Below are 115,343 nucleotides of genomic sequence, written 5' to 3'. Positions count from 1 at the left end.
GGGACCTTGAAGTTGGCGAGCCGCTCGCGCACCCAGGCGACGAGCTCCTCGGGAGTGGCCGACATCCCGGGGCGCAGCACCACGTGGGCGGCGCCGACGGCGCCCATCCGGTCGTCGGGGACGCCGATGACGGCGCTCTCCATCACGGCGGGGTGGGTGGCGAGGACGTTCTCGACCTCGGCGGGGTAGACGTTGAAGCCGCCGGTGATGAACATGTCCTTGATCCGGTCGGTGATCTTGACGCAGCCGTGCTCGTCGAGGCGGCCGATGTCACCGGTGTGGAACCAGCCGTCGGCGTCGATCGCGGCGGCGGTGGCCTCGGGGTCCTCGAAGTAGCCGAGCATCACGTTGGCGCCGCGCAGCCAGATCTCGCCGTCGCTCCCCATCGGTACGTCGGCGCCGTCGCCGCCGACGATCCGGGCCTCGATGCCGGGGACCGGCGGGCCGGTGGTCTCGGCGATGTGCCGCGGGTCCTCGCCGTGCCGGGAGGTGGTCGCGACGACGCACTCGGTGAGCCCGTAGGCCTGGTAGACGGTCTCGAACCCGAGGACGTCGGTCATCTGCTCGAACAGGGTCTCGGGGACCGAGGCGGCACCCGCGATGGAGAACCGCAGTGAGGACAGGTCGAACTCGGTACGGCGCTCGTGGTTGATCAGCGTGATGAAGATCGTCGGCGCGCCCGGGAGGACGGTGATCCGCTCGTCCTGCACGAGCTGCATCAGGGCGACCGGGTCGAAGGTGAGGACCGGGTAGATCGTCGTACCGGCAGTGAGGGCGGCGATCACGCCGGCCTTGTAGCCGAAGCCGTGGAAGAACGGGTTCACGATCGCGTAGCGGTCCGCGGGCGACAGGGAGGCGCCGTCGGCCCACACCGCGGCCACGCCGGTGGTCTGGGCGTGGGTGCTCATCACGCCCTTGGGGATGCCGGTGGTGCCGGAGGTGAACAGGATGTCGCAGACGGTGTCGGGGGTGACCTCGGCGGCGAGCTGCTCGACCTCCTCGACGGGGACCTGCTCGCCGAGCGCGAGGAAGTCGGCCCACGAGACGGTGCCGGGGCGGCCGGCGGAGTTCAGGTCGACGAGGGTGCGCAGGTGCGGCAGGCCCGGTACGACGGGGCCCGGCTCCGCGCCGCCCGCCTCCCTGAGCATGGTGGAGTAGTCGGTGGCGAGGAAGCCGTCGCACAGCACGAGCACGACCGCGCGCGAGCGCTCCAGCACCACGCGGGCCTCGTGGCCGCGGTAGCGGGTGTTGAGCGGCACGACGGAGGCGCCGAGGTACTCCGCGCCGAGCAGGGCCACGATGAACTCGACCCGGTTCGGCGCCCAGATCGCCACCCGGTCGCCGGGCTCGACGCCGAGGGCGCGGTAGGAGCGCGCGGCGGCGACCACGAGGTCCCGCAGGCCCTCGTAGGTCACGGTCGTGCTGCCGTCGACGACGGCGGGGTGGCTGCCGTGCGTCGCGGCCCCCTGGGTCAGGAGGGCGGGAATGGTCCGTGCTGCCATCAGACGAGACTCCTCGTGAACAAGTGCTTGTTAGGTACTGTAGTACGTGACCGCCACCGGTCCGCGTGTCCGGTGAGGTGGTCGGTGCGAGAGGATCAGGGCATGGCGAGCAGCAACAACGAGGCGACGGCGCGGGCCGGCCGGCGGCGCAGCACGGGCGCGGGTTCGTCCCGGCGCGCCCAGCTCCTGGCGATCGCCGCGGAGATGTTCGCGACGCGCGGCTACTCGCAGACGACCGTGCGCGACATCGCCGACGAGGCCGGCATCCTCTCCGGCAGCCTCTACCACCACTTCGCCTCCAAGGAGGCCATGCTCACGGAGATCCTCCGCGACTTCATGGGCAACCTGCTGACGGAGATCCGCGACATCGCCGAGGCCGGCCAGACTCCACGCGAAGCGCTCGACGGGCTCATCTACAACTCCTTCGAGACCATCCACCGGGTGCCGTTCGCGGTCGCGCTCTACCAGAACGAGTCGGCCCTGCTGACCACCACGCCCGAGTTCGCGTTCGTGCACAAGGCCAGTCTCGACGTCGAGAAGGTGTGGCTCGGCGTGCTCAAGCAGGGGCAGGCCGAGGGGGACTTCCGGGCCGACCTCGACCCCGGACTCACCTATCGCTTCATCCGTGACGCCATCTGGTCCACGGTGCGCTGGTACAGCCCGCGCGGCCGGCTGCAGCACCGCACCGTCGCCGACCAGTACCTCGAGATGCTCCACGGCGGCCTGCTCGCCTGACCTGCGGCAGCGCCACGCCGCGGCGCGTGCTCGCCGTACGCCGTCCGAGCGGGCCGTGGCTCAGAGCGTCGTGGTGGTGAGGATGTCGATGACCGCCGCCGGGTCGGTCGCCGGGTTCACGAACGCCAGGCGCAGCACGGTCTCGCCACGCCACGACGTCGGGACGCACAGGATCCGCCCGGCGCGGGAGAGCTCGTCGGACCACGCGTAGTAGTCGTCGCGGGTCCAGCCGGGGCGGTCGAACAGCAGGACGGACAGGTCCGGCTCCAGCAGCAGCCGCAGCGTCGCGCTCGCCCGGATCGCCTCGGCGACCGTGCGGGCGGTGGCCAGCGTCTGCTCGACCGCCGCGGCGTACCGGTCGGTGCCGTGCACGGCCAGGCTGAACCAGAACGGCAGGCCGCGTACCCGCCGCGACAGGTGCACGGCGAGATCGGTGGGGTTCCACGCCTCCCGGTCGATCCGGTCGAGGTACGACGCGTGCTGGCTGTGCGCAGCGCGGGCCAGGTCGGGGTCGCGGTAGAGCAGCGCACAGCAGTCGTAGGGCGCGAACAGCCACTTGTGCGGGTCGACGATGAAGCTGTCGGCGCGCTCGATGCCCGTGAACCGGGGCCGAGCCGAGGGCGCGGTGAGCCCCGCGCCGCCGTACGCGCCGTCGACGTGGAGCCAGATGCCGCGCTCCTCGCACACGTCGGCGACGTCGGCCAGGTCGTCGATGATCCCGGCGTTGGTCGTGCCGGCGGAGGCGACGACGGCGAAGACCCCTGGCTCGTCGGCGATCGCGGCGCGCAGCGCGGCGCCGGTGAGCTGGCCGCGGTCGCCCTCGGGGACCGCGACGACCTCGACGTCCATCACCCGGGCGTCGGCGAGGACCGAGGAGTGGGCACCGGTGGTGCAGGCGATCTTCCAGCCGCCCTCGGGGCGCGACCCGCGCCGGGTGAGCGCGGTGTGCCGGGCGGTCACCAGCGCCGACAGGTTGCCGGCGGTGCCGCCGGAGACGAAGCAGCCACCGGCCTCCTCGGGCCAGCCCAGCAGGGAGACCAGCCAGGCGAGCGCCTCGTTCTCGGCGAAGATCGCTCCGGCGCCGGCCTCCCAGGTGCCGCCGAAGATGTTGAAGCTCGACACCACGGCGTCGAAGGCGAGGGCGGCCCGGGTCGGGGCGGCCGCGATGTAGGCCAGGTTGAGGGGGTCGTCCTGTGCGCGGGTGGCGGGGGCGATCACGTCCTGGAAGACCGAGAAGGCCCGGTCGACGCCGATGCCGGTGGGGGTGATCGTCGTGCCGGCGTCCGCGCGCAGCGCGGAGATCGGGCGCGCGGTGGTCTTCGGGTCCGACGGGCTGGAGATCCGGGCGGACGCGATCGTCACGGCCGCGTCGGTGACGCGTCGCTCGTCGCCCCAGATGTGGGTGGCCTGCATGGGAGGAGCAGAGCAGGCGGCGCCGGACCGCACAACCTGACCATCTCGAGGTAGGCATCGTGCCCATTTCTGTTCGTCCTGCTCCCCGAGAAGTGGACAGATTGTCTAGGTTGGATCCGTGCTGACGCTGGACCAGATCGACATCGCCCTGCTCACCGCGCTCACCGAGCACCCGCGGGCCGGCGACCTCGAGCTGTCCCGGCAGACCAGCGTCGCCCGGGCGACCGTGCAGAGCCGGCTGCGGCGGCTGGCCGAGGCGGGCGTGATCGTCGACTGGGAGCCGACCCTCGACGTCGCGGCGGCCGGGTTCGAGGTGCAGGCCTACGTCACCCTCGAGATCTCCCAGGGCGCGCTCGACGAGGTCGCCCGCGACCTGGAGGCGATCCCCCAGGTCCTCGAGGCGTACGTCACCACCGGCTCCTTCGACGTGCTGTGCCGGGTCGCGACCCGCTCGCACCCCGAGCTGCAGGCCACGCTGGTGCGGATCGACCAGGCCTCCGCGGTCGTCCGCTCCACCAGCGTGATGGTGCTGTCCGTCCTGGTCCCGCCGCGGGTGCTCCCGCTGCTGGCGAGCTCGGAGCCGGTGCCGAGCCGGCGCGCACCGGCCTACCGCTCGTCACTGCCGTCCGCCCACGGCGAGTAGCCGCGGCCGACGGAGCGCTCCCGGTCGAGCGCGACCCGGACCGCGGCGGTCCCGGTCGTGGACAATGGCCGCTGCGGACGTCGGGGGGAGGGTGAGCGATGGCACGGGTGGCGGCGGAGGACCGGCGTCGGTTGCTGGTGGAGGCGGCGATCCGGGTGATGGTGCGCGACGGCGTCTCCCGGGCGACCACCCGCGCGATCGTCGGCGAGGCCGACATGGCGCTCGCCGCGTTCCACTACTGCTTCCGGTCCAAGGCCGAGCTGCTCGAGCTCGTCGCCGAGGAGATCCTGGCGCGCACGCTGAGCCCCGCCCTGGAGATCGTGACCGGTGAGGGCAGCGTCGAGGAGCGGGTCCGGTCCGGCGTCGCGTCGTACTGGTCGCACGTCGTCGAGCACCCCGACGAGCACCGGCTGACCTACGAGATCACCCAGTACGTCAGCCGCACCGACGGGCTCGAGGAGCTCGCCGCGCGCCAGTACCGCGGCTACGTCGAGGCGCACCTGCGCCTGCTCGAGGCGCTGACGGAGCAGGACGGGATCGAGCTCGCGCGCCCTGCCGAGGACGTCGCCCGCTACCTCGCGGCGGTCGTCGACGGGATCACGCTGCTCTACCTCAACGAGGGCGACGCCGATGCCGCCGCGGCCGCGCTGGGCGTCGCTGTCGACCACCTGCTCGGGCTGCTCGGCGGCTGAGTCAGGCCTCGTCGTCGTCCTGGTCCTCGGCGTCGTCCGGGACGACCTCGCCGTCGAGCAGGTGCTCGACCATCCCCTGCGCCTGGCCCGGTGTCGGCGGGGCGTCGAAGTCCTCCGTTGCCGGCACCAGCTCGTAGAGCGCTGCCAGGCTGGCCGCGTCGCCCGGATATGTGTCATCGGCCCTCTGGTCCCCCATGGCGTCGAGCCTAGGGCGTGGGGCCGCCCGTGACCGGACATTTTTCTTCCGGATCTCGTGACAACGAAGCGAGCGGTCTGGCATGATCTGCACGCCGCCGCAGGTGACCCGAGACGCCTGCGGCGGCTTCCAATTCTTCCGCGCGACCCTCCTCAGAACCGGAACCGCAGGGCGCTCTCGTAGTCGCTGTTCATGGAGCTGACCAGCGATTCCAGCTCCTGCTCCGCGACGGGGACCCGCGAGGTCCCGACGGTGACCGACACGATGTTGCCGTAGACGCTCGAGCTCCACGTCCCCTGCGCGGGCGACGCGACGAGGCTGCCGTCCGGCAGGTCGAGGTCCTGGTCCGCGAGGTCGCCCTGGGCGGCCCGGGCGTGCCGCTCGGTGTCGAAGACGAGGAACAGGTGGGTCAGCCGGACCCTCCCGCCGAGGGCCCGGAAGACCCACTGGGCGACGTAGGTGCAGCGCTGGTCGGTGAGGACCGAGCCCGCCTCGACCGGCGCGCAGCTGGGGTGGTCGACGGTGCGGAGCAAGGTGGCGTGGTGCTCGATGTCGCCGAGCCGGAAGTCCCAGTCGCCCGGGAAGTCGGCCACCTCGACGTCGTTGTGGATGTCGTCGTCGGTGTCGTCGGACGGGGTGTACGGCGTCGTCGGACCCGCGCCGGGGACGGCGGGGGAGCCGGCGGGGGAGCCGGTGGGGGAGCCGGTGGCAGTCCGGGTGGGCTGCTGGGCGGACGGGGCGTCCCCGCCGCCCGCGAGGAGGTAGGCGCCGAGCGCCACCGCGACGAGCACGACGACCGCGACCAGCACGCCACCGAGCACCAGCGCGACCCGGGCGCCGCGGCCGCCGCGGCCGGAGGGTCGGTGCGGGGGAGGTCGGTGCCACGGCGGCGGTCCGGGCGGGGGTGGTCCCGGCGGTGGTCCCGGCGGTGGGGGCGGCAGGCTCATGTCGGCGTCCCTACCCGCCACCCCCGGGGCTCAACCGGGGGTTCGACCGGGCCCGGCCGGGCTCCGCCGTACCGGCTCGCTCAGCGCAGCACCACCACGAACACGTCGTAGGCGCCGCTGGCGCCGGGCGCGAGCGCTGCCGCGGAGCCGAGCACCAGGACCGAGCCGTCGCCGGAGAGCTGGTCCTCTCCACTGGCGCCGGCCCCGGCCCGGGTGAGCAGCGTGCTGCTGCCCGTCGCCCGCTCCCAGAGCACGACGTCGGCCTGGGCGCCGTTGGTGTCGCCCGGCAGCACGTTCTTGGTCCCCATCGTCACGAACCGGGCGTCGTCGGAGATCGTGCCGCCCGGGTTGCCGGCCGCGCCGGACGGCCCGGCGAGGACGAAGTCTCCCGGGGCGGTTCGCAGGTAGGTGTCGCGCACGCCGTTGAGGTCGGCCGGGGCGAGGGGCACGTCGGTGGTGAAGGCGAGCACGTCGCCGGTGCCGCTCAAGGAGGCGCTGTCGGCGTCGACGTCGGGGGTCAGGTTGGTGCGGTTCGCGATGGCGCCGGAGGGGGCGATGTCCCAGGCGAACACCGCCGAGCCGTCGACGTCGCCCGGGTCGAGGTCGACGTCGCTGCTGTGGAAGGCGACCCGGCTGCCGTCGGCGCTGAGGTCGAGCCCGAAGACGTTCGAGTCCGACCAGCCCAGCAGCGTGCGGTCGAGCGGACGGCTGATGTCGCCGCGGGTGCGGACGTAGGCGTGCCGCACGGTGTGGTCCGCCGGTGGCTGCGCGGCGACCAGGTCGGTGGCGGTCGAGGTGAAGGCGACCACCCGGCCGTCGTCGCTCATGTCGTACAGGTGGGAGTCGTCGTCGGCCGGTGCCGAGCCGCCCGCCGTGGTCGAGATCAGCTCGACCTGGCCCGAGGCGCGGTCCAGGACGAACACGTCGGCGTCGTAGCCGCCCTCGCCCGCCAGGTTCGACGCGATGGACTCGAAGGCCAGGTAGCGCCCGTCGCCCGACAGCACCGGTGAGCCGACGTGGTGGTTGGCCTGCGGGACGGCCAGGCTCAACGTCCCCGTGCTGCGGTCGAAGAGGTAGACGTCCTGGTGGGCGTCGCCGTCGGCGGGCAGCAGCGGCGAGTCCGAGGTGAAGGCCACCCAGCGACCGTCGGCGGAGACGGACGGCTCGAAGGACTGCTGCCCCGCGGCGGTGCCCGGGCTGGCCAGCTCGGGCGACGCCGCGGTCCGCACCGCCTCGGCGGAGGAGGCCACGACGGTCGAGCCGCGGTGGCGCTCCCCGACGACGCGGTACGACGCGGTGCCGACCGGGCCGCCGCCGTACGGGATCCGGGCGACGCCGGCACCGTCGGTGGTGCCCGAGGCGACCGTCGACCAGGTCGCGCCGCTGAGCCGTTGCAGGGAGACGGTCCGGCCCGCGCGCAGCGGCGTCAGCGTCGCCGTGACCTGCCGGGTCAGGCCGGTGACGAACGGCGCCCCCACACTCATCTGCGCCGTCTGGGGCGCGAGCCGGACCTTGACCCTGCGCGAGGTCGAGCCGGCGGCCCGGACCCGGTAGGTGCCGGCCCGGCGCACCTTCGCGGTGAGCGTGTAGCGCCCCTTGCGCACGGCGCCGCGGGCCACGCTGACCCAGCGCCGGCCCACCTTGCGCTCCAAGGTGGCGCTCCCGGCCCGGGCGCCGGCGCGGCCGCTGAACCGGGTCTTCTCCCCGGCGATCGGCTGCGCCGGCGTGACGGTGAGCGCCCGGGCGCGGTCCGCCGGGTCGGCATGGGCCGGAGCGACGCTCGCCGGAGCGAGGATCAGCGCGAGGAACACGAGGAGGCCCGCGAGTGCCCGGGCGAGACGCGAAGGACTGGTCACGCCGGTGATCGTCGCGGCTGGCCGGCGCTGTGCCGAGGGCTGCTGAGGAGGGTGAGACCAGGATGAGACCTCTCCGGCGGGCCCGTCCCGTTCCGGCTTCCGGCGGGCACCGATCCACCTACGCTGGCGCCATGGGGATCGTCCGGCTCCGGGCGGAGCAGCCCGTGGGGCCGACCTTGGCGTCGTACGCCGCCGAGCTCGACGCGCGACGCTACGTGTGCCCGGCCGTCCTCGACCGTCGGCTGGACCTGCTGCTCGACCCGGCGGGGACGCTCCGGCTGCTCGCCGTGACCGGCCGTGGCGGCCTCGGGAAGAGTGCCGCGCTGCGCGAGGCCGCGCGTCGCGCCGAGCGAGCCGGGCGGCGGGTGGTCGCGCTCGATGCCCGCGTCGACGACGTGCTGGTCGCCCTCGAGGCCGTGGGCGACCCGAGGCCGGTGGTCCTCGTCGACGAGGCCGACGCGCTCGGTCCCGCGCTCGGGGCGCTGGGCCCGGCCGTGGCCGGCCTGCCCGGCGACGCGCGGGTGGTGGTCGCCGCGCGGTCCCTGCCCGCGCGGTGGCTGCCGGAGCCGCTGGCCGCCCTGGCGGCCCGGGTCCGGCTCAGCGGACTGGCTGCCGCGCAGGCCGACGCGCTGCTCGGGGGCGGCGGTGTCGACGACCCGGCGGCTCGCGCGCTGCTCGTGGAACAGGCTGCCGGGCTGCCCCTCGCCCTCGTCCTGGCCGCTCGCGCCTGGACCGCCGCCGGTGCCGCCGGAGACGGGGCCGAGGCGGGAGGGCGCGACGTCTCGGCCCTGGCGCGCAGCTGCGGCGACGAGCTCGTCGCCCACCTCGCCGACGCCGTCCTGGACGCGCTCGAGCCCGACCTGCTCGCCGTGCTGACCCAGGCCGCCGGCGTCGACGTACCGTTGCTCGCCGCGCTCTTCCCGGGCCGGGCCGACGAGCTCGTCACCGCCCTGCGCGACACCAGCCTGGTCGAGCCGGTCGGCGGCCGGCTGGTCCTGCATCCCTCGCTCGCCGACCGGCTCGCCGAGCGGATCCGGGTCGTGGAGCCCGAGCGTGCGCGGGTCGCGGTGCTGCGGGTCGCGGAGCACGAGCACGCGCGGGCGGTCGCCGGGGAGTCGGCCGCCCTGCCGCGGCTTGCTGCCCTGGTCGCGGACCCCGGCATCCGCGCCGGGCTCGGCCCGACCACGCTGAGCCGGCACTACGCCGACCGGTGGCGGCCGACCGATGCCGCCGTGGTGCGCCCCGCGCTGGAGGCGCGCCATCGCGGGCTGTGGCCGGTGGTCGAGCCGTGGCTCGGCGACGGGACGCGCGTCGTCCGGCGCGCCGACGGCCGCCCGGTCGCGCTGGTGGCGGCGCTCCCGCTCGCCGAGGCCGCCGGCCTGAGCGGCCCGCGGCGCCGGCTCGTGGCGCCGGTCGTCGACCGCGCCCGCCGTACCGGCGAGGTCGACCGGGCCGTGCTGAGCGCGGTGCAGCTCGCCTTCGACGACGCCGCGGAGCCCGAGGTGGTGTGGGTCCGCAACGCCGCCGGGCTGAGCCAGTGCGGCATCGGCAACCCGCGCAGCGACCACGTCAACCTGGTCGGCGACCTGCCGGAGGAGTGCGCCGTCCTCGAGGCCTACGGCTACGCCGAGGTGGTGGAGCTGCGGCGGGAGGTCGACGGCGTCCCGGTCACCACCTGGGTCGCCGACGTCGGGCCCGGTGGTCTGGCCGGGCTGCTGTACGCCGCCATCGCCGCCGAGCAGGGCGGTCCCCGCTCCGACGCCGACCTGCTCGCCGCGCTCGAGGACTACGCCGGCGCCGACGAGCCGGCGCGGGTCTGGCTGCGGGCGCGCGTCGCCGAGCTGCTCGTCGCGGAGCCGGCGCTGCACGACCTGGTGGTCCGCCGCTACCTGACGGCGGGGGCCACGCACGAGTCGGTGATGCGGGCGACGTACCTCAGCCGGGCGACGTACTTCCGTCGGTTGCGGCGGGCCCGGGAGGCTCTCGGCGCGGGAACGAGCGGTTGAACGATCCAACCCGCGCCGATGTGCGTCATCGCAAAACGGGTGTCATGGTGGCTGCACGCGGACGACGGTGTCCACGGATCAAGCGATTCGAACCCCGGGAGAGACCGGGTGGGCTGTGGGGTAGCGTGCCCACACCTTGTCAAGGACCGAAAGGCTGGCGAATAGCACATGGTTGATGTGGAGCGGACGCTCGACGAGGCGGGTCTCACCAACCCCCACGTCCGTGAGTACGTCGCACACTGGGCCAACATCACCGGAGCAGAGCGTGTCGAGGTCGTCTCCGCGGCCGACGACGCGCGCCTGATCCAGGAGGCACTGGACGCGGGCGAGCTGCTCCCCGCCGGCGAGGGTCGCTACTACTCGCGCTCCTACTACAAGGACACCGCTCGCGCGGAGGAGCGCACCATCGTCGCGACCTCGAACGAGGCCGACAAGGGCGTCTACAACAACTGGAAGCCCGCCGCCGAGATGAAGCCGAAGCTCGTCGAGCTGATGACCGGCGCCTCGGTGGGCAAGACGATGTACGTCATCCCCTACCTCATGTCCCCCAAGGGCTCGCCGGTCGAGAAGTTCGCCGCCGGTGTCGAGCTCACCGACAACCGCAACGTCGTGCTGCAGATGATCCGCATGTCGCGCGTCGGTGTCGAGTACATCAACGACCTCGGCAACGACTTCGTGCGCGCCGTCCACGTGACCGGCGACCTCGAGAACCTCGGCCAGGGCACGCCCGACGACAAGCGCTACTTCGTGACCGTCGCCGACGAGCGCACGATCCTGCACTTCGGCTCGTCGTACGGCGGCAACGCGCTGCTCGGCAAGATCGCCCACGGCCTGCGCCAGGGTGCCTACGACGGCTGGAAGAACGGCTTCCTCGTGGAGCAGTTCATGCTGCTGGGCATCACCGACAAGCAGACCGGCAAGAAGTACAACATCTGCGGCGGCTTCCCGTCGGCCTCGGGCAAGACCAACCTCGCGATGACGCTGGCCCCCGACGCCCTCGGCGACCGCTACTACGTCGAGTTCTACGGCGACGACATCGCGTGGATCTGGGTCGGCGACGACGGCAAGCTCTACGGCATGAACCCGGAGAACGGCGTCTTCGGTGTCGCGAAGGACACCAACGAGAAGACCAACCCGACCGCGATCGACTCGATCGTCCCGGGCACCGGCGCCATCTTCACCAACGTCGCCTACAACACCGTGACCCAGGAGGTCTGGTGGGAGGGCCGCGGCGAGAAGCCGACCGACCTCAACGGCTGGGAGGACTGGAAGGGCGAGGTCATCGCCGACCGGGCCCCCGAGAACGCCGACGACCCGTGGGCGCACCCCAACAGCCGCTTCACCACCACCCTCGCGAACGTCCCGAACGTCGCCAAGGACTTCGAGGCCCCCGAGGGCGTCGAGATCCACGGCATCATCTTCGGTGGCCGCACCCGCGACCGTGAGCCGCTGATCCGGGCGATCAAGGACGTCGCCGAGGGCGTGTACGACGGCCTCACCCTGGGCGCCGAGGCCACCGCGGCCGCCGACGGCCTCGAGGGCGTGCTGCGCTACGACCCGATGTCGATGCGTCCGTTCATGTCGTACTCGGAGGCCGACTACGCCGCGCACTGGCTCGAGGTCATCGGCCGCGCGACCACCAAGCCGATCTTCGCGCACGTCAACTGGTTCCAGCGGGGCGAGGACGGCCGCTTCCTGTGGCCCGGCTACCGCGAGAACCTCCGCCCGCTGAACTGGCTCATGCAGTTCCTCAACGGTGAGGTCGAGGGCGTCCAGACCGCCGTCGGCGTCCTGCCGAAGCGCGAGGAGCTCAACCTCGAGGGCCTCGACGAGCAGACCCTCGCCGACCTCGACACGATCCTGTCGATCGACGTCCCGCGTTGGCAGCAGGAGATGGGCTTCCGCGAGAAGCACCTCGCGCAGTTCGAGGGTCTCCCGGAGGAGATCTGGGAGGCGCACCGTCGCGTCGCCAAGGCGCTCGACGAGGCCTGAGCCTCATCGGCTGTTCGCAGCACCCCGGCTCCTCCGGAGCCGGGGTGCTGTGTTTTTCGGCCGAGGTGAGTTTCACCGGCCGGCCGGTGAAACTCGCGCCTGGACGAGGAAACTTCCTCGTCCAGGCGCCAGTTTCGTCGTCCCAGCTGGCGTTACGTCACCCAATTCGGGGGTACGTCGAGCGCCGCCGGGTCGGTGCGCGTCGGCTCGGGGCCGGTCGACGCGCTGCCGGGGCGGTCCGTGGGCTGACCGGTCAGCAACCACTCGCCCGCCAGCTTCCGTGGCGGGCGGCATGATGACCCCATGCGCGCCGTCGTCTGCCACGAGTCCGAGCTGACCGTCGAGGACCTGCCGGACCTGACGCCCGAGCAGGGGCAGGTACTCCTCGACGTCGAGCGGTGCGGGATCTGCGGGTCCGACCTGCACGCTCGCCTGCACAGCGACCAGACCGCGGCCGACGTCGCCGAGCTCGGCTACGACCACTTCATGCGTTCGACCGACCGGGTCGTGATGGGGCACGAGTTCGTCGGCACCGTCGCCGGCTACGGCCCCCGGACCCGCAAGCAGTTCCCGGTCGGCACCCGCGTCGTGGCCCTGCCGGTCCTGCGCGCGGGCGGCTCCACGCACCTCACGGGCCTGAGTCCCCTGGCCTCGGGCGGGTACGCCGAGCAGGTGCTCGCGGTGCCGTCGATGACCATGCGGGTGCCCGACGAGCTCGACGCCGACGCTGCGGCGCTCACCGAGCCGATGGCGGTCGCGCTGCACGCCGTACGCCGGGGCGAGGTGGGCGCGAAGGACACCGCCGTCGTCATTGGCTGCGGCCCGATCGGCCTGGCGGTGATCGCGATGCTCAAGGCCACAGGCGTGCGCCACGTCATCGCCAGCGACTTCTCCGCCGGCCGCCGCGCCCTCGCCGAGAGGATGGGCGCCGACGTCGTGGTGAACCCGGCCGAGGAGTCGCCGTGGGCCTCGTTCGCCGAGTCGAAGCGCTACCTCACCGAGGCGATCGCGCTCGCCGACCTCGGCATCGACGCCATGGACAAGCTGCGTGCGGTCCCGCTCCTGCCGTGGGCGCACGTCATGCGCGCGGCCGAGAAGGCCGGCGCCACCCCGCGCGGCCCGGTCGTCTTCGAGTGCGTCGGCGTCCCCGGCATGATCGAGCACGTCGTGGCGAACGCCCCGCTGCTCTCGCGGGTGGTCGTGGTCGGCGTGTGCATGGGGCAGGACACCTTCCGCCCGTCGATGGCGATCAACAAGGAGATCGACCTCCGCTTCGCCTTCGCCTACGACCCCAGCGAGTTCCACCAGACCCTGCAGTGGATCGCCTCCGGCAAGGTCGACGTCCGTCCGCTCATCACCGGCACCGTCGGCCTCGACGGGGTGGCGGGTGCCTTCGAGGACCTCGGCGACCCCGAGCGGCACGCGAAGATCCTGGTCGACCCGTCCCGTTGACCGCACCCCATGCGATCTGGTCGTCGATTCGCCGTGATCGCGACCAATCCGCATGGGGTGCGGTGAGACATCAGCCCCGAGCGACGGCCCGCCCCGCGGCCCGGCCGGAGAAGATGCAGCCGCCGAGGAAGGTGCCCTCGAGCGCGTTGTAGCCGTGCACGCCACCGCCGCCGAACCCGGCGACCTCGCCGGCGGCGTACAGGCCAGGGAAGACGCTGCCGTCGGGGCGGACCGCCTGGCTCTCGAGGTTGGTCTCGATGCCGCCGAGGGTCTTGCGGGACAAGATGTTGAGGCGGACGGCGATGAGCGGGCCGTGCGCCGGGTCGAGGATCTTGTGCGGCCTGGCGACGCGCATGATCTTGCCGGTGCGGTCCTTGCGGCCGTTGTGGATCGCCATCACCTGGGCGTCCTTGCAGAACGCGTTGTCGATCTGCCGGTCGCGGTCCTCGATCTGCTTGCGCAGTACGGCGGCGTCGAGGACCCGCCCGCCGCGGGCGATCTGGTTCATCCCGGCGACCAGCTCCTCGAGCGAGGTGGCGACGACGAAGTCCTCGCCGTGCTCCTTGAACGCCTCGACCGGGCTGGTCGCGCCCTTGCCGAGGCGCTCCTTGAGCATCATCCTGACGTCCTTCTCGGTCCAGTCGGGGTTCTGCTCGGAGCCGGACAGCGCGAACTCCTTCTCGATGATCGACTGGGTGAGCACGAACCACGAGTAGTCGGCGCCGGTGGCCAGGACCTGCTTCATGGAGCCGATCGAGTCGGCGCCGGGGACACCCGACATCCCGCGGAGCCGCTGGCCGTCGGCGTCGAACCACATCGACGAGGGCCCCGGGAGGATCCGGATGGCGTGGTCGGGCCAGACCGGGTCCCAGTTGTGGATGCCCTCGACGTAGGCCCACATCCGGTCCTTGTTGACCAGGCGGGCGCCGGCGGCCTCGGTGATCGCGAGCATCCTGCCGTCGACGTGGGCGGGTACGCCGGCGATCATGTGCTCCGGTGCGGGACCGACCCGGTCGGTGGGCCAGTTGGCCCGCATCAGCTCGAAGTTGTGGCCGATGCCGCCGGAGGTCACGATCACCGCCGGTGCCCGGAAGGAGAACGACGAGACGGCCTCGCGCGACGACTTCTCGCCGCGCGGCAGGTCGCACGGGGCGAGGACCGAGCCGGTGACGCCGACGCAGGCCCCGTCCTCGACGAGGAGGTCGTCGACCTGGTGCCGGAACGCGAAGCGCACCAGCCCGGCGGCCTCCGCGGCCTCGACCGGCTCGCGGAAGACCCGGACCACCTCGGGCCCGGTGCCCCAGGTGAGGTGGAAGCGCGGCACCGAGTTGCCGTGCCCGCTGGCCGAGCCGTCGCCCCGCTCGGCCCAGCCGACGAAGGTGAGCGACTTCAGTCCCAGCCCGCGCAGGTAGTCGCGCTTCTCGCCCGCCGCGAAGTCGACGTACGCCCGCGCCCAGCGGCTGCCCCAGTGGTCCTCGCCGCGGTCGGGGCCGGCGTCGTCGGGGTCCTCGCCGAGCCGGTCGAAGCCTGCCGAGCCCTGCCAGTCCTGCCAGGCCAGCTCGGGCGAGTCCTTGATCCCCATCCGGCGCTGCTCGGGGGAGTCGACGAAGAACAGCCCGCCGAGCGACCAGAACGCCTGGCCGCCGAGGTTGGCGCGGTTCTCCTGGTCGAGCACGAGCACCTTCTTGCCCGCCTTCGTGGCCTCGTAGGTCGCGACCAGCCCGGCGAGGCCGGCGCCGACCACGATCGCGTCGGGCTGGAAGGTGGGGTCGACGCTCTGGCTCATCGGGGTCCTCGCTGCTCGGAGAAGGGACGGTCTGTTCCAGGTCCCATTCTGGTGGCAGTCCGGCCGCGCCGAGCCCGGGTGAACGCGCCACGTTGACAGGCCGATCGTTGTGATGGCACACAAGAGGCGTGTCCGACCCGATCCGCCTGCAGGGCGCCGTGCTCCACGAGGAGCTGGCCCGGCGCCGCCCCGAGCTGGTCGCCGCTGTCGTCGCGTCGGTGGGCGAGCTGGTGCCGGCGTACGGCGGGCTGCCGCGCGAGCAGCTCGTCGACGAGTTCGCCGGCGTGGTCGAGGTGGCCGTGCGGCTGTTCGCCGAGGTGCTCCGCACCGGCGAGATGCCCGCGGACCCGGAGCTGCAGGTGCTCGGGGAGGCGGCCGGGCGGCGGGCGGAGGAGGGGATCGCGCTCAGCGACCTGCTCGCCACCTACCACTTCGGCGTCTCGCTGGTGATGGACCGGCTGACCGACGGCGCGGCGCCCGACGACGCCGCGGACCTGGTGCGGATCCAGCGGCTGCTGCTGGCGTTCCTGGCCCGGGTGATGTCGGTCGCCGCGACCGGGTACCTCGCGGCCAGCCAGGAGTCGCTGCGCGAGTCGCACGACGCCCGCAAGGCGCTGCTGGACGCGCTGTTGGAGGGCGGGGACGCGGCGGGCGTCGCGGCCCGGGCGGGGCTGGAGCTGCCGGCGTCGTACCTGGTCCTGGCGTTGGCCATCGGCCCCCACGCGGACGAGGCGGCGCCCCGCGTCGACCCGGCGGTCGCGGCGCGACGCAAGCTGCGCCGGTTCCGCCACCAGCTCGACCTGACCGCGCCGTACGCCCTCGCGTCGCTCTCGGCGGCGGGCGGGGTGGTGCTGCTGCCCGCCCGGGCCGGCGGGGGAGGGACCGCCGCGGAGACACTGGTCGGCGACCTGGCCCGGGCGGCCGGCGCGCCCGTGCTGGCGGCCGCCGAGGCGGCTGCTCCCGACGGCGTCGCGACGGCGGTCGGACTGACCCGCGAAGTGCTCGAGATCGCGCGGCGGGGCGGGCGGAGCGAGGGCGTGGTGACGCTCGACGACGTGCTGCTGCGCTACCAGCTGAGCCGGCCGAGCGCGGCGACCGCGCGGCTGGTCGAGCGGCTCGAGCCGCTGCGCGGGCACCCCGAGGTGCTGCGGACGCTGCGGCACTTCGTGCTCGACGACGAGCTCAACCGGCGGCGCACCGCCCGGCGGCTGGGTGTGCACCCCAACACCGTCGACAACCGGCTCCGGCGGGTCCAGGCGCTCACCGGCCTGGACACCTCGCGGCCGGCCGACGTCCAGCAGCTGATGGCGGGGCTCCTCCAGCTCGCGGAGTGACCCTCGCCACCGTTCCTTGCCAGTGGCAAGGAACGGGTTCTAGCGTCGCTGCGTGGGTACGACGCATGGGGACAAGGCGGACCAGGCGGACCAGGCGGGCGAGGCGAGCGAGGCGGCCGGCTACGCGCGCTTCGCCGTACGACGGGCCGGGTGGGTGGTGCTCGCCTGGCTGGCGATCACGGTCGTGATGAACGTGGCGGTGCCGCAGCTGGAGGAGATCGCCGGACGCGACTCCTCGCCGATGGTGCCGAAGGACGCGCCCTCGATGCGCGCGGTCGAGCTGATGAACCAGGAGTTCAGCGACGGCGACGCGGAGAGCTTCATCGTGGTGGCGATGGAGCGGACCTCCGGCCTGACGCCGGCCGACCGGAGGTACGCCGAGTCGCTGGTGAGCAGCCTCGGCGAGGACAAGGACGACGTCGCCTTCGTGCAGGACGTCCGCGACCCCGCGTTGCGCAAGGCGCTGACCAGCGAGGACAAGCAGGCGCGCTACCTGCTCGTCGGCATCACCGGAGCGACCGGTGCGCCGGCGTCGCTGCGCCAGGTCGCCGCCGTGCGGGACATCGCGCGGACGAACGCCCCGGACGGGCTGAGCGTCGAGGTCACCGGGCCGACGGCCACCGTCGTCGACCTCGCGACCGAGACCGAGCACAGCGTCGTACGGATCACCGTGGTCACCATCGGGTTGATCGCGCTGATCCTGTTCCTGATCTACCGCTCGTTCGCGATCCCCGTGCTGATCCTCGCCGTCGTGGGGCTCGGCCTCGGGCTCGGCCGGGCGGTGGTGGCGTGGTGCGGGCTGCAGGACCTCTTCGCGGTCTCGACCTTCAGCGGCTCCTTCCTCACCGCGATCGTGCTCGGAGCCGGCACCGACTACGCCGTCTTCCTCGTCGCGCGCTACCACGAGCAGCGGCGTCTCGGCGTGGAGCCGTCGCGGGCGGCCGCGGTCGCCGCGACCCGGGTCGGCTCGGTCATCGCCGGCTCGGCCGTCACCGTCGTCCTCGCCACCCTCGCGATGGCGCTGGCCGACCTCGGCTTCTTCAACACCACCGGCCCGGCGGTCGCGGTCAGCATCGCCGTCAACCTGCTCGTCAGCCTCACCCTGACGCCCGCGCTGCTCGCCCTCGCCGGCCGTCGCGGCTGGGCGGAGCCGCGGGAGTCGAAGGCCTCCGGCGTGTGGGAGCGGGTCGCCGGCGTCGTGGCGGCGCACCCGGCGCGGATGTTCACCGCCTCGCTCGTCCCCCTGGCCCTGCTGGCCGCGGTCTTCCCCCTCACCGACCTGTCGTACGACGTGCGCGACCCGCTCCCCGACGACGCGGAGAGCAACCGGGGCTATGCCCTGCTCGGGCGGCACTTCCCGGTCAACGAGGTGCTCCCCGACTACGTCCTGGTGCGGGCCGACCACGACCTGCGGACCAGCAAGGACCTCGCGGTCCTCGAGCGGGCCGCGGCCGCCGTCGCCCAGCACGACGGCGTCGCGCTGGTGCGCAGCGTGACCCGCCCGCTCGGCGTACCCATCACGGAGGCGTCGCTCGCCTACCAGTCCGGTGTCGTCGGCGACGAGCTCGGCAAGGCGCAGGGCGAGGTCGCCGAGGGCGCCAGCGGCGCCGAGCAGCTGGCGGACGGCGCCGGGCAGCTCGACGCCGGTGCGGACCAGCTCGCCGACGGTGCCGGCAAGGCGGTGGCCGGCGCGGACCGGATCGCCGCGTCCACGGGCCGGCTGACCTCGGGCATGACCGCGTTGCTCGACGGCGCCGACGCCGCGATCGCCGGCACGGGCGACCTGCGCAGCGGCGCGAGCGGACTCGCCGACGGGCTGGACACGGCCGCTGACCAGGTCCAGGTCGCGGTCGACGGGCTGGCGCTGGTGCATGACGCGCTCGCCACCAAGAGCCTGACCTGCGGGCTCGACCCGGCCTGCCGGCAGGCCCGGACCGGGCTGAAGAAGATCTGGGAGGCCGAGCGTGACCAGCTGCTGCCCGGCCTGCGGCAGGCCGCGAAGGGCGCGCGCGCGCTGGCGAGCGGCAGCGGCGACCTGCAGACCGGCCTCCAGCAGCTGCGGGCGGGGCTCGCCCAGGCGCGTGACGGCAGCCGGCAGCTCGCCGACGGCCAGCGGGTGTTCGCCGACCGGCTCGGTGACCTGTCGGCCGGTGCCGACGAGCTCGCCGCCGGCGCGGACCGCCTGCACGGCGGCACCCGGCAGGTCGCGGCCTCGCTGCCGGAGCTCGAGGACGGTCTCGAGGCGGCGGCACGTCACCTCCGGGAGACCCGGACGGCTGCCGACGATCCGGTCAGCGGCGGCTTCTACCTGCCGCCGACGGCGCTGCGCGACGAGGACTTCGCCGGCGCCATGCGGCTGTACCTGTCGAAGGACGGCCGGACCGCGCGGATCGCGGTCCTCGGCTCGACCGACGCGTTCGGCCCCGAGGCCTCCGCGCGGGTCGAGGACATCCGCGCCACCGTGGAGACCTCGCTCAACGGGACCCGCCTCGACGACGCGGAGGTCGTCACGACCGGCATGGCCAGCACCAACGCGGACCTGCGGCGGTACTCGATGTCCGACCTCGAGGTGATCGCCGGGCTGGCGCTGGTGGCGGTGTTCCTGGTCCTGCTCCTGCTGCTGCGCAGCCTGGTCGCGGCCTTGGCGCTGATGGCGACGGTGGTGCTGTCGTACGTCGCCGCGATCGGACTGGCCGTGCTCGTGTGGCAGTACGGACTGGGCATCCAGCTCGACTGGACCGTCGCGGCGGTCGCGTTCGTCGTGCTCGTCGCGGTCGGCGCCGACTACAACCTGCTGCTGACCAAGCGGATGCACGAGGAGGCGCCGGACGGCTCGGCCGCCGGCATCGCCCGGGCCACCGCCGCGACCGGCGGCGTGATCACCTCGGCGGGGGTGATCTTCGCGGTGTCGATGATGGCGCTGCTCGCGGGCCGCGTGACGACCATCGGGCAGGTCGGGTTCACCATCGCGGTGGGCCTGCTGCTCGACACCTTCCTCGTGCGCTCGCTCCTCGTGCCGTCCCTGGCTACGTTGCTGGGCAGGCGGCTGTGGTGGCCGCAACGGACCCGGGCGATCCCCGGGGCGACCCCCGGGGCGAGCGAGGGATGATCATGAGGAACGCCGACCTGCGCCAGCGGCTGATCCGTGCGGCGGAGCAGGAGATCGCGGCGTGCGGCCCGGCCAAGGCCAGCCTGCGCGCCATCGCTCGCCGGGTCGGCGTCTCCCACCAGGCCACCGCCCACCACTTCGCGGACCGGGCCGGCCTGTTCACCGCGCTCGCGGTCGAGGGCTTCGAGCTGCTCCTGAGCCGGACCCGTGCCGCGGTCTCCGGGGTCGCGGTGGCCGGCGGGCAGCAGGTGACCGCCGCGGGGGTCGCGTACGTCGAGTTCGCCGCGCGCCAGCCCACGATGTTCGACGTCATGTTCCGCCCCGAGCTGCTGCACACCGACGACCCGGCCCTCGGCGAGGTCCGGCTCGCCCACCGGGCGCTGCTGCTCGACCTGGTCGGTGCCGCGCAGGCCACCGGCTGGGCCGCGTCGGTGCCCACCGAGGAGCTGGTCACCATCGGCTGGGCCACCGTCCACGGGCTCGCGGTCCTGCAGCGCGACGCCCAGCTGACCGTCGTACCGACCGACGTCGACCTGGATCCGGCGAAGCTGCTCGTCGTGATCGGTCAGGCGCTGGGCGCGCTGGCCTGAGCCTTGTAACTAAGGGTTACAGCACGAAAACCGGTGCCACAGCGCCCGGGTAGTAGCAACAGCGCCGAGGTGGAGGGGTCTTCGGCGTTCACGCGCGGGTGCGCGGTGCCGTACGTGCGCGCCGGGCTCGGCGAACGGACTACCCGGGTGTTGTTGCTACTACCCGGGTGTTGTTGCGGCACATTTCGTGCGGTAACACTTAGTTACAAGCGTCGGATCGCCAGCCGGGTCGGCTCGGTCCGCCCGCGCAGCGTCGTCTCGCCGTACGCCGTCCAGTGGGCGGCCTCGTCCGCGCCGGCCGCGGCGACGGAGTCCCCGGACACCAAGATGCCGCCGGGGACGTCCTTGGCGAGGTCGGTGAGCCGGGCGGCGGAGTTCACGGCGTCGCCGATGACGGTGTACTCGAAGCGCTGCTCGTGGCCCACGTTGCCGGCGACGACCTGACCGGTCGCGACACCGATCCCGGCGGCCACCTCGGGCACCTCGACGGCCAGCCGGGCGGCCGTCGCGCGGGCCGCGGAGAGGGCCGCGGCCGCATGGTCGGGGTGGTCGACCGGCGCGCCGAAGATCGCCAGCACCGCGTCGCCGATGAACTTGTTGACCAGTCCGTGGTGCCGGTCCACCTCGTCGACGACCACCGCGAAGAACCGGTTGAGGACGGCGACCACCTCGGTCGGCCCGTGCTGGGTGGCGTACGTCGTGGAGCCGACCAGGTCGACGAAGAGCACCGAGCACACCCGGGTCTCGCCGCCGAGCTCGATCTCGCCGGCGCCCAGCGCGGCCGCGGCCGCGGCGACCTCCTGGCCGACGTGGCGGCCGAACAGGTCGCGGATCTGCTCGCGCTCGCGCAGCCCGTGGACCATCGAGTTGAAGCCGCTCTGCAGCTGGCCGAGCTCGGTGCCGTCGTACACGACGACGTCGGCATCGAGCCGGCCCTTCTCGACCTCCTGCATCGCGTCGCGCACCGACAGCAGCGGCGCGACCACGGAGCGGGCGTTGAGGTCGGTGAGCAGGAAGCCGAAGACCAGGACCGCGCAGCACACGATGATCGTCACCACTGCGAGCTGGGTCAGGCTCGCGTCGGAGCCAGCCGGGGTCAGGGCGAGGATCGCGGCGATGAGCAGCCCGACGACCGGTGCGGCGGTGCCGACGGTCCAGAAGATCGCCATCCGCGGACCGACCCCGACGCCGCGCACCTTGCTGGTCACCTTCACCCCGGCGAGCGCGCGGGCCGAGATCGGGCGCAGGGTGAACTCGGTCAGCAGGTAGGCGATCCCCGCCACCACGACCGCGCCGATGCCGACGGTGAGGGCGGTGCCGACGGCGCGGGAGGGCTGCAGCACGATCGTGAGGACCGTGAACAGGACCGTGCCCACTCCCCAGATGATGAACTGGGCGACGGTGAGCGTGAGCGGCACTCGCAGCGCCCGCGCCCGCTGCGCCGCGTCGACGTCGATCTCTGGCTGGGTGGCCCATCGCAGCGCGCGCAGCGACGAGGTCGTGCCCCAGGTCGCCCCGACGATCGCGGCCAGCACGACGTACGTCGGGATCGCGATCGCGAGCGCCAGCACCATCTCGCCGTTGGGGCCCGGCGAGGGGATCGCCCAGGTGTTGATGACGAACACGACCAGGGCGCCGACCAGGTTCGTCGTCACCAGCATCACCGTCAGCAGCACCTGGATCCGCACCCGCAGCTGGCGGGGCTCCTGGTCGCGCGGCCCGAGGACCCGCGAGCCGAACGGGCTGCGTCGTCGCGAGGCAGTCCCGTGCGGCATGGCCGAAGCCTAGCCTCGCGAAATCCCGGGGCCGGGGCGTCGATTGGCCGGACCTGATTGGATCGACCCATGAACCCCGCGCCCGCGTTCGCCGCCGAGGAGATCACCGAGGCCTACGCCGCCTTCCACCAGCAGGTGGCGGGCTTCGCCGGGACCGGGGACTGGGACGGCTACGCGGACCTGTTCACCCCCGACGCCGAGTACGTCGAGCACGCGATGGGCACCTTCCGCGGCCGCGACGAGATCCGCGCGTGGTCGGTGCGCACGATGACGTCGTACCCGGGCCGGGTGATGCCGGAGTTCCCGATCACCTGGCAGGTCGTCGACGCCGCGCAGAACCGGCTGGTCTGCGAGGTGCTCAACCCGATGCCGGACCCGGGCGACGGGACGATGCTGAGCGAGCCCAACATCACGATCATGACGTACGCCGGCGACGGGCTCTTCTCCCGCGAGGAGGACGTCTACAACCCGCTGCGCTTCCACGCCATGGCCCAGCGGTGGGCCCGGATCGCGGCGGCCCACGGCAACGCCGACGAGGACGTGCTCGCCTGGCTCGACCGGTTCGGCGGCGGACGGGAGGCGGGCCGGTGACCGGCGCGGCGAAGCGGATCGTCCTCGAGGTCCTCGGCTGGGTGCTGCTGCTCGCCGGCATCGCGGCGATGGTGCTGCCCGGGCCGGGGCTGCTGCTCATGGCGGCCGGCCTGGCGGTGCTGTCCCAGCAGTACACCTGGGCCGAGCGGCTCCTCGACCCCGTCCTGCTGCGGGCCCTGCGCGCGGCCGCGGAGGGCGTCGAGACCTGGCCGCGGATCGTCGCCTCGACCATCGGCGCGCTGGGGATCGGTGCCTTCGGCCTGGTGTGGCTGCTCGACCCGGACACGCCGGACTGGTGGCCGATCGCCGAGCGCTGGTGGCTGCCCGGCGGCGTGTGGACCGGTGTCACGCTGCTGCTGTCCTGCGCGATCGCGCTGGGCCTGCTCGTCTACTCCTACCGCCGGTTCCACGGCAAGCCCGAGGCCCGCGCCGCGCTCGAGGGCGAGATCACCGAGGCCGACGACCGCCGGCACCACACCGACGAGCACGAGCGGTGAGCGCGGTGGACGACACCCGGTCGACGAAGGAACGGATGCTCGCCGGCGAGCTCTACCTCGCCGACGACCCCGAGCTCATCGCCGACCACGTCCGGGCCCAGGAGCTCACCGAGGCCTACAACGCGACCGGCGTCCGCGAGCGCGCTCGTCGTGGCGAGATCCTGCGCGAGCTGCTCGGCGCCCTCGGCGAGGACAGCACGATCCGCCCGCCGCTGCGGGTCGACTACGGCTCCCAGATCCGGGTGGGGTCGGGGGTCTTCGTGAACTTCGGCCTGGTCGCCCTCGACGTCGTCGACATCACCATCGGCGACGACGTGCAGATCGGGCCGAACGTCCAGCTGCTCACCCCGCTCCACCCGCTCGAGGCGGGACCGCGGCGCGCCAAGTGGGAGAACGCCGCGCCGATCACGATCGGTGACAACGTGTGGCTCGGCGGCGGCGTCATCGTCTGCCCCGGCGTCACCATCGGCGCCGACACCGTCGTCGGCGCCGGCTCGGTCGTCACCCGCGACCTGCCCGCCGGCGTGCTGGCGGTCGGCAACCCGGCCCGGGTGGTGAGAGAGCTCCCCGCATGACCAGGCTGCTCGACGCCCTCGCCGCGCGGCGCGCGTCCGGCAGCCGGCCGGGGCAGCGCACCGACGACCACCGGATCGCCTTGGCCATCGAGGGCGGCGGCAGCCGGGCGGCGTACTCCGCGGGCATGGCGCTCGCCCTCGACGAGGCCGGGCTGACCGACTGCTTCGACGACGTCTACGGAACCTCCGGCGGTGCGCTCAACGGAGCCTGGCTGCTGACCGGCGAGGCGCAGCGCTGGCTGCGCAGCTGGGCCTGGCCCGAGGTCCAGGCCGCGAAGGTGACCGACCCGCGCCGGGTCCTGCGCGGCGGCCCGGTCGTCGACCTGCGGCGCCTGGTCCACCACGTCTACGAGTCGATCACCCCGATGGACTTCGACGCGATCGTGGCCAACCCGATCGGCTTCCACCCGATCGCGACCGACGCCGCCACCGGGAAGGAGACCGACCTGGCGCCCCACGTCGTCGACCGGCTGAGCGCCCAGACCGCCCTGCGCGCCAGCTCCTGCATCCCGCTGCTCGCGGGTCGGCCGGTGAAGGTGGGCGATCGGAGGTACGTCGACGGCGGCCTCTCCGAGGGCGTGCCCTACCGCACCGCGCTCGCCCAGGGCGCCACCCACGTCCTGGTGCTGCGCACCCGCCGCGCCGACCAGCGGGCGGTGCCGCCCTCGCGCTTCGAGCGGCTGCTGCTCGCGCCGTACTTCCTGCGGCACGGACGCGCCGCCGGTGCCGCGCACGTCGACCGGTTCCGGTCGTACGCCGCCGACGACCTGCGCCTCGCCGCGGGGACCCTCGCCGACGTACCCACCCTGGTCGAGGTGCGCCCGCCGCTCGGCTCGCCCGAGGTGTCGCGGCTCAGCGCCGACCTGTCCGCCATCGACGACGCGATCGAGCGGGGGCGGCTGGCGATGGTCGACTACCTCGACCAGCTGCCCGCCTGATGCCCGCCTGATGCCCGCCTGATGTCCGACGCCGTCCCCCAGCGCCGCCCGCGCAACCGCAAGCAGCTGATCGTCGCGGCCGCCGCCCGGCAGTTCGAGCGCGCCGGGTTCCACGACGTCTCGGTCGCCGACATCGCCGCCGAGGTCGGCGTCTCGGCGTCCGCGCTCTACCGTCACTTCAGCGGCAAGACCGGTCTCCTCGCGGCTGCGGTGGAGCAGGAGGTCGAGCTCCTCGAGCAGGCCTACGACGGCCCGGCCGACCTGTCCGGGCTGCTCGACACGGCGGCATCCGCGCTGCTGCGACCGGACCGGACCGGCAGCGTGTGGCAGCGCGGACAGGTCTTCCTCGAGCCGGACCGGGCCGCGGAGCTGCAGGCGCGCTACCGGGCGGCGCTCGAGCCGCTGCGGCGCGCCGTCGGCGGGGAGGTCCCGGCGTGGGCCGTGCACTCGGTGCTCACGACCGGACGGGCGTTCGAGCGGGCGAAGGTCGACCGGGACCGGGCGCGGCGGCTGATGGTGGCGGCGGCGACGGCGGTGGCCGAGCTCGGTGACCTGGCACCCGACGGCGCGGTGGCGGCGCGGCCGGCCGGCACCGCGGGCGGGCTGCAGCCCGCGTCGCGCCGTGAGGCGGCCCTGTCGGCCGCCGTCCGCCTGTTCGCGGAGCGCGGCTTCCACGCCGTCGGCATGGACGACATCGGCGCCGCCGCGGGCATCTCCGGGCCGACCCTCTACCACCACTTCCCCCGCAAGTCGGCGGTCCTGGCCCACGTCATCACGCGCTGCCTCGACGCGATGCAGTTCGACCTGGCCGGTGTCCTGTCCTCCACCCGCGACCCCGCGGAGGCACTCGACCGGGCGCTGGCGTCGCTGGTGCGGATCAACGTCGCGCAGGGGGACGCCCTGGCCGCCCTGTTCACCGAGATCGTCCACGTGCCGCAGGAGGAGCGCGTACCGATCCGCCGGATGCAGCAGGACTACGTCGACGAGTGGGTCGTGCTGCTCCTCGCCTGCCGCGCCGATCTCTCCCGCCGCGACGCCCACGCCCTCGTGCGGAGCGCCCAGACGGTGGTCAACACGATGCGGCTGCGGCTGCCGCTCGACGAGGCCGGGCAGCGCGACGCGCTGCTGCGGATCGGGCGGGCGGTGCTGGGGACGGCGTCGGGTTCTGCCGGACCCCGCCAGTAGCCTCGGCCGCGATGACCCTCCACCTGCACCGCGCCGCGCGGACCGACCTGCTCGCCGACGAGCTCGGCCGGCTGCTCGCCACGCCGCTGGCCGACCCGTTCGCCAGCGAGGTGGTCGTGGTGCCGGCGAAGGGCGTCGAGCGGTGGCTCACCCAGCGGCTCTCGCACCGGCTCGGCGCGGGAGAGTCCAGGGGAGACGGGGTCTGCGCCGGGGTCCGCTTCCTCCAGCCGGCGTCGCTGGTCGGCCTGCTGCTCGGCCGCGACCGCGACGACCCCTGGCACCCCGATCGCCTGGTCTGGCCGCTGCTCGCGACCATCGACGACGCGCTCGGCGAGCCGTGGTGCGCGACCCTCGCGACCCACCTGGGGCACGGCCTCGACGGCGAGGAGGGCGAGCTGCGCCGCAGCCGCCGCTGGTCGCTCGCGCGCCGGCTCGCGGAGCTGTTCGCGTCGTACGCCGTCCAGCGGCCCGCGCTGGTCCGCGACTGGCGCGCGGGGCGCGACACCGACGGTGCCGGCGAGCCGCTGGCCCCGGACCTCGTGTGGGAGGCCGAGCTGTGGCGGCGGCTGCTCGCCCGGATGGCCGCGGCGGGGCACGCCGAGGCGCCCGACGTGCGCCACGACCGGGTCTGCGCGGCGCTGCGGGCCGGGGAGGTCGCCGGGCTCGACCTGCCCGACCGGCTCTCGCTGTTCGGCCACACCCGGCTGCCCGAGACCGAGGTCGACCTCCTCGTCGCGCTGGCCGCGCACCGCGACGTCCACCTCTGGCTCGCCCAGCCGTCGGCGGCGTTGTGGTCGGCGGTCGCCTCGGCCGGGACCGACGTCGGGCCGCGGGACGAGTCCGCCTCGGCCGAGCTGGCGCACCACCCGCTGCTCGCCTCGCTCGGGCGCGACTCCCGCGAGCTCGCGACCGTGCTCGGGGCGCGGGTGCGCGCGGGGGAGGCCGCCGACCTCGGCGCGGTGCCCGATCCCGCGGCGCCCGACGACCTGCTCGGCTGGCTGCAGGCCGACCTGCGCGCCAACACGGTGCTGCCGGCCGAGGAGCGGGCCGGCCGGGTGCCGCGTGCCGCGGACCGCTCGGTGCAGGTGCACGCCTGTCACGGCCCCGCTCGCCAGGTCGAGGTGCTGCGCGAGCTGCTCGTCGGCCTGCTCGAGGACGACCCGACCCTCGAGCCGCGCGACATCGTCGTCATGTGCCCCGACGTCGAGACCTACGCGCCGTTGATCTCCGCGGGCTTCGGCATGGGCGAGCTGGTCGGCGAGAGCTCGGGTGCGGGTGGTCCTGGTGACGCCGGGCTGCACCCCGCCCACCAGCTGCGGGTGCGGCTCGCCGACCGCGCCACCAGCAGCACCAACCCGCTGCTCGCGGTCGCCGTCGCGCTGGTCGAGCTCGCCGGTGGCCGGGCGACCGCCTCCCAGGTGCTCGACCTGCTGGCCCGGCCGGTGTGCCGGCGCCGGTTCGGGTTCACCGACGACGACCTCGCCCGGATGACCCGCTGGGTCGCCGAGGCCGGGGTCCGGTGGGGGATCGACGCCACCCAGCGGGCGGCGTACGCCATGGACGGCTTCGCGCACAACACCTGGCGGGCGGGGCTCGACCGGCTGCTGCTCGGGGTCGCGATGAGCGACGACGACCACCGCCACGTCGGACGCGGGCTGCCCGTCGATGACATCGCCAGCGGTGAGATCGAGCTGGTCGGCCGGATGAGTGAGGCGGTCGCCCGGCTCGGCGCCTGCCTGGCCGCGCTCGCCGCGGCGCGTGCCGCCGACCAGTGGTTCGCCGCCCTCACCGACGGCGTGCGTGACCTGTGCGAGGTCGAGGACGACGACGCCTGGCAGCTGCCGCAGCTCGAGCGCGAGCTGGCCCGGGCCCGGGCGAGTGCCGACGAGAGCGACCCCGACGTGCCGCTGCGGCTGGCCGACGTCCGGGCGCTGCTGCAGGCCCGGCTGGCCGGCCGTCCCACCCGCGCCAACTTCCGCACCGGCACGCTGACCGTGTGCACGATGGTCCCGATGCGCTCCGTGCCGCACCGGGTGGTGTGCCTGGTCGGGCTCGACGACGGCGTCTTCCCCCGCTCCCGTGGCGTCAACGGCGACGACGTGCTCGCCCGCCGGCCCCGCGTCGGCGAGCGCGACCTGCGCGGCGAGGACCGCCAGCTGCTGCTCGACGCGATCCTCGCGGCCGGCGAACGGCTGGTCATCACCTACACCGGCGCCGCCGAGCACACCGGCCAAGAACGGCCCCCCGCGGTGCCGCTGGGCGAGCTGCTCGACGCGCTCGACCGCACCGCCGCAGCGCCGGTGCGGGGGCAGGTCGTGGTCCGTCACCCGCTGCAGGCGTTCGACCCGCGCAACCACGTCGCCGGCGAGCTGGTCGGGGCCGGGCCGTTCAGCTTCGACCGCGCCACGCTGGCCGGCGCCCGGGCGTCGCTGCGCGAGCGGACGCCGGCGCCGCCGTTCCTCGACGGGCCGCTCGCGGCCCGGCCCGTGCAGGACGTCTCGCTCGCCGACCTCGTCGACTTCGTGCACCGCCCGGCCCGCTCCTTCCTGCGCGGCCGTCTCGACGTCGCGACCCCGTTCGAGCCCGGCGAGGTCGCCGACGCGATCCCGGTCGACCTCGACAACCTCGAGAAGTGGGCGATTGGTGACCGGCTGCTGCAAGCGGTGCTCGCCTCCGACGACCCGGCCGCCACCGGCGAGGCGGTGATGCTCGCCGAGCAGCTGCGCGGCTCGCTGCCCCCGTTCGGGCTCGGGCACGACGCCCTCGTCGACGTCGTCCGCGACTGCCAGGCCCTGCTCCAGCAGAGCGCGGCCCTGCGTGCCACGCCCGCCCGCGCCGTCGACGTCGATGTCGACCTCGGCGGTGGCCGCCGGCTCACCGGCACCGTGCCGCGCGTCCACGGCAACCAGGTCGTCGACGTGACCTACTCCCGGCCCGGCCCCAAGCAGCGGATCGCGTCCTGGCTGCAGGTCGTCGCCCTCACCGCCACCCACCCCGACGAGAACTGGACCGGCCACGCGGTCTCCCGCGCCCGCAGCGGTCCCCAGCGGGCGCTGGCCGGGCCGCTCGACCACCGGGCCGCCGCGTGGCTGGCCGCCGTCGTCGCGCTCTACGACGAGGGCGCGGCCCGCCCGCTCCCCATGCCGCTGCGGACCGCACACGCCTGGGCCGAGGCCCGGGCCAAGGAGCTGCGCGGGATGGACGTCGACCCGGCCGACGCGGCTGCGTCGGCGTGGACCACCGACCCGTTCAACCCGTGGGGCATCAAGGGCGAGGACGACGACGCGGCGCACCGGCGGATCTGGGGGCACGCGGCGCCGGTCTCGGTGCTGCTCGACGCCGGGCTGGCGTCGTACGCGTGGACGTTGTGGGAGCCGCTGCTCTCCGGCGCCGAGAAGGTGGGCGCGCTGTGAGCGACGCGACGACGCCCTTCGACATCCGGGGACCGCTGCCCACCGGGACGACGCTGCTCGAGGCCAGCGCCGGCACCGGCAAGACCTGGACCATCGGCGCGCTCGTCACCCGCTACGTCGCCGAGGAGGGGGTGCCGCTCGAGCAGCTGCTCGTCGTGACCTTCGGCCGGGCGGCGAGCCAGGAGCTGCGCGAGCAGGTGCGCCGCCAGCTGGTCGAGGCCGAGCAGGCGCTGACCGGCGCGCTGGCGACCCCGGCGACCGAGGTGGTCGAGCACCTCCTCGACTGTCCGCCCGACGAACGCCGCATCCGGCACCGCCGGGTCACCCAGGCGCTGGCCGACTTCGACGCGGCCACCATCGCCACCATCCACCAGTTCTGCTCGCTCGTGCTCGACTCCCTCGGGGTGGCCGGCGACACCGACGCCCGGGCGCGGCTGGTCGAGGACCTCGACGACATGCTGGTCGAGGTGGTCGACGACCTCTACCTGCGGGCGTTCGCGCAGCTGCCGCCCGGCACCGCGCCCGCCTTCAGCCACGCCGACGCGCTCGCCATCGCCCGCCGGGTCGTCGGCGACCCGCAGGCCGACCTCGAGCCTGCCGGCCTCCCGCGCGACGACCCGGCCGGGCGCAAGGTCGCGTTCGCGACCGCCGTGCGGCAGGAGATGAGCCGCCGCAAGCGCCGCCTCGGCGTCCTGTCCTACGACGACCTGCTCGACCAGCTCGCCCACGCGCTCGAGGAGGACGACTCCCCGGCCCGGGCGCGGATGCGAGCGCGGTGGCGGATCGTGCTGGTCGACGAGTTCCAAGACACCGACCCGGTGCAGTGGAAGGTGTTCGACCGGGCGTTCCAGCCTTCGCCGGTTCCTGAGGTGCGAGCCTGCGCTGGTCCTGAGGTGCGAGCTTGCGAGCCTCGAAGGGAGCCTCGAAGGGCGATGGTGCTGATCGGCGACCCGAAGCAGGCGATCTACGCCTTCCGCGGGGGCGACGTGACGACCTACCTCACCGCCGCCGAGACCGCCACCACCCGCCAGACCCTGGCGGTCAACCGGCGCAGCGACGCCGGCCTGGTCGACGCCTTCGGACGGCTGCTCGGGGGCGCCGAGCTCGGCGACCCGCGGATCGTGGTCCACGACGTGCAGGCCCACCACCAGGAGTCGCGGCTGGCCGGGGCGCCGAAGGCTGCGCCGTTCCGGGTGCGGGTCGTGCGCCGCGAGACCTTCCGCAAGCGCGGCGGCACCCCGCTCCCGGTCAACCAGGTCCGGCCCCACATCGCCCGCGACCTCGCCCACGACGTCCGGGCGCTGATCACCAGCGGCGCCACCTTCGAGGGCCGCCCGCTGCGCCCCAACGACGTCGCCGTCATCTGCTACCGCCACGCCGACCTCGCCGCCGCCCGCTCCGCCCTGCAGGACGTGGGGGTCGCGGCCGTCATCGCCGGTGGCGGCAGCGTCTTCGCGACCCCGGCGGCCGTCGAGTGGCTCTCGCTGCTCGAGGCGCTCGAGCAGCCCCACCGCACCGCCCGGGTGCGGGCGGCGGCGCTCACCTGCTTCCTCGGGTACGACGCCGCGAGCCTCGACGCCGGAGGTGACGAGCTGAGCGACGACCTCGGCGACCGGCTCCGGTCGTGGTCCGAGGCGCTCGCCCGACGCGGCGTCGCGGCGGTGGTCGAGGCCGCCACGTCGGGGGGCATGCCCGAACGTCTCCTGCGCCAGGTCGGCGGCGAACGCACGCTGACCGACGTCCGTCACATCGGTGAGGTCCTGCACGAGGCCGCGCTGCGTGAGCAGATGGGCGCGGTCGCGCTGCTGGCCTGGCTGCGCCAGCAGGTGCTCGAGGCGCGCGAGGGACGCGGCGCCGAGCGGACCCGCCGCCTCGACTCCGACGCCGCCGCCGTGCAGCTCGTCACGATCCACGCCAGCAAGGGCCTGCAGTACCCCGTCGTCTACCTGCCCTCGCTCGCCGACCGCTGGGTCGGCAAGCCCGACAGGCCGCTGTTCCACGACGCCGCGGGCCGGCGTTGCCTCGACGTCGGCGGCGCCGGGCCCGAGTGGTCCGACCACGTCCGGCGCTGGGCCGAGGAGGAGAACGGCGAGTGGTTGCGGCTGCTCTACGTCGCGCTCACCCGCGCCCAGAGCCAGGTCGTCGCCTGGTGGGCGCCGACCCGCAACGCCGAGGCCTCTCCGCTGCACCGGCTGCTGCTGCGCCAGCCCGCCACCGACGGACCGGGCCTGCGCAGCGTCGTGCCGGTCGGACCGCCGGTTCCCGACGAGGAGGCCGCGACCGAGCTGTTCGCCACCTGGCGAGACCGGGGCGCGTTCGTCCCGGAGGTCGCCGTACCCGCCGACGCGCTGCCGGCGATGCCGCAGGACCCGCCGGCCGTCCTGGACGCCCGCGACTTCACCCGCACCGTCGACACCGGGTGGCGGCGCACGTCCTACTCCGCGCTGAGCCACGTCGACCTGGCGACGCCGGTCCCGGGCGTCGGCAGCGAGCCCGAGGTCCGGCCGAAGGACGACGAGGACCTGCCGCCGGTGGTCGAGGTCCCCGAGCACGACCCGGCGCTCGCCGTACCCTCGCCGATGGCGGGGCTGCCGGTCGGCGCCACCTTCGGCTCACTGGTCCACGCCGTGCTCGAGCACGCCGACCCGGCGGCGCCCGACCTGCGCACCGAGCTGCTCGGCCACATCGACGAGCAGCTGACCTGGTGGCCGGTGGCGCTCGACCCCGAGGAGCTCGCCGACGCCCTCGTCGCGGTGCTCGACACCCCGCTCGGACCGCTGATGGACGAGACGACGCTGCGCGAGATCGGGACTGCCGACCGGCTCTGCGAGCTCGACTTCGAGCTGCCCCTGGCGGGCGGCGACCACCCGGTGCACCAGGCGCGCTCCGCCGAGGAGGTGCTGCTCGGCGACCTCGCCTCGCTGCTGCGGACCCATCTGCCCGAGGGCGACCCGGTCCGGGCGTACGCCGACGCGCTCGACAACCCGCTGCTCGGCGGGCAGGTGTTGCGCGGCTACCTCACCGGGTCGATCGACGTGGTGCTCCGGCTGCCGTCGCGCGACGGGGCGGGCGACCCGCGCTACGTCGTCATCGACTACAAGACCAACTGGCTCGGGCCGATGGACGAGGCGTTGACCGCGGGCTCCTACCGGCCGCGCGCGCTCGACGACGCGATGGGGCATTCCGACTACCCGCTCCAGGCGCTGCTGTACGCCGTCGTCCTCCACCGGTTCCTGCGCTGGCGCCAGCCCGGTTACGACCCCGCGTGCCACCTCGGCGGCGTCGCCTACCTCTACCTGCGCGGCATGTGTGGCCCGGACACGCCACGGGTCGACGGCGAGCCGTGCGGCATCTTCACCTGGCAGCCGCCGGTCGAGCTCGTCGTCGCGCTCTCCGACCTCCTCGACGGGACCCGGCCGTGACCGAGATCTTCGAGCCGACCTCGGCCCACGACCCGCGCCTCGCGCTGCGGGTCGGCGGGCTGCTGGGCTCCTTCAACGCGGCCGGCATCGTCGATGCGGCCGACGTCCGGGTCGCGGAGCGGGTCGCCGCGCTGGCCGGCGAGGACGACGAACGGGTGCTGCTGGCCGCCGCGCTCGCCGTCCGCTCGGTGCGGGGCGGGTCGGTCGGGCTCGACCTGGGTTCCCTGCCCGAGCTCGACGGCACCGAGCTGCTCTGGCCGGAGCGCGCCGAGTGGCTCAGCGCGATCGAGTCCTCCGCGCTGGTGGCCGCCGAGGTGCTGCACGTCGAGCACGACCTGGTCTACCTCGACCGCTACCACCGGCTCGAGCGGCAGGTCGCCGACGACCTCACCACCCGGATCGCGCTCGGTGCGCCGGCCGTCGACGAGGCCGTGCTCGCCGCGACTCTGCGGCGGGTGAGCGGCGAGCACCTGAGCGGCGAGCAGGCAGCAGCGGTCGAGCACGCCGCCCGGCACCGCACGACCGTGCTGACCGGGGGACCGGGCACCGGCAAGACCACCACCGTGGCGCGTCTCGTGCTCGCGCTGGCCGACCAGTTCGCCGTCGCCCACGACCGGCGGATGTCGATCGCGCTGGCCGCGCCGACCGGCAAGGCCGCGACCCGCCTGGAGCAGGCCGTCGAGGAGGAGCTGCGACTGCTGGGCGCCCTCGGCGACGGTCCCGGTCACCTGCCGCCACCGCGCGGCGTGACGCTCCACCGGCTGCTGGGCTGGCGCCCCGACAACGCCACCCGGTTCCGCCACGACCGCGGCAACCGGCTCAAGCACGACCTGGTCGTCGTCGACGAGGCCTCCATGGTCGACCTGACGATGATGGCCCGCCTGCTCGAGGCGGTGCGGCCCGACAGCCGTCTCGTCCTCGTCGGCGACCCGCGCCAGCTCACCTCGGTCGGCGCGGGTGCGGTGCTCTCCGACCTGGTCGCCGGGTTCGCCGACCACCCCGATCCCCCGGTCGTCGCGCTGACCGAGAACCATCGCTCCACCGAGGAGATCAAGGGCCTCGCCGCGGCTCTGCGCGACGACTCGCCCGACGCCGCCGACCGGGTCCTCGAGGTGCTCCGGGCCGGCACCGGCGAGGTCACCTGGATCGAGACCGACGACCCGGTCGCCGCGCTCCAGGCCGAGTGCACCACCTCCGCGCTCCGGGTCCGCGACGCCGCCGTCGAGCGCGGCCCCGAAGCCGCGCTCGCCGCGATCGACGACTTCCGCCTGCTCTGCGCCCACCGCGACGGCCCCTACGGCGTCCGGGTCTGGAACCGGCACGTCGAGCAGTGGCTCGCCGCCGAGCTCGGTGCGCCGCTCGGTTCGGCCTGGTACGCCGGCCGCCCACTGCTGGTCACCAGCAACGACTACGCCCTCGACGTCTACAACGGCGAGACCGGCGTCGTGGTGACCGACGCCTCCGGCCGGCCCCGCGCCTGGATCGCCGGCGCCGGCGCGCCCCGCCCGTTCGCTCCCGGCCGTCTCGACGCGATCGAGACCATGCACGCGATGACGGTCCACAAGAGCCAGGGCAGCCAGGCCACGCGGATCGCCGTACTGCTGCCGGAGGAGGGGTCGCGCCTGCTCAGCCGGGAGCTCTTCTACACCGCCGTGACCCGGGCGCGGGCGAGCCTGCTGGTGGTGGGTTCGGAGGCCGCCGTACGTGCTGCGGTGACGACGACCGCGCAGCGCGCCACGGGCCTCCGACACCGCCTCGCTCCCTAGCCGCGCCGTCCGACTCAACCGGTGGGCCCGCAACCGGGGCGAAACCTCGGCGGGTTAATGTCGAGACCATGCCATTCCTGCTCCGCGTGCTGCTGCCCGACGTCCCCGGCTCGCTGGGGCGCGTGGCGACGGCGATCGGTATGGCGGGCGGCGACATCGAGGCGATCGAGATCGTCGAGCACCGCGTCGACGACGGCACCGCCGTCGACGACGTCCTGCTCGAGCTGGAGCAGGGGATGATGCCCGACTCCGTCGTGTCGGCGTGCAACGCGCTCGACGGCGTCGAGGTGCTCTTCGTCAGCCGCTACCCGGCCGGCGGCAACCTGATGCTGGACCTCGAGGCGGTCGAGGAGCTGACCGCCGCGCCCGACAAGGCCTTCGACAACCTCATCGACCTGCTGCCTGCGACCTTCCGGGTCGACTGGGCCGCGCGCGTGCACCGGGCGAAGGGCGTCGTCTACGGCACCAGCGCCGCGCCCGACGACTTCGAGTTCCTCGAGATCGAGGCCCCCACCCGCCTTGAGTCACCCGAGGACGAGGTCACCCTGTTCGCGGCCGCCCGCCTCGACGGCAACGAGATCGTCGTCGTCGGCCGCCGCGGCGGACCGGAGTTCGCCGAGTCGGAGATCATGCGCCTCGGGCACCTGTGCGGCCTGGCCGTCACCATCGCGAACAGCTGACCGGGTCCTGCGCGAAGTGCCCCGGTTGGGGGTGCGAAGTGCGGGTCTTGGGGCACCGAGGTGCGCCGTTCGGGGCACCGAGGTGCGCGGGTTCCAGGCCTCGCACGCCCACCTGCGCACCTCACCCCCCGGACCGGCGCACCTCACACCCCCAACCGGGGCACTTCGCGCCCCCAACCGGGGCACTTCGCGCCCCCAACCGGGGCACTTCGCGCCCCCAACCGGGGCACTTCGCGCCCCGAACCGGCGCACTTCGCGCCCCGAACCGGCGCACTTCGCGCCCCCAAACGGGGCACTTCGCGCAGGTGGCGGGTCAGGCGGGGTCGACCGGCTCGAGCAGGAAGACGGGGATCTCCCGGTCCGTCTTCTCCTGGTACGACGCATAGGTCGGCCAGGTCGCGACGGCGTGCTGCCACCACTGCGCCCGCTCCTCGCCCTCGGCGAGGCGCACCGTGTAGGCCTGGGGCTCCGGGCCGTCCTGGAGGTCGACGACCGGGTGGGCGAGGAAGTTGGCGTACCAGCTCGGGTTGTCCGGGGCGCCGCCCTTGGACGCGATCGCGGCGTACACGCCGTCCTTCTCGACTCGCATGACCGGGTTCTTGCGGAGCTTGCCGGACTTCGCGCCCACCGACGTGATCACCACGATCGGGTCCGTCGACCCGCGCAGCGTGTTCGCACGCGCGCCGCCGGAGGCCTCGTACTCCGCGACCTGGTCGCGGACCCACTGCTGGCTGCTGGGCTCGTACTCGCCCTGGAGAAGAGTCATGTCGTTCTCAAGGGCGCCCGCCGCGACGGTATTCCGGGGGCTCAGCCGGCGAGGGCCTGGTCGATCTCGCGGTCCAGGGCGGCCTTGGGGCGTGCGCCTCGCAGCTCGTGCACCGGCTCGCCGCCGCGGAAGACGATCATCGTCGGGAGACCCATCACCCGGTAGCGGGCCGAGGTCACGGGGTTCTCGTCGCTGTTCACCTTCACCACCCGCAGCGCCCCCGACCGCTCCTCGGCGATCCTCGCCAGCGCCGGCGCGACCTGGTGGCACGGGCCGCACCACTGGGCCCAGAACTCGACGAGCACGGGCTCGTCGGACGCGAGCACCTCGTGCTCGAAGTCGGCGTCGGTGATCTCCTGCAGGGTCATGGCGTCTCCTGGGGGTTCGAAGTAGGGGAGGTGTAGCTCTCGGCGTCCTCCAGCAACCCGGACAGCTCCCCGCGCAGGCGGCTGAGCTCCTCGATCCGCTGGTCGATCTCGGCGATCCGCATCCGGTAGGCGTCCAGCGACGACGGGCACACGTCGGCCCGCTCGTTGCCCGCGCGCAGGCACTCGACGAACGGCACGGTCTCGTCGGCGGTGAGGCCGAGGGACAGCAGCGCACGGATCTCGCGGACGACGAGCACGTCGGCGTCGTCGTACTCCCGGTAGCCGTTGGCCGCCCGCTCCGGCGTGATCAGGCCGCGCGACTCGTAGTAGCGGACCGCCTTCACGCTCACGCCGGCGCGTTCGGCGAGGTCCTTGATGAGCACGCACCGACGGTAGACCTTGCCCCCAGGGGCAAGGTCAAGCCCGAACCGCGCCATGCCCTAGGTTCAGGTGCCATGAGTGCGATCGAGGGCGTGAGCGAGACGTTCGACGCGAGCCAGTGGGACGTCGTCCCGGGCTTCGAGGACCTGACCGACCTGACCTACCACCGGGCGAAGGCGCACGGCACGGTCCGTATCGCCTTCGACCGCCCCGACGTCCTCAACGCGTTCCGGCCGCACACCGTCGACGAGCTGCTCCGCACCCTCGAGCACGCCCGCCAGTCCGCCGACGTGGGCTGCGTGCTGCTCACCGGCAACGGCCCGAGCGCGAAGAACGGCAAGTGGGCCTTCTGCACCGGCGGCGACCAGCGGATCCGCGGTCGCGCGGGCTACCAGTACGAGGACAAGGAGATCGGCTCCGCGGACACCGGTGCCGAGGAGCCCAGCGCCATCGACAAGGCGAAGCTCGCCCGCCTGCACATCCTCGAGTGCCAGCGCCTGATCCGCTTCATGCCCAAGATCGTCATCTGCGTGGTCCCCGGCTGGGCGGCCGGCGGCGGCCACAGCCTGTTCGTCACCTGCGACCTCGCCCTCGCCTCCACCGAGCACGCCCGCTTCAAGCAGACCGACGCCGATGTGGGCTCCTTCGACGGCGGCTACGGTTCGGCGTACCTGGCTCGCCAGGTCGGCCAGAAGTTCGCTCGCGAGATCTTCTTCCTCGGCCAGGAGTACTCCGCCGACGACGCCGTGCGGATGGGCGCCGCCAACCGCTCCGTGCCCCACGCCGAGCTCGAGGCCACCGCGCTGGAGTGGGGCCGGATCATCAACGGCAAGAGCCCCACCGCCCAGCGGATGCTCAAGTACTCCTTCAACCTGCTCGACGACGGCCTGGTCGGCCAGCAGCTGTTCGCCGGTGAGACCACCCGGCTGGCGTACATGACCGACGAGGCGCAGGAGGGGCGTGACCAGTTCCTGGAGAAGCGGGAGCCCGACTGGTCGCCGTACCCCTGGTACTACTAACGCGCGGCGTTTGTGCAGGTCAGGCGGGGGTTAGGGCCGAATAGTCCGCGTTTGGTCCGCAAGAAGTCCGCAAGAATCCGACGCCAGCCATCGAAGATCGGGGTTTAGGTGCTCCCAGAGACCGACCTTCACCGGATCCGCCTGTGGGCGCGCGAGCGCGTCCCGGAGCACTTGTGGGACCAGCTCAAGGTCGAGGCCGACGTTGCAGACCGTCACGTCGACATCGTCGAGGTGCGACCGCCGTGGAACGGCGTGGGTGAGCACGCCCGCTTCCCGATTGCCCGACTGCGCTACACGAAGACGACGGGGCTCTGGTCTATCTATTGGCGCGACCGGAACCTGAAGTTCCACGACTACAAACCCAAGCGTCCGACGAGGAACATTGAGGCGTTGCTCGACCACATCGAGAACTCGGGCGACCCGATCTTCTGGGGCTGAGCCGGAGCGCTCACTGGCCGACGATGCGGTAGCTCTGTTTGCTGCTTTTCTTCGGGCGGGTGGGCTCCACGATGCCGCGGTCCTCGAGTTCGCGCAGCCGGCGCAGGACGGTCTGGTAGCCCATCCCGAGGTGCTCGACCATTCCTCGTGACGTGGTGTGGCCAGCCTGGATCGCCTGCACGATGACGTCCAGCTCGGCCTCGATGCCCTCGCGCTCGGTGGCGTCGGCCGCGACGGCTGCCGCGTCGAGTCCGGGCAGGGGAAGCTGGTCGACCTCCTCGATCAGCCGGTAGCTGGCGTAGCGCTTCCCTCCTGTCCGAATGGCAACCCCGCGCGCGACGAGGTCCCTGACGGCGCGGCGAGCGTCGGTGTCGCTCACCCCCCAGGCCCGCAGCATCCCGACACTTACGCGTCCCGAGCTCCGCATGATGGCGAGGGCGAGATGCTGAGCGTCCGTCAGCTCCGCGAGGCCGAGGCTGGCGATCCACTCGATGGTCTGCGGTGCGAGCAGCGCAGTCCGGGGCACGGTCACCATCAGGCGGCCCGGCTCGGCGTCGAACTCTGGGGGAGACATCCCCGCCTTGCGGAGTGCGGCAACTGCGGTGACCAAGCCTGATCCACGATTCTCGGCGATGGTTTCGTTCGGCCGGTCGGGAAGCGGAACGTCTGCGAGCAACTTCGCGAGCGTTGCGTTTCTCGACTTGGACTCGATGCGGGCGGCGCCCAACTGGTCGACGGTCACACCGCCGAAGAGGCCGCCTGTGCTCTTGACGACCAAGCGATCGGGATAGAGCTCGATCTGCACTTGCGTACCGCGGCTTTCCGGGCTGTAGTCGCGGTGCATGAGCGCGTTGGTGATCAGCTCGCGAATGACCTCGGTGGGGTAGTCGTATCGATCCTCGCGGCCGAGGCCCCGCACGATCGCGGCCCGGCTCATGTTGCGGCGGAGCACGGCTGTCACTTCGTGAAGGATGACCGGGATGGGGCCATCTACTGTCACGTTCTCGAGGAAGCGCTCGCCTTCCGGGCCGAGCTCCCCCATCTGCGTCGTGGGGAGAACGACCACCGAGGCGAACAGCTGCGGGAAGAACTGCTGGGGATAGACGCCGAGGCTGAGTAATCCGGCCAGGGTCGGTCGTGGCGTGCCGTTGAGCTCCTGGACTGCTCCGAGCCGCTTGAGCGCGGTGATGGGCTCCACTCCCTCGAAGGCGCGCGGTGAGCGATCGGCCGCATGCCGGAGGACCTGCTCGACGAGGCGAGGGTCGAGGTCATCGATCGCCGCCTCGTCGACGATCTCCTGGTCATGGGTCGGTTGATCGCGGTTCGACAGCAGCTGAGTGACCTCGTAGCGGCTGAGCCTCCGATCCCCATCGCCGCCGCGGATGAAGGATCCGTTGTATTCACCGCGTTCAGCGATGAAGCTGGGCTTGTCGACCGGGTCGAGCTCCTCGACGTCGAGCCGGACGACTTGGGCGTCCTCGAAGTCGATGATCTCGATCGCGGTCCTGATCGGCGGCGACATCTTCTGATGGCACACGGTGGCCAGGGCGTCCCGGATCTTCGCCGCATCGAACCCGTTGGCGGGTCGGAAGCCGTCCTCGTCCAGCCCGAGCAGGAGGGTGCCGCCGTCACCATTCGAGAAGGCACTCAGTGTCTCGCCGACAGTCTTAGGCAGTCCGCCGGCGGCAGCCTTGACCTCGATCTCGGTGGGCTCCAGCCCGAGCCGGCGAAGTCGATCGATCATCGCGTCCAGACTCGACTCTGACACTCTTCTCACCAACTCTCTCAGACTCTTTCATACTCTATCAGCGAGTGCGGCACTCTATGAGAGAGTTGAGTTGGAGTCGGACCGCCCCGTCGCGTTCAGCGCCTGGACCATCAAGCCAGCGGCGGCTGCCCGCGTCCGGTCCTCCGCCGTCGGCCACGGATGACTGTAGGTGTTCAGTGTCGTGGTCGCCGACGAGTGCCCCAGTGCCTGTTGCACGGTGACGACGTCGCAGCTCGCGGCGATGAGTCCGGACCCGTAGAAGTGCCGCAGGTCGTGGAGGCGCACGTGCGGCAGCCCGGCCGACGTCCGCGTCGCGCGCCACCGCCAGTCGATGTCGTTGTCGTACATCGGGCCATCGCCGACCGTGAACAGCCAGGCGTCGGCACCTCCGACGCGGACGTCCCGATCGTCCGCGACGATCGGTGTCGCTGACCCCGCGCCGGCGGACCCGACATTGCCGCGTAAACCTAATGGCGATAGTCTCCCTGGCGTGCCCTGTGACTGGGGTCACGAACTCATGGGATCAGGGGAGGTGGCAGCGCGATGGCCAGGATGTCTCGGGCGCGGATGGTTGCCGCGCGTCGTACGGCGGTCTTGTCGCCGTTGGTGCTGCTGTCGGCGTCGTGGACGGTGAGCGTGGCCGATGTCGGTCCGGTGCACGACGGCCCGAGGCATCAGGTCGTCGCCCAGGAGCCGGCCGGCCCGGCCGCCGAGATCCCGGGCGCGGACGTCGCCGCCGAGCCGCCGGCGAGCGTCGCCCTTCCTCCGCGGGGGGCTGCTCGCGCGCGGTCCGTGGCGACCGCGTCGCACCCTGCCGCGGACATCCCTGCCGCCGCTTCCGCTGCCTACCAGCGTGCCGCGGCCGTCATCGGCGCCGCTGACCCGGGCTGCCACCTCGACTGGACGCTGGTCGCCGCGATCGGGCGCGTCGAGTCCGACCACGGTCGCGTCGGTGGCGCGGCGCTCGACGACGAGGGCGTCGCGGTCCCGGCCGTCGTCGGACCGGCCCTGGACGGCGCCTCGGGCCGGGCGCTGGTCTCGGACACCGACGCCGGGCGGCTCGACGGCGACACGACGTACGACCGTGCGGTCGGTCCGCTGCAGTTCGTCCCGACCACGTGGAGCGTCGTCGGCGTCGACGCCGACGGCGACGGCCGGCGTGATCCCCAGGACGTCGACGACGCCGCGCTGGCGACGGCCGTCTACCTCTGCACGGGGGTCGGCGACCTCGCGGTGCCCGCGGACCTGAGGAGCGCGGTCCGGCGCTACAACCACTCGGCGCAGTACGTCGCGCTCGTGCTGGAGATCATGGACGCCTATGCCGCCGGGGTGCCGGTGCGGACCGTGGCCGCCGGGTACGGCGTGCCCGCGGCCGGGGACACGCCGGTCGAGGCCGCGGCCGACGCCCAGGGGCACCCGTCCTCGAAGGGGAAGCAGCCGGGCCACCACGCGGTCACCCCGTCGGCGGACGCCTCCGGCCCCGCTCCGGCACAGCCCGCCGACCAGCCGACGGCGCAGCAGCCGGCGACGCCGCCCGCCGGCAGTCCGGTGCGGACCCTGCTCTCCCGGACCCAGGCGATCGTGCAGTGCACCCTGCGGGGCCTCACCCGACTGGCCTCCCCGGCGGCCTTCGCGGCCTGCGTCGACGAGCTGAGCGGCGAGGGCGACGCGCCGGACTGACCGACCTCAGCGGTGTCGCGGGGCGCGGTAGCGCACCACCTGGAGTGCCTCCAGGGCCAGCACGACCTGTCCGTCGGCGTCGACGAGCCGGCCGGCGCACCGCAGGTCGGCCCGGTCGGTCGAGGTCGCGTCGCCGCGGAACCGGGGCGCGACGTCGAGCACCTCGATGGTGGCGGTGTGGACGACGTCCGGCCGCAGGGGCGCCGGGAGGCGCATCCGGTCGATGCCCTTGCCGGCCACCAGGGCGACCCGGGGCATGAAGGCCCGTGATGCCAGGCCCGAGTAGAGCGCCAGGGTGTGCGCGGCGCTGCCGATGACCCCTCCGAACGGCCCGGCCGCGGCGGCCTGCTCGTCGACGTGGAGGGGCAAGGGGTCGAAGCGCCGCGCGAAGGCGATGATCTCGGCCTCGGACGCGCTGGTGGTGCCGAGGTCATGGACGTCGCCGACCTCCAGGTCCTCCGCGAACCAGATGTCCATCGCGATCACCCGGCCTGGTGCAGGACACCGTCGTCGACCAGCCGGTCGATCGTGGCGTCGTCGAGGCCGAGCACGTCGCGGGCGATCGCCCGGGTGTGCTGCCCGGGCAACGGTGCGGGGCTGGGATCCGGCTCGACCAGGTGCGTGTACGGCGCCGCCGTGTTCTCGCTCGGCAGCGGGTCCGCGATGAGCGGGTGCACCAGTGGTCGGTAGGTCCCGCGGTGGGCGAGCTGGGCGTCGTCGAGCAGCTCGGGCAGCCGGAGCATCGGCGCGGCCGGGAGTCCGGCGGCCTGCAGCGCGTCGGCCGCCTCGACCGGTGTCAGCGTCTCCGACCAGGCGCCGACGGCCTTGGCCAGCACGCCCTCGTCGGCGCCGGGGGCACTGCCCACGAGGGCCTCCAGGGCGGCGAGCTCCGTCGCGTCGCGGGCGTCGAGGACGACCCACTCGTCGTCGCCGGCGCAGGCGAAGACCCCGCCGAACAGTGCGCGTCCGCGGTTGCCGACCGCCCGGGCGGTGCCCGGCACGAGCGACTCGTGCGCGGCCAGCGTGCCGAGCTGGTGCAGCACGACGTCGGACTGGGCCACCTCGACCCGGTGGCCGCGGCCGCTGCGCGCGCGGTCCACGAGCGCAGCCGCGACCGCGAGGGCGGCGACCCGCGCGGCCACGTGGTCCGGGTAGACGGTCACGCCGTCCCACGACTCGGGGTCGGCCGCGTCGTACTTCCACAGGCTGGTGACGCCCACCGACGCCCGGACGAGGGGGCCGTAGCCGAGACGGCGGGCCCAGGGCCCGGTCGAGCTGAAGGCGGCGCTCTCGAGCACGACGATTCCCGGGTTGCGCGCCGCCAGGGCGTCGTACCCGATCCCGAGGGAGTCGAGGGTGCCGGGCTTGAAGTTCGACAGCACCACGTCGCTGTGGTCGGCGAGCCGGAGGAAGAGTTCCCTGCCCTCGGCGGAGCGGAGGTCGAGGCCGAGGCTGCGCTTGTTGCGGTTGCCCCAGGCGAAGGAGGCGTTCATGGCCTCGCCGCCGCGGGTCTGGCGCAGGCCGTCGGGGAAGGCCAGGCTCTCGACCTTGATCACGTCGGCGCCGAGGTCGGCGAAGGCGCGGCCGACCTCGGCGCCGAACACGATGACGCCGAGGTCGAGCACCCGCAGTCCGGCGAAGGGCGCGGCGGGTGCGGGTGCCGCCGTACCGCCGCCGAGGAGGGCGCGCGGTGGCGGCGCCACCGACGAGCCGGCCGCCGGGGCCGGCGTGCGCCAGCCCAGCCGGGAGCCGTCGACCTGCACGCTGCCGACCGGCACGCTCGCGCTCAGCCCGGGCGCGATCTCGGTGTCGACCACGGCGCCCGAGCGGACGAAATGGTCGGCGGCGGTGGCCTCGCCGATGGTGAGCACCTGCGCCAGCGGGACGCCGCGGCGCGCGGCCTCCTCGACCAGGTCGGCGCCGCGCTGGTCGGCGAAGAGGGCGACGATGAGCGCGTCTAGCCGGTCCGCGGCCTCGAAGCGGGCGGCGATCGAGTCGAAGCGGGGGTCGGCGAACTCCTCGGGCTCGCCGAGCCAGCCGAACATGCCGCGCCACTGCCGCTTGGCCAGCAGGCAGAGGCGGACGAATCCGTCGGCGCACGGGTAGATCGGGTAGGAGCTGGCCGGCGGGCGGCCGCGGCGGAAGCTGCCGGAGCGGCCCGCCGCCGCCGAGCCCTGGACGCCGAAGGCGGGATCGAGCCCGGTGACGACGGCCTCGTGGTGCGCCAGGTCGATGACCTGGCCGGCGCCGCTCTGCTGCCGGGCGACGTACGCCGTCAGCGCGCTCCACGCCGCCTGGGCGGCGGCGGTCGCCGACGCGATCCCGTCCGGCGGCAGCAGCGGCGCATCGCCCGGCCGTCCGCTGCGCGACATCGCGCCGCTCAGCGCGAGCAGGGTCCGCTCGGTCGCCTGCCAGTCGGCTCGTGGGCCGGTGGAGCCGAAGGGGGAGGAGACGACCACGACCAGGTGCGGCGCGCCGTCGGTCAGCCGCGGGAGGTCGACCGCGTCGGCGGCGTCGCGGGCGAGGAAGGCGATGTCCGCGCCGGCGAGGATGTCGCGGACCTGGCTGCGACCGGAGGGCGAGTCGAGGTCGACCCGGACCGAGGCCTTGTTGGCGTTGCGGAGCGCGAACGGCAGCGAGTGGCCGTCGTGGAGCGGTTCCTCGGCCCGCAGCGGCGAGCCGCCGGCAGGCTCGAGCAGGATCGTCTCCGCCCCCAGGTCCGCCAGGTGGCGGGCGGCGGCCTGGCCCACGGCGTCGCCGGCGTCGATGACCCGGATGCCGTCCAGCAGCAGGGGGAGCGTGCTCATGGTGTTCCTCTCGGTCATGCAGATAAATCTAATGATGTACGGTTTATGGCTCGAACCTCAAGAGGAGAGAGCCATGACTTCACCGGCCCGTGCCGGCTCGTCCGACTCGTCCGCCCCCGTGGTCCGCTTCGAGGTCCGCGACCGGATCGCGACGATCACCCTCGACCGGCCCGGACAGGGCAACGCGATGACGCTCCAGCTGTGCACCGAGCTCGTCGACGCCGTCGACCGGGCCGAGGCCGACGACGAGGTGGCCGTCGTCGTGCTGACCGGGAGTGGGCGCAACTTCTGCGTCGGTGCCGACCTCGCCGAGGGCTTCCACGCCGAGGGTCGCGAGCCGCACCCGCGACACCGCGCGTTCCAGGAGCGCTTCGGCCACATCGCCGGAGTGCCCCGCGACGCCGGCGGCGTCGTGACGCTGCGCCTGGCGGCGATGCTCAAGCCGCTCGTGGTCGCACTCAACGGGGCCGCCGTCGGGGGTGGTGCCTCGATGGTGCTCCCGGCGGACATCCGGGTCGCCGGCGAGTCGACCCGGCTCGGCTTCCTCTTCCCGCGGCGCGGCATGGTCGCGGAGTCGGCATCCAGCTGGTTCCTGCCGCGTCTGGTCGGGATGGCGCGCGCCACGGAGTGGGTGCTGACCGGCCGGCTGCTGCCGGCGCCGGAGCTGCTGGCGTCGGGGCTGGTGGCCCGCGTCGTACCCGATGGCGAGGTGGTCGCGACGGCGCTCGACGTCGCGCGCGAGATCGCCGCGAACACCTCGACCGTCGCGGTGGCGCTGTCGCGACAGCAGCTGTGGAGCATGCTCGGCGCGGCCTCGCCCTGGGAGGCGCATGCCATCGAGTCGCGGGGCGTCTACGCGCTGCCCGCCCAGGCCGACGTCCAGGAGGGGGTGGCTGCCTTCCTCGAGAAGCGCGAGCCGTCCTTCCCGATGCGGGTGCCGCGCGACTACCCGGCCTACGGGCCGCGGTGGCCCGAGCCGCCGCCGGCCACGCCCGGAAGTCAGTAGGACGTCAGGCCCCCGTCGACGGTCAGGGTCGTCCCGGTGACGTACGACGACGCCGCGCTGAGCAGGAAGAGCAGCGCGCCGTCGAGCTCCTCCTGGCGGCCGAAGCGGCCCAGCATGCTCTGCTCCGCGACCATGGTGCGGAGCAGGTCGCCCTCGCCTGCGGTCATCTCGGAGTCGAAGTAGCCGGGGCACAGTGCGTTCACGCGGATGCCGCGCCGCCCGCTCCACTCGCCGGCGAGGTTGCGGGTCAGGCCGATGACGCCCGCCTTGCTCGCGGCGTAGGCGGCCTGCGGGTAGCGCGGCGCGACCAGGCCGAGCACGCTCGAGACGTTCACGATCGACCCGCCGTGCGTCATCCTGCGGGCGGCGGCCTGGGACATCCAGAAGACGCCGTTGAGGTTGACGTCGATGAGCCGGCGGAAGCCCTCGGGCGTCTCCTTGAGCGAGGAGACGGCCGAACCCAGGCCGGCGTTGTTGACGAGCGCGTCGATCCGGCCGAAGCGCTCGATCGCGTGCCCGGCGACCCGGGAGCAGTCCTCGGGCAGGGAGACGTCCGCGGTCACCGTCTCCACCCGCCCGCCGTCGGCGCGCAGCTCGGCTGCCAGCTCCGCCAGGCGGTCGGCGCGGCGTGCGGCGAGCACGAGGTCGGCACCGGCCCCGCTGAGCGCACGGGCGAAGCCGGCTCCGAGTCCGCTGCTCGCGCCGGTGATGACGACGGCCTGTCCGTCGAGACGGAACAGATCAAGGGTGCTCATGTGACCTCCTGGTCGTTGGGGCGAGATGTTCACAAACCTAATCCCATTAGATACACTGCGGACACGACAACGCAACGACGGTGGGGAGGTGGGGCCCGATGGCCAGGGAGTCGAGCCTGCGGGCGCGGATCGCGCAGCGCCGACGGTGCGCCGACGGGGTCGTTGTCCTCGACATCGAGCCCGTCGACGGGGACCTCCCCGGTTGGGGCCCCGGGGCGCACATCGACTTCGCTCCCGACGGGGGACCGAGGCGCCAGTACAGCCTCTGTGGCGACCCGGCCGACCCTGGTCGCTGGCGGATCGCGGTCCTCGACGTCGTCGACGGGCGCGGCGGGTCGCGATGGATCCACGAGCACGTGCGCGCCGGCGACGAGGTCACCGTGGCCGGGCCGCGCAACCACTTCGCGTTCGAGGACGCACCGGTCTACCAGTTCGTCGCCGGTGGCATCGGCATCACGCCGATCCTCCCGATGCTCCGCGCGGCCGAGGCGGCAGGCGCCGACTGGCGGCTCGCCTACGGTGGGCGCACCCGCGCCTCGATGGCCTTCCTCGACGAGCTCGAGGCGTACGGCGCGCGGGTCAGCGTCCTGCCGCAGGACGAGACCGGACTGCTCGACCTGCCGAGGATCCTCGGGGAGCCGGTGCCCGGGCGTGCCGTCTATGCATGCGGCCCCGAGCCGCTGCTGGCGGCACTCGAGGCGGAGCTGGCCGGACGGCCGGGCGAGCGGCTGCACCTCGAGCGCTTCTCGCCGAAGGAGCAGGTCGACGGCGGCAGTGGCGCCTTCGAGGTGGAGATCGCCTCGACGGGCGCCCGGATCGGCGTGGGAGAGGGCGTCAGCATCATCGACGCGCTCGCCGCGGCGGGGATCGAGGTCGACTTCTCGTGCCGGGAGGGCACCTGCGGTACCTGTGAGACCGGTGTCCTGGGTGGAGTGCCCGACCACCGGGACTCGATCCTCACCGCCGAGGAGCGCGAGGCGAACGACTGCATGCTGATCTGCGTGGGGCGCTGCCGGTCCGGCCCCCTCGTCCTGGACCTGTGAACCGGCGCCGCGCCCGGTCCGGCATTGACAGTGACCCCGGTCACTCGCCATGATTCCGATTATCTAGTGTCAATAGTTTTACGGATCTCGGGATCCACACCGTGGCCCCGGCCACGGCATCGATCCAGCGCACCCCCAACTCCGAGGAGCACCGAATGAGCGCCACCGTCACCTCCGCCCTGGCGTGGTGGGTCAGGACCAAGGCCGGCGACACCGCGATCGTCCTGGACGGCGAGACCCTCACCTACGGCGAGCTCGGCGGATGGTCGAGCCGGATCGCCGAGCACCTGCGGGCCGAGGGCGTGCGACCGGGTGACCGCGTCGGCCTGATGGCTCCCAACAGCCTGCCCTGGCCGGCGGCCGCGCTCGGTGTGATCAAGGCGGGCGCCGTCCTGGTGCCGCTCAACCCGCGCTTCAAGCCCGCGGAGCTGCGCAAGGTGCTCGACGACGCCGGCGCGGTCGCGGTCATCGCGGACGACCCGTTCAAGGGCGCCGTCGAGGAGGCGAGCGCGATGGGGGCGGCTGTCGAGCTGGTGACCTTCAGCGCGATCGACGCGCTTCGCGACGGCGCGCCCTCGACGTTCGACGTCGACCGTGGCGAGGACGAGCCGATCTCGATCATCTTCACCAGCGGCTCGACCGGGCGCAGCAAGGGTGTCGTGCTGACCAACCGCACCCTGCTGAGCATCGTCTTCGAGGCCACCCTGGTCGAGGAGGGCTTCCACCGGGGCTCCAGCACGATCTTGTTGCTCCCCCTCGCCTTCACGCCCGGCCTGGTGTGGGGTCTGCTGATGACGACCGTGCTCGGCGGCAAGCTGGTGATCGAGAAGGAGATCGTGCCCTCGCGCGCGGTCCAGCTCATCGAGGAGCACCGGATCGAGGCCATCTTCGGCGTCCCCCTCGTCTACCAGGCGCTCGCGGCTGCGCCGGAGTTCGCGCACGCCGACCTCTCCTCGCTCAAGACCGCCGTGGTCGGCGGTGCCGCCGTGCCGACCGCCCTGCTCGAGGCGTACGCCGCGAAGGACGTCGCGCTGCGCCAGATCTACGGCATGACCGAGGCGGGCGGCATTGCGACTGCCACCCTGGTCTCGGAGTTCCGCGAGCACCCCGGCAGCTGCGGGACCGGCGGCATCTTCACCGAGGTCCAGGTCGTGCGGGCCGACGGCACGCCCGCCGAGGCCGACGAGCCCGGCGAGCTCGTGATCAAGGGGCCGGGCGTCACGCCGGGCTACTGGAACTCGCCGGAGGTCAACGCGGAGGTCTTCCGCGGAGGCTGGCTGCACAGCGGCGACCTCGGCGCGACCGACCCGGAGGGACGGATCCGCTTCGTGGACCGGCTCAAGGACCTCATCATCTCCGGCGGGATCAACGTCTCGCCGGTCGAGCTCGAGCAGGCGCTGGCCGCGATCGACGGCGTGGTCGAGGTCGCCGTGATCGCCGCGCCGGACGAGAAGTTCGGGGAGACGCCGGCCGCGATCATCCAGGCGGCCGACGGACTCACCGAGACGAGCGTCGTCGAGGAGGCCAGCAAGGTGCTCGCCGACTTCAAGGTGCCGCGCTACGTGGTGCTCCGCGAGGACCCGCTGCCGCGTCTGCCCAACGGCAAGATCAGCAAGACCGAGATCCGCGAGGCGTACGCCGATCTCACGACCCGCTTCGCCAAGGTCCGCTGACGTGTCCGAACCCCTCTCCGTGCCGCCGTCGGCGGGCTCCGGGCCCGCGGCGGTCACCCTCGAGCGTCAGGGACATGTCGGGATCGCGACGATCCGGCGCGCCGACGCCATGAACGCCGTCAACGGTGCGGTCTCGACCGGGCTCGGCGAGGCTCTCGCCGAGGCCGAGGCCGACGAGCAGGTCCGCGTCCTCGTCGTCACCGGTGAGGGTCGTGCCTTCTGCGCCGGTGCGGACCTCAAGGCGCTCGCCAAGGGCGAGGACATCATGGCCGCCGGCCACCCCGAATGGGGTTTCGCCGGATACGTGCGGCACTTCGTCTCGATGCCCACGATCGCGGCCGTCAACGGGTTCGCGCTCGGCGGCGGTACCGAGATCGTGCTCGCCTCGGACCTCGCGGTCATCGACGCCGAGGCGAAGCTCGGACTGCCCGAGGTCAAGCGCGGTCTCCTCGCCGCTGCGGGCGGCGTGATCCGTGCCCAGCGACAGGTGCCGCTCAAGCTCGCCCTCGAGCTCGCGCTCACCGGCGACCCGATCGGCGCGGAGCAGGCGCTGGCCTGGGGCCTGGTCAACCGGGTCGCTCCCGCCGGAACGACCCTCGAGGTCGCGCTCGAGCTGGCCGGGCGGATCGCCGCCAACGCGCCGCTCTCGGTCCGCGAGACCAAGCGGGTCATGCACGAGACGGCCGGCCTCGGCTCCGACTGGGGCGACGAGGCGTGGCAGGTCAACAACCGTGCTGTCGGCAAGGTGTTGCGCTCGGAGGACTTCCGCGAGGGCACCCGGGCGTTCGCCGAGAAGCGCACGCCCGAGTGGAAGGGACGCTGAGATGGCTGAGGGCAACCTGGTCCCCGGAGTCGACCGCCTGGTCGTCGTCGGCGGCTCGCTCGGCGCGGCACGGGTCGCGGAGGAGGCGCGCCGGCTCGGCTTCGAGGGGTCGGTCACGATCATCGGCGACGAGCCGCACCCGCCGTACGACCGGCCGCCGTTGACCAAGGACTTCCTGACCTGTGCCGACGAGCCGGACCCGACCGCCCACCTGGCCGATCCCGAGGCGCTGGGGGTCACGCTGATGACCGGCACCACGGCGACCTCGCTGGACTCCCGCAACCGCCGGGTCCGCACGGACCAGGGCGATGTCGACTACGACCGTCTGGTGGTCGCCACCGGAGCCCGGCCGCGGCCGCTCGAGGTCCCGGGCGCGGACCTGGCCGGGGTGTTCACGATCCGCTCGCTGGAGGACGCACGCGCGGTGCGGGCGGCCCTCCAGCCAGGGGCTCGGGTCGTGGTGGTCGGCGCCGGCTTCATCGGCGGTGAGATCGCCTCCAGCGCCCGGGCGCGAGGCGCCGAGGTGACGCTCGTCGAGGTGGCGCCGCTTCCCCTGGTCGGCGCCGTCGGCTCGCTCGTCGCCGAGCGGTTGGCCTACCTGCACCGTCAGTACGACGTGGACCTGCTCATCCGCACGAAGGTGCGCGCCATCGGCGGCAGTGCCGGTCGCGTCGAGAAGGTGAGGCTCAACGACGGCACCACGCTGCCGGCCGACCTCGTCATCATCGGTATCGGGGTCGACCCGGCGACGGACTGGTTGCGCGGCTCGGGCGTGGCGGTGGGCGACGGGGTCGCCTGCTCGCCGTACCTGGAGAGCACGGTGCCGGGCGTGTACGCCGTCGGCGACGTCGCCCGCTGGGTCAACCCGTGGAACGGGCGGTCGTCGCGCTTGGAGCACTGGACCGCCACGACCGAGCAGGCGGTGTTCGTGGCACGCAACGCGCTCACCGAGGACCGTGAGGCCTGCGCGATCATGCCCTACTTCTGGTCCGAGTGGTACGGGCACCGGCTGCAGATGATCGGCGAGCCGGCCGACGAGGTCGAGCTGCTCGGCGACGGGGCCGCGACCGACCCGTTCCTCGCCCAGTACCGCTACGACGGCGATCTGGTCGGAGCGTTCGCGCTCGACCGGACCGGCCCGCTCATGAAGCTGCGGGTCCCGGTCCGCAAGCGCCAGTCCTGGCAGGACATGCTCCGCGAGCCCGCGTCAGCGGCGCCGTCGGCGCGCTGACCCTTCCGGCCTCTCGGGGTCGGCTGTCACTTCAAAAACCTAATACAATTAGTTAAAACGAGGAGGTAGGACTGTGGACGACGTCACCCGTGACGCGGCGGTCGACCGTGAGGCCCGCATCCGGCGGGCCCTGGACCACCTGCGCAACGACACGACCGATCAGTTCGAGAAGGTCGAGGCGTTCGAGGCGTTCGAGTTCACCGACCCGGACCGGGCCGCGCGCGAGCGCGACCTGGTCTTCGGCGCGGTGCCGACGATCGTGGCCCACGGCTCGGAGATCGCGAAGCCGTACGAGTTCAAGACGCTGCGACTGCCCCGCAACAACGTCATCATCGTGCGCCAGAAGGACGGCAGCGTGAAGGCGCTGGTCAACCTCTGTCGCCATCGCGGTGCACTGCTCGAGACCGACAGCTGCGGCAAGCGGCGGCTGTTCTCGTGTCCCTACCACCGCTGGTCCTACGACATCGACGGCTCGCTGCGGGCCATCACCCGCGACAACACCGTCGGCGACATCGACCCCGCGCAGGCCGGGCTGGTCGAGCTCCCCTGCGAGGAGCGGCACGGATTCGTGTGGGTCGTCGACCGCGCGGGGGCGGCGATCGACGTCGCCGGGTGGCTCGGGCCCGAGATGGACGAGATCCTCGCCGGCTACCACCTGGACGGGCTCCACTGCGTGAAGGCCGGTGTGTACCACGAGGACGCCAACTGGAAGATCCTGCAGGACGCCTTCCTCGACGGCTACCACATCCAGTACGCGCACCCGAACACCGCCGCGAAGTACATCCACACCAACGTGATGGCCTTCGAGGACTTCGGCTCGCACTGCCGCTTCATCGCCCCGCGCAAGAGCATCGACCGCTGGCTCGAGGAGGACCCCGGCGAGCGGAGCCTGGTCGACGACGTCACCGAGACCCACTTCCTCGGTCCGAACTCGACGCTGCTCAAGCAGCCCGACCACTTCCAGCTGCTGACCTTCTGGCCCGACCCCGCCGCGCCGGAGAAGGGCGTCATGGAGATGCGCCTGCTCGTGCCGTCCGCGGAGGCTGCCGGCATGACCCAGGAGCGCTGGGACTACCTGTGGGACAAGAACTGGAAGATCCTCGAGGCCGTCCTCATCAACGAGGACTTCCCCGTGCTGCGGGACTCCCAGTGGGGCATGCGCAGCCGCGACGCGGCGCCGATGGTGCTGGGCCGCAACGAGGTCGCCAACCAGGTCTTCCGTCGACTGCTCGACCGACTCCTCAGCGTGGCTGATCCGTCATGATCGAGCTGGCCTGGTTCGACGCGCTGGACGCGGAGCGGCAGGCTGCGGTCGAGGACATGCTCGCCCTCGCGGTCGAGTACGACGCGGAGGCGGGCTTCTCCACGGCCCGGCCGAGCGCGCCGGGGGTGGGGTCCGTGCGCCACCTCGTCGTCACCATCGCCCCCGTGGGGCAGCGGGGGAGCGGGGCCCTGGACGCGCTGCCCGACGTCCCGTTGGTCGCCTACCTGCGCCTCGACCTGGTCGATGGCGTGGGTGACGTCCAGCTCGTCGTGCGCCCCGAGTTCCGCTCGCACGGGATCGCCACCCTGATGGCCGAGCTCCTCGCCGGACCGGACGGCTGGTCGGCCCTGCCGGGCCTGCGCGAGGTCCGGTCGTGGTCGCACGGCGCCCACCCCGCGGCCGAGCGGATGGCGCGTCGCTTCGGGGCACGTGTCGAGCACGGTGTGTTCAAGACGCTGCGCCTGCTCGGTGGCTCGCGGCCCTACCGCGCCGAGCGGGCCGAGGTCCGGCTCGACCCGGCCCCGGGTCGGCCGCCCGTGCTGGTGCCGGGCCATGAGGACGCGATGGCGCCGCACGAGCTCGCCGTGCTGCGGGCGGCGAGCGAGCTGCTCTCGGTGGGCGGCGTCCCTGGCGCCGTACGACTGGGGGTCGGCGCGACGGTCCCCGTCACGGCAGGCCTCGCGGTCGAGGATCCGCGCGTCTCCCGGGACGCGCTGCGGGTGCTGCTCGGGCAGGGGCTGATCGAGGCGCAGGCGCGCGGTGCCCGCGTCGCCCAGCTGTTCGTGGACGCGTTGGTCGACGACTTCGTCGCAGTGAGTCGAGAGCTCGGCTTCGAGCACGACCAGAGCGACCACCTGTACGCACTCGCCGTCTGACCGACGCGCGTCCCGAGAAGAGATGTGACGCCGGTCTCCGAAAAGCGTTGACGACTTAAAACTAATCCAATAAGGTTTCGGCTCGTGACGGTGGTCACCCTCCAGTGAGGCCGAAACCCGCACCGGTCCGGAGTCCTGGTGACCTGGACCATGAAATGAGGACGAGCGCGATGCGTGCCTTCAGCAACTTCATCGATGGACGTTGGGTCGAGGCGCCCGGCGTCATCCCCGTCGACGACCCGTCGACGGGCGAGGTCTTCGGCCACGTCCCGGACTCGGGCGCCGAGGTCATCGACTCCGCGGTCGCCGCGGCCCGCAGGGCCTTCGACGAGGGCCCGTGGTCGCGGTGGTCCGTGCGCGACCGCGCCGAGGCGCTGCGACGTCTGGCGTCCGCGCTCGAGCAGAGCTTCGACACGCTGGTCGACGACCTGGTCGCCGACACCGGAGCCACTGCGCGGTTCTGCCCGATGCTGCAGGTCGGTGCGCCGATGGCGCACCTGCGCGACTTCGCCGAGATGGCGCACCTCCTCGAGGAGCCGGAGGCGTTCCCGCTGCAGGCGAACCCCGGTCTCGGCCAGTGGGAGCTGCATCGCGAGCCGGTCGGCGTGGTGGGCGCCTTCACGCCCTACAACTTCCCGCTGTTCATGTGCGTGTGGAAGGTCGCCCCCGCGCTGCTCGCGGGCAACACCGTGGTCCTCAAGCCCTCGCCGCTGACGCCGGTCGGCCCCGACGCCCTGGCGGCCGCCGCGATCGCGGCCGAGCTGCCGCCGGGCGTGCTCAACATCGTGCACGGCGACCGAGTGGCCGGCGAGGCGCTCGTGGCCCACCCCGCTGTCGACCTGATCAGCTTCACCGGGAGCACCGCCGTCGGCACCCGGATCATGGCCGCGGCCGCGGCCACGGCCAAGGAGGTCGTGCTCGAGCTCGGCGGCAAGTCGCCGGCCGTGGTGCTGCCCGACGCCGACGCGGAGCTGGCCGTCCGGGGCACCCTGTTCAGCAGCATGATGCACGCCGGCCAGGCCTGTGTCGCGACCACCCGGATGCTCGTTCCCGACGCCCGGTACGACGAGTTCGTCGAGCTCCTCGCCGAGCGCGCCGGCGCGCTGCAGCTCGGCCCGGCCGCGGAGTTCACCACCGACGTCGGTCCGGTGATCTCGGCCGCCGCGCGGACCCGGATCGAGAAGATCGTCGCGGCCTCGATCGAGCAGGGTGGCCGCGCGATCGTCGGCGGGCAGCCGCCGACGGGCGTGCCCGAGGGCGGCTACTACGTCAGCCCGACGGTCATCGTCGACATCGACAACCGCAACCCTGCGGCCGCCGAGGAGATCTTCGGCCCCGTCCTCTCGGTGATCCGCTACTCCGACGTCGACGACGCCGTCCGGATCGCGAACGACACGCCGTACGGCCTGGCTGCCGCGGTGTGGGGGACCGACCTGGTGCGCGCCCGTGAGGTGGCCCTGCGGGTGCGCGGTGGGTTGACCTGGATCAACGACGTCGCCCAGGCCGATGTGATGCGGACGCCGCTCGCCGGGAAGGGCATGAGCGGCGTCGGCCAGGAGAACGGCCGCGACGGCCTGTTCGCCTACACCAAGACCCGGAGCCTCTTCACCGCGCTCGACACCAACCTCGACGTCCGTGCCTACGGCGTCGTCGGCAGCGAATGGGAGTGACCTGATGAGCGAGACCAGCACCGCCAGCGTCGACCGCGAGGCATGCAAGGGCCACGGCCGCTGCTACATGACCGACCCCGACGTCTTCGACAGTGACGACGACGGCTTCCCGATCGTGATCGGCGCCGCGAGGACGCCGGCCGAGCTCGCCGAGCTCGACCGGGCCGTCAACAACTGCCCCGAGCGGGCCATCACCGTCGTCGCGACCCCGTAGTCGCCCGCTCACACGAAAGGAAGGCCCATGTCCGAGCTCAAGGACGCCGAGAGCGCCGAGATCAGCTACGACTTCGACATCCACTCTCCCGACATCGCCGACACCGTCTACGACGTCTACGCCGAGATGAGGGAGAAGTGCCCGGTCGCGCACAGCCCGCGCTACGGCGGCCACTGGGTGGCGACCAAGTACGACACCATCCACGAGGTCCTCCGCAACCCGGGCGTCTTCTCGAGCGAGTCGGTCAACGTGCCCGGCACGATCGGCCAGGACGGCCCGATGATCCCGATCGAGGTGGACCCGCCGGACCACCAGATCTACCGCAAGCTGATCAACCCGCTGTTCTCGCCGAAGCGGATGGCCGATCTCGAGCCCCGCATCCGCGAGATCACCAACGAGCTGATCGACGAGATGCTGAAGCACGAGAAGGTCGACTTCATCGACGCCTTCGCCCGGGCCCTGCCCAGCAAGGTCTTCCTCGCACTGATGGGCTGGGACCTCGGCGACTCCGAGAAGTTCAACCACTGGGCGGACACGATCGTGCTGGGCGAGCCGGGGGCGGACGAGGAGCGCGCGACCGAGGTCCGGACCGCGGCGGCCATGGAGGTCTACGCCTACTTCGCCGAGATGATCGACGAGCGGGCTGACAGCGGCGACGCCGAGGACATCACGCAGATCCTCATCAACGGCCGGTTCGAGGACCGCGAGCTGACCCAGTTCGAGGTGCTCAACATCCTGTTCCTGTTCCTCATCGGGGGGCTGCACACGGTCCAGGGTCAGCTCGCCCACACCGTCATCTACATGGCCGAGCACCCGGAGGTCCGCAAGCAGCTGGTCGGGGACCTGTCGCTGGTGCCGACGGCGGTCGAGGAGATGCTGCGCTGGGAGTCGGCCGTGTGCCCGGCCCGGGTCGTGAAGGAGGACTACGTCCTCGACGGCGTGCAGCTCAAGGCCGGCGACAAGATCCTGATCCCGTTCGCGTCGGCCAACCACGACGGCGACCAGTTCCCGGATCCCGACACCGTCGACCTGACCCGCGACCCGAACCCGCACATCGCGTTCGGTGCCGGTAACCACCGGTGCGTCGGGTCGCACCTGGCCCGACTGGAGCTGCGGATCGCCTTCGAGGAGCTGCACCGCCGGATCCCTGACTACCGGCTCGACCCCGCCGACCCGCCGGTGCGCCACCTCAGCCAGGTGAAGGGGGTCCTGACCCTCCCGCTGATCATCGGCGAGTCGGTCTGACCCCGCCCGAAACCAACGCACGACAAGGAGACACCACGATGGCAGTCAAGCTGGGAACCGTCGAGTTCTACGAGGCCATGGGCGCTGCCCTGAACGACGACCCCGTGTGGGCCGACAAGGGCAAGAACATCGACTTCAACATGGCCTACAAGTACGAGGCCCCGGTCGAGGGCCAGTTCTACGTCAGCTTCGAGAAGGGCAAGGTCGTGGCCGTCCGGAACGCCTCGCAGGAGGACCTGGACAGCGCCGACTTCCTGATCAGCGGCAGCAGCGACGTGTGGCGGGGCTGCTTCGACGGCAGCATCAACCCCACCGTCGCGATGACCCGCGGCAAGCTGCGCGTGCGCGGCAAGATGGCGCAGATGCTCAAGAACATGCCGGCCTTCATGTACATCCAGGAGACCATGGGCAAGATCGAGTTCGAGTGAGACCGCGCCACCCAGGGGCCTCCCTGCGTGGCGTGCACCGCGACTCGCGGCTCCCCCGTCGGCCACGCCGGCGGGGGAGCCGCGCATTTTACGCCACGTTCGACAAAACCGAATGACGTTAGGTGTTGACATCCGTCACACCCGGGTTACAGACTAATGACAATAGATAAAACGTCGGCGGCGTGAGCCGCAGAGAGGTCGGTCCCCAGTGGTGAAGTCGCGTGCGGCGGTCCTGTTCGACGCCCCCGGGAAGTGGGAGATCATCGACGTCGAGGTCGACGACCCCAAGGAGTTCGAGGTCCTGGTGCGCTTCCAGCACGCCGGCCTGTGCCACTCCGACGACCACTACGCCAAGGGCGACGTGCCGGCGCTGGCCTATCCCTTCTGCGGCGGCCACGAGGGCGCCGGCGTGGTCGAGAAGGTGGGCCCCGGCGTGCGCGACCTGAAGGTCGGGGACCACGTCGTCGCTGCCTTCATCCCGGGCTGCGGCCGCTGCACCTGGTGTGCGCGCGGGATGCAGAACCTCTGTGACAACGGCGCCTACATGATGCTCGGCACCCAGCTGGACGGCACCTTCCGGCTGCACACCGAGGACGGTGCCGATGTGGGTCAGTGCTCGCTGGTCTCGACCTTCTCGGAGTACTCCGTCCTGCCGGAGTGGGGCGCGATCAAGATCGATCCCGACATCCCGCTCTCGGTCGCCGCTCTCGTCGGCTGCGGCGTCCCGACAGGGTGGGGCTCGGCGGTCAACGCGGCGGCCGTGCGTCCCGGGGACGTCGTCATCGTGATGGGCGTGGGCGGCATCGGCATCAACGCCGTCCAGGGCGCGAAGTTCGCCGGCGCATCGCGCATCATCGCGGTCGACCCGGCCCCGTTCCACCGCGACAAGGCGCTCGAGCTCGGCGCCACGGACGCCTTCGAGAACATGCAGCAGGCCACCGACCTCGCCCAGGCACTGACCAACGGCCAGGGCGCCGACTCGGCCATCGTCACCGTCGGCGTGGTGACCGGTGAGCACGTGGCCGAGGCGTTCGCCTCGATCCGGAAGGCCGGCACCGTCGTGCTGACGAGCATGGGCAATGTCGTCGAGTACGGCATCCCCGTCAGCCTGTTCGAGCTGGCGATGTACCAGAAGCGGATCCAGGGCTCGCTGTTCGGCATGATGCAGCCGACGCGGGCCGTCGAGGACCTGCTCCGGCTCTACCGCGAGGGCCACCTCAAGCTCGAGGAGCTCATCACCCGGCGCTACTCCCTGGAGGAGATCAACCAGGGCTACGCCGACATGCACGCCGGCGTGAACCTGCGCGGAGTGATCGACTTCTGAGAGCCGTCCGACGCCGTCCTAAACCTAAAGTATTGAGGATAGCGTCCGTAACAGCAGTGGTCCGCATCCGTTATCGATGTGACGCCAGCCACGCAGCTGGGTATCGGGAAACCGGCCGTCATGGGGGAGCAAGGTGAGTTGATGACTGTCGAGTCGAGCGCGGCCCGCCGGATTCGTCCGGTCGGTCCGTACGACGGCCGCGGTAGCCGTCTCGTCGGGCGTCTGCCCGGCGTGGTCCGCGGGCCCGTCTCGGAGGCCGGGGGCATGGCCCAGCTGCTGGGACGCATCCTCAGGAGCGCGATCACGCAACCCCGGGGCTACTGGGGCCAGGTGGTGGAGGACATGCACGTCACGATCAAGCGCGCGTGGGTGCCGATCGTGTTCGCCCTCTTCGGCTTCCTCATCTTCATGTCGATCCTGACGGTGCAGTTCTTCGACATGGCCGGAGCCAACCAGCTGTTCGGTCCGCTGCTCCTCCTGCAGAGCATGCGCACCTTCACGATCTGGATCGACTCCATGGTCGTGGCCGGGGTGATCGGCACCGCGCTCACCTCCGACGTCGGCGCTCGCAAGGTGCGTGAGGAGATCGACGCGATGATGGTGATGGGCATCGATCCCGTCCGTGACCTCGCGGTGCCCCGGGTGCTGTCGATCACCTTCATCACGACGTTGCTGGCCGTGCCGTCGCTCCTGGTCACCGTCTTCTCGATGAACGTCGGCGGTCTCTACGTCGCGTCCATGCCGAGCGAGCACTTCTACTCCAACCTGTTCTCCAACGTCTCGCCCGGCTCGATCGTCGCCGTGGTCGTCGAGAGCTTCCTGATCGGTCTGCTGATCGGCACGGTGTGCTGCTACAAGGGCTTCACCGCCTCCGGTGGCGCGATCGGGCTGGGGCGCAGCGTGAACCAGGCGGTCGTGATCGCCTTCCTGGCCGTCTGGGTCCTGCAGCTCGCGTTCAACGCGCTCCTCCTGGGCCTCTTCCCCAACCTGGGAGCCTTCCGATGACCGACCTGCAGGAGCACCCCGGGGCGAACCCCGAGCCCGCCGCCCCGCCGGCGCGGGCCGCGGCCACGCCGGATCCCACGACGGAACGGCTGGAGAGCGTCGGCTCCTTCGTCCAGTTCGTCGGCCAGGTGCTCAAGGACATCCCGACGGCCGTTCGCCTCTACCCTGCCGAGATCATGCACCACTGCGGCGCGCAGATCCGTCAGAACTTCCTCGTCGCGGTCTTCATGCTCTTCATGATGGGCGCCGTCATGGGGCTGACCGCCAACTTCCTCTACTCGAGCATCGGCATCGACAGCCTGATCGCGTCGGTCAACTCGGTCGCGGGACTGCGCGGTATGTGCCAGGTCGTGTTCGGCTGGATCATCGCCGCCAAGCTGGGCTGCGGGATCGTGGCAGAGCTCGGCGCGATGCGGATCAGCGAGGAGATCGACGCCCTCGAGGTGATGGGCGTGCGTTCGGTCCCCTATCTCGCCAGCACCCGGGTGATCGCCGCGGCGATCACCATGCCCCTGCTCTTCGTCGTCGGCCTGCTGGTCAACTTCGGCGCCGGCTGGCTCTTCAACGTGGAGCTGCTCAACACCGTGTCCTCGGGCGGCTTCGAGTACTTCCTGTTCCTCTTCCAGAACGTCCGGGACTTCACGATCGCCATCGTCTGGGCCCTGCTGCTCGGGCTGATGATCGTCGTCGTGGCCTGCTACTTCGGCTACACCGCGTCGGGCGGTCCGGTCGGTGTCGGCCGCGCCACCGCCCAGTCCATGCTCGTCAACCTCGTGCTCGTGAGCATCGTCGGCATGGTCCTGGTCCAGCTCTTCTACGGCAACTCGCCCAATGCGCCCATCGGCAACTGACCGGGGCCAGACACCCAGGGACGAAGGAGTTCAACGATGACCCTCACCACCGAGCGTCCGGGCATGCACGACGAGGCGGCCGTCGCCGCGGAACAGCACACCGTCGAGGTCCGTGACGTGCACAAGAGCTTCGGCTCGTCCACCATCCTCAACGGGCTCAGCGTCAACTTCCGTGACAACGCCATCACCACCGTGCTCGGTCCGTCCGGAACCGGCAAGTCGGTCCTCCTCAAGCACATCGTCGGCCTCCTCGAGCCCGACGCGGGTGAGGTGCGGGTGTTCGGCGAGAACATCTGGCAGGTCTCCGAGGCGCGGCGCTACGAGCTGCGCACCCGCTTCGGCGTGCTCTTCCAGGACGGCGCCCTGTTCGGGTCGATGAACATCTACGACAACGTGGCGTTCCCGCTCCGCAAGCACACCGACAAGTCCGAGGACGAGATCCGGGAGATCGTCATGGACCGCCTCCGGGAGGTCGGGCTCGAGCAGGCGATCGGCAAGGCTCCCAACGAGATCTCCGGTGGCATGCGCAAGCGTGCCGGGTTCGCGCGCGCCCTCGTGATGAAGCCGGACGTCGTGCTGTTCGACGAGCCGGACTCCGGTCTCGACCCGGTGCGGACCAAGCTGCTCTCCCAGCTGATCGCCGAGGTGCACGCCGAGCACGGCGGCACCTACATCGTGATCACCCACGACATCCCCACCGCGCGGACCGTCAGTGACGACGTCGCGGTGATCTGGAAGGGCAAGGTCATCCACTACGGCGAGGCCGAGGGCGCCTTCGGGTCGGACGACCCGTTCGTCCGGCAGTTCCTGGCCGGCGCCGCCGACGGCCCCCTGGGGATGGACTGACATGGCGATCTCCACCTGGTCACGCACCCGCCAGCTGCTGGCCCTCGTCGCGATCGCCGCGCTCGTCGCGGCTGCCTGGAAGGTGCTCGGCCCCGACCCCTACCGGCTCCAGGTCGTGACGCCCGCCGCCGACCAGACGTTCGTCGGCGCCCAGGTGCTCCTCGCCGGCCACCCGGTCGGCAAGGTCTCCGACATCGCGGTGCGAGACGGACGCGCGCTGCTGACCCTCGAGGTCGACGGTGACCACGCGCCGCTCCCGGCCGGCACCACCGCGCGGATCAAGTGGCAGTCGGTGCTGGGCGCCCGCGTGGTCGAGCTGACCTCCGGCAAGAGCGGCAACCAGGAGCTGCCGTCGGGCCACCTGCTCGCCGCTGCGCCGGAGAACGTCGAGGTGGACGACCTGCTCGCCATGCTCGACGAGCCGACCCGGGCCCAGGTCAAGGGGCTGCTCGCCGAGCTCAACACGACGCTCACGGGCAACGAAGGCGACCTCAACAAGACGCTCGCCGAGGCCGGGCCCACGATCGAGGCGTTGGGCGAGGTGCTGCGCGCCGTCGGCAGCGACGGTCCGGCGATCAAGAAGATCGTCAGCCAGTTCGCCCAGGTGGCCGACACGGTCGCGGCGCGGGACGGCGAGCTCTCGAGCAGCGTGCAGGACCTCAACGTCCTCCTGCAGGCGATGGCTCAGCGGCAGGGCGACCTGAGCGAGACGCTCAAGCGCCTCCCGGACACCATCGACACGGCCACCAAGACGCTGTCGGGCGTGAAGGAGCCGGTCGACTCCGCGCGGGTGCTGCTGCGCGAGGTCGCCCCGGCGACCGCGAAGCTGCCGGCCATCACCAAGGACCTCGCGCCCGTCCTGGCGGCGACCCGACCGGCCCTGGAGGAGGTGCCGGCGACCCTCGACCATGCCGACCGTCTCCTGCAGCGCACCCCGGCACTCGTCTCCGGCCTGCGCGACCTCCTGCCGGACGCGGACAGCGCGCTCGAGCAGGCCAACCCGATGGTCGCCTTCCTGCGGCCCTACACGCCCGAGCTGGCCGGCTGGTTGAGCAACTGGGTGGGGATCTTCGGCAGCCAGAACGGCGCCGGCAACTACGCCCGCGCCCTGATCACCGCCTCGGTCTCCAGCGTCGACGACCTGCTGCCCGGAGTCCCCGTGGGTCAGCAGCAGGACGCCCGCCCCGAGCCCGGCTCGATCGCCAAGCAGACCTGGGCAGACGCGAACGGAGATGCGATCCAGTGAGCAGTCACCTCAGCTCGTTGTCCCGACCGGCACGGTTCGCGCTCGTCGGCACGCTCGTCCTGGCCGCCGCAGCGGTGGGGACCGCCTCCGGTGGCGACGACGGCAAGAGCCGTCAGGTCGTCGGACTCTTCAAGGACGTCAGTCCGCTCGAGGTCGGCAGCGAGATCCGCGCCTCCGGCGTCAAGGTCGGCGAGGTCCAGGACATCGAGCTCCAGAACGGGCTCGCCCGCGTGGTGCTGGACATCGACTCGGCGGTGTTCCCCCTCCACCAGGACGCCCGACTGTCCATCCGCCCGATCAACCTGCTCGGTGAGAACTTCATCGAGCTGCAGCCCGGGTCCGCCGACCAGCCCTCGTTGCGCGGCGCCATCCCGGTGGAGCAGACCAGCACCGTCACCACGCTGCAGGACGTGCTCGACACGGTGGACGACCCCACGGGGACCGCCCTCGCCGCCCTGGTCGGCGAGCTCGGTTCGGGCGTCGAGGGCAACGGCGAGCAGATGGCCGCGGCGCTCAAGGCGCTGGCACCGACCATGCAGCAGGTCGATCGTCTCGGCGACGTCCTGCGGGCACAGAACGACGTGCTCGGCGAGCTGCTGACCAGCGCGGACCCCCTGGCCACGGCGGCCGCCGGACCGGACGGGAAGCGGATGGACGCCCTGGTCGAGCAGACCCGCAACCTCCTCGTCGCGCTCGGCGCGGAGCAGGACGGCATCAAGGCGACCATCGCCCAGCTCCCGGCGACCCTCAAGGAGGCCCGGACCACGCTCAGCGCGCTGGACCGTGTCGCCGACGCGACCGCCCCGACGCTGAGGCAGGCCCGACCGGTCACCGACGACCTCGACCAGATCGCCGGGGAGATCGAGGACTTCACGGTCTACGCGACGCCGGCCTTCGCCTCGTTCGACGGCGTCTTCGCCGAGGCCGACCGGCTGCTCGAGCAGGCCGCGCCGATGGTGACGGCCCTGCGCCGGTCCGGTGACGACCTCGAGAGCGTGGCCGAGGGCCTGGTCCCCGTCGGCGACCAGCTCCTGGACCGCCATCTCGGCGACCTGATGGCGTTCGTGCGCAAGTGGGCGCTGAGCACCAACGGCCGCGACGCCGTCTCGCACTACTTCCGCGGCGTCTTCCACGTGACGCCCGCCGCGCTGACCGCGCTGGTCAAGGGCGCGCCCCTCCTCTCGCCGAGCGACGGCGGTCACCGCACACCCGAGAGCGGCACCGGTGCCGCCGGTGCCCCCGCAGCACCCGCCGCCCCGGAAGACCTCTCGGGCGCGATCGACCAGGTGACCAAGCTGCTCGGCAAGGACGGCGTGCTGGATCTCTGCGCGATCCTCGTGACCGACCCGGAGTGTGCGCAGGTCGAGAGCGGCGCGACGGACCCGGCTGCCGCCGTACCCGCTCCGGCCGCCGATCCCACCAGCGCGACCGGGCTCGACGTGGATCAGGAGCTCGGCCTGCTCGGCCAGCTCCTCGGAGGACTCGGAGGGCTTCTCAAGTGAACCGTGGAGCACATCGCGACGACGTCCGGAGGTTCGCGATCGGCGTCGTGACCGTGACCATCGGTCTGCTCATCGCCTACGTCGGCGTGACCGTCCAGGGGGGTGGCAAGCTGCCCCTCAAGAAGTACACCGACGTGCGCGCGGACTTCGCCACCGTCGGCACCCTCAAGCCGCAGCAGAAGGTGACTGTCAAGGGGGTCCGGGTCGGCGTCGTGTCGGACATCGAGTACGTCGACGGCCACGCCCGCGTGACCTTGCGTCTCGACGGCGACCGCGACGTGTACCGCGACGCCACCGCCCGGGTCGGCAACGAGTCGGCGCTCGGCAAGAAGTACGTCGACCTGGACCCGGGGACGGCCGCGGCCGGTGAGCTGGGCAGCGCCCCGATTCCCGTCGAGCGCACGACCGACCCGTCCTCGCTCGACGACGTGCTGGCCGGCTTCGACAAGCCGGCTCGCCAGGGCCTGCAGTCGACGCTGCGATCGGTCGGTGGGGGGCTGCTCGGCCACGGCCAGGATCTCCAGGACATCGGGGCCGTGGCGCCGGACCTGCTCGACAAGGGCGAGGCCGTGGTGAGCACCCTGGCTGATCCGCGCACCGACCTCGACGACCTGCTGGTCAACGCCGAGAGCCTGACCAGCCAGTTCGACGGGCAGAGCGAGCGCCTCGCGCGGCTGCTCGACGAGGGCGCGACCACCATGGCGGCGCTCGACGTCGACGGCGGCGCGCCGCTGCGCGAGACGCTGCGCACGCTGCCGGGCACGCTGGAGACGGCGCGCGCCGGCCTGAAGGAGATCAACGACCCGCTGCTGACGACCGCCTCGGCGGTCGAGGAGCTCAACCCGGGCGTGCGGCGCCTCGTGCAGGCCACGCCCGACCTGCGCGGCTTCCTCGTCGAGTCGCCACCCGTCGCGCGCACCGTGATCCGCTTCACCCGGAAGGCCGAGCCGGCCGTCAAGGAGCTCAACCCTGCGGTCAAGGACCTCCGTCCGGTGGTCGACCGTGCGACCCGCACGATCACGCTCGCCGAGCCGCTCCTCACCACCCTGGTGCCGTACTGGCCCGACGCGGGACGGCTCTTCTCCCACCACGACCTGCTGAGCGGTCGCTTCGCGAAGGACCGGCACTTCTTCAGCGCGATGCTGAACTTCCCCGGGCTCCACACCGTGAGCGTCCTCGACCCGCTGGCCGACGTGGACCCCTACCCGGGTCCCGGCCGGGCCTTCGACAACTAGGAGTCAGTCGGTGAGCACCTCGTTGATCAGCAGGATGTTGCCCAGCCTGTCGGCCCGGGCGCGAGCGGGAGCGGTGTTCCTCTTCGTGATCGCGCTGGTCCTGGCCGTCCTCGCGCTCAAGAACCCGATCAAGGTCGCGCTGCAGTCCGGCGAGACCGTGACGGCGGAGTTCGATGGCAACTACGGCCTGCGTGCCGGACTGTCCAAGGTCAAGGTCGCCGGGTTGAAGGTCGGCATCGTGACCGACATCGACCGCGTGGGGGAGCGGACCGTCGTCCGGATGAAGGTCGACGACGACGCCCTCGTCGCGATCGGCTCCGAGCCGTCCGCCCGGGTCACGCCGCTGACCCTGCTCGGCGGCCAGTACAGCGTCGAGCTGATCCCCGGCGGATCCGGACCGTACGCCGGGGCGACGATCCCGGCCGCGCGGACCAGCACGCCCGTGGAGCTCGACAAGGTGCTCGCGGCGCTGCCGAGCGACACGAGGGCCGCCACCCAGGGCGTCGTCCGCAAGCTCCGCACGAGCCTGGAGAAGGGCGGGCGGACCGGTCTCGAGGAGGTGCTCCACCAGGCGCCGCTGACCCTGCCGAGCACCACCGAGGCGCTGGAGGCGGCGCAGGGGACCCGGCCCGAGCAGGACCTGCGCGAGGTCGTGAGCGGGTTCCAGGGCTTCGCCCAGACCCTCGCCGAGCGTCGCGACGAGCTCGATCCCCTCCTGGTCGACCTCGCGACGACCTCGCGCGTTCTCGCCGGCCACCGCGACGACCTCGCGGCGACCGTCGACCGGCTGCCGGAGACGCTGGACGCCGCGGACCGGGGCCTCGCGCGCCTCGACGGCACGCTCGACCTGCTGGACCGCTCCACCGACGACCTGGTGCCGACGGTGCGGCGGCTGCGGCCGCTGCTCGACGCCCTCGCGCCGACCCTCGAGGAGGCGCGCCCCGTCGTCGAGGACCTGCCGCCGCTGCTGCGGGACGCCCGCGAGACCGTGGCCACCCTCGTCCCGGTCGTCGACAACGCCACCGGTCTCGTCGACGACGTCCGCGGGCCGGTGATCCAGCGCGTCGAGGGACCGATCCTGGACAAGCTCGACCGCACGTGGCACGGCGCGCCGGACGGCCCCTACCGGAACAGCGGCGGTGGCGTCCAGGCCCAGAACAAGTTCTACGAGGAGATCGCCTACATGATCACGAACCTCGACCGGTCCTCGATGACGCAGGACCCGCAGGGCAGCCTGCTCAACTTCCAGGCGGGAGCCGGCACATCGACCCTGCAGCCGATCGGCCTCGACGAGATGCTCGCCGACCTGCTGCCGCAGCTGCGAGGTGACGTCCGATGAAGCACTCCCTGTCCAGCGTCAGCCAGCGCGTCCGCAACACGCCGGGCCTGCTGCGCGACACCACGACCCTCGTCGCGTGCCTCGTCCTGGGCGTGATCTGCTCGGCCTACATCTTGAGCCACCAGGACTTCAAGGCGCCCTGGACGGACAAGTTCACCTTCTCCGCCGACTTCGACAAGGCCCCGTCGGTCCGCCCCGAGTCCCTCCAGGAGGTCCGGATCGCCGGCGTCCAGGTCGGCAGGATCACCGCGGCGAAGCCCTCCGCGGACGGGCTCGCCCGGGTGACCTTCCAGATCGACCCGGACCAGAAGGTCTACAAGAACGCCCGGGTCGTCATCCGCACCAAGTCACCGCTCAACGTCATGTACGCCACCTTGGAGCCGGGTGACCCGTCCGCCGGGCCGCTGCCCGAGAACGCCGTCCTCCCGCTCTCCCAGACCGACCGGGCGGTCCAGCCGAACGAGGTGTTCGACAAGCTGGACGACAAGGCACGGGCGGGGCTCACCTCCCTGCTCAACGAGGCCGACGTCGCCCTGGCCTCGGGGCCTCGCCATCTCGGTCCCGGCCTCTCGGACACGGCCGGCGCGATGCGGTCGTGGACGCCGGTGCTCGACGAGATCGCCGAGCGCCGCGCCCACCTGTCGCGCCTGGTGAGCGCCATGGCCGACATCGCCGGCGCGGTCGGCAAGGACGACGAGCGCATCGCCGACCTGACCCTGGCGGCGCAGCAGACGCTCGGCGCCCTGGCCGCGCGCGACACCGAGCTGGCCGCGGCGCTGGACCAGCTGCCCGGGTTCGCCGACGACGTGAAGGGCTCGATGAGCAGCGTCGAGACGCTGAGCGCCGAGCTGGACCCCACGCTGCGCAACCTCACCAGCGCGTCCGACCGGCTGCCCCGGGCACTCCGGGACGTGACGGGGACGGTCAAGGCGATCCGAAAGTTCGTGCGGGGTGCCCGGCCGGTGATCGAGCGTGCCCGGCCGCTGGTCGCGGACCTGCGGCCGCTGTCGGTCAACCTCGACCACGCGCTGCGTGACCTCCGGCCGGTGACCGCGACGCTGCCCGCGGCGACCGAGCGGATCGTGCCGTGGATGGAGGACCTGGCGGCGTTCGTCTACCAGACCTCGTCGTCGTTCAGCCTGTACGACGCCAACGGCGGCCTGGGCCGCGCCAACGTCAACGTCGATCTGACCAACCCGCTCGGCGGGATCAAGGACATGGGCATCGAGGGGGCAGGACAGTGACGCAGGCGGTGGAGAGCCGGCGCCGGATGGCGCCCCTGGCGACCGTGCTGGGCATGGTGACGCTGTTCGTGGTCGGCTTCGTGTGGCTGTGGGGCAGCTCCGGCGGAGCCCTGCCCGGCGGGGCCTCCTACGAGATCAGCTTCCGCACCGACGACGTCAAGAACACCCAGGCCAACGGCGAGGTCCGCATCGCCGGGGTCAAGGTCGGGACCGTGGTGGGCCAGGAGCTCGTGGACGGTGTCAGCGAGGTGCGGCTGCGCCTCGACGACGACGTGGTCCCCCTCCACGAGGGGGCGACCGTCCGGGTGGCCCTGAAGTCGATCATCGGGCAGTCCTTCGTGGAGATCGTCGACGGCAAGGGGGACGCGCTCCCCGAGGGGACCGTCCTCTCCGGGGAGTCGGTGATCCCCGCGGTCGACGTCGACGAGGTCTTCGCGGCCTTCGACGACCAGACCAAGCGTGACCTGAGCGAGACCCTGGGGTCGGCCGGTCTTGCCACGGAGGGCCGCTCGAAGGAGATCGGACAGCTGCTCGCCGGGGTCGGCGACATCGGCCGGGAGGGGTACACCGCGATCGACGCCATCGAGGCACAGAACGCGGACCTGGCCGCGCTGGTCCAGCACGCCAACACGATCATGGCCGCCCTCAACACGGGCCGCGACGACCTCGCCTCGCTGGTGTCGAGCGCCCAAGAGCTGACCGCGGTCACCGCGTCGCAGGACGACGACCTGGCGGCGGCGGTGCGCGGGCTCCCGGCACTCGTCGACTCCGCGGGCGAGGCGACCGGGACCCTCGACGGACTGGCCGAGGACCTGCGCCCCGTCGCCGCGGACCTCGACGCGTCGGCCCCCGGGCTGTCGCGCGCGTTGGACGACCTCCCGTCGGTGACCCACAGCCTCCGCACCCTGCTCGACCCGATGGACCGGTCCCTGGGGAGGGCCCCGCAGACCCTCGACCAGGTCCCCGCCCTCGCGCGGCAGCTGAGCGGCATCGCCCCCGACGTCGACGAGCTGCTGGCCAACGTCAACCCGATGGTCGCCTACCTCCAGCCCTACGGTGTCGACATCGGCTCCTTCTTCGGCAACTTCGGCGCCAGCTTCGACGGCAGGGTCGAGAACGGGGTGCGTCCGGTGCGCCTGACGCCGATCTTCAGCGAGTACAGCGTCCGCAACATCCCGATCGACCTGCAGGCGATCAACCCCCTGCACTGGAACAACCCGTACCCGGCCCCCGGCAAGGCCGGTCAGCCCGCGAAGTACAAGGGCAAGTACCCCCACATCGAGCGGGAGGAGTAGGCCAGGTGCAGTCACGGTCATCGAGCCTCCCGTTGCGCAGCCGGGCGGGGGCCGCTGTGGTCCTCCTGCTCCTCGGTGCCGCCATCGCGGGTGGTCTCGCCCAGGTCCGCATCGACACGGGCATCGGGTCCTTCGTGCCCCGAGGCGACGACTCCTACGAGCAGCTGAGCGAGCGTGACCGCGACTTCGGCTCCGACCCCATCGTGGTCGTGCTCGAGGGTCATGCCCGCAACGGCATCGTGCTCGAGCAGGAGCAGCTCGCCGAGCTCGTTGCGCTGGAGGGCAAGCTCTCCCAGGTCCGTGACGTCGCCGTGGTCTACGGACCCGGCACGGTGCTCAACCAGAGCGCGATCGCGATCCGCAACGTGCTGCTGCAGGTGAGCGGGCGCCGGGACGCGCTCGCCAACACCGCTCGGGCGACCGCGGTCAGCAAGGGCCTGACCGACCAACAGGTCGAGGAGTTCGTCGCCAAGCAGCTCGCCCGCTTCGACAGCCGGTACGGCGCCCTGCTGGTCGAGGCGATGCCCATGGGGCTGCCCAGCCTGCGCAACCAGCAGTTCGTGGCCAACATGCTGCTCGGCATCGACGGCGAGACGCGCCCCGAGTGGCGCTTCCTCCTGCCGACCGCACGCTCAGCCAGCATCCTGGTCCGGCCGCGGGAGGGACTCGACCAGGCGCAGACCCGTCGGGTGGTCGACGCGGTCCGGCGCACGGTGAAGGCGAGCGGGCTCCAGGTCGAGAAGCCGATCATCACCGGAGTGCCGGTGCTGACCTCCGCCGTCGCCGACCGTGCCGCCACCGAGGCGCCGCGCCTGGGCCTGCTCGCCGTCGCCGCCGTGGCGCTGGTCTTCCTCCTGGCGCCGTGGAGCCGGCGGCGCCGCGACCGGCTCCGGCCCCTGCTGGCCGCCGGCCTGGGCACCGCCTCGACGCTCGCCGTCTTCGGCTGGCTGCACCGCCCGCTCTCCCTGGGCGTGGTCGCGTTCTTGCCGATCGTGCTCGGTATCGGCTCGGACTTCCCGCTCTACCTGTCGCAGCCGGCGCAGCGGCGCCGCGTCATCGCCGCCGGCACCGGCGCCGTGTTCGCGTTCGCCGCCCTGGCGATCTCACCGCTGCCCTTCGTGCGCGAGTTCGGCCTGGCGATCGCCCTTGCCGTCGCGATCACCTTCTTGTGGGCCGTCGTCCTGCGGTCCCGGCTGGCGGAGATCGAGCCGGCGGAGACGGGGACGGCGGCGCCTGGCTCCGGTCGCTCGGTCCCGACCGGCGTCGTTCGCAAGATCGCCGCCGTGGCGGTCCTGCCGGCCGTGCTCGGCTGGGTGCTGCTCCCGGGGCTGTCGCTGGAGTCCCGGCCCGAGCAGCTCGCCCAGGGGCTCCCCGAGCTGGGCGACGTGGATCGCGCGCAGCAGGCGTTGGGCTTCTCCTCCGAGATCAGCGTCGTGGTCCGTGGTCCGGAGGTGTTGACTCCCGAGCTGCTCGCCTGGGCGCAGGAGGTCGACAACCGCATCGCCGCCGAGCACGGTGACGAGCTGCGCCCCCTGCTCACCCTGCCGCGGCTGCTCAGCTTCCTCGGCACCGACGCCACCCCGGCCCAGGTCGTCGCCGGCTCGGAGCTCCTGCCGCCGTACCTGGTCAGCGCGGTGGTCGGGGGTGGGGGCGACGTCGCTGTGTCCACCTACGGTGTCGACATCGACGACGTCGCGGCGCAGCGCCGGTTGGTGCGACAGGTCGAGAGCCTGCTGCCCGATGCCCCGGACGGCTACCGCGCGGAGGTGGTGGGCCTCCCGGTGGTGGCTGCCAACGGCCTGACGGCGATGTCGGCCAGCCGGTTCGTGATCACGGTGGTCAGCCTCGCCGTGGCCGGGCTCGCGGTGGGCCTGCTGACGCGGTCGCGACGCCTGGCGCTCCTCGTCGTCGGCGCCTCCCTGCTGGCATCGGGCTGGGTGTTCCTGGGCCTGAAGCTGACCGGTCAGCAGCTGAACCCGCTGACGCTCGCCGCGGGTGCCCTGATCACCGTCACCGCCTGCGAGTTCACGGTGATGCTCGACGGCTCGGCGGACCGGCGGTGGTTGCGCCGCAGCGTGCTGGTCGCAGCCTCGGCGGGCACGGTCGGCTACCTGTGCCTGGCGCTGTCCGAGCTGGCCGTCCTGCGCGGGTTCGGGCTGCTCCTCGCGGGGGGCGTGGTCGCCACGTACGTCGCCGCGCGCCTGGTCGTCGCTGTCGCGCCCGGCGCTGCGCAGCAGCACCGCGACCCGACCGCGCTCCGCCGGGCGGCGGCGCCGGGGGTGGAGGCCGACCGGGCTGACCGGCGGGCCGTCCAGCGCACCGGCGCCGAGGACGGTGCCGGGATCGGGGACGCCGCGGGGACGGACCGCGCGGCGCCTGCGCTGAGCGAGGCGGAGAAGAGCAGGCTCACGATCGGGAGGGGAACACGATGAGGCTCCGACGTCCGAGGCTGCCGATCAGGCGGCGTGCCGACGGAACCGTGCTGTCACGGCGGCAGTGGGCCGTCGTCCTCCTCGTCGGGGCTGCGGTGGCCGGCGTCGCCACGTGGCAGGTCGCTGCCGCCGACGACGACGAGCTCCCCGCCGATGCGGTGATGCGGATCCACGGCAGCGTCGTCACGACGAGCGAGCTCGAGACCCGCGTCGCCGGCCTGGAGGCGCTCTACGGCGTGAAGCCGCCCACGGACGATCCCGGACGCGCCGCCTTCGACCGGGACGCCGCGAAGTCGCTGGCGATGAGCCTGCTCCTCGAGCGGGAGGCCGCGGATCGAGAGATCGTCATCTCCGAGAAGCAGTCGCGCGCCGAGCTCGACAAGATCATCGGCGAGCGGCTCGGCGGAGACCGACAGCAGTTCCTGACCTTCCTGGGCGATGAGGGGATCTCCGAGAAGCAGGTCCTCGCGGAGATCGTCCGCACGCTGCAGACCAGCGAGCTGTTCGACCAGGTGACCGCGGACGTCCCGGACGCCACGGTCGAGGACGCCCGCAAGGAGTACGACGCGCGCCGGGCCCAGATGACCACGCCGGAGCGGCGTCACCTGCGCAACATCGTGGTGGCCGACGAGGCGAGCGCCCGTCGGGTCGCCGACCGGCTGGCGAAGGGGGAGCCGTTCGCCGAGGTGGCACGGTCCGAGACCCTGGACCAGAGCACCCGCAAGTCCGGTGGTGACCTCGGCACGCTCGCTGCCGGAGAGCTCGAGCCGGCCTATGCCGAGGCGGCCTTCGCGGTCGGCGAGGGCGAGGTGTTCGGCCCGGTCGAGTCCCAGTACGGATGGAACGTCGGCAGGGTCGAGAAGGTCGTCGCCGGGGACCCGCTCGCCTTCGAGGACGTGCAGGTCACGCTGCTCGAGGCGCTCACGACCCGGCGGCAGCTCGACGCGTGGCGCAGCTGGCTCGCTGGGCTGCTGGAGGACGCCCAGGTCACCTATGCCGACCGCTACCGGCCCGAGGACCCCACCGAGGTCCCCGCGTCGTACGACGAGCCCGCCGAGCCCGCCGAGCCCGCCGACCCCGAGGAGTGAGCGATGACCCACGTCATCACCCGTTCGTGCTGCAACGACGCCTCCTGCGTCCCCGTCTGCCCGGTCAACTGCATCCACCCGACGCCCGACGAGCCCGACTACGGCACGGCGGAGATGCTCTACATCGACCCCGAGTCGTGCGTGGACTGCTCGGCCTGTGTCGAGGTCTGCCCGGTCGGCGCGATCGCCGCCGACTACGACCTCGAGCCCGACCAGGCCCGCTACGAGGAGATCAACGCCCACTGGTTCGCGGGACCGGGACGCCGCGACTACGAGGAGACGCAGTACGTCGCCCCGGTGCGCTCCTGGCCGGAGGGCGGCGCTCTCCGCGTGGCGGTCGTGGGCTCGGGGCCGGCCGCGTTCTTCGCGGCCGAGGAGCTGCTGAGCCAGCGCGGCATCGACGTCGCGGTCGACATGTTCGAGCGGCTGCCCACGCCCGGCGGCCTGGTCCGGTTCGGGGTCGCCCCCGACCACCAGGACACGAAGAGGGCGGCGAAGAACTTCGCGCTCACCATGAAGCGCAAGGGGTTCCGCCTCTTCCTCAACACCGAGATCGGCAGGGACGTCTCGATGGACGAGCTCCGCCGGCGCTACGACGCCGTGGTGGTCGCCGTCGGAGCGCTCGCCGACCGCCAGCTCGGCATCGCGGGGGAGGACCTGCCCGGCAGCCACTCCGCCACCGAGTTCGTCGCCTGGTACAACGGGCATCCCGACTTCGCCCACCGCACCTTCGACCTGTCGCACGAGCGGGCCGTGATCATCGGCAACGGCAACGTGGCCCTCGACGTGGCACGGATCCTGGCGACGGACCCCGAGCGGCTGGCGGGCACCGACATCGCGGACCAGGCGCTCGCCCAGCTGCGCGAGAGCAAGGTGCGTGAGGTGGTGGTGGTGGGGCGCCGCGGTCCTGCCCAGGCCGCGTTCACCACCAAGGAGCTGCTCAGCCTCACCCAGAGCGCGGGCATCGACGTCGTGGTCCGGGCGGAGGAGATCGTCGTCGACGAGCTCAGCGAGCGCGGCCTGCCCGACGAGGGATCGATCGAGCGCTACAAGGCCGAGCTCCTCGCCGAGGTGCAGGGCAACCCGCTGACCGGGGGGCGGCGGGTGACCCTGCGCTTCTTGTCCTCCCCGACCGAGATCGTCGGCGACGGCTGGGTCGAGGGCATCCGGCTGCAGCACAACCGGCTCGTGCTCGGGGAGGGCGGCCGGCTCGACGCCGTCCCCACCGGTGACGTCGAGGAGCTCGCCTGCGGACTCGTCTTCCGGTCGGTCGGGTACCGCGGGGCCCCGGTCCCCGGCGTTCCGTTCGACGACCGGTCGGGCACGATCCCCAACGTGGAGGGGCGGGTCACCGACCCCGAATCCGGCGCGGACCTGGCGGGGCTCTACGTCTCGGGCTGGATCAAGCGGGGTCCGTCGGGGGTGATCGGCACCAACAAGCGGTGCGCCAAGCAGACGGTCGGCCACCTGCTCGACGACTTCCGGGAGGGGCGACTGTCCGCCGTCGTCCCCGAGGTCGACGACATCGCCTCGCTCCTGCCGGAGCACGTGGGGCTGGAGGGCTGGCGGTTGATCGACGCCCACGAGACCGATGCCGGCCGGGAGCAGCGGCGCCCACGGGTCAAGCTGGTCGACGTCGCGTCGATGCTGGCCGTCGCCCGCAGCCAGGCCTGAGACCGGCCGTCGCCCCCCGTCCCCGACACCCGAGGAGCAGTACCCATGGATCCCCGCACGCCCGTTCTCGTCGGCGGAGGCCAGCTCAACCAGCGTGAGGACCCGGTCGAGCCCGTCGACATGATCGTCGCCGCCGCCCGACTCGCCGCGGAGGACGCCGGCGCTCCGGCACTGGCCGAGGCGGTGCAGTCGGTCCGGGTGATCGGCATGCTCTCGTGGCGCTACCGGGACCCGGGCGCACTGGTGGGGGAGCGGCTCGGAGCGCCGGTCCGGCACACGGTCTACACGGGCAACGGCGGCAGCCACCCGCAGGCGCTCGTCAACGACGCCGCCGAGGACATCGCCGCCGGACGGGTCGACGTGGTGCTGGTCGGGGGCGCGGAGGCGTGGCGTACCCGGATGGCGCTACGGGCGCAGGGCGAGAAGCCGGCCTGGACCCGTCAGGGCGAGGACGTCGGCGTCCCAGAGACGCGGCCCGACGTACCCATGCAGCACGCGACGGAGCTGCGCGCCGGCATCGACCGTCCGACCTCGGTCTACCCGCTGTTCGAGCAGGCGATCCGCGTCGCGGCCGGCCGGAGCGTCGAGGAGCACCGCCGCCACATCGCCGGGCTGTGGGCGCGGTTCAGCGAGGTCGCGGCCGGCAACCCAGCGGCGTGGAGCCGGCGCACCTACTCCGCCGACGAGATCATGACCGCATCGCCGACGAACCGGATGGTCGCCTGGCCCTACACCAAGCTGCTCAGCTCCAACAACAGCGTCGAGCAGGCCGCGGCGGTGCTGGTCTGCTCCGTGGAGGCGGCCACCCGGATGGGCGTCCCCCGCGAGCGCTGGGTGTTCCCGCGCTCGGGGAGCGAGGCGTCCGACACCTCGGCCATCGCGGCCCGCCCGGGCCTCGACCGCTCGCCGGCGATCCGCCTGGCGGGCGCGGCCGCGTTGAGCGAGGCCGGCCTGTCCGTCGAGCAGCTCGGACCGATCGACATCTACTCCTGCTTCCCGTCCGCGGTGCAGGTGGCCGCCGCCGAGCTCGGCCTGCCGATCGACGATCCGTCGCGGCCACTCACGGTGACCGGCGGCCTCACCTTCGCGGGCGGGCCCTGGAACAACTACAGCACCCACGCGATCGCCACGATGCTCGCGGAGGTCCGTCGTACCGGCGCCCCCGGGCTGGTGAGCGCCAACAGCGGCTACCTCACCAAGCACTCCATGGGCATCTACGCCCCCGACCCGGGCCCACGCTTCGGTCGGGTGTGCGTCCAGGACGAGGTCGACGCCGTCCCGAGGACGCCGGTCGCGGTCGAGCACGAGGGACCGGCCACGCTCGAGTCCTGGACCGTCCTCTTCGACCGCGACGGTGCGCCCGAGACCGCGCTCGCCGCTCTGCGCACGTCCGGTGGCGCGCGCACCCTCGCCCGGTCCACCGCCGCGGATGTGCTGGCTGCGCTGGTCGGCGAGGACGAGGCGGCCGGCATGGACGTGCGGGTGTCCGCCGACGCCACCTTCTCCCTCAAGTGACGGTTGCCACTTAAAACTAACGGCATTAGTCTTGATGCATGGCTGACTTCGAGACCACTTACCGTGCGCACGTGGGGAAGGTCGCCAGCGGCGACCTGAAGGGCGCACTCGCCGACATGGCGCCCGGTGCGGTGCCCGCAGTGTTCGAGGGCGTCACCGTCCCCGGCGGCGACGTGAGCGGGGTGGAGGTCGTCGCCACCCGCGTCGACGGTGACCGGGCGACCGGGGAGGCCGTCTACGCGACTCCCGCGGGCCCGATCGGGCTGCGCTCGGGCTGGGCCCTGGTCGAGGGTGCCTGGCTGGCCGACAGCCTCGAGAACTTCGACGCCTGATGGCGGCGGCGACGTTCTCGGAGGTCCTGCCCACCGGGCCGGCCCACGACGGCAACGACCAAGGATTCTGGGACGGCCTCCGCGCGGGGGCGCTGTGCCTGCCGCGGTGTGCGGCGTGCGGCACGTGGCGCACGGTGGGCCGGCCGCTCTGTGCCGATTGCTGGTCCTTCGACAGCACGTGGGAGCCGGTCCGCGCCGCGGGCACGGTGTTCTCGTGGGCCCGGTCCCAGCGGCAGCTCATGAGCGAGCTCGACGTCGCGGTGCCCTACGTCTCGATCGTCGTCGCCCTGGACGACGTGCCGGTGCGCCTGCTCGGCCTCCTCGTCGGGACCGACCAGGCGCCGCGCATCGGCGACCGGGTGGTCGGTGAGATCCAGCGACCGGCCAACGCCGAGTGGCCGGTCCTGCGCTGGCGCCCGGAGGTGGCGGCGTGAGCGCCCGCTCGGCGTTCCGCGCGGCCACCGCGATCGTCGGCGCCGCCGACATCCACCTGCCCCGGGGAACCGCGCCGGCCGGTGAACGGGCGCTGGTCCTCGAGGCCGTCCTGGCCGCCTGTGCCGACGCCGGCATCTCGCCGCGTGAGATCGACGGCTTCACGTCGTACGCCGGCGGAGACATCAGCGGGCCGGTGCTGGCTGCTGACCTGGGGGTCCACGAGCTGCGCTGGTCGTCGATGGTCTGGGGTGGTGGCGGCGGCGGTGCGGCGGCGGCGATCGGGGCCGCGGCGGCAGCGGTGGCCACCGGCCAGGCGGAGACCGTGGTCGCGTTCCGCGGCATGACCCAGGCCGAGACCGGCCGGCTCGGCTACGCGAAATACTACTTCGACAACTTCTACCTGCCCCACGGCGTCGCCACCCCGGCCCACGTGTGCGCCCTGCGCACCCAGCGGATGCTCGAGCACGACGGGGTGCCGCGCAGCGCACTGCGCAACCTGGTGCTCGCCGCCTACGCGCACGCGCAGAACAACCCGACCGCGGCGGCGTACGGCAAGCCGCTGGACGTCGCGAAGTACGACGCCTCGCCCTTCATCGTCGAGCCGTTCCACCTCTTCGACTGCTCGCGGGAGAACGACGGAGCGGTCGCGGTGATCGTCACCTCGGCCGAGCGGGCCCGCACGCTGGCCCATCCGCCGGCGTACGTGCTCGCGGCGGCGCAGGGTGCCCCGGGCGGCTACTCCGCGCTCAACGAGAACGACACGAGCTACACCTCGGCCGGGTTCGCCGCCGGCTCCTCCGGCCAGGGAGTCGCGTCTCGGTTGTGGGCAGGCGCGGGCGTGCGGCCCGACGAGGTGGACGTGGTCCAGGTCTACGAGAACTTCAGCGGCCCGGCGGTCGCCTCGCTCATCGACCACGGACTCTGTCCGCCCGGTCCCGCCGCCGGTGAGTTCATGACGGTGGAGAACCTCACCGCCCCGGCAGGCAGGCTCCCGGTCAACACCGGTGGCGGCAACATCGCCGACTCTTTCGTCAACGGCATGGGTCTATCCGTCGAGGCGGTCCGCCAGGTCCGCGGCACCTCGGTCAACCAGGTCGACGGGGCGGACACGTCCCTGTTCATCGGCGGGCCGATGGCCCCGCTGGTCAGCTCGGTCCTCCTCGGGAGCGACCGCACCCTCTAGGAAAGGAGGCAGCATGCCCGAGCACCTCGAGCGGCCTGCTCTCTACATCGACGGCGCGTGGGTCGCGCCGGTCAAGGGCGGCAGCGCCGACATCGTCGAGGCAGCGACGGGCGAGGTCTTCGGCGCCTCGGCGCTCGCCGACACCGACGACATCGACCTCGCCGTCGCCGCCGCCCGGCGGGCGCTCACCGGACCGTGGGCCGGCTTCGGACCGGCCGAACGGGCCGGCGTGCTCGAGGCCTTCGCGGCCGGCCTCACCGCGCGGCGCAAGGAGATCGCGACCCTCGTCTCGCGGGAGAACGGCATGCCGATCTCCCTCTCCCAGGTGGTCAGCGGGATCGCACCGGGCTTCATCACCGGCTACTACGCGCGCCTCGCCGCGGGGATGGTGGCCGAGGACGTGCGGCCCAGTCCCACGGGCGGCGAGACGCTCGTCGTACGGCAGCCGGTCGGTGTGGTCGCCGCGATCACGCCGTGGAACTACCCGCAGCCGCTCGCCGTCATGAAGCTCGCTCCCGCCCTCGCCGCGGGATGCACGGTCGTCCTGAAGCCGCCGCCGGAGACCGCGCTCGACGCCTTCGTCTTCGCCGAGGTCGCGGCCGAGGCGGGCCTGCCTCCGGGCGTGCTCAACGTGGTGCCCGGCGGACGGGAGGCCGGGGCGCACCTCGTCGAGCACCCGGGCGTGGACAAGGTCGCGTTCACCGGGTCCACGGGCGCCGGGCGGGCCATCGGCGAGACGACGGGGCGCCTGCTGCGGCCGGCGACGCTCGAGCTGGGCGGCAAGTCGGTCTCGCTCGTCGCCGACGACGCCGACCTCGACCTGTTCGCGGCGAGGCTGCTGGAGGTCTCGCTGCCCAACAACGGTCAGACCTGCCACGCGGCGACGCGCATCCTGGCGCCGCGCAGCCGGTACGACGAGGTCGTCGCCGCGGTCACCGACACCGTCGCCGCCCTGCGCGTGGGCGACCCGCTCGACCGCGAGACCCAGGTCGGTCCGCTGGTCTCGGCCGCCCAGCAGCAGCGGGTGCTGGAGTACGTCGCGCTCGGGCGATCGGAGGCCCGCCTGACCACCGGTGGCGGTCGTCCCGACCGCCCGGGCTGGTTCGTCGAGCCGACGGTCTTCGCCGACGTGGACAACCGCGCGCGGATCGCTCAGGAAGAGATCTTCGGGCCGGTGCTGTGCGTGACGCCGTACGACGACGAGGACCAGGCGATCGCCATCGCGAACGACTCGGACTTCGGCCTCGGCGGCGTCGTGTGGACCTCGGACGCGGACCGCGGTCTGGCGCTGGCGCGCCGCATCGAGTCGGGAACGGTCGGCGTCAACCACTACGAGCTGCACGTCAACGCGCCCTTCGGCGGCATCAAGGCGAGCGGCGTGGGCCGCGAGCTGGGGCCGGAGGGCCTCGAGCCGTACCTCGTGACGAAGTCGATCTACCGCCGCTGAGGGATGACCGACGAGAGAGCGGCCGCCGGGGGTCCCGGCGGCCGCTCCTCTTCGTCAGGGACCAGCTCGCTAGCGCATCAGGTCCTTCTGGACGATCTCCATCATGATCTCGTTGGTTCCGCCGTAGATGCGTTGCACGCGGGCGTCGATGAACGCCTTGGCGACGGGGTACTCCATCATGTAGCCGTAGCCGCCGTGCAGCTGGACGCCGAGGTCGATCGTGTCGTGCTGGAGCTGCGTGGCCCACGCCTTGGCCTTCGCGGCGTCGATGGCGGTGAGGGTGCCGGCGTTCCACTCGCGGACGCAGCGGTCGATGTAGCTACGAGAGACCTCGACGGCGGTCCGCGCCTGCGCGAGTCGATGGGCCGGGACCTGGAAGTCGGCGACCCGCTTGCCGAACGCGTTGCGGTCCTTGACGTAGTCGATGGTCCACTGCAGCACGGCCTCGGCCGAGGCCTGGCCGGCGATCGCGATGCCCAGGCGCTCCAGGGGCAGGCTCTGCTTGAGGTAGGCGAGGCCTTGGCCGACCTCGCCGAGCACGTCCTCGTCGGGGACCAGCACGTTGTCGAAGAACAGCTCGGCGGTGTCCTGTGCGTGCAGGCCGACCTTGTCGAGCTTGCGTCCTCGACCGAAGCCGGCGGCGCCCTCCTCGACGACGAACAGCCCGAAGCCCTCGTCGGTCTTGGCGAAGACGATGACCAGGTCGGCCAGGATGCCCGAGGTGATGAAGGTCTTGGACCCGTTCAGCCGCCAGCCCCCACCTGTGCGCACCGCGGTGGTCGTGATGCCACGGAGGTCGCTCCCGGCGCCCGGCTCGGTCATCGCGATCGCGCCGATCGTCTCCCCGGTGACGAAACCGGGCAGCCAGCGCGCGGCCTGCTCGGGACTCGCGTGCCGGAGCAGGTAGTTGAGGACGATGTCGTCGTTGGTCGAGAAGCCGGACTGCAGGGCGCTGGCGCCGGCCCGGGCGATCTCGAGCTGCACGATGGTGCGGTAGCGGTAGTCGGTCTCGCCGGAGCCGCCGTGCTCCTCCGGCACGGCCAGGCCGAGCAGTCCCTGCGCGCCCGCGGCGCGCCAGGTCTCCCGGTCGATCAGGCGGTCGCGGTCCCAGGTCTCCATGTTGGGCACGACATGACGGTGGACGAACTCCCGGACGACCTCGCGGTACGCCTCGTGGTCCGCCTCGAAGAGATCGCTCTCCATGGGCACACACTCCTTAATCTATCGGCAATAGATTAAGGGCTGGAGTGCGCGCTGAACAGACCCGTGCCGCGGGGCGGACGGATCGTCGGGGCGAGACGTGCTCAGGCGGTCGCGACGGCCGTCTTGGCGCGGGCCGCGGAGCGGGCTGCGGGTGCGGCGTCGTTGGAGATGGCGCCGAAGTGGGCGACGCCGAGCAGATAGCTGCGGATCGTGTGCTCGAAGATCTGCCGCTGGTTGAGCTGGTTGGCCGCGCCGGCCGCGGTCAGCACGGGATGGCGCTCGGGGTCCGCGTAGTTGAACCGGACGCGCGACCGGGTCGGCGGCTGCATCGCCTCGGCGATGGTCGAGCCCAGCGACAGCTTCTCCAGGCCGTCGAGGATCTGCACGTGGAGCTCTGCCGGTACGCCGCACTCGGACAGGTAGGTGGCCGCGCTCTCGTAGAGGTCGGTGAGCAGGTCGCGCGGCATGAACCGGAGCAGGATCGGAGCGGCGTTGCGGTGCCGGAGGACGGCGGTGCGGAAGTTCAGGCAGAGCTGGGTGAACCACTCCGCCCAGTCGTTCGTCGCCGGCTTGCGGGGGAACACGGTCTTGGCCACGATCGCCCGGGAGACGTCCGCGAGGATCTCGTCCTTGTTGGCGAAGTGGTGGTAGAGCGAGGGGGCTCGCACGTTCAGCTCGCGCGCCAGTCGTGGCAGGCTGAGCGCGTCGACGCCGTCGTCGTCGATGATCGCCAGTGCGGCCTCGATGGTGGCGTTCTTGCTGATCAGCGGTGCGCTCGGGCGTCCCATGGCCTTCTCTCGTCCTCGGTGTCGAGCTTCGACGACAACCGTGCTGCGTTAGATTGTCGCACGCCCGGCCGTGCTCAGGAGGGGCTTCGGGGGCCCGTGGGGACGCTCCAGTCTTGTATATCTAACGCAGTAAGTTTTACCGTTCGCTCATGAGCGACCTCGCTGCCCTTGCCGACAAGACCCGCGCCTTCATCGAGCGGGAGGTGCAACCTGTCGACGACGAGTTCGACGGCGACGTCGAGGCCGCCGGCGGCGACACGCTCCGGGTCCGCCTCCAGGAGGCCGCGCGCGAGGCCGGCGTGTTCGCGCCCCACGCCGCCGTGGCCTACGGCGGACTCGGGCTCGGCATGGAGGCGCGCGCGGCCGTCTTCGAAGCCGCCGGCCGCTCGTTGTTCGGCCCGATGGCGCTCAACATCAACGCCCCTGACGAGGGCAACGTGCACCTGCTCGAACATGTCGCCACGGCGGAGCAGCGGGAGCGCTTCCTCGCGCCGCTCGCGCGGGGCGAGGTGCGCTCCGCGTTCTCGATGACCGAGCCCGCGCCTGGGGCCGGCGCGGACCCGTCCGCGCTCGCCAGCACGGCGGTGCGCGACGGCGACGCCTGGCGGATCAACGGGCACAAGTGGTTCATCACCGGCGCCGACGGTGCGTCCTTCCACATCGTCATGGCGCGTACCTCGGGGGAGCCCGGCAGCCCGGGCGGCGCCACCATGTTCCTCGTTCCCGCCGACGCGCCCGGCGTCGAGCTGGTGCGCCACGTCGGCACGCAGGACAGGTCCATGATCGGTGGGCACTGCGAGATCCGCTACGTCGACGTGGTCGTCCCGGGCGACGCGGTGCTGGGCGAGGTCGACGAGGGCTTCCGCTACGCCCAGGTGCGACTCGGGCCGGCCCGGATGACCCATGTGATGCGCTGGCTCGGCGCCGCCGTGCACGCGCACGAGACCGCCGTGCGGCACGTGGCGGGCCGGCGGGCGTTCGGCACCCGTCTCGCCGAGCTCGGCATGGTCCAGCAGATGATCGCGGACAACGAGATCGAGATCGCCGCCACCCGGGCGCTGCTCCTGGAGGCCTGCCGCGAGCTCGACGGCGGCGGTCGTGCCGCCCGTACCACCTCGATCGCCAAGACCTTCGCGGCGGAGGCCCTGCACCGCATCGTCGACCGATCCGTGCAGCTGTGCGGGGGTCTCGGGGTGTCCAGCGACCTGCCGGTCGCCCGGATCGCCCGGGAGGTCCGGCCGTTCCGGATCTACGACGGCCCCTCGGAGGTGCACCGCTGGTCGATCGCGCGCCGCGCGGTCGCCCGCATCGACGGCGCCGCGCGATGACCGCGCCCTTCGACGCCGTCGAGCTGGCCGGCATCGCGCGGGCGATGACCGAGGCCGGCGCCACGCCCTCCGGCTCGCTGCGCGCGGACCTGATCTCGGGCGGGCGCTCGAACCTGACGGTGCGCCTCTCCGACGACGTCCGCTCCTGGGTGCTGCGCACGCCGCCGCGCCACGGCCGGACGCCGTCGGCCCACGACGTGGTCCGTGAGTTCCGCGTGACCTCCGCGCTCGCCGGCACCTCCGTGCCGGTCGCCGTTCCGGTGGCGGTGTCCGAGGACGAGTCCCTGATCGGGGGCCCGTTCGCGATCTGGGAGCACGTCGCGGGCGTGACCGTGCAGCGGCGCGAGGAGCTCGACGGGCTGCCTGCCTCCACGATCGGCGGGATCGCCGACGCCCTCGTCGATGCGCTCGCCGCGCTGCACGCCCAGGACCACTCGGCCATCGGGCTGGAGCGCTTCGGCCGCCCGGACGCGTACGTTGAGCGCCAGCTCCGTCGCTGGTCCGGCCAGTGGGAGCTGGTCTCGCCCGGCGCCCCCGATCTCGACCGGCTGGCTCTCGAGGTCGTCGACCGCTTGTCGGCGCAGGTCCCCGGGCAGCGGTCGGCGGCCGTCGTGCACGGCGACTTCCGCATCGACAACGCACTCCTGGCCCTCGACGGTCCGACGCCGCGGGTGCTCGCGATCGTCGACTGGGAGCTGTCGACGATCGGCGATCCCGTGGCGGACGTCGCGATGATGTGCGCCTACCGGCACCCTGCCTTCGACGGTGTGCTCGGGTTCGGCACGGCGTGGACGAGCGATCTCCTGCCCGGTCCGGAAGGCCTCGCGAGCCGGTACGAGGCCGCGGGTGGCGCCGAGCTCCACGACTGGGACTACTACCTGGCCTTCGCCTACTACCGGATCGCGGTGATCTCGGCCGGCATCGACTTCCGCTGGCGGTCGGAGGGGAGCCCCGAGGGTGGGAACGCCACCGCCGGCGCCGCGGTCCGCCCGTTCCTGGAGGCCGCGGCCGGAGTGCTGAGCATCGGCGAGGGCCAGGACGCCCCCTAGGAACCTGCTGAACGATCCGCGCGGCTACGCGCCGCCGGGTGGAGCGTTCGCTTCGTTCGGCTCGGTTGAAGTGACCCGCCACGCCTGTCCTCGCCACTCTGGCGACCGCACGCACCCGGCGGCGCCCGCGTTCGCCCGTCTTGTTCAGCAGGCTCCTAGGTGTGCCCGGGCTCGCCTCGGTCGCTCGACGAACCGGCCGCCGAGGGTTCTGCGTCAGCCTGCGCGTGGCCCGGATCCCGCTCTGCGGAGGGGTTCTCGGGTCGACCCTTGCGTCATAAAACTAATGTCTATAGGCTGCGCGAGTTCAATGGTGACTCGGGTCACATCCACCAGGTCCCAGGGAGGCCCGCGCACGGACGCGGGGGAGGGAAGGCGGCAGATGCGTTCTGTGATCAAGAAGTGGCCCGCGCTGGCGCTCACCGCGGTGCTCGCGACGAGCTTCGCGGCGTGCTCGGCCGAGGACGGCGACGGCGGCGAGACGGTGAAGGAGGACACCGATGTCACGTTCACCGGCGACCCGGTCAAGGTGATGACGATCGCGCCGGTCGACACCGCGGCGATCAACACGCCCGAGATCGTGACCGCGGCCGAGGCGGCGACGATCACCATCAACAACGACGGCGGCATCAACGGCCACAAGGTCGAGCTCATCTCGTGCAACGACGGCAACGACCCCAACACGGCGGCCGGCTGCGCCCGCCAGGCGGCCGAGGAGGGTGTGGTGGCCGTCGTCGGGGGCTTCACCACCAGTGGCACGGCGATCGTGCCGATCCTCGAGGAGGCGGGCATCCCTTTCGTCGGCGCCACGGCGTTCTCCGCCGAGGAGCTGAGCAGCAAGATCTCGTTCCCGCTCGTCTCGGGAGCGCCCGCGTTCGCCGAGATCGGCGCACGCACCGAGGAGGACGGCTGCCAGAGCACGTCCATCGTGCTGTACGACGTGCCGACCGCCCTCAAGGCCGTCGACCTGATCAACATCGGCATCGCCTCGGCGGGTGGCGAGAAGGGCACCCACATCAAGGTGCCGACCACCACCACGAACTTCAGCGCGGTGGCGAAGGCGGCCGGTGAGTCGGAGTGCGCGATCCTCGGTCTCCCGAACGACCAGATCGCCGCACTGGCCGCCGCAGGCAAGGCGCAGGGTGAGGACACCCGCTACTACGCCGTCCAGGGCGCGCTGAACCAGAAGGTCATCCAGGACTCCAACGGCGCGATGGAGGGCGCCGTCTCCGCGGTCAACTTCGTCCCGGCGTCGGACCCGGTGTGGGACGACGCCAAGGCGGCGTCGAGCGAGATCGACTGGAGCTACCCGTACGTGCAGAACACGTGGGCGGCCTACCAGGTGCTCGTGCAGGTCACAGCCGACCTCGACGAGGTCACCTCGGCCACGGTGCTCGACGCGCTCGGCAGGGCGTCCGGCATCGACGCGGGCGGCCTGATGTCACCGGTCGACTTCACGAAGGAGTTCCCGGTCCCGGGGCTGAACCGGGTGTTCAACACGAATGTCCAGTTCGTCCGGGCCAAGGGCACGGACATCGAGAGCGTCAGCGACTTCGAGGACATCACCCCGCTCTTCGGCGGCTGACCGGTCGTGCGGTGGACAGCCGGGCCCCGGCCCCGCCGGGCGCCCCCCGCCCCCCCCCGGGGGGGGGGGGGGGGGGGGGGGGGGGGGGGCGCCGCGGCCCCCCCCCCCCCCCCCCCCCCCCACGCCACCCCAGGGGAGGAGACCCAGGTGGGAAGCACGACTCTCGCGGTGCAGACCCGCGGGCTGACGGCGGGGTACGGGAGCACCCCGGCCGTCCACGACCTCGACCTCGAGGTCGCCGAGGGCGAGATCGCCGTCCTGCTCGGTGCCAACGGTGCGGGCAAGACGACGACCCTGCTCGCCCTTGCGGGCGAGCTGCGCCCGATGCGCGGCACGGCCGACGTGCTGGACTGCGGACGGCGCAGCCGGCTCGACCGCCGAGCACGCTCCGGCCTGGGCTACCTGACCGAGGGCAGGTGCGTGTTCATGGGGCTGACCGGCTGGGAGAACCTCAAGCTCGGGCGCGGCAAGCCGGCCCGGGCCCTGGAGCTGTTCCCCGAGCTCGAGCCGCACCTCGGCAAGAGGGCCGGGCTGCTCTCCGGCGGCCAGCAGCAGATGCTGGCCCTCGGGCGGATCCTGGCCACCGAGCCGCGCCTCGTGCTCGCCGACGAGCTGTCGCTCGGCCTGGCGCCGCTCGTCGTGCAACGCCTGCTCGGCGCCCTGCGCGCGGCGGCCGACCGCGGCGCGGCGGTCGTCCTGGTGGAGCAGCACGTCCGGCACGCCCTCGCCATCGCGGACAGGGGCTACGTCCTGCGCCGCGGCCGGGTCGCGCTGTCGGGCACGGGCGCCGAGCTCGCCGCCGACGCCGACTCGATCGGTCGGCAGTACCTCACCGGGGAGGCGTGATGGAGGCGGTCAACTACGCACTGCTCGGTCTCGGCACCGGAGCGATCTACGCGCTGCTCGGCCTCGGGCTCGTGGTGATCTACCGCGGCTCGGGCGTCATCAACTTCGCGCACGGCGGCCTGGCGATGGCCGGCGCCTACATCACGATGGACCTCCAGCTCAACCAGCACCAGACCGTCGGCGTCTCGATCGCCGCCGCCGTGGTCGGTACGGCGGTCCTCGGCCTCCTGGTCCAGCTGCTCGTGATGCGACCGCTCCGCTCGGCGAGCCCGATCGCCCGGGTCATCGCGACCCTCGGCGTGCTGACGGTGATCAGCGAGATCCTCCTGCTGCGCTACGGATCGACCCAGTTCATCGTGCCCCTGCCGTTGCCCTCGGAGCCGGTCGAGCTCGGCGCGGACGTCGTCGTCGCGCAGCAGAACCTCACGCTCGGCGGGATCGCCCTGGTCGCCACCGTCGCGCTGGTGCTGCTGATGGCCCGGACCCGCGTCGGCTACGCCGTCACGGCCGCTGCCGAGCAGCCGCGCGCTGCTGCCGCCCTCGGCTGGTCGCCGCAGCTGCTGTCGGCGCTGACCTGGCTCACCGGCGGCGCCCTCGCGGGTGTCGCGGGTGCCCTCTTCCCGGCCACCTCGACGGGCTTCATGTCCGTGCCGCAGATGAGCGTGCTGATCATCGGCGCGCTGGCCACCGCTCTGCTGGCCGAGTTCCGCTCGTACCCGGTGGTCCTCCTGGGCGGGCTCGCGCTGGGCGCCGTGCAGGCGGTCGCCACCAACTACGTCAACCAGACGGGCATCGCCGACGCCATCCCGTTCCTGGTGATCATCGTCGTGCTGGTCGTGCGCGGGCGCGGACTTCCGGTCCGCGGCACGTCGCTCGACCGGCTGCCCCGGGTGGGGACCGGCCGGATCCTCCCGGTCGCCGTCGTGGCCGCGCTGCTGGCCGTCCTGCCGGTCCGGTGGTGGGCGCCGGACGACTGGTTCGGGCCGCTGATCATCTCGCTCTGCTTCGCCATCGTCGGGCTGTCGGCCGTCGTCCTGACCGGATATGCCGGCCAGCTCTCGATCGCCCAGTTCGGGCTCGCCGGTGTCGGGGCCTTCGCTGCCGGCCGGTTCGCGGACGCCCGGGACTGGCCGTTCGAGCTCGCCCTGGCCGCCGGCGTCGTGACGGCGATGGTGGTCGGACTCCTGTTCGGCCTGCCCGCGCTGCGTACCCGCGGGGTGAACCTCGCCGTGGTGACCTTCGGGCTCGGCTTCGCGCTCCACCAGGTGGTGTTCAGCAACAGCGACTACACCGGTGGCGAGTTCCAGACCCGGATCGACTCACCGACCTTCCTCGGCCTCGACGTCGACCCGGTCCGGCACCAGGACAACTACTTCGTGCTCGTCGCGGCGGCGTTCGTGCTGGCCGCGATCGCCGTCGCGAACCTGCGACGGGGCAGCGTGGGCCGACGTCTGCTGGCGGTCCGGACCAACGAACGGGCCGCGGCCGCGGTGGGCGTCAGCGTGTTCCGCACCAAGCTGCTGGCGTTCGTCCTCTCGGCCGGCGTGGCGGGCCTGGGCGGCGTTCTCTTCGGGTTCAGCTACCCGACGATCCAGTACCAGCAGCTGTTCCAGGCCAACAGCTCGATCAGCGTGCTCGTGGTCAGCGTCATCGGCGGGATCGGCTACATCGCCGGACCGCTCCTCGGGTCGGTGCTCGCGCCCGGCGGCGTCGGCGAGCTGTTCTTCGACACGAGCTCGGCCTCGTCGGCCGACAGCGGGAGCTGGGTGCGCTACCTGCCCCTGATCACGGGCGTGCTGCTCATCGCGACCTTGATCGCCAGCCAGCACGGCATGGCCGACCGGATCATCGCGGCGGGCAGGGGGCTCGCCGGCCGGCTGCGTCGTGGTCCCTCCGGCGAGGGCCTGCCGATCCCGGCCGTCGAGGTCCGCAAGGACCCCGTACCGGCGAAGGTGCTGGAGGTGCGCGGGATCGTGCAGCGGTTCGGCGCGTTCACCGCGTTGGACGGGGTCGACCTCACCGTGGGTCCGGGCGAGGTCGTCGGTCTGCTCGGCCCGAACGGGGCGGGGAAGACGACCCTGATCGATGCCGTCACCGGCTATGCCCGTCCCGCGGCGGGCACGGTCGTGCTCGACGGCGAGGACGTCACGGGCTGGGCGCCGCATCGTCGTGCGCGGGCCGGGCTGACCCGGTCCTTCCAGTCCCTCGAGCTGTTCGACGACCTCACCGTCCGGGAGAACCTGCTCGCCGCCTCCGACGACGCCGGCGCGGCGTCCTCGGCGCGGGACCTGCTCTGGCCGCGCCGCGCAGCGCTCTCGGACACCGTCGTGGCGGCCGTCGACGAGCTGGAGCTGACCGACGTCCTCGACCTGCGACCCGACGAGCTGTCCTACGGCCGACGGCGCCTGGTGGCGATCGCCCGTGCCGTCGCGTCGCGCCCGTCGGTCCTCCTGCTCGACGAGCCCGCCGCCGGGCTGGACGAGCACGAGTCGGCCGAGCTGGGACGGCTGATCCGCCGGCTCGCCGACCAGTGGGGGATCGGGGTGCTCCTCATCGAGCACGACGTGCCGATGGTGCTCGCTCACTCCGACCGGGTGCTGGTCCTCGACTTCGGGCGCACCATCGCCGACGGCACGCCGCAGGAGATCGCTGCCGACGAGGGCGTACGCCGTGCCTACCTCGGTGACTCCGGCGAGGAGGAGCCCGTCGCGCCCCGTCCGGTCGAGGCGCGGTGACGCCGTCCGCGCCACAGGTCAGGCTCCGGCCTGCGCTGTGCTGACACGCCACCGGCTGCCGGAGACCGGCCCCTTCGTCGGCGGCCGAGGGCCTGCTCAGCGCTCGAGCAGCACGGTCCGGACGAGCCGTTTGAGCCGCTCGACGTGCCGCTGCGTGGGCTCCTCGCGGGGGTCGAAGGTGGTGGTCAGGGCCATGCCGCGCAGGCTGGTGAACAAGACGTCCCGCAGGTCGTCGTACCCGGGGCGGGTGGTGAGCTCGGGGCCGAAGAAGTCGTCCATCGCGATGCGCACCGCACGCGCGATCTCGCGCTCGCCGTCGAGCAGCGCCGCCCGGAGCGAGGGGTGCGTGCGTGCCGCGACCCAGAGCTCGGTGGCGACCCAGAAGTAGCCCTGGGTGAACGTCCCCGCCATCGTGTCGACGACGGCGTCGATGCGCTCCCCGAGGTCGTTCGGCCAGGTGTGCTCGGAGGGCAGCTGCCCGACGCGCGCCTTGGCGAGATGGTGCGAGGCGGCGATGAGCAGCGCGTCGCGGGAGGGGAAGTGGTGCAGCAGCCGGCCGCGGGAGACGTCGGCGCGCTCCTGGATCCGCAGGGTCGAGGCGCCGCTGTAGCCGTGCTCGAGCATCACCTCGACCGCGGCGTCGAGGATGCGTCGCTGCACGTCGATGGTGCGGCTCTGGACGGCACGTGCCACGCGATCCACCTCTCTTTTCCGGGATCCACCCGTGACATCGGGGGAGTCGGAGGCTACCCTCCCACTAACCAGTCAACACTGACTGGTTAGTGATCCGGTCCGTGGAGGTAACCGATGCCCACCCCCGTCATCGTCGACGTCGTCCGTCTCGCGTCCGGCAAGGGCAAGCCCGGCGGCGCGCTGTCCGGCACCCATCCGACCTCGCTGCTGGTGCACGTCCTGCGGGCACTGGTCGAGCGCAACGACCTCGACCCGGCGCTGGTCGACGACGTCATCACCGGCTGCGTGATGCAGACGGGCGAGCAGGCCATGAACATCGGCCGCGCGGCTGTGCTGGGCGCCGGCTTCCCCGAGTCCGTCCCGGCCACGACCATCGACCGGGCCTGCGGCTCGAGCCAGCAGGCCGTCCACTTCGCCGCCCAGGGCATCGCCGCGGGCGCGTACGACGTCGTGATCGCCGCCGGCGTCGAGTCGATGAGCCGCGTCCCCATGGGCAGCTCCACGATGGGCCAGGACACCTTGGGTCCCGAGGCCCACGCCCGCTACCCCGAGGGCCTGGTCAACCAGGGTGTGTCCGCCGAGCTCGTCGCGCAGCGCTGGAAGCTCGACCGTGCGGCCCTCGACGCCTACTCCGCCGAGTCGCACCGCCGCGCCGCCGAGGCCATCGCGGCGGGCTTCTTCGACCAGGAGATCGTCCCGATCACGCTCACCGACGCCAACGGCGACACCGTGGAGCACAAGGTCGACGAGACGGTCCGCGCGAGCACGACGGCCGAGGGTCTCGCGGGGCTCCAGCCCGCCTTCCGCACCGACGAGCTCGTCGCCCGCTTCCCCGACATCGAGTGGCAGATCCACCCCGGCAACTCCTCGCCCTTCACCGACGGCGCGTCGGCCGCGCTGATCATGAGCGAGGAGATGGCGAGCCGCCTCGGCCTCACCCCGCGGGCCCGCTTCGTCTCGTACGCCGTGTGCGGCGACGACCCGCTGCTCATGCTCACCGCGCCGATCCCGGCCACGCAGAAGGCCCTCACCAAGGCGGGCCTCGGCATCGACGACATCGACGCCTACGAGGTCAACGAGGCGTTCGCACCCGTCCCGCTCGCCTGGGCGCACGACCTCGGTGCCGACCCGGCGCGGCTCAACCCCCGCGGCGGTGCGATCGCCCTGGGGCACGCGCTCGGCTCGTCCGGCACCCGGCTGCTGACCACGCTGGTGCACCACCTCGAGGCGACCGGCGGCCGGTACGGCGTCCAGACCATGTGCGAGGCCAACGGCATGGCCAACGCCACCATCATCGAGCGCATCTGACCGACCTGGTCTCGTGACGGTCGCTGTGCGACCTCCTCGACCTCCGGACAACCACCGAGAAGAGAGAAACATGCAGATCAACCAGACCGTCGCCCTCGTCGCCGGCGGCGCCTCCGGCCTCGGCCGCGCCACCGTCGAGGCCCTCCTCGCCCAGGGTGGCCGGGCCGTCATCCTCGACCTGCCGGGCGGACCCGGCGAGGTGGCCGCGAAGGAGCTCGGCGACGCCGTCCGCTTCGTCCCCGGCGACGTGCGCAGCGAGGAGGACGTGCTGGCCGCGATCGCCGCCGCCACCGACCTCGGCACGCTCCGCGTCGTGGTCAACTGCGCCGGCACCGGTGACGCGATCAAGACCGTCGGGAAGGGCAACACGCCCTACCCGTACGAGGCGTTCCAGCGGATCATCGAGATCAACCTGCTCGGCACCTTCAACGTCATCCGCCTCACCGCCGCCCACATGGCCGGCCTCGACCTGCTCGGCGAGGAGCGCGGCGTCATCGTCAACACCGCCTCGGTCGCCGCCTTCGACGGCCAGATCGGCCAGGCGGCGTACTCCGCGTCCAAGGGCGGTGTCGTGGGCATGACCCTGCCGATCGCGCGGGACCTGTCGACCATCGGCATCCGCGTCGTCACCATCGCGCCGGGTCTCTTCGACACCCCGCTGCTGGCCTCGCTGCCCGAGGAGGCCCGCACGAGCCTGGGCCAGCAGGTCCCGCACCCCTCGCGTCTCGGCGACCCGAAGGAGTACGGCGCCCTGGCGGTCCACGTGGTCGAGAACCCGATGCTCAACGGCGAGACCATCCGGCTCGACGGCGCCATCCGGATGGCCCCGCGATGAGCAAGGTCCGGATCGGCATGGTCGTCGACTATGCCGGCGGCTTCGCGGAGACCGCGGAGCTGATGCGCGCCTACGAGCAGGCGGGACTCGAGCTCGCCGCCGTCCCCGAGGCCTACTCGTTCGACGGCGTCAGCCAGCTGGGCTACCTGGCGGCGAAGACCGAGCGGTTGGAGCTGATGTCGGCGATCTTCCAGGTCTACTCGCGCACCCCCACCCTGATCGCGATGACCGCGGCGGGCCTGGACTTCGTCTCCGCCGGGCGGTTCACGCTCGGCCTGGGCGCCAGTGGGCCGCAGGTGGTCGAGGGCTTCCACGGGGTCAAGTACGACGCCCCGCTCGGCCGGACCCGCGAGGTCGTCGAGATCTGCCGGCAGGTGTGGCGCCGCGAGCCGGTCGAGCATCGCGGACGGCACTACACGGTGCCGCTCACGAAGCAGGACGGTGGCACCGGCCTGGGCAAGCCCCTGAAGATCATCAACCACCCGGTGCGCAGCGACATCCCGGTCTCGATCGCGGCGCTGGGGGAGAAGAACGTGGCGCTGGTCGCCGAGATCGCCCAGGGATGGCAGCCCCTGTTCTTCCATCCGCGCAAGGCCCAGCTCGCCTGGGGCGATGCCCTCGCCGAGGGATTCGCCCGGCGTGACCCGGCGCTCGGCGAGCTGGACATCCAGCTCCAGATGAACTTCCTCATCGGCGAGCCCGGTCCCGAGGAGATCCAGAAGGTCCGCGACCAGCTGGCCCTCTACATCGGCGGGATGGGGGCGCGGGACAAGAACTTCTACAACCAGCTCGCCTGCCGCTACGGCTACGAGGCGGAGGCCAAGGAGATCCAGGACCTCTACCTGTCGGGGAACAAGGCGCAGGCCGCGGCCGCCGTGCCGGCCGACCTCGTCGAGGCCGTGACGCTGATGGGCGAGGAGGACTCGGTACGCCGACAGCTGCGCGAGTTCGCCGAGGCCGGCGTCCGCACCCTGCTGCTCAACCCCGTCGCCGCCGACCCCGCCGACCGGGTCGACCACGTGCGGCGGCTCGCGGGCATCAATGCCGGACTCACCACGGCGGGGGTGTCGTGACGACGGTCGCGATCCTGGGCGGGGCCGGGCCGCAGGGCCGCGGCCTGGCCCGCCGCTTCGCCGCCGCCGGCGTCGAGGTGATCCTCGGCAGCCGGACCGCCGAGCGTGCGTTGGCCGCGGCCGACGAGCTCACGGAGGAGGTCGGCGGCGAGATCACCGGGGCCGACAACGGGACCGCCGCGCGCGTCGGGGACATCGTGCTCGTCGTCGTTCCCTGGGAGGGCCACGCGGCCCTGCTCGGGTCGCTGGCCGAGGAGCTTCGCGGCAAGCTGGTGGTCGACTGCGTCAACCCGCTCGGCTTCGACAAGGCAGGGCCCTACGCCCTGCCCGTGCTCGAGGGCTCGGCCGCCGAGCAGGCCCGGGCGCTGCTGCCCGAGAGCACCGTGGTCGCGGCCTTCCACCACCTCAGTGCGGTGGTCCTCGACGACCCCGACGTCGACAGCATCGACGCCGACGTGCTGGTCCTCGGCGACGACGACGTCGCCGTCGACCGGGTGATCGACCTCGCCGGGATGCTGCCCGGCGTCCGGGGCGTGTTCGGTGGTCGCCTCCGCAACGCCCAGCAGGTGGAGGCGCTCACCGCCAACCTGATCGCGATCAACCGGCGCTATCGGGTGCACGCCGGGATCCGTGTCACCGACGTGTGAGGTCCGGGCACCGGCGCGGACCATTGCCCTCCGGCTCGGCCGCAGACCGGCCGGCGGTGGCGTCGAGGGTCACTCGCTCCTCGGCTGCGACCGCACCTCGCGAGGGGTCGCGCCGAAGTGGCGGCGGAACGCCGCGGTGAACGCACTGGGGGACTGGAAGCCGACGGAGGCGGCGACGTCGGAGATGCTGTGGTGGTCGAAGGCGGGGCTGGCGAGCCGGAGTCGCGCCAGCTCGAGGCGCTCGGTGCGGGCGAGCTCGGTCGCGGTGAGGCCGGCGCGGGCGAGGACCGACTGGATGTAGCGGGGAGACCAACCGATCGCGGCCGCCATGGTCTGGACGGCGAAGTCGATGTCCGTGGCGTGCTCACGGACATAGCGGCGAACCGCGCCGAGCACCGCGGCGTCGCCGCTGCGCGAGCTCGTGGGCTGCTCGCCCGTGACGGCGAGGCAGACCAGGTCGACGGCCCGGTCGACGGCTGCGTCGAACTCCTCGCCCGTCAGGTGGTCGCGCTCGCGGACCAGGCTCAGCAGGAGATCGCGGGTCACCCGGGCCAGACCCTTGTCGGCGACGATGTGATGGACCCGGTGGCCCGCCGTGCCGAGACGGTCGTCGATGCGCTGGAACGGGATGAGGAGCATCAGTCCCTGCAGGCCGTCGTCGTGGGCGAGGTGGAACGGGGTGTCGATGGGCAGCAGCGCCATCTCGCCGGGCACGAGGGCGTGGTCCGCGCCCTCGGGGCCGACGTGCAGCCTCTTCTGGACCGGCATGACCAGCTCGTAGTGGCCCCGGGGATCACGCCTGATGCCGCGGCTCTCGCGCCGTACGTACTCCGACTCGCCCAGCCAGGAGACCAGCTCGAAGGTCTCCGTGCGCTGGCGCCGGACCCGGCCGCGGTAGGAGTCCTCGGGGAAGTCGACGCGGAACTCGCCGTGGACCATGGAACACCAGTCGCGCCAGGCCTCGTGGGCGGACGTGCCGGGGTGCGACCCGGTGCCCGTCGTGATGCCGTCGATCGTGTAGGTGGTCATGGTCCTCCTCGCCCTCCCTCTCGCGACCATCAGCATAGGCGCCGGTGAGACCGCGATCACACGAGTGCGCGTGCGCGACAGAACTGTGCGCGTCCGCAGGCGACGCAGCGGCGGCGTCGGATCTTCACTTCTCGTCGTGGATCGGAAGCGGCCGGCATCGGAGCCGGCGGCACCGACGACCTGTCGCGAAGGAGATGGCCATGACGGAGAAGACGCCCACCGAGGTGCCGCGCCTCGAGGAGTTGCTCGCTGACGCACCGAGCAACTGGGGGAAGTGGGGTCCCGACGACGAGGTGGGCAGTCTCAACTACCTCGGTCCGGAGCAGGTCGTCTCCGCGGCGAGCCTGATCCGCAGCGGCAAGGTCTTCACCCTCCAGCGCCTCATCGGCGACCCGCAGGGCGACCCGGTGTGGCCGGGCCGCACGCCGGCGACGCGTACCCAGATCTACGACGAGTCGACCTGGGACCGCGACGACGCGCCGCAGTTCCCCGGTGGGCTGCACTACGCCGACGACAAGATCGACGCCTTCCTCCAGGGCTCGACGCAGTACGACGCCCTCGGTCACGTCTGGTTCGGCGGCCAGCTCTGGAACGGGTACGACGCCCGGACCACGGTCGGCGGCATGGACGTCGCGAGCGTCGAGCCGATCGCCCGGCGCGGCGTCGTCGGCCGGGCCGTGCTGCTCGACATGGCCCGCTACCGGGGCAAGAAGACGCTCGAGTCCGCCGAGACCTTCACCCACGAGGACCTCCTCGCCTGCGCCGCCCAGCAGGGCGTAGAGCTGCGCAAGCGCGACATCTTGCTGATCCGGACCAACTACCTCCAGCTCTTCTACGACCTCGGTGACGCCTTCTACGAGGGTTTCTGCGAGCCCGGCATGGTCTACAGCCCCGAGCTGGTGCAGTGGTTCGCCGACATGGAGATCCCGAACCTGGTGACCGACACCATCGCCAACGAGGTGACCACGGACCCCAACAACGGCGTCGCGTTGGTGCTCCACAACGCGCTGATGCGCAACCTCGGCATCGCGTTCACCGAGATCACCGACCTGGAGGCGCTCGCCGACGACTGCGCCGAGGACGGCTGCTACGAGCTCTTCTACGCGGCCGCGCCGCTGAAGGTCGCCCAGGGCAGCGGGTCGCCGGTCAACCCCGTCGTCATCAAGTGAGGCGCCGGTCATGACCGTCTACGACGAACGACCCTGGCTGCGGCTCTACGGCGACCAGCCTGCGGAGATCGACGCCGGCCACCGCAGCGCGCTGGAGATGTTCCGGGCCGGGCTGGCCCGGGACCCGGACGGCGACGCGGTGCGCTACTTCGACGCCACCATCACCCGCCGCGAGCTCGACGCCCAGAGCGACGCGCTCGCCAGCGGCCTGCTCGCCAGGGGCTTCGCCCCGGGCGACCGGGTCGCGGCCTACCTGCAGAACGTGCCGCAGTTCCTCGTCACGATGCTGGCCGCCTGGAAGGCGGGCGGCGTGATGGTCTCGATCAACCCGATGAGCCGGGCGCGCGAGCTGTCCTACCTGCTGGAGGACTCCGGCGCGACCGTCCTGGTCGCCCTCGAGTCCCTGTACGGCGAGGTGGCCCGCGACGTGGTCCCGCACACCGGCGTGAAGCTGGTGCTGACGACCAGTGAGCTGGAGTACCAGTCCGCTCCGGACGAAGGGCTGTTCGCGGGCATCACCCGCCAACGGCACGAGGGCACCACCGACCTCGCCGCGTTCATCGAGGAGCACCGCGGCCAGGTCCCGCCGGCCGTCGACCTCGCCCCGGACGACGTCGCCTTCCTGACCTACACCTCCGGGACGACCGGTGTCCCCAAGGGCGCGATGAACACGCACGGCAACGTGGTGTTCACGGCCGCCGTCTACCGTGACTGTGCCCGCTTCCAGCCGGGGGGCTCGGTGTTCGGCGTCGCCCCGCTGTTCCACATCACCGGCCTGATCGGGCACATCGCGATCAGCTTCCTGGCGCCGATGCCGCTCGTCCTCGCCTACCGGTTCGAGCCGGGGGTGGTCCTCGACGAGCTGCGCCGGCACCGGCCGACGTACACCATCGGGGCGATCACCGCGTTCAACGCCCTGCTCGACCACCCGTCGTTCACGCGCGACCACTTCGCGTCGTTCGTGTCGGTCTACTCGGGGGGCGCGCCGATCTCGCCGACCGCCGAGAAGGCCTTCCTCGAGGCGACGGGACTCCAGGTGCACAACGCCTACGGCCTCACCGAGACCACCAGCCCGATGACGCTGACGCCGTTCGGCTCCTCGTCGCCGGTCGACCCGACGTCCGGGGCGCTCTCGGTCGGTGTGCCGGTGCCCTCCACGGTGGTCCGGATCAAGGGCGACGACGGCGTCGACCTGCCGCTCGGCGAGGTCGGCGAGATCGTGGCCGAGGGCCCGCAGGTCGTCGCCGGCTACTGGGGCAAGCCCGAGGAGACCGCCGCCAACCTTCCCGGTGGTGCGCTTCGCTCGGGTGACGTGGGTTTCATGAACGACGACGGCTGGATCTTCATCGTCGACCGCAAGAAGGACATGATCAACGCCTCCGGCTACAAGGTGTGGCCGCGCGAGGTCGAGGACGTGCTCGCCGAGCATCCGGCGGTGCGCGAGGCCGCCGTGGTCGGCGTACCCGACGAGAAGCGCGGCGAGACGGTCAAGGCCTTCGTCAGCCTCAGGGACGGCCACGCGGTGAGCGTGGAGGAGATCATCGCGCACTGCAAGGAGCGGATGGCGGCGTACAAGTACCCGCGCCAGGTGGAGATCCTCGAGGAGCTCCCCAAGACGGTCACCGGCAAGATCCTGCGCCGCGAGCTGCGGGGCTGAACGGTCGGCGGGTGACCCGCCGGGTGGGGCGTCGCGCCCTGCCCGGCGTCCGCGTCACCGACGGGTGAGGTCCAGGTACTGGCGCAGACCGGTCATCGCCAGGTCGATGACCTCCAGCAACCGGGCGCTGTCCGCATCGGGTTGCGCCAGCCACGCGTCGTAGGCGGACAACGAGATCGCCAGGGAGACGTGCCCGGCGACCTGGGGGACCAGGTCGTCGGGACGGGCGTCGGTACGGCGCGCGACGTCCTCGGCGATGACCCGGCGCCACTCGGCGTACCGCAGCACCGAGTGCGCCTGCAGCTCGGGCGTGCTCAGGATGAGCCGCATCCGCTCGCGGTGGGGGGGCTGGGCGTCCGGCGGGAACCGGTTGAACTCCACGACGGCGCGGTGGATCGCGCGGTGCACCGGCAGGTCGTCGGGCTGCTCGGCGAGCAGCTCCCGGAAATGGCTCAAGGTCCGGTCGAACTGGCCCCAGGGGATGTCGTTCTTCGAGGGGTAGTAGCGGAAGACCGTCCGCTTGCCGACCCCCGCCTCGCGGGCGATGGCGTCCATCGTGGTCCCGGCGAAGCCGTGCTCCGCGAAGAGCCGGAACGCGGCCTGCTCGATGGCGGCGTGCGACGTGGCGACCGGGCGTCCCCGTGCGGACGACCGCCTCGGGGTGGGGGCGTCGGTCACCGCGTCAGGCATCGCCTCGGAAGTTAGCACGATTCGCCCCTTCCATTTTGGCATCCGATGCCATTAATGTGGGCGCCGCCACACCGAGAAGGAGGATGCGATGAACCCCGAGTCCGAGAACCAGGGCCAGCCGACCGAGCTGATGGCCGAGGACCTGATCGAGGAGGTCTCGATCGACGGCATGTGCGGCGTCTACTGATGGACGCGTTGCTGGGAGAGCCGTGGACGCTCTCGCCGTCGGTGGCGCTGCGGCCCGAGCCGTTCGGGGCGCTGGCCTACCACTTCGGCAACCGGAAGCTGACCTTCCTCAAGCGGCCCGAGCTGGTCGCCGTCGTGCGGGGCCTGGCCCAGGCGCCCGACGTACGGACCGCGCTCGAGAACGCGGGCGTCCCGGCCTCCCAGCACGCGGCCTACGCGGCCGCCCTGCGCGGCCTGGCCGCGACCGACATGATCCGCCCCCGTCCCGTCCGAGCAGCTGAGGAGGTTGCGTGATGACGATCGCTCCCGAACGACCGACCCGACGACCGGAGACCGGCTCGCTGGTCCAGCAGTTCGAGTACGGCCTCGACGCCCCGATCTGCCTGACCTGGGAGCTCACCTACGCCTGCAACCTCGAGTGCGCGCACTGCCTCTCGTCGTCCGGGCGCCGGGACCCGCGCGAGCTGTCGACCGAGCAGGCCAAGGCGGTGATCGACGAGCTGCAGCGGATGCAGGTCTTCTACGTCAACATCGGCGGCGGTGAGCCGACCATCCGGCCGGACTTCTGGGAGCTGCTCGAGTACGCCGTCGACCACCAGGTCGGCGTGAAGTTCTCCACCAACGGCGTCCGCATCACCCCGGAGCGGGCCCGCTTCCTCGCGTCGCCTGCTTGTGGTGGCTACGTCGACGTGCAGATCTCCCTCGACGGTGCGACCGCCGAGGTCAACGACTACGTCCGCGGTCCGGGCTCCTACGACACCGCCCTGCGGGCTCTGCAGAACCTCAAGGACGCCGGGTTCCGCGACGCCAAGATCTCGGTGGTCTGCACGCGCGAGAACATCGGCCAGCTCGACGCGTTCAAGGCCCTCGCCGACGAGTACGGCGCCACGCTCCGCCTCACCCGGCTGCGCCCGAGCGGCCGCGGCGCGGACGTGTGGGACGAGCTGCACCCGCTGCCCGAGCAGCAGCGCGAGCTCTACGACTGGCTGATGGAGCACACCGCCGACGGCGAGCAGGTCCTCACCGGCGACTCGTTCTTCCACCTGGCCGCGTTCGGCGAGTCGCTGCCCGGCCTCAACCTGTGTGGCGCGGGGCGCGTGGTCTGCCTGATCGACCCGATCGGCGACGTCTACGCCTGCCCGTTCGCGATCCACGAGAACTTCCTGGCCGGCAACCTGCTGGCCGACGGCGGCTTCCAGCAGGTCTGGCAGACCTCGGCGCTGTTCCAGGAGCTCCGCTCCCCGCAGACCGGCGGCGCGTGCTCGTCGTGCCAGTTCTTCGACTCCTGCCGGGGCGGCTGCATGGCCGCGAAGTTCTTCACCGGCCTGCCGCTCGACGGCCCGGACCCCGAGTGCGTCCAGGGGTACGGCGAGCACGCGCTCGCCGGGGAGCGGACCATCCCGGCGCCGAGCCAGGACCACTCCAAGGCCAGCCCGACGCGCAACCAGCCGGTGATGCTGCAGCTGCTCACCCGCCCGCCGGTCTCGGCGTGCGCCGAGAGCCCGCTCGCCGGTTTCGATACGCGGGTCACGGCTTCGTTCCTCAGCCGTGCCGCTACTCAACCTGCCGCTGCCCCCGACGCTTCGCAGGCTCAGCGCCGCAGCGTCAGCTTCGACCCCGACCAGAGCTGAGAGAGCCGACATGAAGTTCGAGAACCCCTGGAAGCAGAACCCCTGGTTCGAGTCGGTCGCGGTCGCGCAGGAGCGGGCCCGCAAGCGCCTCCCTCAGCCGGTGTACGGCGCGCTCGTGGCCGGCTCGGAGCGCGGCCAGTCCGTCGCGGACAACCAGGCCGCGTTCGCCGAGCTCGGCCTGGCCCCGCACGTGGTGGGCCAGCTGCCCGAGCGCACCCAGGAGACCACGGTCTTCGGCCAGACCATCGGCAGTCCGGTGATCATCAGCCCGACCGGTGTCCAGGCCGTGCACCCCGACGGTGAGGTGGCCGTCGCCCGGGCCGCTGCCGCGCGGGGCACGATCATGGGGCTGTCCAACTTCGCCTCCAAGTCCGTCGAGGAGGTGACCGCCACCGGCGCGACGACCTTCTTCCAGATGTACTGGACAGGTGAGCGCGACACGATGGTCCAGCGGATGACCCGCGCCCACGACGCCGGTGTGAAGGGCCTGATCGCCACCCTGGACTGGTCGTTCTCGATGGGCCGCGACTGGGGGAGCCCCGAGATCCCGGAGAAGGTCGACCTCAAGGCGATGGTCCGGCTCGCGCCGAAGGTGGCGACCAAGCCGCGCTGGGTCAAGCAATTCGGGCAAGAATTCCTCCGAACAAAGCAGCTGCCCGACCTCACCGCCCCCAACCTGGCCCCGCCCGGTGGTGCGGCGCCGACCTTCTTCGGCGCCTACTACGAGTGGATGACCACCCCGCCTCCCAGCTGGGAGGACGTGGCGTGGATGCGGGAGACGTGGGCGCAGATCTCCGGGACGCCGTTCGTGCTCAAGGGCGTGTGCCGCGTCGACGACGCGCTGCGGGCGGTGGACGCCGGTGTCGCGGGCATCTCGGTGTCCAACCACGGCGGCAACAACCTCGACGGTACGCCGGCCGCGATCCGGATGGTCCGCCCGATCGCGGACGCGGTCGGTGAGCAGATCGACGTCGTCATGGACGGCGGCGTGCGCCGCGGCTCCGACGTGGTCAAGGCCCTGGCGCTCGGTGCCAAGGCCGTCATGATCGGCCGTGCCTACCTGTGGGGCCTCGCGGCCAACGGCCAGGCCGGCGTGGAGAACGTGCTCGACGTGCTCTCCGGTGGCGTCGACTCCGCGCTGCGCGGGCTCGCGCTCGCCTCGACCGCCGAGCTGCGCCCCGGGCACCTGATCGTTCCCGAGGGCTTCGACCGTGCGCTCGGCGTCCCGGAGACGGCCGCGGCGAGGCGCTGACCATGGCTCCCGAGCTGGCGTCCGCGACCTCGCCGGGCGTGCCCGCAGGGCCCACGGTGCTGGTCCCGGTGGGCTCGATCGAGCAGCACGGCCCGCACCTGTCGCTCGACACCGACACCGTGATCGCGACCGCGGTCGCGACGCGTGCGGCCGATGAGCTGGCGGCGGCCGGGGCCCCGGTCCTGGTCGCGCCCGCCCTGGCCTACGGCTCCAGCGGCGAGCACCAGGACTTCGCCGGGACCAGCTCGATCGGTACGAGCGTGCTCCACGACGTCCTGGTCGAGCTCACCCGGTCGATGCGGACCTGGGCCGCACGGGTGGTCTTCGTGAACGCCCACGGCGGCAACCTCGCCGCCCTGCGCGGCGCCGTACGCCAGCTGACGGACGAGGGCCATGACGTCGGCTGGGTCGCCTGTGCGACCGAGGAGGTCGACCTGCACGCGGGCCGGACCGAGACCTCGCTGATGCTTCACCTCGCGCCGTGGAACGTCCGGCTGGACCGGGCGGAGCGCGGCAACACCGGGTCCCTGGAGGAGCTGCTCCCGCTGATGATGAGCGGCGGGATCAGGGCGGTCTCGCCCAACGGCGTCCTCGGGGACCCGTCCGGTGCCAGCGCCGAGGAGGGTGCGCGGGTGCTGGCCGCCATGGTCGCCGACGTCGTGGCCGCGACGGGAGCGGTGGCCCGCCGATGACGGGCCGGGTCGTCCTGGTCACCGGCGCCGCCCGGGGCATCGGCGCCGCGACCGTGAGCGCGCTGGTCGCCGGTGGTGACCGGGTCGTCGCGGTCGACGAGCTGTCGTCGGTGACCCGTCTCGCGGACGGTGGCGAGCAGGTGGTCGCCCACGTCGCCGACGTCCGCGACCGCGCGGCCCTCGGGACCGCTGTCGACCTCGCCCTCGAGACCTGGGGCCGGCTCGATGCCGCCGTCGCGGCGGCTGCGGTCATCGCCGGCGGCCGGCCGCTGTGGGAGACGCCGGAGCAGGACCTCGACCTGCTCTGGGACGTCGACGTGAAGGGCGTGTGGAACACCGCCGCCGTCGCCGTCCCCGCGATGCTGGCGGGGCCCGACCCGTCGGGTGCCCGGTTCGTGGCGGTCGCCTCCGCGGCGGGGCACCACGGACTGCACCACCTGGCTGCCTACAACCTCGCCAAGCATGCCGTGATCGGTCTCGTGAAGGGGCTCGCCGCCGACCTGGTCGGCACCGGCGCCACCGCCTGCGCCGTCTCACCCGGATCCACCCGGACGCCGATGCTGGAGGCCACGGCGGAGCTCTACGGCCTCGACGACGTCGACGCCTTCGCCGACAACCAGCTGATCCGCCGGATCCTCGACCCCGCGGAGGTCGCCGCCACCATCGCGTTCTGCTGCAGTCGCGATGCAGCCGTCCTCAACGGCTCCGTGGTCCACGCCGACGGCGGCTTCGCGCCGTGAGCGTCGCCGACCTGACCGACGAGACGTCCCTGCCCGTGGGGTTCGGGGTCCGGCTGCGCCCGGACGTGGTCCGCGCCGACCACGGGCGGGTCCTGGTCGGTGGCTCCCCGGTGCGGGTGGTCCGGCTGAGCGAGCGGGCCCGCACGCTGCTGCGCGGCGACCGGATCGAGGTCGACGGGTCCGCCACCGCTGCGCTGGCCCGGCGGCTCCTCGACGGCAACCTCGCCGACCCGGTCCTCGATGCCGTCGAGGTCCCCCTCGCCGAGCTCACCGTCGTCGTCCCCGTCCGCGACCGCCCCGGTCAGCTGGACCGCTGTCTCGCGGCCCTGGCGCCGCTGCGCGTCGTCGTGGTCGACGACGCCTCCCGCGATCCTGCCGCCGTGGCCCGGGTCGCGCGCCGTCACGGGGCACGGCTCGTCGCGCTGACGACCAACCGGGGCCCGGCCGGAGCCCGCAACGCGGGGCTTCGCGAGGTGCGCACCCGCGTGGTCGCCTTCGTCGACTCCGACGTCGAGGTCGACGCCGGCGCCCTCGTCGAGCTCTCCCGCCACCTGGCCGACCCGCGGGTCGCGCTGGTCGGGCCGCGGGTCGTCGGAGCATCCCGCAGCGCTCGACCCCGTTGGTTCGAGCGGTACGACGTCGCCGCGTCGTCGCTCGACCTGGGGCAGGTCGGTGGCCGGGTCCTGCCCGGCGCCGCGATCGGGTGGCTGCCCTCGGCCTGTCTGGTCGGCCGGACGGCGGCCCTCGGGCGCGGGTTCGAGGACGCGTGGCGGGTCGCGGAGGACGTCGACCTCGTGTGGCGGCTCGCGGACGACGGGCACGTGGTCCGCTACGACCCGGCGGTCCAGGCGCGCCACGACGTCCGCGCGAGCGGGCCGCGCTGGCTTGCGCGCAAGTTCGTCTACGGCACGGGGGGTGCCGACCTCGCGGCCCGCCACGGGGGCAAGGTCGCACCAGCGGTGCTGTCGCCGGCCATGGCGCTCGGCGCGGCGGCCCTGCTGCAGCGCCGGTGGTGGTCGCTCCCGGTCGCCGCCCTGGCCACGGCCCGCACCGCGCGCCGGCTCGCCCCCGGCCTTCCGGTGGACCAGGGGCGCACGGCCGTCGCGACCCGGCTCGCGCTGCGCGGCACCGGGTGGGCGCTCCGCCAGGAGACCGGGCTGCTGCTGCGCCACTGGTGGCCGGCGACGCTGCTGATGCTGCCGGTGAGCCGAACCGTGCGCCGAGCGGTGCTGAGCGCCCTCGTCGTCGACCTCGCGGTCTTCCTGCGCGAGCGCACCGGCGTCGATCCTCTTACCGCCCTGGCCGGGCGACGCCTCGACGACCTCGCCTATGGCGGGGGCCTGTGGTGGGGCGCGATCCGGCGCCGGAGCGTGCGGTGCCTGCTGCCGCGGCGGCCCGGCAGCCCTCAGTAGATCGTGATCCGCAGGGTCCGCATCTTCGCGTAGAGGGTGGTCCGCGAGATCCCCAGCGACTGCGCGGCCTTGACCTTGTTGCCGTCGTGCTCGCGTAGCGCCTCGACGATCACGGACCGCTCGGCGTGCTCGATCGGCGCCAGTCGCTTCGACGGCTCCTGGGTCCGGTAGGCCTCGGGGAGTTGGTCGAGCACGACGGCCCCGCTGCTCTGGTGGCGTACGACGTGCTCGACGACCGCGCGCAGCTCGCGCAGGTTGCCGGGCCACGGTTGGGCGGACAGCGCGCGCAGCGCACCCGGGGTGAAGTGCAGCGACGGGTCGGCGCCGAGGTCGGCGAGCATCCGGCGGACCAGCTCGGGCAGCTCGTGCGGCCGGCTGGCCAGCGGGGCCAGCTCGCGCCGCTCGGTGCACTCGCCGGCCAGCGCCGCCGCGCGGCCGGTGAGGCCCTCGAGCGGCCCGCACACCAGGACCAGCCGGGGCGCGCGCCGCTCGGCGAGATGGGAGGCCACCAGGTCGACCAGGTCGTCGGGGAGCAGGTCGAAGCCGTCGACGCAGACGGTTCCCTGGCCGGCGCGCACCAGCGCGCCGAAGTTCTTCGCCCAGGCCTCGGCCCCGTCGAGCAGCGCGGCTGCGGCGGTCAGCACCGCCATCGGCTGGACGTCGCTGCTGCGCCGGGCCTGCGTCGAGCGCCCTGAGCCGGGCGGCCCGGACACCAGGACCGGGGCGTGCGCCAGGTCCGGCCGGAACGTGCGGGGCGCGACCCGCAGCTCGCGTCGTGGCTCGACGTGCAGGAGCGCGCCGCCGCGGGCGCCGCCCACCCGGCTCGCCTCGACCCGGACCTCCAGCCCGGACTCGAGGGTCAGGTCGACGTCGGCGTTGTCGTGCAGCTCTCCGACGAGCATGCGCAGCAGCGCGACGTCGGTGGAGCCGAGCAGGTCGGAGGCGGCCTGGTTGGACATGAACAGGTCCTGGCCGATCGCGACCACGGCGCGCCGGCGGGTGCCGGCCGCCTGGAACGCGGCGAGCAGCTGCTTGTCGGACACCCGGCTGCGGTCGAGCAGCCGCTGCTCGATGTCGGCGACGGCGCGGGCGACCAGCGGCGGCAGCAGCGGGCTCGCCTCCTCCATCAGCGCGGTGATGTCGAGGACCCCCTCGATCCGGCGCGTGGTCGGGTGGAAGATCGGGTGCCCGTAGCAGCTGAACCGGCGCAGGGGGACGGCGAAGTGCTCGCTGCCGTTGATGGTGATGCTGGTCCGGGTCTCCAGCACGGTGCCCAAGGCGTTCGTGCCGACCACCTCCTCGAGGAGGGAGGCGCCGACGTCGAGCCCGAGGTTGTCGAACGCGCGGCGTGCGCCGCGGTCGCCGCACCAGCGTTGGGCGATGCGGCCCTCGCGGTCGACCAACAGGGTCGAGAACATGGTTCCCTGCAGCTGGTCGTTGAGCTCGTCGAGCACCTCCGCTGCGGCGCCGAGCAGCGGTCCGGAGGTGTCGACCTCGCTGTAGGTGACCTGGGCGAGGGCGTTGCCCGGGGTCAGGCCGGCCATCGTGGCGCGCTGCCACGACTGCGCGATCGGCGCACGCAGGTCATCGGTTCTGGTCGTCACGCTCTCTCCTCGGCCCGGGGTTGTCGTGACCGCTGTCACAGTATGCGCCGCGGGGTTGGCGCCCGGTTGTCCAGTTTCTGAACATCCGCCGGGCCGCCGCGTTGCGAGTGTGGCAGGCGTCACGTCCGCCGCCGCCCCGGCGCTCACCCGAGGAGAATCCATGAAGACCAAGGCCGCAGTCGTCTACCAGCCCGGCAAGCCGATCGAGATCGAGGAGCTGACCCTCGACAAGCCGCGCGAGGGCGAGGTGCTGATCCGCTACACGCATGCCGGCCTGTGCCACTCCGACGTCCACATCGCCCACGGCGACCTCGAGGCCCGGCTCCCGATGGTCCTCGGGCACGAGGGCGCCGGCATCATCGAGGAGGTCGGCCCGGGCGTCACCCGGGTCAAGCCGGGGGACCACGTGGTGTGCTCGTTCATCCCGAACTGTGGCACCTGCCGCTACTGCGCCAACGGCCAGCAGTCGATCTGCGACATGGGCGCCACCATCCTCGAGGGCTACCTCCCCGGTGAGCGGTTCCCGATCACCGGGCCCGCCGGTCAGTACGGCGCGATGTGCATGCTCGGCACGTTCAGCCAGTTCGGTGTCATCCACCAGAACTCGTGCGTGAAGGTCGACGACGACCTGCCGCTGGAGAAGGCCGTGCTGGTGGGCTGCGGCGTGCCGACCGGCTGGGGCGCGGCGGTCAACACCGCCGAGGCCAAGGCCGGCGACACCGTGGTCGTCATCGGCATCGGCGGCATCGGCATCAACGCCGTGCAGGGTGCCGCGCTCGCCGGAGCCAAGAACGTCATCGCCGTCGACCCGCTCTCCAACAAGCGGGAGAAGGCGATGGAGCTGGGGGCCACCCATGCCTTCGAGTCGACCGAGCTGGCGATGGAGACGATCACCAACCTCACCCGCGGCCAGATGGCCGACTCCGCGATCCTCACCCCCGGTCTGATGACCTCCGAGATCGTGGCCGAGGGCTTCAACGCGGTCGGCAAGGGCGGCAAGGTCGTCCTGACCGGGCTGAACAAGCTGGAGGAGACCAACATCCAGCTCCCCGGCTCGGTGCTCACGCTCTACCGCAAGGAGCTGCGCGGCAGCCTCTTCGGCGACTGCAACCCGACCGTCGACATCCCGCGGATCCTCGGGCTGTACCAGTCCGGCGACCTCAAGCTCGACGAGATCATCACCCGTACCTACACCCTCGACGAGGTCAACCAGGGCTACGACGACCTGCTCGCGGGCAAGAACGTGCGGGGCGTCGTCGTCCACGACCACTCGTGACCGCCCCGCTCACCGGGAGCGGGGTCGTCGACCGGGAGCGGGAGACCGAGCTGCTCGAGGCGGCGTTGGCCAGTGGTGCCAACGTCGTCCTCGAGGGGCCGCCCGGCACCGGCAAGACCACGCTGCTGCGCCGGGTCGCCGCGGCCCGCGCGACGTCCTTCGCCCTGGTGGAGGGCAACGCGGAGCTCACCCCGGCGCGGCTGGTCGGCCACTTCGACCCGGCCCTGGTCCTGGCCCGCGGCTACCAGCCCGAGGTGTTCGTCGACGGTCCGCTGGTCACCGCGATGCGCGAGGGCGGCCTGCTCTACGTCGAGGAGCTCAACCGGGTGCCCGAGGAGACCCTCAACACCCTGCTCGCGGTCATGTCGGAGCGGGAGATCGTCGTCCCCCGCCTCGGGCTGGTCCGTGCGGCCCCGGGCTTCGGGGTGGTCGCCGCGATGAACCCGTACGACGCCGTCGGCACCGCCCGGGTCTCGAGCGCCGTCTACGACCGGACCTGCCGGATCGCCATGGGCTACCAGTCGGCGCAGGCGGAGTCCCGCATCGTCGCGCTCCGGGCGCCCGTCCCCTCCGACGCCTGGCGGGACCGGGCGGTCGCGCTGGTCCGCGCCACCCGCAGCCACCAGGAGCTGCGGGTGGGGGCGTCGGTGCGCGGTGCGATCGACCTGGCGGGCATCACCCACCAGCTGGCGCTGGCCCGTGGCGTGCCGGAGGACGACTGGCAGGCCGGTCTCGACGCCGCGCTGGTCGCCCTCAGCGGGCGGATCCGGGTCGACGAGTCGTCCACCCGTCGCCCCGAGGAGATCATCGAGGAGCTGTACGCCGCGGTCTTCGGCCCGCCGCCCGGGGCGGAGGAGAGCGACTCGGGGGAAGCCTGAGCCCGCCTCCACCGGAGGCGGGCTCCCCACCCTCCGCCGCGCCGGCGGACCAGCCCCAGGCCTCGCGCCGCGGCCGGCCGGACCGTACCCACGGCCGCGACGAGCTGTCCCGGAACCAGCGGTTCGCGGAGCTGTCGCCGGAGGTCGGCGAGCTCGACGTCGAGGCGGTCGAGGCCGCCGTCGCCGAGGACCCGGACGGGGTGCTGCCGCTCCTGGCCCTGATGAGCCGGGCCACCGACCCGGCCCTGCGCGCGAAGGTGCAGGCCCTGGTGCCGAGGCTGGTCGTGGAGCGCGCCCGCAGCGGTCCGAGCGGCCGGATCGGCTCGGGCCGGTTGCGGCCGGTCCGTGCCGACCGCGGCGGCGACCTCGACCTCGACGCCTCGCTGGAGGCGGTCGCCGTCGCCCGGGCCGAGGGCCGGCCGCCCGCGCTGGACGAGCTGACCTCGGTGGTCTGGCAACGGCCGTCCACGGCCCTGTGCCTGCTGGTGGACCGATCCGGGTCGATGGACGGCGAACGCCTGGCGACGGCTGCGATGGCCGCAGCCGCGTGTGCCCTGCGGGTCGCGGAGTCTGGCGGCGAGCTCTGCGTCGTCGCGTTCGACCGGCGCGCCGAGGTCGTCGTCGGCCTGGCCTCTCCGACGCATCCGCGGCGCACCGTCGAACGGGTGCTCGGTCTGCGCGGTCACGGCATGACCTCGCTCGACGCGGCGCTGCGGGCCGCCCGCGAGCAGCTCGCGTCCGCCCGCGCCCGGCGCCGGATCACGGTGCTGCTGTCCGACTGTCGGGTGACCGACGACGTCGACCCGATCGCCGCGGCCCGAGCCCTCGACGAGCTGCTGGTCATCGCCCCCGCGAGCGACGACGAGGAGGCCCGCGGGTTCGCCCGCCGGGCAGGCGCCCGGGTCGAGTCACTCGCGGAGCTGGCGGACCTGCCCGTCGTGCTCGACCGGTTGCTGGCCGGAATGTCCAGAACCTGAACACCCCCGACCCGGAGTGCCGACCACGCTCGCCTCCACGGATCACGTCGAAGCCAACGGAGGAAGAATGACCGATCTGCTCGTGCCCACCGACACCCACGTGCTGCCCCAGGTACGGGAGTGGCTGTCGAGTCCCAAGGGCCTGTTCATCGGCGGGGCGTGGTCCGACGCCGCGTCGGGACGCACGTTCGAGACCCGCGACCCGGCCACCGGCCAGGTGCTCACCGAGGTCGCACACGGCGAGGCGGTCGACGTCGACCGTGCGGTCCGTGCGGCCCGCAAGGCCTTCGAGGGTGAATGGTCGCTGTGGACGCCGGCCCAGCGTCAGCGCCTGCTCTTCCGCATCGGCGAGGCGATCTACGAGCACGCCGAGGAGCTCGCGCAGCTGGAGGCCCTCGACAACGGCAAGTCCGCCGCCGTCGCGCAGGCCGTCGACATCACCTGGGTCGCCGAGCTCTTCGAGTACTACGCCGGCTGGGCCACCAAGATCGAGGGCCGCACCATCCCGGTGTCGGTCCCGTGGGCGCCCGGCGCGCAGTGGCACGCCTACACCCTGCGCGAGCCGGTCGGCGTCTGCGGCGCCATCGTGCCGTGGAACTTCCCGCTCCTCATGGCGTCGTTCAAGATCCCGGTCGCCCTCACCTGCGGCAACACCGTGGTGCTCAAGCCGGCCGAGGACACCCCGCTCACCGCGCTGCGCCTCGCGGAGATCATGGCCGAGTGCGGCCTGCCGGACGGTGTCTTCAACGTCGTGACCGGCTACGGAGACGCCGGCGCCGCGCTCGCCGCGCACGACGACGTCGACAAGATCGCCTTCACCGGGTCGACCGAGGTCGGCAGGCTCGTCGTCGACGCGGCCAAGGGCAACCTGAAGAAGGTCAGCCTGGAGCTCGGCGGCAAGAGCCCGCAGGTCGTGTACGCCGACGCGGACCTCGACCTCGCCATCCCCGGCACGGCGTCGGGCTTCTTGTTCAACCACGGCCAGACGTGCACCAGCGGCACCCGCCTGCTCGTCGAGGACAAGATCTTCGAGGAGTTCACCCAGGGGGTCGCGGAGGTCGCCGCCGCCAGCAAGCTCGGCCCCGGTCTCGACCCCACCAGCGAGGTGGGCCCGCTCGTGTCGCAGACGCAGCTCGACCGCGTCCTCGGCTACGTCGACCAGGGGCTGCGCGACGGAGCCCGGGCGCTGACCGGCGGTCGGCGGCACGGCGAGGCGGGCTACTACGTCGAGCCGACCGTCCTCGTCGACGTCGACTCGTCCTTCAGCGTCTACCGCGAGGAGATCTTCGGCCCGGTCGTCGTGGCGACGCCGTTCAACGCCGAGCAGGGCGTCGTCGCCGCGGCCAACGACACGCCGTACGGCCTGGCCGCCTCGGTGTGGACCCGCGACGTCACCAAGGCGCACCGCACGGCACGCCAGATCAAGGCGGGCACCGTGTGGATCAACTGCCACAACGCGTTCGACGCCGCGATGCCGTTCGGCGGCTACAAGCAGTCCGGCTGGGGTCGCGAGCTCGGTGCCTCCGCGATCGACGCCTACACCGAGCAGAAGTCGGTCAACGCACTGCTCGCGTGACGCACTCCCCGGGGCGGCGGATCGGTCGACCGCCGCCCCGGGGCCGTCATGACGTCGCCGCCCGGGCGTCGCGGTCGGCGCTCAGCGCGGCGTGCTCCTCGTCGGTGAACAGGCGCGAGCGGATCAGGAAGCGCACGCCGCGGGGTGCCTCCAGGGAGAAGCCGGCGCCACGACCCTTGACGACGTCGATGGTCAGGTGGGTGTGCTTCCAGTACTCGAACTGGGCCTTCGACATCCACACCGGGACGGGGCGGTCCAGGCCGATGTCGAGGTCGCCGAGACGGATGTCGGCGTTGCCGGTGCGGAACTCGCCGTCGGGGTAGCACATCGGTGCCGACCCGTCGCAGCAGCCGCCGGACTGGTGGAACATGACGGGGCCGTGCTCGGTGGTGAGGCTGCGGAGCAGGTCCGCAGCCTCACCGGTGAGGTCGACCCGGTGCGGAAGGGAGGGCATGCCCGGGTCAACGCCTGTCAGAAGAAACCGAGGGCGTCGGGGGAGTACGACACCAGGAGGTTCTTCGTCTGCTGGTAGTGGTCGAGCATCATCTTGTGGTTCTCGCGGCCGATGCCGGACTGCTTGTAGCCACCGAACGCCGCGCCCGCGGGGTAGAGGTGGTAGCAGTTCGTCCAGACCCGACCGGCCTCGATTTCGCGCCCGGCGCGGTAGGCCTGGGAGCCCTCGCGCGACCACACGCCGGCACCGAGGCCGTAGAGCGTGTCGTTGGCCGTCTCGAGAGCCTCGGCCTCGTCGGCGAACCGGGTCACGGAGACGACCGGGCCGAAGATCTCCTCCTGGAAGATCCGCATCTTGTTGTGGCCCTCGAAGATCGTCGGCTTCACGTAGTAGCCGCCGGCGAAGTCGCCCTCGAGGACGTTGCGCTCGCCACCGGTCAGCACCTTCGCGCCCTCGGCCTTGCCGATCTCGATGTAGGACAGGATCTTCTCGAGCTGGTCCAGCGAGGCCTGGGCGCCGATCATCGTGGTCGTGTCGAGCGGGTTGCCCTGCACGATCTTCTCGGTGCGGATCACGGCGTCGGCGAGGAACTCCTCGTAGATCGAGTCCTGGATCAGCGCGCGCGACGGGCAGGTGCACACCTCGCCCTGGTTGAGGGCGAAGAGCGTGAAGCCCTCCTGCGCCTTGTCGTAGAAGGCGTCCTTCTCGGTGGCGACCGAGTCGAAGAAGATGTTCGGCGACTTGCCGCCGAGCTCGAGGGTGACCGGGATGATGTTCTCGGCGGCGTACTGCATGATCAGCCGGCCCGTGGTGGTCTCACCGGTGAACGCGACCTTCGCGATCCGGCTCGAGGTGGCGAGCGGCTTGCCGGCCTCGACGCCGAAGCCGTTGACGACGTTCAGCACGCCGGCCGGCAGCAGGTCGCCGATCACCTCGATGACCTTGAGGATCGACCAAGGGGTCTGCTCGGCGGGCTTGAGCACCACGCAGTTTCCGGCGGCCAGTGCCGGAGCGAGCTTCCAGGCGGCCATGAGGATCGGGAAGTTCCACGGGATGATCTGGCCGACCACGCCCAGCGGCTCGTGGAAGTGGTAGGCGACGGTGTTCTCGTCCAGCTCGCCGGCGCTGCCCTCCTGGGCGCGGATGGCGCTCGCGAAGTAGCGGAAGTGGTCGATGGTCAGCGGGATGTCGGCGGCGAGCGTCTCGCGCACCGGCTTGCCGTTGTCGTAGGACTCGGCGACCGCGATGGCCTCGAGGTTCTCCTCGAGCCGGTCGGCGATCTTGTTGAGGAGGTTCGCGCGCTCGGTCGTCGAGGTCTTCTTCCACGCGGGGAAGGCGGCGTGGGCGGCGTCGAGGGCGGCCTCGACGTCCTCCTCGGTGCCGCGGGCGACCTCGGTGAACGGCTTGCCGTTGACCGGCGAGATGTTCTCGAAGTACTGGCCCTTGACCGGGGCCACCCACTCGCCGCCGATGTAGTGGCCGTAGCGGCTCTGGACGGCGACGAGGGAGTCGGGCTGGCCCGGGGCTGCGTAGATGGTCATCTGGATGCTCCTGGTGGTGAGGACTCGACGTCCTCTGTGACGTCGTTCACAGCACGGTAGGAGCCGCGACGTTGCAGCAACGTTGCCGTTTCCGCGCGGTGTCCGCGGGGCGGGCGGGAGCACGGCTCAGCCGGCGAACTCGCTGTCGAGCCGGGCGAGCTGACCGCTGGCGAGCGCCCACAGCGGCGACCCGGGCGGGAGCAGGTCGCGCTGGCGGGTCCACATCTCGTAGTCGTCGGCCCCCCAGGCCGAGCGGGTCCACGACGACATCAGGTCGGGCTGGCCCGCGTGCAGCACGGCGGCGCGCAGCTGCGCCGTGAGAGCCTCACGCAGGCGGACGACGCCCGGTGCGGTGGAGCGGGGCAGGAGCGGACCGCGGAACGCGCGCAGGGCGCCGGCGATGTCGCCGGAGGCGAGCATCGCCTCGACGGCGAGCCAGTCCCCACTGACGTCGGAGAGCAGGCGGTAGGGACGGGAGCCGAAGAAGGTCTCCCCGAGGAGGTGCCGCAGCCGGTTCAGCTCCGCGCGGAGGGTCGACGACCCGCCCTCGTCCTCGTAGACGAGCACGCTCAGCTCGTCGCCGGACAGGCCGCGGGGGGCACTGGCGAGCAGCAGGACCAGCTCACTGTGACGAGGGGACAGCCGCATCCGTCCGGTGTGGCCGCGATCGTCGTCCACGCTCAGCAGCGCGTCGTTGCGGCCGAGGGCCTCGACCCGGACCGTCGGGCGGCCGGAGCGCTCGGTCGGCTCGCGCGCCACCAGGCGGTCCCGGGCGAGTTCGGCCTCGGCGAGGCGGACCGTCGCACGGACCAGGGCCATGGTCTGGGGGACGACGATCTCGTCGCCACCGGTGACGTCGAGGACGCCGAGGAGGCGCGAGCTCCCCGGGTCGTGGATCGGGGCCGCCGCACAGCTCCACCCGCGCACCGCATGGCGGAAGTGCTCGCCGCGGACCACGCTGCTCGGCTGGTCGAGGCGCAGGGCCAGGCCGGGAGCGTTGGTCCCCGCCAGGCGTTCGTCCCAGTTGCTGCCCTCGACGAACCCGATCGACTCGGCCCGGCGAAGGGCGGCGCCGGAGCCGCAGACCCAGAGCAGCTGACCGACCTCGTCGGCCACGGCCATCGTCGCGTTGCAGTCCCGCGCGGCCTGGCCGAGCACGTCGTCGAGCAGCGGGAAGACCGGGGCCAGCGGGTGCTGGGCCCGGGCCGAGCGCAGGTCGTTGTCCTCGAGCGTGATCGGCGCGGTCAGCTCGTCGGCGGGTACGCCTGCTGCGGCTGACCGGTGCCAGGAGGCAGCGACCTCTGCGCGCATGCCGGTGTCCATCCTCGCAGTGTGACACCTGTCACGTTGCAACAAGGTTGCGTCCGCCCGCTGTCGCGCGACCGGCGCCGAGCCCCACGGCGAGGTGCGCCCGCGTGCAACGTGGCTGCAGCGGGCGGCCCGCTACCGTCCGCGACGGCGAGCCCGGGACTGGGACGGGGCTCGCACCGACGACGAAAGGGTCCCCGCACATGCGCCTCCTCCTCCTGGGCCCGCCCGGTGCCGGCAAGGGCACCCAGGCCGTCGCGATGGCCGAGCGCTTCGGCGTGCCGGCGATCTCGACCGGCGACATCTTCCGCGCCAACGTCGCGCGGCGGACCGAGCTGGGGCGCACCGCCCAGCGGTACCTGGAGGCGGGCGAGTACGTGCCCGACGAGGTCACCAACGCGATGCTCGGCCAGCGGCTCTCGGAGCCCGACTGTGCGGACGGGTTCCTCCTCGACGGATATCCGCGCACCCTGCAGCAGGTCGCCGAGCTCGACGCGATCCTGGAGCGCGACGGCGCCGTGCTGGGTGCCGTGGTCCTCCTCGACGCCGACCCCGACGAGCTGGTCCGCCGGCTCCTGCTGCGGGCCCGGGACCAGGGCCGGGCCGACGACACCGAGGCGGTGATCCGCCGCCGGCTGGAGGTGTACGCCGCCGAGACCGCGCCGCTCGCCGCGGAGTACGCCGGGCGCGGGCTGCTCGCGACCGTCGACGGTCTCGGCTCGGTCGACGAGGTGGCCGAGCGCATCGTGTCGGCCCTGGCGGCGGCGTCGTCCTCCGTGACCCGCTGAGACGGCCGGCGTCGCGCACCACGGTCGACGGCCGTCTCGGCTACAGCGACAGGCGGCGTACGTCGGCGGCCAGGTGGGCGAGGTGCGCGGTGAACCGGGCAGCGAGCGCACCGTCGATCACCCGGTGGTCGTAGGACAGGCACAGCGGCAGCATCAGCCGGGGGACGAAGGTCTCGCCGTCCCAGACCGGTGCCGTCTTCGAGCGCACGACGCCGAGGATCGCCACCTCGGGCGCGTTGACGATCGGGGTGAACGCCGTGCCGCCGATGCCGCCGAGGCTGCTGATGGTGAAGGTCGCGCCCTGCATGTCGCTCGCGGTCAGCCTGCCGTCACGGGCCCGGGCCGAGAGGTCGGCGAGCTCGCGGCTGATCTCGAGGATGCCCTTGCGGTCGACGTCGCGCACGACCGGGACCACCAGGCCGTCGGGGGTGTCGACGGCGACGCCGACGTGGACGTAGTCCTTGAGCACGAGCTCCTCGCCCGACAGCGAGCTGTTGACCTCGGGGTAGGTCCGCAGAGTCGCGGCCGCGGCCTTCAGCAGGAAGCTGAGCAGGGTGACCCGGTAGCCGTCGGCCTTCGCGTCCGCGTCGAGCTCGCGGCGGTAGGCGTCGAGGTCGGTGATGTCGGCCTCGTCGCAGTGGGTGACGTGCGGGACGTTGAGCCACGATCGCTGCAGGTGCGGGCCGGAGATCTTCTTGATCCGCGACAGGGGGACGCGGCGCACGGGCCCGAACTTCGCGAAGTCGACCTCGGGGACGGGCGGGATCCCCGTGCCTGCGGGGGAACCGCCGTCGACCGGCGCCACACTGCGGTCGTAGTGGGTGAGCAGGTCCTGCTTGGTGACCCGGCCCTTCGGGCCGCTGCCGGTCACGGCGGCGAGGTCGACGTCGAGCTCGCGGGCGAGGCGTCGTACCAGGGGCGTGGCCCGCAGGCCGCCGTCGGGGGAGCCGGCCGTCGCCGGCTCCGGTACGACGGCCGGGGTCGCCGGCTCGGACACGACCGGAGCGGGCTCGGGGTCTCCAGACGGTTGCTGCGCAACCTCCTCGACCACCGAGGCGGTCTCCGCGACCGCGATCACCGTGCCGTGGCTGACGGTGTCACCCACCTTCACCGAGACCGACACGATGGTGCCGTCGACCGGGGAGGGCACCTCCATGGTGGCCTTGTCGGTCTCCAGGGTGATGAGCGGGTCCTCGGCGCGCACGACGCTGCCGGGGGCGACGAGCACCTCGATGACGGGTACGTCGGAGAAGTCGCCGATGTCGGGAACGCGGATGTCGATGCCGTTGTCCACTGTTGTTGTCCTCACGCGTGGGCCGGGTCGGCCCGGTCGGGGTCGATGCCGTACTTCTCGATCGCCTCGGCGACGACGTCGGGGGTGACGACGCCCTTGTCGGCGAGGCGGCGCAGGGCGGTGACGGCGATGAAGTGCCGGTCCACCTCGAAGTGCCGGCGCAGGTTGCGGCGGTAGTCGGAGCGGCCGAAGCCGTCGGTGCCGAGCGCGGTGTAGCCGCCGGGCACGAAGGCGCGGATCTGGTCGGCGTAGGCCTTCATGTAGTCGGTCGCCGCCACCACGGTCCCGGACGCCGAGCCGAGGCACTGCTCGACGTACGACGTGCGCGGCTCCTCCAGCGGGTGCAGGGTGTTCCACCGCTCCACCGCCAGGCCGTCGCGGCGCAGCTCGGTGAAGCTCGGCACGCTCCACACGTCCGCCTTGACCTTGAAGTCCTTGGCGAGCAGGTCGGCCGCGGCCAGCGCCTCGCGCAGGATGGTGCCGGAGCCGAGCAGGTCGACCTTCGCTGCGCCGCGGCCCTTGCCGGGCTGCAGCAGGTACATCCCCTTGAGGATCCCGTC

At 72.5% G+C, this 115,343-nt stretch carries 99 protein-coding genes (2 of these 99 cut by a window edge); 73 read left to right on the top strand and 26 right to left on the bottom strand.

Annotation, left to right across the window (positions count from 1 at the left end; genetic code table 11):
- Positions 1-1,502 carry the 5' portion of an AMP-binding protein gene (locus KU893_RS05585; protein WP_218233351.1) on the bottom strand. It extends 79 nt beyond the left edge of the window, so the window shows 1,502 of its 1,581 coding nt (coding positions 1-1,502); its start codon is at positions 1,500-1,502; its stop codon lies off the left edge, out of view.
- A 102-nt stretch (positions 1,503-1,604) separates the two neighbouring features.
- Here KU893_RS05585 and KU893_RS05580 point away from each other — a divergent pair, with 102 nt between their 5' ends.
- On the top strand, positions 1,605-2,237 hold the full coding sequence (locus KU893_RS05580; RefSeq protein ID WP_218233350.1) for a TetR/AcrR family transcriptional regulator: 633 nt from the start codon (positions 1,605-1,607) through the stop codon (positions 2,235-2,237).
- A gap of 60 nt (positions 2,238-2,297) precedes the next feature.
- Here KU893_RS05580 and KU893_RS05575 read toward each other — a convergent pair whose 3' ends face one another.
- The gene (locus KU893_RS05575) at positions 2,298-3,650 is read right to left on the bottom strand and encodes a pyridoxal phosphate-dependent decarboxylase family protein (protein WP_218233349.1); all 1,353 of its coding nucleotides are present in this window, start codon (positions 3,648-3,650) and stop codon (positions 2,298-2,300) included.
- A gap of 118 nt (positions 3,651-3,768) precedes the next feature.
- On the opposite strand from KU893_RS05575, the gene KU893_RS05570 reads away from it, so the two are divergent.
- Positions 3,769-4,293: an Lrp/AsnC family transcriptional regulator gene (locus KU893_RS05570; RefSeq protein ID WP_257440871.1), complete on the top strand. Its 525-nt coding sequence runs from the start codon at positions 3,769-3,771 to the stop codon at positions 4,291-4,293.
- A gap of 98 nt (positions 4,294-4,391) precedes the next feature.
- Entirely contained in the window at positions 4,392-4,985 is a 594-nt protein-coding gene (locus KU893_RS05565) for a TetR/AcrR family transcriptional regulator (RefSeq protein ID WP_218233348.1), read from the top strand.
- 1 nt (position 4,986) lies between these two features.
- On the opposite strand, the gene KU893_RS05560 is transcribed toward KU893_RS05565, so the two are convergent.
- The 3 genes from KU893_RS05560 to KU893_RS05550 all read right to left on the bottom strand — a co-directional run bounded on the left by KU893_RS05560 (position 4,987) and on the right by KU893_RS05550 (position 7,984).
- Complete coding sequence (locus KU893_RS05560) at positions 4,987-5,181, bottom strand: hypothetical protein (protein WP_218233347.1); 195 nt, start codon at positions 5,179-5,181, stop codon at positions 4,987-4,989.
- 152 nt (positions 5,182-5,333) lie between these two features.
- A complete protein-coding gene (locus KU893_RS05555; RefSeq protein WP_218233346.1) occupies positions 5,334-6,128 on the bottom strand; it encodes a hypothetical protein in 795 nt (264 codons plus the stop codon).
- 80 nt (positions 6,129-6,208) lie between these two features.
- Positions 6,209-7,984, bottom strand: a complete 1,776-nt coding sequence (locus tag KU893_RS05550; protein WP_218233345.1) for a TolB family protein — start codon at positions 7,982-7,984, stop codon at positions 6,209-6,211.
- A 131-nt stretch (positions 7,985-8,115) separates the two neighbouring features.
- Here KU893_RS05550 and KU893_RS05545 point away from each other — a divergent pair, with 131 nt between their 5' ends.
- The 3 genes from KU893_RS05545 to KU893_RS05535 all read left to right on the top strand — a co-directional run bounded on the left by KU893_RS05545 (position 8,116) and on the right by KU893_RS05535 (position 13,434).
- Positions 8,116-9,990, top strand: coding sequence for a hypothetical protein (locus KU893_RS05545; RefSeq protein WP_218233344.1), 1,875 nt, complete (start codon positions 8,116-8,118; stop codon positions 9,988-9,990).
- A 168-nt stretch (positions 9,991-10,158) separates the two neighbouring features.
- Positions 10,159-11,982, top strand: coding sequence for a phosphoenolpyruvate carboxykinase (GTP) (locus KU893_RS05540; RefSeq protein WP_218233343.1), 1,824 nt, complete (start codon positions 10,159-10,161; stop codon positions 11,980-11,982).
- Between the two features lie 303 nt (positions 11,983-12,285).
- Positions 12,286-13,434, top strand: a complete 1,149-nt coding sequence (locus tag KU893_RS05535) for a zinc-binding dehydrogenase (protein ID WP_218233342.1) — start codon at positions 12,286-12,288, stop codon at positions 13,432-13,434.
- Positions 13,435-13,504: 70 nt separating this feature from the next.
- Here the strand turns inward: KU893_RS05535 and KU893_RS05530 are convergent, their stop codons facing one another.
- Complete coding sequence (locus tag KU893_RS05530; RefSeq protein WP_218233341.1) at positions 13,505-15,220, bottom strand: FAD-binding dehydrogenase; 1,716 nt, start codon at positions 15,218-15,220, stop codon at positions 13,505-13,507.
- Positions 15,221-15,348: 128 nt separating this feature from the next.
- On the opposite strand from KU893_RS05530, the gene KU893_RS05525 reads away from it, so the two are divergent.
- From KU893_RS05525 to KU893_RS05515, 3 genes are read left to right on the top strand one after another with little or no spacing between them, the layout of a single operon-like run.
- Complete coding sequence (locus KU893_RS05525; RefSeq protein ID WP_218233340.1) at positions 15,349-16,554, top strand: PucR family transcriptional regulator; 1,206 nt, start codon at positions 15,349-15,351, stop codon at positions 16,552-16,554.
- A gap of 52 nt (positions 16,555-16,606) precedes the next feature.
- Positions 16,607-19,663 (top strand): MMPL family transporter, encoded by a 3,057-nt coding sequence (locus KU893_RS05520; RefSeq protein WP_218233339.1) that lies wholly within the window; start codon positions 16,607-16,609, stop codon positions 19,661-19,663.
- A gap of 2 nt (positions 19,664-19,665) precedes the next feature.
- Positions 19,666-20,253: a TetR/AcrR family transcriptional regulator gene (locus tag KU893_RS05515; protein WP_218233338.1), complete on the top strand. Its 588-nt coding sequence runs from the start codon at positions 19,666-19,668 to the stop codon at positions 20,251-20,253.
- Between the two features lie 203 nt (positions 20,254-20,456).
- Here the strand turns inward: KU893_RS05515 and KU893_RS05510 are convergent, their stop codons facing one another.
- On the bottom strand, positions 20,457-22,028 hold the full coding sequence (locus KU893_RS05510; RefSeq protein ID WP_218233337.1) for an adenylate/guanylate cyclase domain-containing protein: 1,572 nt from the start codon (positions 22,026-22,028) through the stop codon (positions 20,457-20,459).
- Positions 22,029-22,097: 69 nt separating this feature from the next.
- On the opposite strand from KU893_RS05510, the gene KU893_RS05505 reads away from it, so the two are divergent.
- The 9 genes from KU893_RS05505 (at position 22,098) to KU893_RS05465 (ending at position 35,095) form a co-directional block, all read left to right on the top strand.
- Positions 22,098-22,619 (top strand): nuclear transport factor 2 family protein, encoded by a 522-nt coding sequence (locus tag KU893_RS05505; RefSeq protein ID WP_218233336.1) that lies wholly within the window; start codon positions 22,098-22,100, stop codon positions 22,617-22,619.
- The gene (locus KU893_RS05500) at positions 22,616-23,116 is read left to right on the top strand and encodes a PGPGW domain-containing protein (protein ID WP_218233335.1); all 501 of its coding nucleotides are present in this window, start codon (positions 22,616-22,618) and stop codon (positions 23,114-23,116) included. Before KU893_RS05505 ends, KU893_RS05500 begins: the two co-directional genes overlap by 4 nt.
- A complete protein-coding gene (locus KU893_RS05495) occupies positions 23,113-23,691 on the top strand; it encodes a sugar O-acetyltransferase (RefSeq protein ID WP_308167180.1) in 579 nt (192 codons plus the stop codon). The genes KU893_RS05500 and KU893_RS05495 overlap by 4 nt, the downstream gene beginning before the upstream one ends.
- A complete protein-coding gene (locus KU893_RS05490) occupies positions 23,688-24,629 on the top strand; it encodes a patatin-like phospholipase family protein (RefSeq protein ID WP_218233334.1) in 942 nt (313 codons plus the stop codon). The genes KU893_RS05495 and KU893_RS05490 overlap by 4 nt, the downstream gene beginning before the upstream one ends.
- Before the next feature lie 21 nt (positions 24,630-24,650).
- On the top strand, positions 24,651-25,814 hold the full coding sequence (locus KU893_RS05485) for a TetR/AcrR family transcriptional regulator (protein ID WP_218233333.1): 1,164 nt from the start codon (positions 24,651-24,653) through the stop codon (positions 25,812-25,814).
- 11 nt (positions 25,815-25,825) lie between these two features.
- Positions 25,826-29,227, top strand: a complete 3,402-nt coding sequence (gene recC / locus KU893_RS05480; RefSeq protein ID WP_218233332.1) for an exodeoxyribonuclease V subunit gamma — start codon at positions 25,826-25,828, stop codon at positions 29,225-29,227.
- Complete coding sequence (locus KU893_RS05475; RefSeq protein ID WP_218233331.1) at positions 29,224-32,649, top strand: UvrD-helicase domain-containing protein; 3,426 nt, start codon at positions 29,224-29,226, stop codon at positions 32,647-32,649. Before recC ends, KU893_RS05475 begins: the two co-directional genes overlap by 4 nt.
- The gene (recD, locus tag KU893_RS05470; protein WP_218233330.1) at positions 32,646-34,415 is read left to right on the top strand and encodes an exodeoxyribonuclease V subunit alpha; all 1,770 of its coding nucleotides are present in this window, start codon (positions 32,646-32,648) and stop codon (positions 34,413-34,415) included. Before KU893_RS05475 ends, recD begins: the two co-directional genes overlap by 4 nt.
- A gap of 68 nt (positions 34,416-34,483) precedes the next feature.
- Positions 34,484-35,095 carry an ACT domain-containing protein gene (locus KU893_RS05465; RefSeq protein ID WP_218233329.1) on the top strand — a complete coding sequence of 204 codons (612 nt, stop codon included), beginning with the start codon at positions 34,484-34,486 and terminating at the stop codon, positions 35,093-35,095.
- A 313-nt stretch (positions 35,096-35,408) separates the two neighbouring features.
- Here KU893_RS05465 and KU893_RS05460 read toward each other — a convergent pair whose 3' ends face one another.
- The 3 genes from KU893_RS05460 to KU893_RS05450 are packed head-to-tail and all read right to left on the bottom strand — an operon-like array spanning position 35,409 to position 36,612.
- Positions 35,409-35,861, bottom strand: a complete 453-nt coding sequence (locus tag KU893_RS05460; protein WP_218233328.1) for a nitroreductase family deazaflavin-dependent oxidoreductase — start codon at positions 35,859-35,861, stop codon at positions 35,409-35,411.
- Positions 35,862-35,902: 41 nt separating this feature from the next.
- Positions 35,903-36,229, bottom strand: a complete 327-nt coding sequence (gene trxA, locus KU893_RS05455) for a thioredoxin (protein WP_281426616.1) — start codon at positions 36,227-36,229, stop codon at positions 35,903-35,905.
- Entirely contained in the window at positions 36,226-36,612 is a 387-nt protein-coding gene (locus KU893_RS05450) for a MerR family transcriptional regulator (RefSeq protein ID WP_218233327.1), read from the bottom strand. The genes trxA and KU893_RS05450 overlap by 4 nt, the downstream gene beginning before the upstream one ends.
- Positions 36,613-36,684: 72 nt before the next feature.
- On the opposite strand from KU893_RS05450, the gene KU893_RS05445 reads away from it, so the two are divergent.
- Positions 36,685-37,629 carry a 1,4-dihydroxy-2-naphthoyl-CoA synthase gene (locus tag KU893_RS05445; RefSeq protein WP_218233326.1) on the top strand — a complete coding sequence of 315 codons (945 nt, stop codon included), beginning with the start codon at positions 36,685-36,687 and terminating at the stop codon, positions 37,627-37,629.
- Positions 37,630-37,737: 108 nt separating this feature from the next.
- On the top strand, positions 37,738-38,067 hold the full coding sequence (locus KU893_RS05440; RefSeq protein ID WP_257440870.1) for a DUF3024 domain-containing protein: 330 nt from the start codon (positions 37,738-37,740) through the stop codon (positions 38,065-38,067).
- A 10-nt stretch (positions 38,068-38,077) separates the two neighbouring features.
- Here KU893_RS05440 and KU893_RS05435 read toward each other — a convergent pair whose 3' ends face one another.
- Both KU893_RS05435 and KU893_RS05430 read right to left on the bottom strand, forming a co-directional pair.
- Entirely contained in the window at positions 38,078-39,811 is a 1,734-nt protein-coding gene (locus tag KU893_RS05435; protein WP_218233325.1) for an ATP-binding protein, read from the bottom strand.
- A gap of 78 nt (positions 39,812-39,889) precedes the next feature.
- Positions 39,890-40,207, bottom strand: a complete 318-nt coding sequence (locus tag KU893_RS05430; RefSeq protein ID WP_257440874.1) for a tyrosine-type recombinase/integrase — start codon at positions 40,205-40,207, stop codon at positions 39,890-39,892.
- A gap of 171 nt (positions 40,208-40,378) precedes the next feature.
- Here KU893_RS05430 and KU893_RS05425 point away from each other — a divergent pair, with 171 nt between their 5' ends.
- Positions 40,379-41,515 (top strand): lytic transglycosylase domain-containing protein, encoded by a 1,137-nt coding sequence (locus KU893_RS05425; RefSeq protein ID WP_218233324.1) that lies wholly within the window; start codon positions 40,379-40,381, stop codon positions 41,513-41,515.
- A 6-nt stretch (positions 41,516-41,521) separates the two neighbouring features.
- On the opposite strand, the gene KU893_RS05420 is transcribed toward KU893_RS05425, so the two are convergent.
- The gene (locus KU893_RS05420) at positions 41,522-41,992 is read right to left on the bottom strand and encodes a MaoC/PaaZ C-terminal domain-containing protein (RefSeq protein ID WP_218233323.1); all 471 of its coding nucleotides are present in this window, start codon (positions 41,990-41,992) and stop codon (positions 41,522-41,524) included.
- A 5-nt stretch (positions 41,993-41,997) separates the two neighbouring features.
- Positions 41,998-44,340: a CaiB/BaiF CoA-transferase family protein gene (locus tag KU893_RS05415; RefSeq protein WP_218233322.1), complete on the bottom strand. Its 2,343-nt coding sequence runs from the start codon at positions 44,338-44,340 to the stop codon at positions 41,998-42,000.
- Between the two features lie 55 nt (positions 44,341-44,395).
- On the opposite strand from KU893_RS05415, the gene KU893_RS05410 reads away from it, so the two are divergent.
- Positions 44,396-45,328: an enoyl-CoA hydratase-related protein gene (locus tag KU893_RS05410; RefSeq protein ID WP_218233321.1), complete on the top strand. Its 933-nt coding sequence runs from the start codon at positions 44,396-44,398 to the stop codon at positions 45,326-45,328.
- On the opposite strand, the gene KU893_RS05405 is transcribed toward KU893_RS05410, so the two are convergent.
- Positions 45,322-46,083, bottom strand: a complete 762-nt coding sequence (locus tag KU893_RS05405; protein WP_218233320.1) for an SDR family NAD(P)-dependent oxidoreductase — start codon at positions 46,081-46,083, stop codon at positions 45,322-45,324. The two genes, KU893_RS05410 and KU893_RS05405, sit on opposite strands and share 7 nt — an antisense overlap.
- A 98-nt stretch (positions 46,084-46,181) precedes the next feature.
- Here KU893_RS05405 and KU893_RS05400 point away from each other — a divergent pair, with 98 nt between their 5' ends.
- From KU893_RS05400 to KU893_RS05265, 28 genes are all read left to right on the top strand, one after another.
- The gene (locus tag KU893_RS05400; protein WP_218233319.1) at positions 46,182-47,126 is read left to right on the top strand and encodes a PDR/VanB family oxidoreductase; all 945 of its coding nucleotides are present in this window, start codon (positions 46,182-46,184) and stop codon (positions 47,124-47,126) included.
- A 155-nt stretch (positions 47,127-47,281) separates the two neighbouring features.
- On the top strand, positions 47,282-48,799 hold the full coding sequence (locus tag KU893_RS05395; RefSeq protein WP_218233318.1) for a class I adenylate-forming enzyme family protein: 1,518 nt from the start codon (positions 47,282-47,284) through the stop codon (positions 48,797-48,799).
- Between the two features lies 1 nt (position 48,800).
- Positions 48,801-49,622, top strand: a complete 822-nt coding sequence (locus KU893_RS05390; protein WP_257440869.1) for an enoyl-CoA hydratase-related protein — start codon at positions 48,801-48,803, stop codon at positions 49,620-49,622.
- 1 nt (position 49,623) lies between these two features.
- A complete protein-coding gene (locus KU893_RS05385) occupies positions 49,624-50,853 on the top strand; it encodes an NAD(P)/FAD-dependent oxidoreductase (RefSeq protein ID WP_218233317.1) in 1,230 nt (409 codons plus the stop codon).
- Positions 50,854-50,926: 73 nt separating this feature from the next.
- On the top strand, positions 50,927-52,117 hold the full coding sequence (locus KU893_RS05380) for an aromatic ring-hydroxylating oxygenase subunit alpha (protein WP_218233316.1): 1,191 nt from the start codon (positions 50,927-50,929) through the stop codon (positions 52,115-52,117).
- Positions 52,114-52,992: a GNAT family N-acetyltransferase gene (locus tag KU893_RS05375; protein WP_218233315.1), complete on the top strand. Its 879-nt coding sequence runs from the start codon at positions 52,114-52,116 to the stop codon at positions 52,990-52,992. The genes KU893_RS05380 and KU893_RS05375 overlap by 4 nt, the downstream gene beginning before the upstream one ends.
- A gap of 170 nt (positions 52,993-53,162) precedes the next feature.
- Entirely contained in the window at positions 53,163-54,662 is a 1,500-nt protein-coding gene (locus KU893_RS05370) for an aldehyde dehydrogenase family protein (RefSeq protein ID WP_218233314.1), read from the top strand.
- A 4-nt stretch (positions 54,663-54,666) separates the two neighbouring features.
- A complete protein-coding gene (locus KU893_RS05365) occupies positions 54,667-54,876 on the top strand; it encodes a ferredoxin (protein ID WP_218233313.1) in 210 nt (69 codons plus the stop codon).
- Between the two features lie 27 nt (positions 54,877-54,903).
- Entirely contained in the window at positions 54,904-56,121 is a 1,218-nt protein-coding gene (locus KU893_RS05360; protein WP_218233312.1) for a cytochrome P450, read from the top strand.
- A 38-nt stretch (positions 56,122-56,159) separates the two neighbouring features.
- Complete coding sequence (locus KU893_RS05355; protein WP_218233311.1) at positions 56,160-56,549, top strand: SCP2 sterol-binding domain-containing protein; 390 nt, start codon at positions 56,160-56,162, stop codon at positions 56,547-56,549.
- A gap of 211 nt (positions 56,550-56,760) precedes the next feature.
- Entirely contained in the window at positions 56,761-57,873 is a 1,113-nt protein-coding gene (locus tag KU893_RS05350; RefSeq protein WP_218233310.1) for an NDMA-dependent alcohol dehydrogenase, read from the top strand.
- Between the two features lie 141 nt (positions 57,874-58,014).
- Complete coding sequence (locus tag KU893_RS05345) at positions 58,015-58,878, top strand: MlaE family ABC transporter permease (RefSeq protein ID WP_218233309.1); 864 nt, start codon at positions 58,015-58,017, stop codon at positions 58,876-58,878.
- Positions 58,875-59,729 carry an MlaE family ABC transporter permease gene (locus tag KU893_RS05340; protein WP_218233308.1) on the top strand — a complete coding sequence of 285 codons (855 nt, stop codon included), beginning with the start codon at positions 58,875-58,877 and terminating at the stop codon, positions 59,727-59,729. Before KU893_RS05345 ends, KU893_RS05340 begins: the two co-directional genes overlap by 4 nt.
- A gap of 36 nt (positions 59,730-59,765) precedes the next feature.
- On the top strand, positions 59,766-60,575 hold the full coding sequence (locus KU893_RS05335) for an ABC transporter ATP-binding protein (RefSeq protein WP_218233307.1): 810 nt from the start codon (positions 59,766-59,768) through the stop codon (positions 60,573-60,575).
- A 1-nt stretch (position 60,576) separates the two neighbouring features.
- Positions 60,577-61,821: an MlaD family protein gene (locus KU893_RS05330; protein WP_218233306.1), complete on the top strand. Its 1,245-nt coding sequence runs from the start codon at positions 60,577-60,579 to the stop codon at positions 61,819-61,821.
- 17 nt (positions 61,822-61,838) lie between these two features.
- Entirely contained in the window at positions 61,839-63,323 is a 1,485-nt protein-coding gene (locus tag KU893_RS05325) for an MlaD family protein (RefSeq protein WP_218233305.1), read from the top strand.
- On the top strand, positions 63,320-64,558 hold the full coding sequence (locus KU893_RS05320; protein ID WP_218233304.1) for an MlaD family protein: 1,239 nt from the start codon (positions 63,320-63,322) through the stop codon (positions 64,556-64,558). Before KU893_RS05325 ends, KU893_RS05320 begins: the two co-directional genes overlap by 4 nt.
- A 10-nt stretch (positions 64,559-64,568) precedes the next feature.
- Positions 64,569-65,897 carry an MlaD family protein gene (locus KU893_RS05315; protein WP_218233303.1) on the top strand — a complete coding sequence of 443 codons (1,329 nt, stop codon included), beginning with the start codon at positions 64,569-64,571 and terminating at the stop codon, positions 65,895-65,897.
- On the top strand, positions 65,894-67,141 hold the full coding sequence (locus tag KU893_RS05310) for an MlaD family protein (RefSeq protein ID WP_218233302.1): 1,248 nt from the start codon (positions 65,894-65,896) through the stop codon (positions 67,139-67,141). The genes KU893_RS05315 and KU893_RS05310 overlap by 4 nt, the downstream gene beginning before the upstream one ends.
- A complete protein-coding gene (locus KU893_RS05305; protein ID WP_218233301.1) occupies positions 67,138-68,436 on the top strand; it encodes an MlaD family protein in 1,299 nt (432 codons plus the stop codon). The genes KU893_RS05310 and KU893_RS05305 overlap by 4 nt, the downstream gene beginning before the upstream one ends.
- A 5-nt stretch (positions 68,437-68,441) precedes the next feature.
- A complete protein-coding gene (locus tag KU893_RS05300; protein WP_218233300.1) occupies positions 68,442-70,868 on the top strand; it encodes an RND transporter family protein in 2,427 nt (808 codons plus the stop codon).
- Positions 70,865-71,956, top strand: coding sequence for a peptidylprolyl isomerase (locus KU893_RS05295; protein ID WP_218233299.1), 1,092 nt, complete (start codon positions 70,865-70,867; stop codon positions 71,954-71,956). The genes KU893_RS05300 and KU893_RS05295 overlap by 4 nt, the downstream gene beginning before the upstream one ends.
- A 3-nt stretch (positions 71,957-71,959) precedes the next feature.
- Complete coding sequence (locus tag KU893_RS05290) at positions 71,960-73,630, top strand: FAD-dependent oxidoreductase (protein WP_246591944.1); 1,671 nt, start codon at positions 71,960-71,962, stop codon at positions 73,628-73,630.
- Positions 73,631-73,675: 45 nt separating this feature from the next.
- Entirely contained in the window at positions 73,676-75,145 is a 1,470-nt protein-coding gene (locus tag KU893_RS05285; protein ID WP_218233298.1) for an acetyl-CoA acetyltransferase, read from the top strand.
- 38 nt (positions 75,146-75,183) lie between these two features.
- Positions 75,184-75,477 (top strand): hypothetical protein, encoded by a 294-nt coding sequence (locus tag KU893_RS05280; RefSeq protein WP_218233297.1) that lies wholly within the window; start codon positions 75,184-75,186, stop codon positions 75,475-75,477.
- Positions 75,477-75,911, top strand: coding sequence for a Zn-ribbon domain-containing OB-fold protein (locus tag KU893_RS05275; protein WP_218233296.1), 435 nt, complete (start codon positions 75,477-75,479; stop codon positions 75,909-75,911). Before KU893_RS05280 ends, KU893_RS05275 begins: the two co-directional genes overlap by 1 nt.
- Entirely contained in the window at positions 75,908-77,095 is a 1,188-nt protein-coding gene (locus KU893_RS05270) for a thiolase C-terminal domain-containing protein (protein ID WP_218233295.1), read from the top strand. The genes KU893_RS05275 and KU893_RS05270 overlap by 4 nt, the downstream gene beginning before the upstream one ends.
- A 13-nt stretch (positions 77,096-77,108) precedes the next feature.
- On the top strand, positions 77,109-78,542 hold the full coding sequence (locus KU893_RS05265; RefSeq protein ID WP_218233294.1) for an aldehyde dehydrogenase: 1,434 nt from the start codon (positions 77,109-77,111) through the stop codon (positions 78,540-78,542).
- 69 nt (positions 78,543-78,611) lie between these two features.
- Here KU893_RS05265 and KU893_RS05260 read toward each other — a convergent pair whose 3' ends face one another.
- A complete protein-coding gene (locus KU893_RS05260) occupies positions 78,612-79,745 on the bottom strand; it encodes an acyl-CoA dehydrogenase family protein (protein WP_218233293.1) in 1,134 nt (377 codons plus the stop codon).
- 101 nt (positions 79,746-79,846) lie between these two features.
- Positions 79,847-80,533, bottom strand: coding sequence for a TetR family transcriptional regulator (locus tag KU893_RS23135; RefSeq protein ID WP_218233292.1), 687 nt, complete (start codon positions 80,531-80,533; stop codon positions 79,847-79,849).
- A gap of 149 nt (positions 80,534-80,682) precedes the next feature.
- On the opposite strand from KU893_RS23135, the gene KU893_RS05250 reads away from it, so the two are divergent.
- The 5 genes from KU893_RS05250 to KU893_RS05230 all read left to right on the top strand — a co-directional run bounded on the left by KU893_RS05250 (position 80,683) and on the right by KU893_RS05230 (position 88,073).
- Positions 80,683-81,861, top strand: a complete 1,179-nt coding sequence (locus KU893_RS05250; RefSeq protein WP_218233291.1) for an acyl-CoA dehydrogenase family protein — start codon at positions 80,683-80,685, stop codon at positions 81,859-81,861.
- Complete coding sequence (locus KU893_RS05245) at positions 81,858-82,910, top strand: phosphotransferase family protein (protein ID WP_218233290.1); 1,053 nt, start codon at positions 81,858-81,860, stop codon at positions 82,908-82,910. The genes KU893_RS05250 and KU893_RS05245 overlap by 4 nt, the downstream gene beginning before the upstream one ends.
- 379 nt (positions 82,911-83,289) lie before the next feature.
- Positions 83,290-84,492 (top strand): ABC transporter substrate-binding protein, encoded by a 1,203-nt coding sequence (locus tag KU893_RS05240; protein ID WP_218233289.1) that lies wholly within the window; start codon positions 83,290-83,292, stop codon positions 84,490-84,492.
- A 147-nt stretch (positions 84,493-84,639) separates the two neighbouring features.
- Complete coding sequence (locus KU893_RS05235; RefSeq protein WP_218233288.1) at positions 84,640-85,338, top strand: ABC transporter ATP-binding protein; 699 nt, start codon at positions 84,640-84,642, stop codon at positions 85,336-85,338.
- On the top strand, positions 85,338-88,073 hold the full coding sequence (locus KU893_RS05230) for a branched-chain amino acid ABC transporter permease/ATP-binding protein (protein ID WP_218233287.1): 2,736 nt from the start codon (positions 85,338-85,340) through the stop codon (positions 88,071-88,073). The genes KU893_RS05235 and KU893_RS05230 overlap by 1 nt, the downstream gene beginning before the upstream one ends.
- Before the next feature lie 96 nt (positions 88,074-88,169).
- On the opposite strand, the gene KU893_RS05225 is transcribed toward KU893_RS05230, so the two are convergent.
- Complete coding sequence (locus KU893_RS05225) at positions 88,170-88,766, bottom strand: TetR/AcrR family transcriptional regulator (RefSeq protein ID WP_218233286.1); 597 nt, start codon at positions 88,764-88,766, stop codon at positions 88,170-88,172.
- Between the two features lie 114 nt (positions 88,767-88,880).
- On the opposite strand from KU893_RS05225, the gene KU893_RS05220 reads away from it, so the two are divergent.
- From KU893_RS05220 to npdG, 4 genes are all read left to right on the top strand, one after another.
- Positions 88,881-90,074: a thiolase family protein gene (locus KU893_RS05220; RefSeq protein WP_218233285.1), complete on the top strand. Its 1,194-nt coding sequence runs from the start codon at positions 88,881-88,883 to the stop codon at positions 90,072-90,074.
- 70 nt (positions 90,075-90,144) lie between these two features.
- Positions 90,145-90,909 carry a 3-hydroxyacyl-CoA dehydrogenase gene (locus KU893_RS05215; protein ID WP_218233284.1) on the top strand — a complete coding sequence of 255 codons (765 nt, stop codon included), beginning with the start codon at positions 90,145-90,147 and terminating at the stop codon, positions 90,907-90,909.
- The gene (locus KU893_RS05210) at positions 90,906-91,982 is read left to right on the top strand and encodes an LLM class F420-dependent oxidoreductase (protein ID WP_246591943.1); all 1,077 of its coding nucleotides are present in this window, start codon (positions 90,906-90,908) and stop codon (positions 91,980-91,982) included. Before KU893_RS05215 ends, KU893_RS05210 begins: the two co-directional genes overlap by 4 nt.
- Entirely contained in the window at positions 91,979-92,629 is a 651-nt protein-coding gene (gene npdG / locus KU893_RS05205) for an NADPH-dependent F420 reductase (RefSeq protein WP_218233283.1), read from the top strand. The genes KU893_RS05210 and npdG overlap by 4 nt, the downstream gene beginning before the upstream one ends.
- Positions 92,630-92,698: 69 nt before the next feature.
- On the opposite strand, the gene KU893_RS05200 is transcribed toward npdG, so the two are convergent.
- A complete protein-coding gene (locus tag KU893_RS05200) occupies positions 92,699-93,658 on the bottom strand; it encodes a helix-turn-helix transcriptional regulator (protein WP_218233282.1) in 960 nt (319 codons plus the stop codon).
- A gap of 200 nt (positions 93,659-93,858) precedes the next feature.
- Here KU893_RS05200 and KU893_RS05195 point away from each other — a divergent pair, with 200 nt between their 5' ends.
- Both KU893_RS05195 and KU893_RS05190 read left to right on the top strand, forming a co-directional pair.
- Complete coding sequence (locus KU893_RS05195) at positions 93,859-94,827, top strand: cyclase family protein (protein ID WP_218233281.1); 969 nt, start codon at positions 93,859-93,861, stop codon at positions 94,825-94,827.
- A gap of 10 nt (positions 94,828-94,837) precedes the next feature.
- Positions 94,838-96,484: a class I adenylate-forming enzyme family protein gene (locus KU893_RS05190; protein WP_218233280.1), complete on the top strand. Its 1,647-nt coding sequence runs from the start codon at positions 94,838-94,840 to the stop codon at positions 96,482-96,484.
- Positions 96,485-96,538: 54 nt separating this feature from the next.
- On the opposite strand, the gene mftR is transcribed toward KU893_RS05190, so the two are convergent.
- The gene (gene mftR / locus KU893_RS05185) at positions 96,539-97,174 is read right to left on the bottom strand and encodes a mycofactocin system transcriptional regulator MftR (protein ID WP_218233279.1); all 636 of its coding nucleotides are present in this window, start codon (positions 97,172-97,174) and stop codon (positions 96,539-96,541) included.
- Between the two features lie 88 nt (positions 97,175-97,262).
- Here mftR and mftA point away from each other — a divergent pair, with 88 nt between their 5' ends.
- Genes mftA through mftF form a run of 7 tightly spaced genes read left to right on the top strand, consistent with a single transcriptional unit; the run spans position 97,263 to position 103,087 of the window.
- Positions 97,263-97,361, top strand: a complete 99-nt coding sequence (gene mftA / locus KU893_RS05180; RefSeq protein ID WP_218233278.1) for a mycofactocin precursor MftA — start codon at positions 97,263-97,265, stop codon at positions 97,359-97,361.
- Positions 97,361-97,654: a mycofactocin biosynthesis chaperone MftB gene (mftB, locus tag KU893_RS05175; RefSeq protein WP_246591940.1), complete on the top strand. Its 294-nt coding sequence runs from the start codon at positions 97,361-97,363 to the stop codon at positions 97,652-97,654. The genes mftA and mftB overlap by 1 nt, the downstream gene beginning before the upstream one ends.
- The gene (mftC, locus tag KU893_RS05170) at positions 97,654-98,991 is read left to right on the top strand and encodes a mycofactocin radical SAM maturase (RefSeq protein ID WP_218233277.1); all 1,338 of its coding nucleotides are present in this window, start codon (positions 97,654-97,656) and stop codon (positions 98,989-98,991) included. Before mftB ends, mftC begins: the two co-directional genes overlap by 1 nt.
- A gap of 10 nt (positions 98,992-99,001) precedes the next feature.
- Positions 99,002-100,243, top strand: a complete 1,242-nt coding sequence (gene mftD, locus KU893_RS05165; RefSeq protein ID WP_218233276.1) for a pre-mycofactocin synthase MftD — start codon at positions 99,002-99,004, stop codon at positions 100,241-100,243.
- 2 nt (positions 100,244-100,245) lie between these two features.
- Entirely contained in the window at positions 100,246-100,935 is a 690-nt protein-coding gene (mftE, locus tag KU893_RS05160; protein WP_218233275.1) for a mycofactocin biosynthesis peptidyl-dipeptidase MftE, read from the top strand.
- On the top strand, positions 100,932-101,675 hold the full coding sequence (locus KU893_RS05155; RefSeq protein WP_218233274.1) for a mycofactocin-coupled SDR family oxidoreductase: 744 nt from the start codon (positions 100,932-100,934) through the stop codon (positions 101,673-101,675). Before mftE ends, KU893_RS05155 begins: the two co-directional genes overlap by 4 nt.
- Entirely contained in the window at positions 101,672-103,087 is a 1,416-nt protein-coding gene (gene mftF / locus KU893_RS05150; RefSeq protein WP_257440867.1) for a mycofactocin biosynthesis glycosyltransferase MftF, read from the top strand. Before KU893_RS05155 ends, mftF begins: the two co-directional genes overlap by 4 nt.
- Here the strand turns inward: mftF and KU893_RS23490 are convergent.
- The gene (locus tag KU893_RS23490) at positions 103,081-104,691 is read right to left on the bottom strand and encodes a sigma-54-dependent Fis family transcriptional regulator (protein WP_218233273.1); all 1,611 of its coding nucleotides are present in this window, start codon (positions 104,689-104,691) and stop codon (positions 103,081-103,083) included. The two genes, mftF and KU893_RS23490, sit on opposite strands and share 7 nt — an antisense overlap.
- Positions 104,692-104,851: 160 nt before the next feature.
- On the opposite strand from KU893_RS23490, the gene KU893_RS05140 reads away from it, so the two are divergent.
- The 4 genes from KU893_RS05140 (at position 104,852) to KU893_RS05125 (ending at position 109,398) form a co-directional block, all read left to right on the top strand.
- The gene (locus KU893_RS05140; protein ID WP_218233272.1) at positions 104,852-105,967 is read left to right on the top strand and encodes an NDMA-dependent alcohol dehydrogenase; all 1,116 of its coding nucleotides are present in this window, start codon (positions 104,852-104,854) and stop codon (positions 105,965-105,967) included.
- A complete protein-coding gene (locus KU893_RS05135) occupies positions 105,964-106,845 on the top strand; it encodes an AAA family ATPase (protein ID WP_218233271.1) in 882 nt (293 codons plus the stop codon). The genes KU893_RS05140 and KU893_RS05135 overlap by 4 nt, the downstream gene beginning before the upstream one ends.
- Positions 106,846-107,045: 200 nt before the next feature.
- Positions 107,046-107,822, top strand: coding sequence for a vWA domain-containing protein (locus KU893_RS05130; protein WP_218233270.1), 777 nt, complete (start codon positions 107,046-107,048; stop codon positions 107,820-107,822).
- A 67-nt stretch (positions 107,823-107,889) separates the two neighbouring features.
- Entirely contained in the window at positions 107,890-109,398 is a 1,509-nt protein-coding gene (locus KU893_RS05125) for an aldehyde dehydrogenase family protein (protein ID WP_218233269.1), read from the top strand.
- A gap of 46 nt (positions 109,399-109,444) precedes the next feature.
- Here the strand turns inward: KU893_RS05125 and KU893_RS05120 are convergent, their stop codons facing one another.
- The 3 genes from KU893_RS05120 to KU893_RS05110 form a co-directional block, all read right to left on the bottom strand.
- The gene (locus KU893_RS05120) at positions 109,445-109,852 is read right to left on the bottom strand and encodes a DUF779 domain-containing protein (RefSeq protein ID WP_218233268.1); all 408 of its coding nucleotides are present in this window, start codon (positions 109,850-109,852) and stop codon (positions 109,445-109,447) included.
- A 17-nt stretch (positions 109,853-109,869) separates the two neighbouring features.
- A complete protein-coding gene (gene exaC / locus KU893_RS05115; RefSeq protein ID WP_218233267.1) occupies positions 109,870-111,393 on the bottom strand; it encodes an acetaldehyde dehydrogenase ExaC in 1,524 nt (507 codons plus the stop codon).
- Positions 111,394-111,519: 126 nt separating this feature from the next.
- Entirely contained in the window at positions 111,520-112,704 is a 1,185-nt protein-coding gene (locus tag KU893_RS05110; RefSeq protein WP_246591938.1) for a GAF domain-containing protein, read from the bottom strand.
- Between the two features lie 200 nt (positions 112,705-112,904).
- On the opposite strand from KU893_RS05110, the gene KU893_RS05105 reads away from it, so the two are divergent.
- Positions 112,905-113,489, top strand: a complete 585-nt coding sequence (locus KU893_RS05105; protein ID WP_218233265.1) for an adenylate kinase — start codon at positions 112,905-112,907, stop codon at positions 113,487-113,489.
- A gap of 40 nt (positions 113,490-113,529) precedes the next feature.
- Here KU893_RS05105 and KU893_RS23485 read toward each other — a convergent pair whose 3' ends face one another.
- Positions 113,530-114,783: a 2-oxo acid dehydrogenase subunit E2 gene (locus KU893_RS23485; protein ID WP_218233264.1), complete on the bottom strand. Its 1,254-nt coding sequence runs from the start codon at positions 114,781-114,783 to the stop codon at positions 113,530-113,532.
- A gap of 11 nt (positions 114,784-114,794) precedes the next feature.
- Positions 114,795-115,343 carry the final stretch of a pyruvate dehydrogenase (acetyl-transferring), homodimeric type gene (gene aceE / locus KU893_RS05095; RefSeq protein ID WP_218233263.1) on the bottom strand. 2,106 nt of this gene lie beyond the right edge of the window, so the window shows 549 of its 2,655 coding nt (coding positions 2,107-2,655); its start codon lies beyond the right edge, outside the window; its stop codon occupies positions 114,795-114,797.

The organism is Nocardioides daeguensis, assembly GCF_019192965.1.
Classification (GTDB): Bacteria; Actinomycetota; Actinomycetes; order Propionibacteriales; family Nocardioidaceae; genus Nocardioides; species Nocardioides daeguensis.
Note: the sequence above shows the minus strand (reverse complement) of the source record. Positions and strands in the feature narration are given on the sequence as shown.

Excerpts from the sequence above, each read along its gene's own strand:
- mftE (WP_218233275.1), top strand. The coding sequence starts at position 100,246 with ATGGCTCCCGAGCTGGCGTCCGCGACCTCGCCGGGCGTGCCCGCAGGG.
- KU893_RS05345 (WP_218233309.1), top strand. The coding sequence starts at position 58,015 with ATGACTGTCGAGTCGAGCGCGGCCCGCCGGATTCGTCCGGTCGGTCCG.
- KU893_RS05400 (WP_218233319.1), top strand. The coding sequence starts at position 46,182 with ATGGCCAGGGAGTCGAGCCTGCGGGCGCGGATCGCGCAGCGCCGACGG.
- KU893_RS05215 (WP_218233284.1), top strand. The coding sequence starts at position 90,145 with ATGCAGATCAACCAGACCGTCGCCCTCGTCGCCGGCGGCGCCTCCGGC.
- KU893_RS05385 (WP_218233317.1), top strand. The coding sequence starts at position 49,624 with ATGGCTGAGGGCAACCTGGTCCCCGGAGTCGACCGCCTGGTCGTCGTC.
- KU893_RS05445 (WP_218233326.1), top strand. The coding sequence starts at position 36,685 with ATGAGTGCGATCGAGGGCGTGAGCGAGACGTTCGACGCGAGCCAGTGG.
- KU893_RS05230 (WP_218233287.1), top strand. The coding sequence starts at position 85,338 with ATGGAGGCGGTCAACTACGCACTGCTCGGTCTCGGCACCGGAGCGATC.
- KU893_RS05420 (WP_218233323.1), bottom strand. The coding sequence starts at position 41,992 with ATGGACATCTGGTTCGCGGAGGACCTGGAGGTCGGCGACGTCCATGAC.
- KU893_RS05210 (WP_246591943.1), top strand. The coding sequence starts at position 90,906 with ATGAGCAAGGTCCGGATCGGCATGGTCGTCGACTATGCCGGCGGCTTC.
- mftD (WP_218233276.1), top strand. The coding sequence starts at position 99,002 with ATGAAGTTCGAGAACCCCTGGAAGCAGAACCCCTGGTTCGAGTCGGTC.
- KU893_RS05105 (WP_218233265.1), top strand. The coding sequence starts at position 112,905 with ATGCGCCTCCTCCTCCTGGGCCCGCCCGGTGCCGGCAAGGGCACCCAG.
- KU893_RS05340 (WP_218233308.1), top strand. The coding sequence starts at position 58,875 with ATGACCGACCTGCAGGAGCACCCCGGGGCGAACCCCGAGCCCGCCGCC.
- KU893_RS05435 (WP_218233325.1), bottom strand. The coding sequence starts at position 39,811 with ATGATCGATCGACTTCGCCGGCTCGGGCTGGAGCCCACCGAGATCGAG.
- KU893_RS05335 (WP_218233307.1), top strand. The coding sequence starts at position 59,766 with ATGACCCTCACCACCGAGCGTCCGGGCATGCACGACGAGGCGGCCGTC.
- KU893_RS05460 (WP_218233328.1), bottom strand. The coding sequence starts at position 35,861 with ATGACTCTTCTCCAGGGCGAGTACGAGCCCAGCAGCCAGCAGTGGGTC.
- KU893_RS05405 (WP_218233320.1), bottom strand. The coding sequence starts at position 46,083 with ATGAGCACCCTTGATCTGTTCCGTCTCGACGGACAGGCCGTCGTCATC.
- mftA (WP_218233278.1), top strand. The coding sequence starts at position 97,263 with ATGAACCCCGAGTCCGAGAACCAGGGCCAGCCGACCGAGCTGATGGCC.
- KU893_RS05535 (WP_218233342.1), top strand. The coding sequence starts at position 12,286 with ATGCGCGCCGTCGTCTGCCACGAGTCCGAGCTGACCGTCGAGGACCTG.
- KU893_RS05280 (WP_218233297.1), top strand. The coding sequence starts at position 75,184 with ATGGCTGACTTCGAGACCACTTACCGTGCGCACGTGGGGAAGGTCGCC.
- KU893_RS05425 (WP_218233324.1), top strand. The coding sequence starts at position 40,379 with ATGGCCAGGATGTCTCGGGCGCGGATGGTTGCCGCGCGTCGTACGGCG.
- KU893_RS05275 (WP_218233296.1), top strand. The coding sequence starts at position 75,477 with ATGGCGGCGGCGACGTTCTCGGAGGTCCTGCCCACCGGGCCGGCCCAC.
- KU893_RS05360 (WP_218233312.1), top strand. The coding sequence starts at position 54,904 with ATGTCCGAGCTCAAGGACGCCGAGAGCGCCGAGATCAGCTACGACTTC.
- KU893_RS05415 (WP_218233322.1), bottom strand. The coding sequence starts at position 44,340 with ATGACCGAGAGGAACACCATGAGCACGCTCCCCCTGCTGCTGGACGGC.
- KU893_RS05490 (WP_218233334.1), top strand. The coding sequence starts at position 23,688 with ATGACCAGGCTGCTCGACGCCCTCGCCGCGCGGCGCGCGTCCGGCAGC.
- trxA (WP_281426616.1), bottom strand. The coding sequence starts at position 36,229 with ATGACCCTGCAGGAGATCACCGACGCCGACTTCGAGCACGAGGTGCTC.
- KU893_RS05195 (WP_218233281.1), top strand. The coding sequence starts at position 93,859 with ATGACGGAGAAGACGCCCACCGAGGTGCCGCGCCTCGAGGAGTTGCTC.
- KU893_RS05330 (WP_218233306.1), top strand. The coding sequence starts at position 60,577 with ATGGCGATCTCCACCTGGTCACGCACCCGCCAGCTGCTGGCCCTCGTC.
- KU893_RS05540 (WP_218233343.1), top strand. The coding sequence starts at position 10,159 with ATGGTTGATGTGGAGCGGACGCTCGACGAGGCGGGTCTCACCAACCCC.
- KU893_RS05505 (WP_218233336.1), top strand. The coding sequence starts at position 22,098 with ATGAACCCCGCGCCCGCGTTCGCCGCCGAGGAGATCACCGAGGCCTAC.
- KU893_RS05285 (WP_218233298.1), top strand. The coding sequence starts at position 73,676 with ATGGATCCCCGCACGCCCGTTCTCGTCGGCGGAGGCCAGCTCAACCAG.
- KU893_RS05295 (WP_218233299.1), top strand. The coding sequence starts at position 70,865 with ATGAGGCTCCGACGTCCGAGGCTGCCGATCAGGCGGCGTGCCGACGGA.
- KU893_RS05465 (WP_218233329.1), top strand. The coding sequence starts at position 34,484 with ATGCCATTCCTGCTCCGCGTGCTGCTGCCCGACGTCCCCGGCTCGCTG.
- KU893_RS05200 (WP_218233282.1), bottom strand. The coding sequence starts at position 93,658 with ATGACCACCTACACGATCGACGGCATCACGACGGGCACCGGGTCGCAC.
- KU893_RS05155 (WP_218233274.1), top strand. The coding sequence starts at position 100,932 with ATGACGGGCCGGGTCGTCCTGGTCACCGGCGCCGCCCGGGGCATCGGC.
- mftR (WP_218233279.1), bottom strand. The coding sequence starts at position 97,174 with ATGCCTGACGCGGTGACCGACGCCCCCACCCCGAGGCGGTCGTCCGCA.
- exaC (WP_218233267.1), bottom strand. The coding sequence starts at position 111,393 with ATGACCATCTACGCAGCCCCGGGCCAGCCCGACTCCCTCGTCGCCGTC.
- recC (WP_218233332.1), top strand. The coding sequence starts at position 25,826 with ATGACCCTCCACCTGCACCGCGCCGCGCGGACCGACCTGCTCGCCGAC.
- KU893_RS05580 (WP_218233350.1), top strand. The coding sequence starts at position 1,605 with ATGGCGAGCAGCAACAACGAGGCGACGGCGCGGGCCGGCCGGCGGCGC.
- KU893_RS05560 (WP_218233347.1), bottom strand. The coding sequence starts at position 5,181 with ATGGGGGACCAGAGGGCCGATGACACATATCCGGGCGACGCGGCCAGC.
- KU893_RS05110 (WP_246591938.1), bottom strand. The coding sequence starts at position 112,704 with ATGCGCGCAGAGGTCGCTGCCTCCTGGCACCGGTCAGCCGCAGCAGGC.
- KU893_RS05250 (WP_218233291.1), top strand. The coding sequence starts at position 80,683 with ATGAGCGACCTCGCTGCCCTTGCCGACAAGACCCGCGCCTTCATCGAG.
- KU893_RS05355 (WP_218233311.1), top strand. The coding sequence starts at position 56,160 with ATGGCAGTCAAGCTGGGAACCGTCGAGTTCTACGAGGCCATGGGCGCT.
- KU893_RS05555 (WP_218233346.1), bottom strand. The coding sequence starts at position 6,128 with ATGAGCCTGCCGCCCCCACCGCCGGGACCACCGCCGGGACCACCCCCG.
- KU893_RS05140 (WP_218233272.1), top strand. The coding sequence starts at position 104,852 with ATGAAGACCAAGGCCGCAGTCGTCTACCAGCCCGGCAAGCCGATCGAG.
- KU893_RS05370 (WP_218233314.1), top strand. The coding sequence starts at position 53,163 with ATGCGTGCCTTCAGCAACTTCATCGATGGACGTTGGGTCGAGGCGCCC.
- KU893_RS05545 (WP_218233344.1), top strand. The coding sequence starts at position 8,116 with ATGGGGATCGTCCGGCTCCGGGCGGAGCAGCCCGTGGGGCCGACCTTG.
- KU893_RS05220 (WP_218233285.1), top strand. The coding sequence starts at position 88,881 with ATGCCCACCCCCGTCATCGTCGACGTCGTCCGTCTCGCGTCCGGCAAG.
- KU893_RS05395 (WP_218233318.1), top strand. The coding sequence starts at position 47,282 with ATGAGCGCCACCGTCACCTCCGCCCTGGCGTGGTGGGTCAGGACCAAG.
- KU893_RS05510 (WP_218233337.1), bottom strand. The coding sequence starts at position 22,028 with ATGCCGCACGGGACTGCCTCGCGACGACGCAGCCCGTTCGGCTCGCGG.
- KU893_RS05190 (WP_218233280.1), top strand. The coding sequence starts at position 94,838 with ATGACCGTCTACGACGAACGACCCTGGCTGCGGCTCTACGGCGACCAG.
- KU893_RS05245 (WP_218233290.1), top strand. The coding sequence starts at position 81,858 with ATGACCGCGCCCTTCGACGCCGTCGAGCTGGCCGGCATCGCGCGGGCG.
- KU893_RS05120 (WP_218233268.1), bottom strand. The coding sequence starts at position 109,852 with ATGCCCTCCCTTCCGCACCGGGTCGACCTCACCGGTGAGGCTGCGGAC.
- mftC (WP_218233277.1), top strand. The coding sequence starts at position 97,654 with ATGACGATCGCTCCCGAACGACCGACCCGACGACCGGAGACCGGCTCG.
- KU893_RS05365 (WP_218233313.1), top strand. The coding sequence starts at position 54,667 with ATGAGCGAGACCAGCACCGCCAGCGTCGACCGCGAGGCATGCAAGGGC.
- KU893_RS05290 (WP_246591944.1), top strand. The coding sequence starts at position 71,960 with ATGACCCACGTCATCACCCGTTCGTGCTGCAACGACGCCTCCTGCGTC.
- KU893_RS05240 (WP_218233289.1), top strand. The coding sequence starts at position 83,290 with ATGCGTTCTGTGATCAAGAAGTGGCCCGCGCTGGCGCTCACCGCGGTG.
- KU893_RS05310 (WP_218233302.1), top strand. The coding sequence starts at position 65,894 with ATGAAGCACTCCCTGTCCAGCGTCAGCCAGCGCGTCCGCAACACGCCG.
- mftB (WP_246591940.1), top strand. The coding sequence starts at position 97,361 with ATGGACGCGTTGCTGGGAGAGCCGTGGACGCTCTCGCCGTCGGTGGCG.
- KU893_RS05575 (WP_218233349.1), bottom strand. The coding sequence starts at position 3,650 with ATGCAGGCCACCCACATCTGGGGCGACGAGCGACGCGTCACCGACGCG.
- KU893_RS05565 (WP_218233348.1), top strand. The coding sequence starts at position 4,392 with ATGGCACGGGTGGCGGCGGAGGACCGGCGTCGGTTGCTGGTGGAGGCG.
- KU893_RS05515 (WP_218233338.1), top strand. The coding sequence starts at position 19,666 with ATGAGGAACGCCGACCTGCGCCAGCGGCTGATCCGTGCGGCGGAGCAG.
- KU893_RS05260 (WP_218233293.1), bottom strand. The coding sequence starts at position 79,745 with ATGGAGAGCGATCTCTTCGAGGCGGACCACGAGGCGTACCGCGAGGTC.
- KU893_RS05485 (WP_218233333.1), top strand. The coding sequence starts at position 24,651 with ATGTCCGACGCCGTCCCCCAGCGCCGCCCGCGCAACCGCAAGCAGCTG.
- KU893_RS05125 (WP_218233269.1), top strand. The coding sequence starts at position 107,890 with ATGACCGATCTGCTCGTGCCCACCGACACCCACGTGCTGCCCCAGGTA.
- KU893_RS05530 (WP_218233341.1), bottom strand. The coding sequence starts at position 15,220 with ATGAGCCAGAGCGTCGACCCCACCTTCCAGCCCGACGCGATCGTGGTC.
- KU893_RS23135 (WP_218233292.1), bottom strand. The coding sequence starts at position 80,533 with ATGGGACGCCCGAGCGCACCGCTGATCAGCAAGAACGCCACCATCGAG.
- KU893_RS05410 (WP_218233321.1), top strand. The coding sequence starts at position 44,396 with ATGACTTCACCGGCCCGTGCCGGCTCGTCCGACTCGTCCGCCCCCGTG.
- KU893_RS05375 (WP_218233315.1), top strand. The coding sequence starts at position 52,114 with ATGATCGAGCTGGCCTGGTTCGACGCGCTGGACGCGGAGCGGCAGGCT.
- KU893_RS05265 (WP_218233294.1), top strand. The coding sequence starts at position 77,109 with ATGCCCGAGCACCTCGAGCGGCCTGCTCTCTACATCGACGGCGCGTGG.